Here is a 113,181-nt window from a genome sequence, read left to right as displayed (position 1 = left end):
GGCGGTGTTGGGCAGATAAGGGCGGCGGGCAGCATGTGCGCCCGCCTGCCTGTTTGTCTATATTGCCTGTGCTGGGTTGGTCAGTGACGGCTTTTCCGATATATTTAAAATCCGGTTATATTGTATGGCTATTGAACGGAGTAATAATGGGGCAGAATCGCCGTTCGGATGAGATTGCAGATAATCTCAGCACCGGGCAAGCCGACAGTGCGGCAGTACAGGTCAGTGGTAAACCAGGCCGGCGCACGCGCGCCTTCGACTATGGTGAACTGCGCCTGCTGTTGCTGGCAATGATCGCCAAACAATCCAGCCACGGCTACGAACTGATCCATGAAGTCAAAGAGCGCCTGGGCGGCACATATAAACCCAGCCCGGGCGTTATTTATCCTGCCTTAACCTGGCTTTATGATCGCGGCTACACGGAAATCGATTTAGAAAAGGGTGGGCGTAAACGCTACAGTATCACCCGTGAAGGCCATGCCTTTCTCAGTGCCAATAAAGGCGTGACCGATATGCTGATGGCACGTGTGGTGCCGGATGCACATGGCAAATCACCCCAGGCAATTGTAGAGGCAATGGACCACCTGAAGCGTGCGCTGAGTTTGCGCGTTAAAAGGGGGCCGGTTGCCGATGACGCGATTGCGCGTATCGGCGATATTATTCATGTGGCAGCGAATCAAATTGAAGCGTTGCTCAATGCGCCGGTGTTAAGCGAAGGGGCGGTAAAATGCGTTGCCGATATCGTCACCCCGAATGGCGAACGTTTTTTACGTCGCCTTTGTAGCCATTTTCAACACCAAACTCCCGTTGTGACCGATGAGAACAGCGGCCATTTTCGCATGAGTATGGGCGAAGTGCGTATGGAGGCGCTGGAAGGCATTTTCCGGGTGAGCTTAACCGCACTTAACATAGAAAAACTTTATGAGATGCAGCATATTTTAGTGCGGCATCTCGACGAAGCCGCTGTGCGTGAAAAGCTGCATGTAACCTGGCAGTCTGTTTAATGGCATGAGAAGAAATGCAGACGCTTTCCGGCGCATCTGCATTTTATGGCTTACTCTTGCAGCCCCCCTATCAAGTGTGGAGAAACTGACAAGCCGGTTCTGTTCCAAGGAAAATCTCCTTTATTTCATCCTGCCGGGCAAAAATGCGGCGAACCCAAGCCCGCCGCTCCCAGCATGGTGACTGAGCAGTAAATAAAACACCGGGGGTTTTACAACAGAGCGCACTGCCGGAACGCGTTACTCCAGTTTGAAAATACGCGCGGCATTACCGCCCAGGATATTGGCTTTATCCTCTTCGCTGATTTCCAGACTCTGGATAGTGTCAATGCCCTTGAAGAACCAGTCTTTACGGATCGGATATGAGCTGCCGTAGAGAATATTTTTACCGCCAATCACTTTCACTGCCGCTTCGAGTTGCGCTTTACCCCACTGCGGGGCGCCTGACGTGTCGAAGAAGATGTTATTGCTCAGTTGGGCGCGCAGGTTTCCGGTGCCGGTCTGGAAACGATCGACCGCATCGTTAAACTGATGTTGCGGCGGCACCAGCATGTCGGCAAAGGCATAAAAGGCCCCACCCAGCATGGAGTGAATAAAGCGCAGGTTCGGTAATTCATCGAACATGCCGCTGAACAGTTCACGGCCTACCGCCGTGGCCTGATCAACGCAGCGTCCAAACTGGCGGCGCTGGTTGGTATAAGGCAGAACCGAATTGAAATCGACCGGCAGCGGGGTGTGATGCACCACAACCGGCACATTCAGGTCATTGAGGAATTTCAGGTACGGACGAAACGCCGCATCATCGAGATAGATCTGGCCGTAGTGCGCCACAATTTGTGCGCCACGAAAACCGAGCTGCTCCAGGCAGCGATCGACTTCCCGCAGGCAATCATCAGTCCCCCATGGCGGCACCACCGCCAGCGCCGACATCCGGCCTTCACTACGGTTCACATAGTCTGCCATACGGGTGTTGACCTCTTTGCAGGTCTCTAAGTCGAGCCACTCCTGCCACACCGGCAGACGGAAAATAGCGTGATCCACACCGGCTTTTTCCATGTCGGCGAGCTGGCTTTCCAGCGTGTACTGGCCTTCGGCATAGTTGAGATTCACATAGCCTTTTGGTTGTTCAATAATCAACTGGCTTAGGTCTTTTCCTTCGATTTTTTCCACCCGGGTATGCACGCCGTATTGTTTGGGCACACAGTCGAGGAAAGCGCTAAGCAGTTTCTTATCCGAGAAAAGTTCACCCGGCAGCCAGTGCATATTGGAATCAATAATCTTGCTCATAATCCGTTCCTTTCTGTCTACGTTAAGAGGTCTTCAGGTTATTTTTGTGTGGCAAAGACCGACTTGTATTTAGCCGGCTGGTCTGTCTCTTTCTCTGTCGGAATACGCATACCCGCTTTGGCGTGGTATTCGCTGAATATCGACAACGCTTCTTCATGAGGAAAAATGGCTTCTATATCCTCAAATGGTTTTCCCCCACTGCGCTCCTCTACGATGCGGCGCACCACTTCCGGGCCCTCGCCACGTGAGGCAAGAACCAACCAGTTCACCTTCTCGCGACGTTCATTTTCATAAGCGCGGAGTGCTTCCACAGGATCGGCTACAGACGCCAGTTTTTCGGCAATCACGCGCGCATCCACAAATGCCTGGCACACGCTGTTGCCGCCGCGCGGATACATGGCATGTGCGGCATCGCCCAGCAGTGTGATACGGCCAAATGACCATTGCGGCAGCGGGTCGTGGTCGATGAGGGGAAACAGGTAGCACTCGCGGGCATTGCGGATCATTTCACTGACATTGAGGAAATCGAGTGTGCAGTCGTCAAAGATATGCTCCACCTCTTTCACACCGGTTTCCTGATTCCAGTCCTCTTCGCTCTGCGGCTTTTCGTTCTGCTCGATAACCCAGTTGACCAGCTGGTTGCCGTTGCCATCTACGTTGTCCTGTATCGGATAAACGATCAGCGTCCCCTGGCGGATCGGATCGCCGATGTGCAGAATGCTGCCGCCGGTTTTAAATGGCGGCATCACGGTGACGCCGCGATAAAGCGTTAAACCAGAAAAATGACTGCGGGCAGATTCAGGCAGCAGTTTGCTGCGCACAACGGAACGAATACCGTCGACGCCAATCACCACATCGGCGCGCACGCTCTGCGGCGCATCAGGGTTCAGGTGGGTATCAAAATGAACAGTGACGCCGTTTTCATCCTGCTCAAATGCGCGACAACGACAGCCGAGCGTAATAGCCTCTTCGCCTAACCGTTCCTGTACGGCTTTATAGAGCATCATTTGCAGGCGGCCACGATGAACAAATCGCTGGTCATGCTCGTAGCCCATATAGCGGCCGCATTGTTCTGCAAAAATTTGCTGCCCGTAGCCGGTGTAAAAGATCGATTCTTGTGCTTCTACTGAAATGTCGACAAACGCGTCGTATAAACCCAGCTCGGTAATTTCCCTGACGGCATAGGGTTTGATGTCAACGCCGACACCCAGCGGTTTGATTTCTGCAACCGCTTCAAACAGCCGCGGGCGAAAACCCTGCTGATGCAGGCGCAGGGCAGTGGCAAGGCCAGCCGGACCCGCGCCGATGATGACGATATCCAACATAGTGACTTCCTCTTGTTATGAATTTTAAGTTCAGCGTTCAGGGGGTTCAGATATGGCTTTTCAGGGTGCTGCGGTCAGCAGCAGGGGCATCGCGTCCCGGATGATGGGTGACATTACGCAACCAGATCGGCACGCCTGCCAGGCAGACAACCAGCCCTCCGGTCACCAGGATGGCGAGTGACTGGGTGCTGCCGCTGCGTTGCGCAGCAATAAACAGCGGGGGGCCTAAGAACACGCCGACCAGGGTCAGTTGGGTAATCAGGCCGCTGGTGGCACCTATGCTTTCACGCGACGGCGCAACGACCGGTGCCAGTGCCCACATGCCGACCAGCAGGCCGCTGCCAAACATAAACAGCCATGATGCACCGACAGAAAACATGAACCCGAGCGGCAGCAGGTATACCGCGAGTGCCGGAATCCCTGTAAGGACAAGCCCTGTGAGCCCAATCGCGGCGGCTTTCACGCCCCGGTTAAGCATTGCGCCCACCATCAGGCAGCCAATGCCGTTACACACCATCGCCACCACATTCCAGTGCGCTACTTCCACCAGCGGTACGCCGTAGCGTTTCGATAAATAGGGCGCAAGCGTGGAAATAATGCCGGTTTGTAAAAAGGCGTCGGCACCAAATGAAATGCCGAGCAGATAGATAAGCGGGCTTCTCAATACCGCCCGCAGGCCACGCGTGCGGGAAAACTGCGCTTTCTCTTCAGGCGTCCGGCGAGGCAGGCTAATCATGGCAATGAATGCCAGCAGCAGTGTCAGGAGCGAATGCGCAATAAACGCGGCGCGCCAGTTACTGAAGTGGTCAGCAAGACCAGCCGAAAGAAAGGGCAGCAGAAAGCTGGCGGGAACGAAGGTTGACCATAACGCCATCGCCATATTGCGTTGCTTTCCGGTGGTAATACGAATTAACAGCGTCACCGCAGCAACCGCCGTCATGACATACCCTATGCCCGTGACGATACGGCCCGCCAACAGCAGGTTGAAGGCGGGGGCGGCAACAACACAGAGATCGCCAATGACGATAACGGCAGCCCCTGCTAACAGCACAATACGGTCACCTGCACGATCGACAAGATAACCTGCCAGCAGGGCACCCAGCGCAACCATCAGCGACGGCAGCGACATGATGAGGCCGATCTGGCTGTGGTCGGCCAGGCGAAACTCTTTAGCGATAGAACCTAATTCAGTGACGGCTTCGCTGACGGTCATGGCGGCCATTACGCCGAGGGCGTAGGCAACGAGAATTCTGACCAGCGGATTTTGAATGAATGCACTCACGATCCTTTCTCCCGATAGCTGTTATCACCGTCTGCGGAGGCAGAAACAGTGGGGTAGCGGGCTTTGCGCCCCGCGTTTTACCGTGCTACTGCAGAACGATCAGCCATCGTTAGCCAGGGCAAGAAAACGTTCCAGCGTGGGGGGATCGACACGGATGTCGGGTTCAGTGAGCGCCACATCCGTAAAGGGGGTGGCTTCGGTAAACCACTTCTTCTGGGCAGGCAGCCCCCACTGATCGGCGCGTTTGGGGTCAGCTAAATCCCAGCCGAGCGCCGGCTCCAGATCGATATGCTGATAATGAGTATTAAATAATTCGATGCGATGCCCGTCAGGATCGCGGAAGTAGGTAAACAGTGCACCGCTGATCCCGTGGCGGCCGGGGCCACGTTCCAGGCAGGGCGCATAACCTAACGCACCGGCCACATCGCAGGCGCGGATCATGTCGTTGGAATCCGGCAGGGTATAGGCAAAGTGATGCAGGCGCGGGCCGGGGCCCTGGGTGAAGACAATATCGTGTGGATTGCCTTTTCGTTGCAGCCAGACGCCCCAAAGATGCTGCCGGTCGCCGATCGTCGAATAGGTATACTCACTGACGCGAAATCCAAGCGCCTGATAGAACCGCCACGCCTGGCGGATATCACTGACCTGCAATTGGTAGTGATCAAGGCGCTGTGCGCTGGCTCCGCGATAATGCTGATACTGTTTCAGCATCCGCTCACGCGGCTCCATCGATGCACAAAATTCGAGCGGCACACCCGCATCGTCTCTGACGCGCAGCGTAAGCCCCTGATAAGGCACCTCAACCAGGGTTGCCGTTCTGCCCTGTGCAGCGAAATAATCCTGTGCCTTAAAGATATCGTCTTCATTCCGTACGCGCATTCCGAGACATGCGCAGGTTGCTTCAGAGGATTCTCGCAGCACTAAACTGTGGTGCCCGCGCTCTTCAAGGCCGCGTAAATACACCGCTGAATCATCTTCATCACTCACTACTAACCCGACCAGCTCTGTATAGAAATGCCGGCTGGCATTGAGGTCGCGGACATCAAGCACGACGTGGCCGGCACGCGTCACGTTAAAGGGGGGATCCAAAACCAACTCATCGATATGTGGCATGGGTACGTTCTCTCTTTCAGACGAAGCGATTGTCAGTATTGTTATTTGAGCCGGCGATAACGCAGCCGGCCCGCTTTTGGCCCCGGTTACTACAACTGACATCGGTAACCGGAAAATCTAGATATATCGTGTTAGTAGATATATCTCATTATGTATGGCGAATTGGAGATCAAGCGCACAGTTCAGGATGAAGGCTAAAAAAGGTTCAAAGAGGGGTTTTAAGCGAAGGGAAGGGGGGATGACATCGCGACGTAAGGAGCCGTTACGGGCAGGCCGGTTGCGTCGCCAGAAGGTGAAAACGGCGTGTCTGCACTCTTATAAGTTCTTATTTTTCCCTCAGACCCGGCAAGCCGGGCCTGAAGGTAGTCTTTCAGCAACGTTAAACCTCTGCACTCCTGGAAAACATCGGGCAGGTTATAGCTTCGGTGATGTCTTTTCTGCTTTAAGGCTATATTCCCAGGGTAACTCAGCGGGTGCATGGATGCGGTATCCGACGCGTCGGTAAAGTGCGAGCAGCTGAAATACCCCTTATCACCTGAGGTGTATTTACTTTTACGTTACATTTTATTTCCCGCAGAACGGTTATTTGCAACAAAGTGACTGGGGCTTCTCCGGCGCCTGCCGATAATAGTACCCAGGAGTTATCATCTGTGAAACCTTCCCTGGTCGCTGTCTGTGAGCCGGAGGAGTTCCGCAATGGCACCCCGCAGGAGACGCATTCCACCCTATCTCTTCATTCTCAGAGCAACAGGACACCAGACTGTGAACGCCAAACCCGGCAATACCTCCCTGTCACTCACGCACACCCCTTTGGGCAAAAGCATGACGGCGTTTCTGCTGCTGACGACCCTCGCCGTTATCGTTATTAATGGGTGGTCGCTGTGGGACGCCTGGCAGCACAGGCTAAAAGAGAAGGAAGATGATGCCCGGAACCTCTCTGTCTCGTTGGCCCGACAGGCAGAGGATACTTTCCTCCAGGTGGATATCTCGTTGGGCGAAGTGGTGAGGCACCTCCGGCAGAACGGCCTGGAGTATGCCGCCACGCCCGCCTTTACCCGCCAGTTGCAGGAGCAGCAGGCCAAGCTGACGCAACTGCATTCCCTGTCGGTCTTTGATGCAGACGGGAACCGGGTGGCCACGTCGGGGCGTTACATCCCGGCCAAATTCAGCAACGCAGACCGGGAGTATTTTATCTGGCACCGCACCCATACTGACGCCAATGTGCATATCAGCCATGTGATTTACAGCCGCTCCACCGCCGATCTGTTTATCCCGGTAACCGTACGCCTGGATGACAGCGCGGGTAATTTTGCCGGCATCGTGCTGGCTGCGGTAAAAGTGGACTACTTCAAACATTTTTACAGCTATTACACGCTGGGCGAGCGGGATGAACTGGGGCTGATCCTGACCGACACCTCCATCCTCTATATGCGTCCTTTCCCGGACACGTTCATTGACCGGAGGCTCACCGCCAGCCCGCTGTTTAAAACGCCGCAAAAGGCCTCGAACAGCGGCAACGATACCTGGCGCTCCTCGCTGGACGGCGTGAACCGGATATTCGGCCATGCCCGCTTCGGGCGCTACCCGCTGATTGTGCTGGTGGGCTATGACCGGGACAGATTACGGTCGGAATGGCTGTCCGCTAACCTGACCGCCGTGGTGCTGAACCTGGTGTTATTGGCGGTGATTATCGGCATGGGGCTGATTGTGCTGAGGCAAGTCAGAACCAGCGTCAGGAACCAGCTTGAACTGACCCAGACCAAAGACGAGCTGACCACCATCAACCGTACCCTGCAATCGCTGGCCCTGGTAGACGGGCTGACCGGGCTGGCAAACCGCCGGCACTTTGACGCACTGCTTGACCAGGGCCTGGAACGTTCGCGGAAATCGGGCGAGCCTATTTCGCTCATCATGATGGATATCGACTTTTTCAAGCATTACAACGATACCTACGGGCATGTCGCGGGGGACATGTGCCTGAAAAAGGTGGGCGGCCTGCTCAGTAACGTCACCCATCGCCACACAGACCTGGTGGCCCGCTACGGCGGGGAGGAGTTTGCCATTATTCTGCCTTTCACGAATGCGGCCGACGCGAAGAAAATCGCTGACGGGGCGGTCAGGGCGATCAGGGAGGCAGGGATGGTGCATGGGGCCACGGCGCTGCCCAATAAAGTAGTGACCATCAGCGCCGGGTGTTGCACGATTATCGCCGATGGGCATGAGGGCGAGGCAACGCAGTTCAGGGAGAGGGCAGACGCCATGCTTTATGAGGCCAAACACCGCGGCCGTAACCGGGCGATGGCTGCGGGATAACCGCCCCTCAGCCGTCATTACCCTGCCGGAAGGGCATCGGCACGTAATAAAAAGCCTCACATGGCCCATGCTAAACCGCGCCATGTGAGGGCAAATGGCCTCTCAGAAGGTCAGCTGTACCTTAGCCGCCCGCCCTTTATCGGCTGCCAGCGCCAGTGCCGGGGCCGCCTCGCGCATCGGCATCTCCGCACTTAACAGGGGCAGGGGATCAATGCGTTTTGACTCCAGCCAGCGCACCGCCGTTTCAAACTCCCCGTTGAAGCGGAAAGAGCCTTTTAAGACTAACTCTTTCACCAGCAAGCTTCCGACCGGGTAAGCGATTTCCGGAACGCCCATGCCGAGCTGGATGATCGTTCCACCCGGGCGCGTATAGGCGACCATGGACGCAATTGCCGCAGGCGCGCCCGATGCCTCCATGCTGACGTCATAGACCCCGCCATCACTTGCCCAGCCTGCTGTCAGCGCCTCATCACGCGGATCCACAGCCGCATCGGCACCCATTTCCAGCGCCAGCGACCGGCAGCGTTCACTCAGATCGGTGGCGGTAATATGGGCAGCACCGGCGGCCCGCGCTGCGGCAATGACCAGGCAACCTATCGGGCCGGCACCGGTGACCAACACCTTTTTGCCCACCAGATCGCCGGCCTGCCGCACGGCATGGATGCAGACGGCCAATGGCTCGGCAAACGCAATGGCGCGTGGGTCGGCCTGCGGATCATAGGGGATGCATTGTTCAGGCTGCACCGCCACATACTCGGCAAACCCCCCGTTAACATGCGGGAAGAACTGTGCGCTTCCCATAAACCGCATCGCGCGGCACAGGTTGGCTTTGCCCTCATGGCAGAGTGAACAGCGACGGCAGGGGAATGACGGGTTAACCGCCACCGGCTGCCCAGCCGCCAGGCCGCTTCCGGCCGGCGCGTATTCAACCCTGCCGATAAGCTCGTGCCCAAGCACCATCGGCGCTTTCAGGATCGACATCCCGGCGCGGCCATGCAGGAAATAGTGGATATCCGAGCCGCATATCCCACCACGTTCGACTTTTACCAGCGCCTGAGTCTCCTCCCAGGTCATGTCATGGGGCTGGTAACTGACTTCATGCGCCTGGCTGATGACCACGGCGTTGACACGCTTCTGCTGCATGTTGGCTCCTGATAGGAAATGTGTACCGGAAAGCACTGCGTCATGGGCGGGTTGCCCGTTAAAGTGTGGCCAGCCAGCCACCGTCGACATAGATCATCTGGCCGTTCACATAGGCTGAGGCGTCCGAGGCCAGGTAGATAGCCGTGCCAATCAGCTCCTCAGGCCGGCCCCAGCGCCCCGAGGGGTTGCTGCTGCATACCCATGCGTTGAATGCCTGGTCGTTGACCAGGGCCTCGTTCATATCGGTTAAAATATATCCCGGGCCGATGCCGTTGGTCTGAATGTTGTATTGTGCCCATTCCGCCGCCATGGATTTTGTTAACAGCTTGATGCCGCCTTTGGCCGCGGTATAGGGCGCCACGGTGGCGCGCGCCGCCTCGCTGGTCAGCGAGCCGATGTTGATGATCTTGCCGCCGCGGTGACGTGCGACCATGCGCCGTGCCGCCGCCCGGCCGACCAGGAAGGCGCTGGTCAGGTTGGTATCAATCACCCGCTGCCAGTCGCTCAGGGCCAGCTCCAGCATCGGTTTGCGAAACTGTATGCCGGCATTGTTAATCACGATGTCGACGTGTACGCCCTCGGCGTCGAGCTGGTTGAATACCTGCTCAATCTGCTCTTCCTGGGCGACGTCAAACAAAAAACCACGCGCCTCAACACCCTTGGCCTGCAATTGGGAGAGCGCCTTATCCATATGCGCCTGACGCGTGCCGTTAAGGATGATGCGCGCGCCTGCTTCTGCCAAACCGGCGGCATAGGCAAAGCCAAGTCCCCGGGTAGAGCCGGTGATAAGGGCGGTTTTCCCGGATAAAGTAAACAGGTTATTCATCGTCATTTCCAATTAAGTGAACAATAAGTGAATGAGGTTCTACGTCAGATATTTTTTCCCGACAATCGGCAAATTAAAAGAGTGGCGCATGGATCACAAAGTTGCCAGCGTAATTAAAAAAATAATAGCCGGCATGGAGAATAGCCTCCCATCCGGCAAGGTCAGTATAAGAAGATTTTCCTTTCCCCGGTGACACCAACATTGTGCAGCCCTCCATGAGGTATTCTGTAAAATAACCCGTAGAAACGGGGTATTGGCGCGCTGCCTGTTTTTATAAATGCCCTTTGCACTCATACCATGCATATAAATCGCCATTAACTTGAAAAACGCACTTTTTTGGGGAAATAGGTATAAGAAAGCCGTATGAACGCTAAAAAAGCGATAAAAGAGACGGTTTATGGGCAGTTTTTAGCGCCGTCAATACGTGATTATCAAGAGAATTTACTTACAAAACAGTGTATTATATTAAAACTACACCCGTGTTAAATTCAGGTTAAGAAGCTCGATCTGCGTCACAAATGCTTCACATGGCCCGAAAAAAGTGATTGATAAACGCTCAGGTCAAGTGATAAAAGATTCTCACTTGATAAGGTGTTTTCAATTTAAAGGGGTTATGCCATGTCTCTTGAAACAGCTGCTGTGCGTATTTCAGGAAGTCGGGAGCGGTCGGATAATAAATGGCTTGATGCATTCTTGCCTTTCCCGGTAGCGAATATTGGTGATGCCATGGAACGTTTGAATATGTGTGACGCCGGTATTTCACCGCTTAATTCAGGAATGCATTTTGTGGGGTTCGCATTACCTGTTCAGGTCACCGCAGGGGATAATGCCGCAGTAATTAAGTGCCTTGATTATATTCAGCCCGGCGACGTCATCATGATTAATGGCATGGGGCATACCGATCGGGCGCTGGTGGGGGAGCAGCTGACGCAACGCTTCCAGCATGCCGGGGCTGCTGCACAAGTTATTGACGGCGCGGTGCGCGATCGCAAGGTCATTGAATCCACCGGCTTTCCTACTTTCTGCCGCGGTATCTCGCCCGCCGGCCCCTATAAAAACGGCCCCGGCGTGATTGGCGAGCCGGTCGCTATCGGCGGCGTGGTCTGCTGCCCCGGCGATATCGTCGTGGGGGATGATGACGGCCTCATTATTATCCCTTTCCGGCGGGCGGAGGAGATCCTGCAGAAGGTGAAAGAGGTGGCACAGCGTGAAGCCGAGATGACGGCAGAGGTGACGAAACAGTACCGCTGAGATGTTTAATGCGCCGGGCTGCGATGCTCCGGCCGGCCACAACAGGGTTCCAGGGTAATCATATGACTAAATCACAAGCCGTATCAATAGATTACACTTTGCCGAAAGTGAGAGCGCACAAGAGTAACACGGTCCGCCGGGCGTCGCTGGCGGGGGGCGTCGGGTCATTTGTTGAATGGTACGATTACGGCATCTATGGCTTGCTGGTCAGTTCGCTGGTACTGGTCTTTTCTTCCGGTAACATGGGCACCAGCGATGCCGGGCTGATGCTGACCTACCTCGGCTTTACGGTCAGCTTTGTGGTGCGCCCCTTCGGCGGCATTATTTGCGGCTACCTGGGGGACAGGATGGGCCGCCAGAAATTATTGGCTATCCTGTTGCTGATGATCTCGCTGGCTACGGCGGCCATTGGCCTGCTGCCGGGTTATGCCACCCTCGGCTGGCTGGCCCCGGCGCTGCTTATTCTCCTGCGTATTATCCAGGGCTTCTCCGCCGGCGGCGAAGTCTCGGGGGCAGGCTCCTTTGTGGCCGAATATGCAGAGGACCATCGCCGCGCCGTTGTGATGTCGCCGCTGGTGATGGGCTCTTTTATCGCCCTGTTGTTCGGCAGCCTGCTGATTACGGTGCTGATGCTCCTGCTGGGCACCGGGGCAATGAACAGCTGGGGGTGGCGCATTCCTTTCCTGCTCGCCATCCCGATGGCCCTGGTGGGGGTGTATATCCGCACGCGTATCCAGGACACCCCCCATTTTCAGCTGGTGAAGTCGAGCCAGCGCGTTGTCCGCAACCCGATCCGCGAGGTGCTGACCTCCAGACGCCACCTGAAAGCCATCGCCCTGGCCATCACACTGCCGGCAGTAAACGGGCCGGGTTACTACATCCTGTTTGTCTATATGCCGACCTACCTCAACAAGGTCATGCACTTCCCGCAGATCCAGAGCCTGATGGTGACGGCATGCGGCTTGCTCACGATTGTGGCCGCCATCCCCTTGATGGCCTGGCTCTCTGATCGCCTTGGCCGCCGGCCGCTGCTGATTGCCTCGGCCATAATGATGGGCGTGCTGGCCTGGCCCTGCTTCTGGTTATTGACGCTGGGTATGATGCCGCTGGCCTGTATGGCGGCCGTACTCCTGGCACTGGCCTTTGCCGGCCATGCCGGCGTGATCCAGGCTACCCTGGCCGAGATGTTCCCGACCACCGTTCGCTACAGTGCTTACAGCATCGGTTTCAACCTGTCGACCGTCATCTTCGGCGGCTCTGCCCCCCTGCTGATGACCTGGCTTATCAGCCTGACAGGCATCGCCGCCATTCCCAGTTTTATGGTGATGCTTACAGCATTCATTACGCTGCTCAGCGCCTTCACACTCAAAGAAACCGCCGGCAAGCCGCTTAACGATGAGTAACAGCGGCGGGCCACAGCAATCTGCACGCTATTCGAGGTCATTATGAAAAACACATCACCCTGGCGCATGGGGTTTGATATCGGCGGTACCTTTACCGACCTGGTTTTGTTGAATGATGAAACAGGCGAAACCTTTCGCCATAAAACGCTGACGACGCCGGAAGACCCGTCAGAAGGTGCCTATACCGGCCTGACCCAACTGGTGGAGATGGCGGGGCTGGCACCCGGCGATATCCATACCCTCACCCACGGCACCACGCTGGCGATCAATGCCCTGCTGGAGCGCCGCGGGGCGAAGACGGCCCTGGTGGTGACGCGCGGCTTCCGTGACGTGCTGGTGCTGGGGCGCGAATACCGTTATGACATCTATGACCTGAACGGCGCGCCGGCGCAGCCGCTGCTGCCGCGCGCACAGGCCTATGAGATCAATGAGCGGGTAACGGCACGCGGGGAGGCCATCACGCCGCTGGATGAAGGCGAGGTCGTCCGGCTGGCTGCCACGCTGCGGCAAGCGGGCTATGAGTCTGTCGCTGTGCTCTGTATGCATGCTTACGCCTGGCCGGAAAACGAGATGCGTATTGAGGCTATTCTGGCGCGCGAGCTGCCGGGCGTGCCGGTTTCCTTGTCCCATAAGGTTTCGCGGGAGATGCGCGAATATGACCGTGGCGTGCTGACCGCCATGAACGCCTTCATCAAGCCCAAAGCCCGCCGTTACATGGCGCGGCTCGAGAGCAAGCTGCTCGAGGGGGGCTTTACCTGTGACTGGTTGGTGATGGGATCCAACGGTGGCCTGATGGCCCCGCAAGTCGCGGCTGACTACCCAACCCGCATTATTGAATCCGGCCCGGCCGGCGGCATTGTGGCCACGGCGGCCTTCGCGCGCCGTAACGCTCTCGCTCAGGTGCTGGCGTTTGATATGGGCGGAACGACGGCCAAAGCGTGCGTGGTGCGCAATGGGGAGCCGTCCATCACTACCGATTATGAAGTGGGCCGTGCCGATCGCCTGCTCAAAGGCAGCGGCCTGCCGGTGAAGCTGCCGGTGGTGGACATGATTGAGATCGGGGCGGGCGGTGGCAGCATTGCACGCGTGGACTCCCTCGGGCTGCTTGAAATCGGCCCGGAGAGCGCCAGCGCATGGCCGGGGCCGGCCTGCTACGGCCGTGGCGGCGAGCAGCCCACGGTCACGGATGCCAACCTGGTATTGGGCCTGCTGGACCCGGATGCCTTCCTCGGCGGCCGCATGGTGCTTGACAGGGAAGCCGCCCGGCATGCCATCCGCCGCGTGGCCGAGCCACTGGGGTTCTCTATTGAAGAGGCGGCCTGGGGGATCCATGAGGTGGCAAACAGCAAAATGTCAGAGGCGCTGCGTACCCATGCCGTCGAAAAAAACGTCAGCCCGTCACACATGACGATGCTGGCGTTCGGGGGCGCAGGGCCGAGCCATGCCTGGTCCCTGGCAAAGCAGCTGGAGGTGAAGCGCGTCTATTTCCCGAACGGTGCCGGTGTCTATTCCGCGTTCGGCCTGCTTACCGCGCCGCCGAGTGCTGATTTTGTCCGCAGCGACCGCTGCCCGCTCAGCCCGGGCCTGGATACCCGCCGCGTGGAGGCGGTATTTGCCGAAGGGTTTGATGAAGCCTTTACGACGCTGGCGGCCGCCAATGTCGATCCCGCCACCGCCACCCTGCAACGGCTGGCTGATGTGCGCTATGTCGGCCAGGGCGCCGGGCTTACCGTGGCCTTGCCGGAGGCTTTTTTTGAGCAAGGGGCGGTGGCATCACTGGTCGCGGCTTTTGAGGCCGCCCACCTGGCGCGCTTTGGGCGGACGCTGCCCGGGCAGCGTGTGGAGGTGGTGAACTGGCGCGGCCGCGTACACACCACGCCGCCAAAGCTGAATACCACCGATTACCCACAGGATCCGGAACCGCACGTTCAGGAGAAAACGCTCAAGGTCTATCTTGGCCGGGAGCAGGGCTTCAGCGACTGCCGGGTCGTTCCGCGCAGCCTGTTCACCACAGGCCGGCGCCTGCATGGCCCCGCCCTGTTACAAGAAAAAGAGTGTGCCATTTATATCGGCCCGGGCGCGTCTGCGGTACTGGATGAGCAAGGCAATATCCTGATGGAGCTGAACTGATGACATCTTCCACCCCTGAAAATCTGCGTTTTCTTGATGACCCTATCAGCCTGCGTATCACCTGGGACCGCCTGGTCAGTATCTCTGAAGAAGCGGCGGCAACCCTGGTCAACATGGCGTTCTCCAGCATCATCCGCGAGGTGGGTGACTACTCCTGCCTGCTGATGGATGCCGAGGGCAACTCACTGGCCCAGCCGAAAACCAGCGTGCCGGTGTTCATCGGCACCCTGCCGGCGACGGTGCGGCACCTGCTGGCGAAATTCCCCGCAGAGACGCTGAAGCCCGGCGACAGCCTCATAACCAATGACCCGTGGCTGGGCACCGGCCACCTCAATGACGTTACCGTGGTCACACCGGTATTCCGGCATGGCCGGCTGGTGGCCTTTACCGGCTCTGCCGCCCATATGTCTGATATTGGCGGCTCCCTGAATATGGGCTCCTCGCGTGACATGTTTGAGGAGGGGTTCCTGATCCCGCCCAGTAAGCTGGCGATGGGCGGCGAGCTGAACCAGCAGTTGCTGGATCTGTTCCTGGCCAATGTGCGCTCACCGGATCAGGTGGAGGGGGATCTGCACGCGATGCTGGCCGCCAACCAGATCGGCGCGCAGGGGCTGCTCGGCCTGATGGATGATCTGGGGCTGGTGTCCGTCACGCCGCTGGCGCAAAAAATTCATGCCCTGACGGAAAATGCCATGCGCAAGGCGATTGAGGCCGTTCCCGACGGCCGTTATGAGGCGGCTGTGAATATCGGCGACTATGAGGGGGAGATCCACCTGCAAGTGGCGGTGATTGTGAACGGCAGCGACATTGTCATTGACTACACCGGGTCGTCGGCAGAATCACTCTTTGGCAGCAACTGCCCGATGTCCTTTACCTATGCCTATAGCGTCTACCCGCTGAAGTGCCTGCTCGAGCCGCACCTGCCGAACAATGAAGGCTGTTTTAAGTCTATCACCGTCACCGCGCCGGAGGGCTCCATTGCCAATGCCCGCCCGCCCTGCGCGGTGGAAATGCGTAACCGGGTCGGCCATATGGCACACGCCGCCATCTTCAGCGCGCTTGCTGAGATTATGCCGGAGCGGGTGATGGGGCACTCCGGCAGCGCGCCCGTGACCTGTGATGTCTTTGCCGGGCAATTTGATGACGGCCGGCGGTTTGTGGAGAGCCTGTGCGTGAATGGCGGCACAGGCGCGCGCCCGGCAGCAGACGGCATCGTGACCGGCTTTCCCGGAAATATGTCCTCCACGCCGGTGGAGTTGATCGAAAGCGCCACGCCGCTGCTGTTCCTGGAAAAGGCCATTGTGCCTGACTCGGGGGGCGCCGGGCGCTACCGCGGCGGGGTGGCGCAACGCATGGTTATCCGCAATACCAGTCAATATCCGCTTTCCCACAGCATGTTCTACTCCCGCCAGAAACACCCGGCGGAAGGCGTACTGGGGGGCAAAGCCGGATCGCCCAACTATGTCGCCATCAACGGCCGGCCGCTGGCCAGGCCGGTTGGCCGCCATGATGTCCTGCCGGGTGATGAAGTCACCATCCAGATGCCGGGCGGCGGCGGCAAAATGCCCGCCGGTGAGCGTGATCCGCAGGCCATTCTGTTCGATTTGCAGGAAGGGTATATCACCCAGGAGGGCGCGCGTCGTGATTATGGCGCCGATATTAACGATCTGACAGGGAGCAAGGCATGAATACCTTACAAGATAAAATCGTGATTGTGACCGGCGCAGGCAGCGGCATCGGTAAGAGCGCCGCCCTGATGTTCGCGCAACGGGGCGCACGGGTGGTGCTGGTCGGGCGGCGCAAAGAGGCGCTCGAAGGCGTGGCGGAGGTGATTGAAAAACAGGGCGGGCGGGCCTGGGTGCATGCCGCGCACATTGAGAAAAAAACCGAGGTAGAGGCGCTGGTCAGCGGGGTGCGCCGGCAGCTCGGGCCGGTGGATATTCTGGTCAACAATGCCGGCAGCGCCAGTAAAACCCTCAACGTACGCTGGATTGAGGAAGCCGAGTGGGAGCAGGTTCAGGACGTGAACCTCAAGGCTGTTTTCCTGCTCAGTCAGGCCGTGCTGCCTGACATGCTGGCCCGCCGGGAGGGCACCATCATTACGGTCTCCTCGCTGGCTGCCCTGCGCCCGAACCTGCTGGGCGGTGCCGCGTATGGGGCCGCCAAGGCGGGCGTGCGGAACTTTATGGCTTATCTGCACAATACCTTCCGTAATAACGGTATCCGTGCCACCTGCATTCTGCCGGGTGAGGTCAATACCCCGATTATGGATAACCGGGCCAACCCGCCGGCACCCGCTGTGCGTGAACAGATGGTACAGCCGGACGATGTGGCAGAGGCCATTTTGCTTTGCGCCTCACTGCCTGCCCGGACTGTCATTGAGGAGCTGCGCGTCGCGCCGACGGCTCTGCGTGATATCTCCGGTGACCTGGAAGCCGGCCGGTGGAAAAATGCGCCGCCGGCGTGCCTTGCTGAACGCGATACCTTGCTTTAATTCCCGGATACTGAGGTTTCTATGCCACAACTGAATACCCCCTTTAATGCCTCCGACGCGGTGCTGCGCGTTGAGCGCACCTCCCTGCGCGTCCAGCAGCCTGCCTCCAGCCAGGACATGATCTCGCTGGCGATGGGTGAACCCGATTTCGATACACCGTCCCGTATTGTCAACGCCGCGGCTGAAGCGTTGCAGAACGGCTTTACCCACTACGCGCCGTTGCTGGGCGATAAGGCATTGTGCCGGGCACTGGCCGCGGACATCAGCCTCCAGAGCGGCAGCCCGGTGAAAGCTGGGGAAGTGCTGGTGACCCACGGCGGGACGGCGGGGCTGGCCGCGGCTATCCTGTCCATCGTCAACCCCGGCGACCGGGTGGTCATCCCTGATCCCACTTACTCCCTGTATGCCGATCTGGTCAATATGGCGGGGGGGATTTGCGTCCCGATGCCGTGTAAAACCGATCTGCATTGGGATCTGGCGCGCCTGGACAGCAGCCTGGAAGGCGCCAGACTCTTTGTGTTCTGCAACCCCGGCAACCCGACCGGCATTGTCCACAGCCGCGAAGAGATTGAAAGCCTGGGCAAACTGGCCGGCAAACATGATGTGCTGGTGATTGCGGACGAGGCGTACAGCGATCTGGTGTTTACGGACAAGCCCTTCACCTCCGTGTTGCACGTGCCCGCGTTTGCCGGGCGGACCCTCTACTGCCAGACTTTCTCCAAAAGCTATGCCATGACTGGCTGGCGCGTGGGGTACCTGGCCGGCCCGCCGGAGATGATCGCGGCGGCGGCACGGGTACATAATACGATGAATGGATCGGTCAACAGTGCGGTGCAGCGTGCGGCGCTGGTGGCGCTGACCGAATGCCGTGACGATGTGCGCCGCATGTATGGCGTCTATCGCGAACGGCGCACCCTGATGATGGAAGGGCTGGCGACTATTCCTGAACTGCGCCTGAATGCGCCGGAAGGGGCGTTTTATTGCTTCCCGGCGTATTCGCTGCCTGTTCCGGCTATTGATATAGTAGCGTTATTGCGTGAGCAGGGGATTGCCGTCAGGCCGGGCAGTGAATTCGGCGCAGCGGGGGAAGGGCATATCCGGCTCTCTTACGCAGCCGGCAAAGAGGCCATCAGTGAAGGGATCAAACGTCTCAGGCACGGGCTGGCCAGGCTCCGGTAAGCGGACAGAGCAGAAACAGGAATCGGCAAACCACAGGTAAAGATGATGCGCAGTGATACCGAAAGAAATCGCAGGAATTTGATCCAGGCAGCCGCCAGGTTGTTTGAGGTGTCTGAGACCCCCATCAGCATGACTGAGATTGCTGCTGAGGCTGGGGTTTCTGTGGCCACCGCTTACCGGCAGTTCAACTCGGTAGAAGAAGTATTAAATACTTATCGTCATGATGTTGGCCTGTTATTGCTTGAATATAGCCAGAAGCAAAAGGCGGGCGGCCTGCAGAACCTGGAGAATATCAGCCGTTACTGGATCCGGCTGGTACGCGAGCGCGGGGCGGCGATGGTACCGATGCGTAATCGCCGCGGTTACCTGGAGCGGTTATGGGAAGGCGCGGACTATTTGCTGGTACAGGCGAATGCCGTCCGGCCGGCGCTGCGTGAAGCCATGGCTGAGATGGATCTCCCTGATATTGGTGATAAGGCCGTGTTTCTCTGGAATATCCTGTTTGATCCCCGGGAAATATTTGATCTTCTGGATACGGTCGGCCTGACGGAGAAACAGGTTGGCACGCAGCTTATGTCCGTGCTGGTGGGCGGGCTGCGGGGGTTTGCCATGGCCAATACGTTTTCAGTGGAGGCCTGCCGGGCCAAATAGCGCCAGTGGGGAAAAGTGGCAGGCGGCGTGAGCTTCCTGCCCCTCTTTCCCTTGCCGGGAGGGCATCGGCAGGGTGGCATCCGATAATAAAATACCGGTTGTTATCGCGGCAAAAACCTTAAAACTCGCGCTTTACGATAATATAGCCGTTAAACCTTACCGAGCACTCATTGTCATTAACCAGTGCCGAGGTCAGGAAAACATTGTGCTTCCCCATGTTATTCTCATAGGTATATTTAACAATAAGGTTTCTGGTGTTGTCGTTATAATATATCTGTTTACATTCATCGACTGATAACCAACTTCCACGCTCTTGCTTTGCTTCATTAACAGCAAACTGCTCAGCCAATATTTCAGTCATTTTGGTGTTTTCGATTAATTCTGCTCTGGTTTTATCTTCCTGAAGTATCCGGGCATCTATCCCCATATCCTGTTCCATTGCATTGACCATGCTGATGCCAATTGACGCGTGCGGCACGATGCAAGGATTTTTTTCAACAGCGCCCAGGCCGAAAGATGTCAGGGTTAACGCAATAATCAGTACGCGATTTATCATATAACGACGACCTCTTTATCATTGCTTTCCCAGATTGCTTTCCTGTGTTTAGGGCCGACAATAATACATCCATTAGAGGCTTCTCCAGGATGTTGAGTGCTGTCACCATGAATAAGGAATCCGGAACGGCCACACATAGCGTTACTCTTGTAAGGCTCAAGCCTGAGGGTGAATTTACCTGCATGATGGTGGGTAAAGGGTATGCCGGTTATTCTGTATTTTCCCCGTGGAAGAGGGCCTTTATTGATCACACACTCAAATTTAGGATCATTTTTATATCCGGATGCACCCGCATACAAAGCGCTGAACTGATATTTTCCATTCAATTCAAAAGTCAACTTCTTCACATCATAAACCCATGTCATGTGTTCCTCCTTACATGGCGCCTTTCAGCGCCATGGGAATAGGTTAAACGTTACCGGTTTTTCCAGGAATCAGAGTGTGACAGGTTGCCGTCACAATATTTCCAGGTGATTTTTTCATAATGAAGGGTGACGGCTTCAAGGTGATTGGTGTTTTCAGCGCTTTTAATGTTGTGCATAATGGTATTTACCGAGACCACTCTTACCCCTTCAAGCAATATGTTGTAATACTCCTCCTCCTGTCCGGCGTAATTAATACGGTACCATTTAATTTCAACACTCCGTAGCCTCTGGCCGGTTGTTGATGCCTTAAGCAGAAAGGGGCTGGAGCAGTCGATCTCTTTTTCAAATTCCAGCGGGCTGTGAACCCGCACCCCCGTCAATTGCCCGCTATGGTTGTCGGTGGGAATATCCACACCATGTATAAAACTTAAGACTTCAATACTGCCTTCCCGGCCGTTTACATCCACCGAACCTTTAATCGGCATACCGGCATCATCTTTTATCCATAAGTAGGGAGGAATTGCCATGGTCACGCTCCTGAATGATTAAAAACCACTCACAGTGTGCGCCTATTATTTGAGCGCGACAAATATTGAAAATCAATGATTTATCATTAATTTATAATCCTGAATGATCAGTGAAACCCTTCCATACTATGAATTTATCCCCCGTGAACTTTCCCGCATTTCTGCCTCTTGCACCTTTTTAAGGTCATCCACCCCAGTCCCCCCGCACATTTATCCGGCGCGTAATCACACTTTCCTGATAAGGGTATTGCCCGGCCATTTTTCTGCTGTAGATTGCTAACTCGAGTTAGCTTGGCGGAAGAGCGTGATGGATGTGACGCGCAGGGCGCGGGCAATGGGGGTCTCCTCTTCGCAGTGGCCGGGCAGAAACGGCACGATGTGCGCCATGCCCGGTGCGGGCGAGGGCCGCATGTTCAGCCTGACACCATCAGGCGTTGCGTTGAGGAGCGACACGATGAATCACATAACTACAGGGTTACTGGGGCATCTGACCCAGATCAGGCAGGCCAAAAGCGGGCGCTTTTCCAGCCACGACACCAGCGGGAAAAATCAGGATTACTGGATGATTGGCGCAGGCGAAAGCGTGCGGCTGGCGGACATCCAGGGGCCGGGCTGCATTACCCACCTGTGGATGACGCAGTTCTGCCGCCGCGTGCTCGGGCCGGGGCTGATTGACCCGACAGCCGGGCAATATGTCGCGCCGATCAATGAGATCAATAACGCGCTTGGCGTCAGCTGGGAAATCCACGACCCGGACTATTACCGCAAGGTGCTGCTGAAAATCTACTGGGATGACCAGACCACGCCGTCGGTGCTGGTGCCGCTGGGGGACTTCTTCTGCGTCGGCCACGGCATGCCCGCCACCTTCAGCAGCCTGCCGTTTACCGTGTCGGTGCGCCCGGAAGAGCAGTTCCGCCCGGGCGGCACGGCGGCGCTTAACTGCTACCTGCCGATGCCGTTTAACCGCCGGGCGATCATCGAGGTCGAAAACCAGAACGATGTGCCCTATGGGCAGTATTTCCACATCGATTATGAGCGGTATCCGCAGGCACTGGGCGCGGATACCGCCTATTTCCACGCCAGCTGGCGGCGCGAAGCGCCCTGTGCCGGTTGGGCGCCGGAGTTGCAGGTCAACAGCCCGGAGGTGAATATCCCGAACCTGGACGGCGCAAACAACTATGTGATTCTGGACATCGAAGGGGAGGGGCATTACATCGGCTGCAACCTGTCGGTGGCTCATGCGCAGGGCACCTGGTGGGGCGAAGGGGACGACATGATCTTTGTGGACGATGACACCTGGCCGCCGACGCTGGTGGGCACCGGCAGCGAAGACTATTTCAACCATGCCTGGGGGATGCAGGAGAACGCCTCGCTGATGAACGGCTGCTCGCTGCACGACTCGCATGTGCCGGGGCACCAGACCTGCTACCGCTTCCACCTCACCGATCCGGTGCATTTTAAAAAGTGCATCCGCGTCACCATGGAACACGGCCACGCCAACCACCTGGCGGATGACTGGGCCACCACCGCCTACTGGTACCAAACCTTGCCCTCCCGACCGCTCACCATCCAGCCGGTAGACGAACGCCTGCTGGGGCGGCGCACGGCGGCGGCACCGCAGGTCACGTTAACGGAAGAGATGCAGCAGCAGAAAGCGCAGGCTCAACAGCGGTTCGACGCGATGCTGCGGCTGCGCCAGGGGGAAATAGAGAAAAAACTGGCGGCGACCCGGCAGAAATCCGCGCTGCACCGGACGAAATAACCCTTCTGCTCTGCTGTCAGGGCAGGCCCGGCCTGCCTTGATCCCGATGACGTCAACTGAGGTACAGTGATGGATAACCGATTATCTGTGCTGGAAAAAAGTGCCTATGGCGCGGGCGACATGGCGCTCACCATCTCCATAATTTCCGCATCAATTTTGATTTACGCTTTCCTGATCCAGGTGGTGGGGTTAACGCCGGTGGATGCCGGCTGGATCCTGATGGCGGTACGCACCATTGATGCGATCTCCGACCCGATGATGGGCTGGCTGACCGGCAACGTGCGCACCCGCCTCGGCCGTTACCGCCACTGGCTTCTGATTGGCGCGCTGCCGTTCGGCATCTCCCTCTACCTGCTGTTTACCACCTTCGGCCAGAGCTACGGCGAGAAAATGGCCTGGTCAACCGGGGTTTATATCTTTAACAGCCTGGCGTTTACCGTGCTGGCCATTCCCTATATCTCGCTGATTGGGGTGATGACGCGCGACCCGCAGGAGCGGCTGCTGGCGAATGCTTACCGGTTCCCGATGGCGAAAGTCGCCACGCTGATTGTCTCGACGTTTGTGCCGTACTGGGTCACCAGCGGCAGTGATGCCCGCAGCAGCTACGCCAACGCTTTTCTGGTAATTGGGCTGGTCAGCGTGCTGCTGGTGATGTTCTGCGCGTTTAACGTCAAAGAGCGTATCAAACCGGAGACGCCGCCGGAACCGCTGGCGCGGCAGGTTACCGGGCTGGTGAAGAACGATCAGTGGCTGGCGCTGAGCCTGGCGATGGTGCTGCTGTTTATTGGGTTGCTGGTGAACGGCAGTATCGCGATCATTTACGGCAAAGAGTTCGCCGGGGCCACCGATGGCTGGGGCATCGCGTTTTTCATGGGCATGGGGTCGGTGGGCGGCATCGTCGGCCCGTTCGTCTCGCTCTGGCTCACGAAACGCTACTGCAAAGTCGCGGTGTTCCGCTGGTCAATGTATGGCTCGGCGCTGGTGTCGGCGCTGGCCTGGCTGCTGGTCGGCCAGAACGATTTCTACCTGGCGACCGCGTTTTACCTGCTCTGCTCGGTGGTGTCGCAGATCAACACCCCGATCCTCTGGTCATCAATTACCGAAGCCTCGGACTACGGCCGGATTAAAACCGGCATCGATGCGGGCGGGCTGTCGATCGGCATGATTTCGTTCTGCCAGAAATTCGGGATGGGATTATCCGGCCCGATCACCGGCTACCTGATGACCTGGGTGGGCTACCGCGCCGGCACCGCGTTGCAGCCGGAGGCCATCAGCGGGATTGAAGGGATCATGACGCTGGTGCCCGCCTTTTTCTATATTGTGGTCGGGCTGGTGATGCGCAAATACATCATCAATAACCGCTACTACAACGCCATGATGGCGGAAAACAGCCTGCCCGCCGCAGCAATAAAGGCGCGCCAATGGGCGGGCTGAGGAGGCACCGGTCAGCGGTGCCGGGTGATTAACGTCATATCTACATTGCGCGCGCCCTGTAGCGGCGCGCCGTCCATCCGCTGTTGCATCATCTCAAACGCCTGCTGCGCCCACGCATCCTCGTTCTGCTGCATCGACCAGACATTATTCGCCAGGAAGCCCAGCATCGGGTGCTCGTCAAAGGTGCCGAGGCTGATCGCCGCCGGCAACGCCCCGGCGTGGGCGCGCACCGCCTCAATCGCCCCTTCCAGCACCGGCAGGGACGAGGCGATAAACGCCGCAGGCAGCCCGTGCGTGTTGATTACCTGCGCCATCATCGCGCTGCCGCTTCCGGCACTGTTTCCCCGGCCGGTCGCCACCCAGGCTGCCGGGTCGAGGCCCTGCGCCGCCAGTGCGCGCCGGTAGCCCGCCAGCCGCTGGTGGATCGAGGGCAGCTCCGGGTCACCGGCCAGAAACCATAACGGCGCTGCGCCCGCCTGCAACATCGCCTGCGCCAGCGTGTCGCCGCCGTCGATATTGTTGCTCTCGATCAGCGAATGGTTCAGCCCGAGGAAATCCCTGTCCAGAAACACCAGCGGCTTTTTCACCCGCTTCAGGTGGTGCTGCTGGTTCTCACGGCTGGACGGCACAATAAACAGCCCGTCGGTGTTGCGCGCAATCAGCGCCTCCACCAGCTTATTCTCATACTCCGGGTCGTCGTAGGTGCAGCTGATCATCAGCTGATAGCCGAATTTACGGCAGTACAGCTCCAGTTTTTCGGCCAGCGTGGCAAAAAAGACGTTGGAGAGGCAGGGCAGGATCAGCCCGAGGGTGTAGGTTTTATTGAGTTTCAGGCTGCGGGCGGAGTGGTTGAGGGTGTAACCATGGTGGCCGACATACTCCATGACCCGCGTCTGGGTTTTCGCGCTGATGCGGTACTGCGCCGCCTTGTTCCCCAACACCAGCCGGACGGTGGTCACCGACAGGTTCAGGTCATTCGCTATCTGTTCTACCGTTTTTGCCATGCCATACCGCTCCCTTCAACGCCGTGACTGGCCGGTAGTATAAAGGCAAAGCGCAGGCCGCGCGCGCCCTAAACAGGAGGGGCGCGGCGGTAACCTGCGCAGGAACAGCGGGATAGCATCAGCGCATCAGCGCCTTGAGCGCCTGTTGCTGGTCATACATCGCCAGATAGGCGCGGTACTTCTGGTCGTGGAACGCTTTTTTCGTCGCATCCGCGGCGATCGTCCGGTCAGGGCGCACCATCGCCGCACAGGCGGCGGCGATGTCCGGCCAGACACCGACCGCTGCCGCGCCGGTAATGGCCGCGCCGAGCGTCACCGGATCGTCGTCACTCACCAGATGGATATCGCACCCGGTGATGTCAGCATACTCGCGCAGCCACAGCGGGTTGCGTGTCGCGCCGCCGCACATCACCAGCCGCCTCACCCGGTGGCCGGAGGCTTCCATCACCTCCATGATGTGCCGGGTACCGTAGGCGATTGCCTGTAAGGTGGCGAGATAGAGGCGCGCCAACGCCGGTTCGCCGCGTTCCAGCGTCAGGCCGCTGACGCTGCCGCGCGCGTCCGGTTGCGCGCGGGGCGAGCGGTTGCCGTGGTGATCGGCCAGCACATGCAGGTGGCGGGTGGGGAACGGCTCCTGCTGCTCCAGTTGCGCCACCCAGCGGTTCACCAGCTCAACCGGGTGGCACTGCTGCGCGGCGGCCTGTTCTGAGAGGCGCACGCTGCCGCCCTGCTGGTGCAGCGTCCAGTCAACCAGCGCACCCGCCGCGCTCTGCCCGCCCTCCGTCAGCCAGTAACCCGGCAGCATCGCTGACCAGTATGGCCCCCAGACCCCGGGCGTCATCACCTTTTCGCGGTTTGCCAGCATGTGGCAGTTGGAGGTGCCGCTGATCAGCGCCAGCGTGGCATCCGGTTGCGCGCCCAGCAGCGCCAGCCCGCCCGCGTGGGCATCGATCATCCCGGCGGCCACCACCACCTGCGGCGACAGCCCGAGTGCGTCCGCCGCCTGCGGGGTTAACGTCCCGGCGCGCGCGCCGACGCCCAGCACCGTCCCCGGGAGTTTCTCCGGCAGATCGCCGAGGCCCACCGCTGCCAGCAGGCTTGCGCTGAAGCGCTGCTCATGCGCCAGATAGTTCCACTTGCAGGTCAGGGTGCAGAGGCTGGCCGCGTCCTGGCCGGTGGCTTTCCATACCAGAAAATCGGCCAGGTCGAAGAAGCGGTGCACCTGCCGGTAGCGTTCCGGCAGGTGGGTTTTCAGCCACAGCACTTTGGGCAGTTGCATCTCAATGCTGACTTCGCCGCCGACATACGCCAGCGCCTCATCGCCGGTCTGGTTGATGCGGGCGGCTTCCGCCCCGGCGCGGTGGTCCATCCACATCATGGTGTCGTGCGCCGCATTGCCCTCCGGGGAGACGGTCACGCCGTTGCCCGCCGCATCTACCGCCACCAGCGAACAGGTGGCGTCAAACCCCAGCGAGCGCACGGCCCGGCGGTCAATGGCTGCCTTGTCCAGCGCGGTATGCACTGCCGCGCAGACCTGCTGCCAGATCTCCGACGAGGCGTGCTCGACCCGTTCGCCGCCGGGGCGGAACTGGGAAATTGGCGCGACCGCAAAGGCCAGCCGCGTACCCTGCGCGTCATACACACCGGCGCGTACGCTGGCTGACCCGACGTCTACCCCTAAAAAATAATCCTGTGCCATGTCCCCTCCTGCGGTTGATTTTCTCTGGCTGATTCGACGCAGCGTCGGGCAGACCATAATTCACCCGGCGTTTTCCCTCAAACAGTTTGGCAGAAGTTTGTGAGCGGGCGCAGGTCAGCCACGCTTTTCCCGGCAGGCGTGAAAACCCTCACAGAACCACGCAAAACAGGTTGCCGCGTTTTTGCTGCTGGCCCTAAGCTAAGTCGAGTTAGCAAAAAGGCTGCGCCGGAAGCGTCGCGCACCGCGTTAATCTTTTTTACAGGGGAACGTTATGAACCACAGAAACCCATTACCTTGTATCGGCATCCGCCCGGTGATTGACGGGCGGCGCATGGGCATCCGTGAATCGTTAGAGGCGCAGACGATGGCGATGGCCCACGCCACCGCGCGCCTGCTCAGCAGCACCTTGCGCCATGCGAGCGGCGAGCGCGTAGAGTGCGTGATTGCAGAACAGTGCATCGCCGGGCGGGCGGAGGCCGCCGCCTGTGAGGCCGACTTCAGCGCCCGGCATGTCGGCCTGACCATCACCGTGACGCCCTGCTGGTGCTACGGCAGTGAAACCATCGACATGGATCCGCAGCGGCCGAAAGCGATCTGGGGCTTCAACGGCACCGAGCGGCCGGGCGCGGTCTATCTGGCAGCGGCGCTGGCGGCGCATAACCAGAAGGGGCTGCCGGCGTTCGCCATTTACAGCCACGAGGTGCAGGACGCCGGGGACGAAACCCTTCCGGCGGACGTGCAGGAGAAGCTGCTGCGTTTCGCCCGCGCCGGGCTGGTAGTGGCGACACTGCGCGGCGAAAGTTACCTCTCGCTGGGCGGGGTATCGATGGGGATCGCCGGGTCGATTGTCGATCATGACTTTTTCGAGTCCTGGCTCGGCATGACGGTGCAGTGTGTGGACATGACCGAGCTGCGCCGCCGCATGGATCACGCCATTTTTGATGAACAGGAACTCAGCCTCGCGCTGGCGTGGGCGGAGCAGCATTTCCGGTTCGGGGAAGACCGCAACGCCGCGCACCTTCAGCGCACCGCGCCCCAGAAACAGGCGATGCTGCGTGAGTGCTTGCTGATGGCGATCTGCATCCGTGACATGATGCAGGGCAACCCGGCGCTGGCGGAGAAAGGCTGGGGCGAGGAGGCGCTGGGGTACAACGCCATCGCCGCCGGTTTTCAGGGGCAGCGCCACTGGACCGATCACTACCCGAACGGCGACACCGCTGAAGCGCTGCTCAACAGCACCTTTGACTGGAACGGCGTGGGCGAACCCGGCGTACTGGCGACGGAAAACGACAGCCTGAATGCGGTGGCGATGCTGTTCGGCAAGCTACTCACCGGCACCGCGCAGATTTTTGCGGATGTGCGTACCTACTGGTCACCGGCGTCGGTGCAGCGGGTCACCGGACACCGGCTTACCGGCCGCGCCGCGCAGGGCGTGATCCACCTGATTAACTCCGGCTCTGCGGCGCTGGACGGCAGCGGCTGCCAGCAGGACAGCGACAACCGGCCGACGATCAAACCGCACTGGGCCATCACGCCGCAGGAGGCGGAAGCCTGCCTGGCGGCTACCACCTGGTACCCGGCGCTGCATGACTATTTTCGCGGCGGCGGTTTCTCCTCCTGCTTCCTGACCCGCGGCGGCATCCCTTTTACCATGACGCGCATTAACCTGATCAAAGGACGCGGGCCGGTGCTGCAAATCGCCGAAGGCTGGAGTGTGGATCTGCCGCCGGAGGTGCATGACACCCTGAACCAACGCACCGACCCGACCTGGCCGACCACCTGGTTTGTGCCGCGCCTCACCGGTCGCGGCCCGTTCTCTGATGTGTATAGCGTGATGGCGAACTGGGGTGCCAACCACGCGGTGCTCACCGCCGGGCACGTCGGCGCGGATTTCCTCACCCTGGCCGCCATGCTGCGCATCCCGGTCTGTATGCATAACCTGCCCGACGCGCAGATCTACCGCCCCAGCGCCTGGGCCGCCTTCGGCATGGAACCTGACGCACAGGACTTCCGCGCCTGTCAGCACTACGGCCCGGTATATAAACGCTGAAAGGGGAGGCGGGAGAGGCGGGGGCCTCTCTCGTTTTGGCAATCAATTAAGGCGGCTAAGGCGTGATTGGCTATATCAGGCTGGTCTAAGCTGGTTTGCTCAGTAGCGGGCGAATTCATTCCACTGGTCTGTGTGTATGATGTTACCGTCGCAATACTTCCAGGTTATTTTCTCATAACGGAGAAGAACCGTTTCAAGATGCGTTTTCGTTGACGCTTCGGGATATAAGTCTGGGGTGATGGAAATAATCTTAACATTTTCCAGGAAGGTATTAAAATACTCGATTTCCCTGCCGGCCTCACTTATAGAGTATTTTTTTATGACCGCGGATTTAAGCGTAGCGTTATTGGTTAATGCTTTGTATAGGAAAGGTGTCGTTCTGTCCGCTTCTTTTTGAATCATAATAGGTGAGTGGATCCTTGTCCCTGTCAGGCGGCCGGTGTTCCCATCGGTAGGAATAGTAAGGTTGTGCGTAAAAAACTTCAGTTCAATAGCGCCTTCCCTTCCAATAACCTGGGATGCCCCCACAATCGGGGAGCCGTTTTCATCCGTTAACCATAAATAAGCGGGGTTTGACATTTTTTATCCTTTTCGTTTAGTGGGGGTTCTAGAATTTTTCGAACTTCACAATGATTTTACAATATAGCCAAAGTACAAAGAAAACAGAGGCGAGCATTAACCGCCCCCAGTATTCAGGGAAAGTATGTAGCCACAGCAGTCCGAAAGAAATGATTAAAACTGGCATGAGTAAGAATTCGATGGCCAGCGATATCAGGATTTTAAACATCGTATTTTCCCCTGATGAAGGAAGTTAACTCATCCAGGTTATTAAAAGTCCCTTGTTTTACTTTATTCATTATTTCAGCAAGAGCGGGTTCAATAAAATAATAGAGCATTTCCATGTTTGCCTGATAAAGTATCCAATAATAGTCTGGGTCTGCCGCTTTCAACTTTCTGGCGGATAATACAGCTTTTTGCTGAAAGCCATAGAGATGTAACGCCTGAACCGCTATATGCGTTTTAGCTGCCAGTCTCTGGACTACCGTTTTTTGTATTATCTCTGATTGCGCCAGCGCAGCAGAAAGTGAATAAGCAAAAGCATGACGTGTCATCTTTGCGGTGTATGTGCTGCCGGCAAGGTAAGTGCTGTTAGAAAGTAATTTACGGGCAGCGCCGCCTGGGTTCCCTTCTTTTATATCTTCACATACTGACTGAAAGTATAAAAAAAGCATATGCCTGATGATATCGTGGTGTTTAAAAAGAGAGTTAATTGAATAGAATGTCCTTAACTCTTCAGAGAGCAATTCTTTACACACATTATCGTAACCCGGGATAAAGCAGGAGGAGTACCAACTTAAGCGTTCTACACCAGAGTATATGGTAGAAGAAACCTCTTCAGCGGATTGCATTACGCTGTTAAATCCATTTTGTAAACTCAGGGCTAAATGCCTCTCGCGTTGAAATTTTGCCCTCAGGTAATCAGATGCTCCCATTTTTATCTCCATATAATAGGGAATTTGCATAATCCTGTGCATTGTAAATTCAGCAAGTAAAATAGGCCGCTAATAACCCGCAGGCAATCGTCATCAGCGGAAGGGTTGATTTTAATCAAATTGAACAACTGTACAATTTGGCACAGCATAAAGGGCTAAAGGCACGGCAAAAGGGAGGATAGGGTGGCGGCCGGTTTTAATGCCGGATTTTCAGAAAAACAACGATGACCGGCACAATAAACAGGCCGCGCCTTTTAATAGGGCGCGGCCGGTTGTTTAGCGGCGGTTATGGCCTTCTGAACAGCGCCAGGCTGCGGCCTTCCAGGTCGAAATCCTTCTCTTTGGTGATCACAATCCCGGGTTGCGCGGTGTCCGAGGTGGACAGCTCCAGCACCCAGCCCCCTTCGCCGAACTGCGGAATGCGGAACGGCACGTTGCCTTCAAACGGGTTGAACAGCATCAGCATGTCGTGCCAGACACCCTCTTGCGACTCAAGGTCGGGGCGGTTGATATAAACGCCAATCGTTGAGCCTTCGTCCCACTGCTCCTCCCGCTGGAAGCCGCCCCCGGCATTGAACCACTTGATGTCCATGCCGTCGCGCCAGTTCTCGCGGCGCAGCAACGGCTGCTGCGCGCGCAGGCTCAGGATCCGGCGGGTGAACTCGCGCAGCGCCAGCGCGCTTTCCGACAGATCGTCCCAGTGGATCCAGGAGATCTCGCTGTCCTGGCAATAGCCGTTGTTGTTGCCTTGCTGGCTACGGCCGAACTCGTCACCCGCCAGCAGCATCGGCGTGCCGTGGGAGAAGAACAGCGTGGCGAGGAAATTACGCTTCTGGCGCTCGCGCACCGCATTGATGCCTTTGTCAGGGGTTGGCCCTTCCGCGCCGTAGTTGTAAGAGCGGTTGTGATTATGGCCGTCGTTATTCTCTTCGCCGTTCGCCTCGTTATGTTTGTCGTTGTACGACACCAGATCGTTGAGCGTAAAACCGTCATGGGCGGTGACGAAGTTGACGCTTGCCCACGGGCGGCGGCCGCGCTGGTCGTAGAGGTCGCCGGAACCCAGCAGGCGGGCGGCAAAATCGGTCGTGACGTTGTCACCTTTCCAGTATTCGCGCACCGTGTCGCGGTATTTGTCATTCCATTCGGCCCAGCCCGGCGGGAAGCCGCCGACCTGGTAGCCGCCGGGGCCGATGTCCCAGGGTTCACCGATCAGCTTCAGTTTTGAGAGCACCGGGTCTTGCATCATCGCGTCGAAAAAGCCGCTGCGCTGGTCGAAGCCTTCCGGCTCGCGGCCGAGGATGGTGCCGAGGTCGAAGCGGAAGCCGTCGATGTGCATCGACTCTGCCCAGTAACGCAGCGAATCCATGATCATCTGCAATACCCGCGGGTGTGAGGTGTTCACCGTGTTACCGGTGCCGGTGTCGTTGATGTAGTAGCGGTGCTGCTCGGGCAGGGTGCGGTAATAGGAGAAGTTGTCGATGCCCTTGAACGACAGGGTTGGGCCGAGTTCATTGCCTTCCGCCGTGTGGTTGTAGACCACGTCCAGGATCACCTCGATGCCGGCATCATGGAACGACCGTACCATGTCACGGAACCCCTGGATGCCGTTCGGCCCGTAATAGCGCGAGGCGGGGGCGAAGAAGCCCAGGGTGTTATAGCCCCAGAAATTTTTCAGCCCGCGGTCGAGCAGGTGCTGGTCGTCCGGGAACCAGTGCACGGGCAGCAACTCCACAGAGGTGATGCCGAGGCTTTTGATGTATTCCACCGAGGCTTTATGGCCCATGCCCTCAAAGGTACCGCGAAGCTCGCGCGGCAGGGCGGAATTGCGCTGCGTAAACCCCTTTACATGGGTTTCGTAGATGACCGTGTCTGACCAGGGGATCGCCGGGCGGCGCGTCTCCTGCCAGGGGTTGCCGGGGTCGATCACCCGGCATTTCGGCGTAAAGGGGGCGCTGTCACGGGTGTCGAAGGTCAGGTCTTTATCTTCGTGCAACAAATCATAGGCAAAATGCGCCTCATTCCATTCAATGTCGCCGGCCAGCTCGCGCGCGTAAGGGTCAATCAGCAGTTTATTAGGGTTAAACCGGTGGCCGTTCTCCGGATCGTAAGGGCCGTAAACCCGGTAGCCGTAAAGCGCGCCCGGTTTCAGGCCCGGCACATAGCCATGCCAGACTTCATGCGTGTATTCCGGCAGTTCCAGCCGGGCAATTTCGGTTTTTCCACTGGGATCGTAAAGACAAAGCTCAATGCGCTCGGCATGCGCGGAAAAAATCGCAAAATTTACACCCTGGCCATCAAAATTGGCACCCAGCACCTGGCCGGACCCTGAAGTGATTTCAAAAGGCTTATCGTTTGACATGCTTTCCTCTTTCTTGAAAGTACGGACTTTTCTGCACTGCAATGGTGAGTACGTCAGCGTTTTGACACGACAGCGATGTGCGGCAGGAAATTTCGGTGTCATCAATCCTTGACTATGCTGTAGGTAGGCCGGCAAGTGGTTGATTCTGCGTCGGGATGCTGCGTATGCCAATCAATCATAGACCATGCTGCAAAAAGTGAGGTGACGCTGTCACACGGTGTTGCCGGGCAGTGTGGCAAGGCAGGCTGCCGCTCAGGCAGCAGAGGGCAGTACAGACGTACTGTGATGTACAGGCCGGAATTCAGGTCTTTTGCTTGAATGGTAAGGACATAAGTATGTTGAAGCAGCACGATATGGACGAATTCAGGGACAGCGAAGGGTTCTGCGACCTGGGGGATTATACCGCCGTGGGTGAGGGGCGGACGGTGGCACTGATCTCGCCGGACGGGTCAGTGGACTGGTGGTGTGTGCCCGATCTGGACTCACCGCCGCTGTTCGATCGGCTGCTGGATGGCGGGCATGGCGGCTATTTTCAGATAATCCCGGATGAGCCATACCGCATGACCCGGCACTACCGGGAAAACAGTAATGTGCTGGAAACCCTGTATGAAACCGCCGGTGGGCGGATAAAGATCACCGAGTCGGTGAACAGCACGCTGGCCGGCCCGTTGCCCTGGAATGAGCTGGCGCGCCGGATTGAGGGGCTGGAGGGCAGCGTGCCGGTCTCATTACGGCTGCAGATCGGCACCGCCGCCGAGACCCGGCGGCCCTGGGCACACCATACCTCCCAGGGTACCGTCTGGAATGTGGGCAAATTGCTGATGATGCTGCGGGCGACCGAAGTGATTAACGATAACGGCACCTGTGACGACGAAGGGATGCAGGCGGTGTTCACCGTGGCCGCGGGCGAACGCTACCTGGCGGCACTGCTGGTCACGGAAGATCAGCCGCTGGCGGTACCCAGTCTGGAGCGGATTGATGAGCGCATCGAGACCAGCGACCTCGCCTGGCGCAGCTGGGTCGACGGCTTGTGTTATGAAGGAAAATATCAGGAGGATGTCCGGCGTTCCGCGCTGGCGCTGAAATTCCTCTGGTATTCACCCACCGGCGCGCTGGCGGCGGCCGCGACCATGGGCCTGCCCGAAGGTGAGGGCAATGATAAGAATTACGACTACCGCTATGCCTGGGTACGTGATTCCTGCATGATCATTAAATCCTTTATCTATATCGGCGCGCTGGAAGACTGCAAAGCCGCCTTCTCCTGGCTGGCCGCGGCGCTGAACGCCAACGGCGGCGAGCTGCGCACCTGCTTCCGGCTGGACGGCACAAAAGTACCGGAAGAGACCTTTGTGCCGGTGCAAGGGTACCGCGGGGCGCAGCCGGTGCGCCTGGGGAATAATGCAGCCGATCAGCTTCAGCTCTGCAACTACGGCGATGTGCTGGACACCGCCGCGCGCTTTACCGAGGCGGGGCATGTGCTGGATCTGAATACCGCCCGGTTGCTGACCCACCTGGCAAACCGCTGCGCGGATACCTGGCTGCAAAAGGATTCCGGGATCTGGGAACTGCCGGAGATGCAGCATTATACCCAGTCAAAAATGGCCTGCTGGGTGGCGCTGGATCAGGCGGTGCGCCTGGCAAACGGCGGCTATATCGAATCCACCTGGCGCAAACGCTGGGAGCGCGAGCGCGATCGCATCCGGGACTGGATCGAGACCCACTGCTGGTCAGAAGCTCGCCGGGCGTACACCTTCTGGGCCGGCACCACAAGGCTGGATGCCTCCGTGGCGCTGATGCACCAGTATGGGCGGCAGGTCTCTGAAGCGCGGATGCTCAGCACCCTGGAGGCGTTGCGGGAGGAGCTGGGAACGGATGACATGATGATCTACCGTTATTCCGACGTGCAAAAAGAGGAGAATACCTTTATCGCCTGTGCGCTCTGGATGGCAGAAGCGCTCACGGTGCTGGGCCGGCAGGAGGAGGGGGAACACGCGATGCAGGTGGTGCTGGAAACCCTGAGCCAGGGGAAAAACGCCGGCATCATGAGCGAGATGTATAACGTCCGCAAAAAGAAATGCTGCGGGAATATGCCGCAGGGGCTGAGCCATCTCTCCGTGATCTGTGCATCCCACACCATTTCCGCCGTCAGCCGGAACCCTTCAGATACCGACCCGGAATCTTTCTGGCTCGGGTGTTTAGCCAACGGGAAACATTACCGCTGACCCGGCCTGTTCCCCTGATATCGCGAAAGCGGTATCAGGGGGCCGCCATCGTCAGCTTTTTACCTGGCCGGTTAACCAAAACTTTTTATAACGTGCCGGGGGGATTCCCACCAGGTTATGAAATATCCGGTGGAAATTATTTACGTTATCGTAGCCTACTGCATTGGCCACTTCCGTTACGCCTAAATCCGTGCTCAATAACAGGGATTGCGCTTCGCCAATACGCCGCCGGGTCTGGTACTGTTTGGGGGAATAACCGGAAAAGGCCTTAAAAATATGGGCCAGATAAAACCGGTTCATCTCCAGCGTTGAGGTGATAGACGTAAAAGAAAGTTCATCTTTGTAGTGCGCATCAATAAAGTCTTTAATTTTCTGTCCCAATGCCAGAGTAGGGTTTTCACATGCCTGGCGATTCTCAATCCAGAGCCCCCGGCACATAAGAAGTAATACACTCAACAGGCTGTTGGCTATATCGCCGGAGTAAGGTTTATTACTGTTGATGTGATGCCACATCTGATAAAAAATATGCCGGATTTCATCATAATGTTCTCCACCCGGCATCACAGCAACATGACCGCGGGGTGTCAGCGTATTTAAGGGCAACCCTTCAAACTTCAGCTGTTCGACCCCGCAGCTGAATATCAGCAAATCATCAGAGGGATAAGGGTTTTCATCATGCAGAATACCGGCATTAAACAGCAGTAAATCCCCCTGTTTTACCGGGTAACCCCGCCCGTCGATGTTATACATCCCGCTGCCCTGCATAATAAACAGCAATTCGAAACGCTCGTCATGTTTATGCATAACCCGGGGGATCGCGGCCTCGTGGCCCTCAGCTTTACAGATAAACATCAACCTGGGTCTGAAGCCATTCTCATATCCGCCCGACGCGGGATGTTCATTCACACAGAATGTCAGCATGGTTTCTCCCTTAATGTTCAACGCTATTCTTGCACTACCACCCTGGGCAGTAGTCATCAAATTTGCTTTTTAGTAAAATTTAATTTACTGATTTATAACAATTTGGTGAATTTATTTATACCAAAAAGTATGATTTGTGCTTTGCGGAAATTTTACGGCTTGTTATTTATGATCTGGGTCACATTTTTACTTCTATGAAAAATCCTTTCTGCTTTTGGCCTCTCTTGCCTGAAAAAAAACAGGTCAAAAAAGCAGTGGCAGCGCCCGGAAAAAGGCGCATTAATCGCGTGGATAAAAAAGCAGAAAAAGGCGATTTCTCCTCAAAACAGTATAAGTAAGGCCGGCAAATTTACAGCGGCATAAAAGGCCTGCTATTTCAGGCAGGGGGTGGCCATGATACTGATATTCACTCAATTTCATTGATAAAAACGGAATAATGATTTTACAGGTACAGGTTTGCACCCCATAAAAACGAGGTGTAGTGAAGAAAATAGAGTGACGGGAAATATCTTCATTCTTGCTAAATCAATTATTAACTTTGCGCTTGTGACTCACATCACTTAAACCGGCCTTCTTAATGTAAAAGATTGATCTTCAGCACGGTATGAAAATTTCACCATCACTGAGAATGGTTTTTTATTTTCAATTCGATGTAATCTTGTTTCATCAATTGCCGGAGCCTAATAAACAAGGGATCAACCACAGATAAAACAGACAGGCGTTTTCTCCTTCTGAAAAAGCGGCCTGATTTTAGTGCGTGGCCTTTATTACCTGATGAAAGAATAAGCCCACAGGCGGCACCTTGATGACATTTAAGACACCTATGCCGGTTCACACCTTAAAACCAGACGGGGTAGTAACATGTATAATAAAACTGACCTGTATAATAGAACCAACCTGCAAAAACCCTGACCGAATGAAATTTATTACGCTGGTTTCCACCATCGGCGGACTCTGCTTTGGCTATGATACCGGCGTCATATCCGGTGCACTTATTTTTATGAAGTACGATCTTGGCCTGACGCCTGTCCAGGAAGGGTTCATTACCTCATTCCTGTTATTTGGCGCGGCATTAGGTTCTTTATTTGGCGGCTACCTCTCTGATAAACAGGGGCGTCGCAAAAATTTACTGTGGGTCGCCGCTATCTTTATTTTCGGCGCCCTCGGCACAGCCTTCGCGTGGGATGTCCCCTCGATGATCGTGGCGCGCTTTGTGCTGGGTCTGGCCGTAGGCTGTGCGTCAGTCACCGTCCCTATCTACATTTCCGAACTGGCAAGGCCCGAACAGCGCGAACGTCTGGTCACCGTCAATGAGCTGATGATCGTTACCGGCCAGTTTCTGGCCTACACGGTGAATGCCGCCATCGTCAATCTTTACCCTGAAATGTCCCATAACTGGCGGATTATGCTGGCAATCCCCGCGCTGCCCGGTGCGCTGTTATGGGCCGGCATGCTGATGATGCCGGAGTCACCCCGTTTCTTTATGCGGCGCGGAGAAACGGAAAAAGCGGTTAAGGTATTGGAAATGCTGCGGTCACCCGGCGAGGTGCAGCAGGAAATCAAAGAGATTCAGAAAATCATCCAGATTGATTCCGTCAAAATGAGTCTGTTTGAGGAGCTTAAAAAACCCTGGGTAATACAACTCATCCTGATCGGCCTGATGATTGTTCTGGCGACGCGTGTCACGGGGGTGAATACCATCATGTATTACGCGCCGACAGTATTGAAATCCACAGGGTTAGGGGATGCCGCAGCGGTCACCGGGGCGGTCGCTAACGGGGTGGTCTCTATTCTGGCCACGCTGATGGGCATGCTGTTAATCGGCAAGCACTCGCGCAGGAAAATGTTCTTTACCGGGCAGATCGGCGTCACCCTCAGCCTGATCCTGATTGGGGTCTCTTTTAAGGTCTTTTTCCATACCGAAACGCTAAACGGCATTGAGAGTGTGCACGCTAATTTCGCCGGGGCGAGTTATATCATTCTCGGGTTGATGCTGGTGTTCCTGGTGTTTATGCAGGGGTGGATTGCCCCGGTATTCTGGTTGATGCTGGCAGAGATATATCCTCTGCGTATGCGTGGCCTGGGAATGGGGATCGCCGTCTTCGGCCTGTGGATATTTGACTTTATTATTCAATCCATTTTCCCACTGCTGTTGAACCACTATGGCGGCGGCATGACCTTCGGATTTTTCGCGGCAACTAACGTCATTATGCTTATTCTGCTGTTTAAATTCCTGCCCGAGACCCGCGGGCTTTCATTAGAGCAAATTGAAAATAAATTCCGTTTCTGATTCATTATGAAGAGGTAAAAAACCATGTCAGTAAACATCGGATTAATTGGTTTAGGTATGATTGGCCGTGACCATTTGCAACGCTTCAAACAGGTTATTACCAACGCCAATGTCACCGCCATCTGCGATATTAACAGCGGCGTGGCAAATGCGCTGGCACAGGAATATAACGCCACCCCTTTTTATGATGCGATTGAGATGATCCAGTCAGATCTGGTTGATGCGGTATTTATCTGTTCCATCGGCCCGGTGCATAAAGAGCAAATTCTGGCGGCCATCAAAGCTGGAAAACCCATCTTCTGTGAAAAACCGCTGACCCCCACCGCAATTGACGCCAGGGAGATTATCGAGGCCGAAGTTAATTACGGCAAGCGGCTGTTACAACTTGGTTTTATGCGGCGTTTTGACCCGGGCTACCAGGCATTGAAACAGAGCATCGGGACGGGTGAGTTAGGCGAGATTTTACTGATGCATTGCGCGCACCGGAACCCCTCGGTGCCGGAAAGCTACACCCTTGAGATGGCGATAAATGACTCAGCGACCCATGAAATAGACATTATCCATTATCTGCTGAATGAAAATATTGTCTCTGTCCGGGTGGATAAGCCACGGAAAAAAACCAGCCGGGCCTTAGAACATTTACAAGACCCCCTCATTGTTATTTTTGAAACCGAGTCGGGCGTGCGCATCGACGATGAGTTATTCGTTAACTGCAACTATGGTTATGACATCCGCTGTGAAGTGATTGGCGAAAATGCCATTGCGAGCCTGACAGAACAAGCATTGACCGTTACCCGTTCCGCTAATGGGGTTGGGCGGCATATCGCTCAAAGTTGCATGGAGCGGTTTGCCACCGCTTACGACCGCGAAGTGCAGAATTTTGTTGATCGCGTAAAGAGCGGCAGCGAAATGACCGGCCCCTCTTCGTGGGATGGCTATCTCGTTGCGCTGGTCTGTGATGCCGGCATTGCGTCCTTGAAGGACGGATTAAAACATGATGTCACCATCCCGGCGCGCCCGGCTTTATACCAGCCACTCTCAGAGAGTTAATCGCTTCACTCACGGCGTATTACGGGACGTCACGAGGGTTAGTCTGCGTCGGGAAGTTGCACAGGAGCAGAATATGCTGAATCTGTCTGAAGAAAATATTTTCCTTAATTGCCGGGCATCGTCTAAAAAAGCCGCCATAAAAATTGCTGCTGATTCGCTCATCCAGGGCGGTTTTGCAAAAGCGGGCTTTTTTGAAGCAATGATGACCCGTGAAAAGAGTGTCCCGACCTATTTAGGCACAGGCGTTGCATTACCTCACTGTGCGAAAGAGAGCATTGACCTGGTTATTAAGACCGGCTTTCAGATTTTCCAATTTCCTCAGGGCGTAAGCTGGGGGGACGGAAAAGTCGCATTCGTGGTCGTGGCGGTCGCGGCGAAACAGAATGAGCACCTTCAGGTGTTAGCGGATATTGCGGATTTATTGGGTGATGAATTAAAAACGACGCTCCTGGCGCAGGCAACCAGTAAAAAAGAATTTATTGAACAGTTTGAAAAACAGTGACGTCAGCGGTGTTGCCCAGGCTGTTTAACGGTTTAGAAATAACAAATAAAGGATGAAAAATGAAACTTGCGATCTGTACCGATGTTCTGGCGAATTTATCGTTTCCTGACATGCTGGATAGAGTGAAAAGCTACGGCATTAATGGGGTAGAAATGACAGCCGGGGGGTGGTCACCCTGTCCGCACGTGAAAACGGAGGCGTTGCTGGCGTCACCCGAAAAACTGGCCGCTTTCCGCCAGGAACTGCAACAGCGCGATATGGAAATTGTGGCGTTGAACTGTTCGGGTAACCCGCTCGCGCCGGGTGAGTTAGGCGAAAAACATACGCTGAGCAGTTATAAAGCCGTTGAACTGGCCGGCAAACTGGGCGTGAAGAAAATCGTCATGATGAGCGGCCTGCCCGGCGGCGGCCCGGGGGACAGCGTCCCGAACTGGATCACCTCCACGGTCTCCTGGCCTGATTACATGCCCGGGGTTATCGACTATCAATGGAACGAGGTTGCCATCCCCTGGTGGAAAGCCTTCACCCAGCACGCCCGGCAGCACGGCATCGAACAGATTGCGATTGAAGAGTTCCCCTGTCAGCTGGTGTACAACCCCAGCACCTTGTTGCGGCTGCGCAATAGCGTCGATGAGATGATCGGGATGAACCTTGACCCTTCCCACCTCATCGCCATGGGGGCCGATCCGATTGCGGCGGCACGTAAACTGGAAGGCGCGGTGTATCACGTCCATGGTAAGGATGCCCGCATTGAACGCGGCCTGGCGGATATTGATGGATTACTGGAATACCAACCGGTGACGAACACCAAAACCCGTACCTGGAACTATGTCGCCGTAGGCTGCGGCCAGGATTTGCAGTGGTGGAAAGAGTTTTTCTCCGTCCTTCGCATGACCGGTTATGACGGCTATGTCTCCCTGGAGATGGAAGATTTGACCATGAGCGTTGAGGCAGGGTTGCAAACCTCTATCGATGCCCTTAATGCGAGCATCAGCCGCTAACGGTTTATCCTCCGCCACAGCCTGGGGGTATCAGGCTGTGGCGGATATCGCTGATCATTAACCGCCCGGGTTTATTGCGTGCGGAAATCGCTGATTTTCTTTATTTGCCTGCCGCGTTCATCAAAGTTTTCTTTCCGCAACCACGCTTTCAGCACTTCTGCCGTTTCCATCCAGTCGATTGCGGTAATAGAGAACAGGGCGATATCTTCCGAGTGGCCTTTAGTGACTTTTTTTTCACGCAGGACCCCTTCCTGTTTAAAGCCAATCCGCTCTGCGGAGCTGATCGCCGGGGTGTTAAGGCAGTTTGTCCGCCATTCGCAGCGCCGGTATTTCAGCGTCTCCATAAAATAGTTAATGATCAGGAAAAGTGATTCTGTACTGAGCCGGGTTCTTTTCATCGGGGGGGCCCAGTTAATTTCCGAGATGGCAAAACTTCCGTTATGTAAATCAATTTTATTGATGCAGAAAAAGCCATGAACGCTGCCGGTTTCTTTGTCTTTTACTGAAAAATAGAGTTTCTCTTTATCGGCAGAGAGTTCTCTAAGGTACTGATAGCATTGTTCTTTGGTGGTGGGTTTTGAATCAGAAAGATAGGTCCAGTCCCGGTCATCGTCGATGCTCTGCCACTCGTGGTAGAGATCTTCTGCGTGATCCACCGAGAGCGGGCAAACAATACAATAATGCCCGTGCAGCGTGACTTTTTCAGGCGGTGATTTTTTTACCCAGTCAGTGATTTCCCGGCCTAATTGCTGGCCGTATAGGTTAAGGGTGGGCATAGTTTTTCCTTTATTCTCTGATTACCGGCCAGATAATGTTTACCGGCGAGTACACAGGGTAAAGCCAGCTATAAAATACCTGTTCATTACACTGTATAGCCCAATTAGCGAGACAATCAACCGATGAGCGGTAACCTGAAACGGTTCATCTGTTAATTGACGCTATAGAGTGGGATCACCGGCGGCCGGCGCGGCGATTCACATCGTTGCCGGCAATTTTCTCCGCCAGGAAATCGATCAGCACCCGGCATTTCGGCGGCAGAAAACGGTTCGGGTGGTAGAGGAGCCACGACATGCCGTAATACGAGGTCTGGTAGTCCCACTGGGGCAGCACCTCGACGATCTGTTGGGCGTTAAGCGCTTCCCGCGCGACAAACCACGGCAAACAGCCGATCCCCAGATGGCTGAGGACGCCCTCCAGCCGCGCCTTACTGTGGTTGGTGACATAACGCCCGCGTACCGTGACATTGACCTGTTCCTGGGTTTGCAGGTGGGAGAACTTCCAGCAGTTATCCCCGGGCACCTCCCCGAGATAGAGGCAACTGTGCTGCGCCAGGTCACGGGGGTGGTGCGGGCAGCCGCGTTTTTCCAGGTAAGCGGCGGTCGCGCAAAGGATATGGCTGACGCGGATCAGCGGGCGCGCCGCCAGCCCGGCGGGGGGCGTGTCAGTAATGCGGATCATCAGGTCGAGGTCATCACCGATCAGGTCAGCTTGGCGGTCGGTGAGTTTCAGCTGGATATCCACCCCGGGGTAACGGTGTAAAAATTCCTCAATATGCGGCGCGATCAGCTCCTTACCGAAGGCGCGCGGGGCGCTGAGTCTGACCATCCCTTGCGGCGCATCGTTGACCCGTTCCGCCAGATCCAGCACGGATCTGGCGGATTCGACCATCTCACAGCAGCGGGCATAGGCATCGCTCCCCGCCGCAGAGAGCTTCAGCCGCCGCGTAGTCCTTACCAGCAGCTTGACCGCCAGCGCCTGCTCAAGGCTGGCCACCTGGCGGCTGACCGACGAGGCAGTGGTGCCCAACTGTTCTGCCGCCGCGGAAAAACTGCCCGTCTCCACCACTTTGACAAACACCGCCATATACGGCAGCAACCCCATGTATTGATTTGTTCGCATAGCGTAAGAGTCTTGTTTGTTTACCCTGATTATTCCCCGAGGCGGAATCGCCCATACTCGCCTTAAGACAAACTGACATTCAACGCCCCAAACTATCGCAGTCCGACGGCAAAGTCACCGCGCCGGTGATGACGCGGGCATCGGGTTGCCCAGGATGGCCGGGTGCAGACAGGAGAAAGCAATGATGGATGACTATTCCCCGATGCAGCAGAACACTGCCCGGTATGCTGGCGTCATGTTGCTGGTGGTGGCCGTGGTCTGGGGCACCAGTTACGGCATGGTCAAACAGGCGGTGCTGTTCTACCCGGTCGCCGGTTTCTTGTTTATCCGCTTTATGCTGACCTTTGTTCTGCTGCTGCCGGCGTTAAGGCGCTGCTGGCGGCAGGCGGTGGTGCCGGGGCTGGTGCTGGGGGCGGTGCTGTTGGCGATATTCCTGTGTGAAACCTTTGGCGTGGCGCTGACCACCGCCAGCAACGCGGCGTTTCTCATCAGCCTCTGCGTGGTGCTGACACCGTTCGTTGAGTGGCTGATGCTTCGCCGGCGGCCGGAAAACAGCGTGTTTATCGCCGCAGGCGTATCGCTGTGCGGGGCGCTGCTGCTGACCGGGGGCGTCGTTATCAAGATGAACGCGGGCGATATGCTGATTCTGGGGGCGGCGTTGTTGCGGGCGGTGATGGTATGCCTGACGAAAAAGCTGATGCAGCACCGCAACGTGCCGGCACTGGCGCTGACTGCGGTGCAGACGGGCATGGTCGCCGCCGGTTCGCTGGCGCTGCTGCTGGCCACCCGGCAGGGCATCCCGGCGTTGCCGCAGAGCGCGGCGTTTTGGGGGGCGACGCTTTATCTGGTGCTGTTCTGCACGCTGTTCGCCTTTTTCGCGCAGAATTATGCCGTAAAACGCCTCACACCGACCCGTGCCTCATTGCTGATGGGCACGGAGCCGCTGTTTGGTGCGCTGTTCACCATGTTCTGGTTGCAGGAGTCATTGACCCCTGCCGCCTGGCTGGGCGGCATACTGATTGTCGGTGCCTCGGTGTGGGCCACCCGCCCCCGCAGGGTGGCGGTGATACCGGTCAGTGATTGAGGCGCGCAGCGCAAGCCAGGCGGAGCGGTAACAGATCTGATACATTCCAGAAACGGCGTAACACAAGACGGGGAAGGGATGTTTCAGATTGCGGAAGTAGATACGGCGTCAGCAGAGCTGGCCACGCTGGTGGCGGAGCTGGATGCGTTTCAGGGGGCGCTTTACCCGGCGGAGAGCAACCACTGTATCGATCTGGCAGCCATCGGGGATGAGCACCTGCGTTGTGTGCTGATGCGTGATGCAAAGGGCAATCCGGCCGGATGCGGTGCCGTCTATTTGCAGGGCGACGGTGCCGCGGAGATAAAGCGCATGTATATCCGCCCGGCATACCGTGGGCAACAACTGGGTGAGAAGATTATCGCCTGCCTGGAAACGCTCGCGGCAGACGCCGGCTGTACGCTGCTGCGGCTTGAAACCGGCATCCATCAACAACCGGCCATCGCGCTGTATCAGCGGTGCGGTTATGCGTTCTGCCCCCCTTTCCCGCCTTACAAAGAGGATCCGCTCAGTCGCTTTATGGTTAAGCGGCTCAGGGATGGCGGGTAAAACGTTATTGGAAAAAGCTCTGTAAACGCCTGTGAAAACCGGCCCCGTCCAGGGCCGGTTTTCATGTGCTAAATACCGTGCAGCCTGCCCAGCAACCCCATTCTTTCAGCGGCCAGGTCAGGGTTCATCAGCAACCCGGCCTCGTCTGCCAGGCGGAACAGTTCGCTGTAGTGCGCCAGGCTGCGGGCGCTTTGCATGCCGCCCAGCATTGTGAAGTGGTTCTGGTGGCCGTTCAGCCAGGCGAGGAAGACGATGCCGGCTTTGTAGTAGTGCGTGGGTGCCGCGAAGATGTGGCGCGCCAGCGGCAGCGTCGGCGCGAGGATCTGCTGGTAAGTCTCCCGGTCGCCCTGCGCCAGCGCGTGCAGCGCCGCCGCCGCCGCCGGGGCTATCGCGTCCAGGATCCCCAGCAGCGCGTGGGAGTAGCCCTGGCTGTCCCCGGCAATCAGGTCGGGGTAGTTGAAATCGTCACCGGTATACATTTTTACCCGGCCGGGGAGGCGGCGGCGCATCGCGATCTCGCGGTCTTTATCCAGCAATGAAATCTTGATGCCGTCGATATGGGCCTCATTACGCCTAATCACCGACAGGCAAATCTCCATCGCGTCATTGAGCTGTGCCGCGCCCCAGTAACCGCGCAGCGCCGGGTCGAACATGTCACCGAGCCAGTGCAATATCACCGGCTCCCGCACTTGCCGCAGCACCTGGTCATAGACCTGGAGATAATCCTCCGGCCCCCTGGCGATCGCGGCCAGCGCCCGGCTGGCCATCAGGATAATGCGCCCGCCGCAGGCTTCAATCGCGTCTATCTGCTGCTCATAGGCGTTAATCACCTCCGTCAGGGTAAGCCCGGTGAAATCGGTCAGGTGATCGGTGCCTGCGCCGCAGGCGATGGCCGACCCCGGAAAATCTTTCGCCAGTGCCACGCTGCGTTGGATCAGCATCAGGCTGGTGGGCCAGTCCAGCCCCATGCCGCGCTGGGCGGTGTCCATCGCTTCCGCTACGCCAAAGCCGAGTGACATCAGGTGGCGGCGGTAGGCCAGCGTGGCATCCCAGTCGATGGCCATATCGCGCGTGGGGTGCTGCATCCGCGTGGGATCGGCGACCACATGGGCGGCGGCAAACGCATCACGGTTGAAGCGTGGCGTGTGCGGTACCTGCCAGCGCAGCCCGCCTTTGATTTCATAGCCGTAAGGCTGGCCGTGGCGGTCCAGTAAGTGCACATGATTGCTGAGGGTCATCACAGTCTCCTTGAAAATATCAGGGTTAATGCTTTGCCAGATGCGCACGCGGCCCCGGTTCCCCGGCAGGGTTTGCGGCAGTGACGGGTAACTTGCGTACACCCAACAGCACCAGGCTGCTGCACAGGATAACGAACGCCGCCGCCAGCCAGACCGGTTGCAGGGTGTAATGCTGGGCGAAATAACCGGCGACAATCGGCGAGATGCCGCCTGCCGCCATGCCCATGTTCATCACAAAACCGATGGCTGACCCGCGCAGCGAGGGCGGCACCAGTTCCGCCGTCACCGACAGCACAATCGGCGTGATGGGGTAGCCGAGAAAGCCCAGCAGCATCACCAGCACAATCACCAGCGGCACCGACGGGGTCAATACCATGGCCGCCATTAACAGCCCGCTGACTGCGGTGATGGCCATCAGAATGCGGCGGCGGCGCAGGAAGTCGCCTTTGTCGCAGTAACGGCCAAGCAGGAAACCGCCCAGTGCGCCGGTCAGCCCCAGCAGGCTGGCTATCGTTCCGGCGGTGCCGATGGTCAGGTTTTTCACTTGCATCAGGTAGCTCGGCGCCCACAGCAGCACAATCCACCAGCCCGCCAGCAGCACGAAGTAATAGAGCGCCATCATCATCACCGGCGCATGGCGGAACAGCGTGCGCAGCGGCACGCGCTCCGCCGCCTGCCGGGCGACCAGGTCAGTGGGTTTACGGTCATTTTTCACCAGCACCGCATACAGCAGCGCCACCACCATCCCCAGCGCCCCGGCAACGTAAAACACCACGCGCCAGCCAAACACCGGGCCGAGCACCGCGCCCATCCAGGTGCCGAGGAAGCCGCCGATCGGGTAACCCATCCAGTAGAGGGACATCACCGTGGTGCGCTGTTTCTCGCTGGTGACGTTCGCCACCTCCAGCGAGGCGGCCGGCCAGAAGATCCCTTCGCCGATGCCGGTCATCACCCGGTAGAAGATCAGGCTGGTCAGGCTGCCTGCGACCCCCGTGAGCATGGTCGCCAGTGAGAACATCATCAACCCGAGGATCAGCACCGGTTTGCCGCTGAGTTTGTCGGCGATGATGCCGGCAACAAACAGGAAAAGAATAAAGCCAAAAAAGAAGGAGGAGAGCAGGATGCCGCTTTCCCCTTTGCCGAGGCCAAACTCCGTGGCAATCAGCCCAATCGCCGACGACACCGTCATGCGATCAACCGAATACATCATGTAGCCCAGCCCGCACAGGACGGTAACCAGAACCATTTTCCGGGTATCGGTATTCATATTTTCCTCGCCATGCCTGTTGACCGACGAAAACCGCTTCTCAGCGCTGTCAGAGATGAATAGGGACGTTAACCGTGCTGTAAATGACGCGCTTTGCAGGTGCGTAAGACCTCATCGGGATCTTTCTCCCACCAGGTGAGGCGGGAAAAGATTTCCACCTCGTGATAGCCGCTGTAGCCCTGCGCCTCCACCGCCTGCCGCAAACCGCGGATGTCGATCACCCCGTCGCCCATCATGCCGCGGTCTTCCAGCATGTCCCGCGTGGGGTTGAGCCAATCACAGATGTGGAACGCCAGCAGCCGCTTGCGCCCCGCGCGGGCAATTTCGTGGTGGAAACCGGCATCCCACCAGGTGTGGTAGAGATCAACCGCGATGCCCAGCCCGTTATCGCCCAGTTCATCACAGAGATCGTTGGCCTGTTTCAGGCTGTTGACGCAGGCGCGGTCAGCGGCATACATCGGGTGCAGCGGCTCAATCGCCAGCGGCATCCCGCGCGGCCGGGCATAGTCCAGCAGCGCGGTCAGCCCGTCGCGCACCTGTTGGCGGGCGCCCACCAAATCTTTCGAGCCGTCAGGCAGCCCGCCGACCACCAGCACCAGGCAGGCTGCGCCGAGCGTCAGCGCCTCATCCACGGCGCGGAAATTCTCCTCCAGTGCCTTCCGGCGCGCCTGCGGGGTGGCGGCAGGGAACATGCCGCCCCGGCAATAACCGGTGACCGTCAAATTATGCAGGCGGATTAGACGGGCGGCTTCCTGTAACCCCAGCGCGGCGACCTGATCCCGCCAGGGGGAAATGCCGCGGATGTCGTGGCGTGCGCAGCCTTCAATGATCTGGCGGAGATCCCACTGGCGGCGCACCGTGGCGGTATTTAAGGAGAGTTTGTCGGAATCGGGGGTCTGCATCATGCTCTCCTCATCCTTCCAGCGCGGGCACATCGACCCAGCGGCGTTCGTGCCAGCTTTTCAGCGCCAGATCCACCAGTTGCAGGCCTTTTGCGCCTTCGAGCAGGCCCCAGCGGTAATCGCCTTCGCCCCAGACATGGCGCAAAAAGAGTTCCCACTGCACTTTGAAGGCGTTGTCATAGACCTGGGTGTCGGGCACGGTAGCCCAGTCGTTGAAGAAGTTGTGGGTCTGGCGTACGTCCGGGTTCCAGACCGGTTTCGGGGTGTTGACGGCGGCCTGGGTATAGCAGTCCGTCAGCCCGGCCACCGCCGACCCGTTGACGCCGTCCACCTGGAACGTCACCAGATCGTCACGCCGCACGCGCACGCACCATGAGCTGTTGATCTGCACAATCGCGCCGTTGTGCAGTTCAAAGGTGGCATAGACCGCATCATCCGCCGTGGCCTGATAGGGCTTTTGCTGTTCGTCCCACCGCATTGGAATGTGCGTGGCACCAATGCAGCTCAGGCTTTTGATCTCGCCAAACAGGTTGTCGATGACATAGCGCCAGTGGCAGATCATATCGAGGATGATGCCGCCGCCCTCGTCGCTGCGGTAGTTCCAGGAAGGGCGCTGGGTCGGTTGCAGGTTGCCCTCAAACACCCAGTAACCGAACTCGCCGCGCACCGACAGCACCTTGCCGAAGAAGCCCGCCTCGTTCAGCAGGCGCAGCTTTTGCAGGCCGGGTAGCCAGAGTTTGTCCTGCACCACGCCGTGGCAGACGCCTTTTTCGCGGGCGACGTGGTAGAGATCGAGCGCTTCTTCCAGCCCCAGGGCGACCGGTTTTTCGCTGTAGACGTGTTTGCCGTGGGCGATCGCTTTTTTCAGCAGGGCAGGGCGCGCCTGGGTGGTGGTGGCGTCAAAGAAGATGATGTCATGGGGGTTGGCCAGCGCCTCATCCACATTGGTACCCCAGCGGGCAATACCGTGCGCCTGCGCCAGCGCGGCGATTTTCTCTTCGTTGCGGCCAATCAGAATCGGGTCGGGCATCAGGCGATCGCCATTTGCCAGCAGCACGCCGCCCTGCTCACGGATTTGCACAATCGACCGGATCAGATGCTGGTTTTTGCCCATCCGTCCGGTTACGCCATGCATGATGATGCCAACGGGGATCTGCGCCATTCATTCACCTCAGGGGAGAGATTGTCAGGGATGTGATGCAGGCGTCATAACGCCGCCGTCACTCAGGATCACCGGCGTGGTCAGTGCGCCATACTCATTCAACCAACCGGTTGATAACATCACTATAGAAGCTGAACCCCACCCTGATGTTGATCGATTTCACATAACCAACTGGTTGGTTGAAAATGGCTGCGGGCTTGTTTAACCCGGAAAATAGGGCACTATAATGCTGACACGCGCAAAGAAGAGTGAGGGAACCGGAGTGGTCATCAGGAGTGTTAAGGATAAACATGATGCAGCCGACAAGCAGCAGCGCATTCTGCAGGCGGCCCGCGCAGAGTTTGCCGAAAAGGGGTTTGACGGTGCGCGGGTAGACGGCATCGCCGCCCGCGCCCGCGCCAATAAGCAGCTGATTTATTATTATTTCACCAACAAAGATGTGCTGTTTACCCGGGTGCTGGAAGCGGCCTACCGTGACATCCGTGAACAGGAGGCGGCGCTCGACCTGGAGGCGTTTCCCGCCAACGAAGCGATCCTGAAACTGGTCGAGTTCACCTGGCACTACTATTTAAAAAACCCGGAGTTTATCCGCCTGCTCAACAGTGAGAACCAGCTGAAAGCGCGGCACCTTAAAACCTCCGGGGTGACAGTGGAGATTAACCAGAGCTGGATTAACATCACCGGGCACCTGCTGGCGCGTGGCCGGGCGGAAGGCACGGTGCGGGGCGGCATTGACGTCATGCAACTGAACATCAACATTTCCGCTCTCGGCTTTTTCTACCTGATCAACCAGTCCACGCTATCGATCCTTTACCAGAAAGATCTGGGCGGGCAAGCCGCGCTGGATGAACGGCTGCGGGTGATGAAAGAGTGCATCGCCGCCTGGATCAGGCCGTGAGCCTGTTCAACAGGGAGAACGCATGATCCGTCTTGAGGATGTGGCGCTGTTTGTCCGTTCTGCTGCGCTCGGCAGCTTTTCCCGCGCGGCGCGTGAAGCTGGCCTGCTGCCGGGGCAGGCCAGTGCGGCCGTGCAGCGGCTGGAGCGCGATCTGGATAAGCGCCTGTTCGTCCGTTCCACGCGCAGCCTGCGGCTGACGGCCGAAGGCGAAACCTATTTGCCCTATGCCCAGGAGTTGCTGGCGCTGGTGCAGGCGGGTGCAGAGAGCCTGCAAAGCAATGACGAGGCGTTGCAGGGCGAAATCAAAGTCGCGCTGCCCTCGGATATCGGCCGCAATATCCTGTTGCCGGTGATTACCGCCTTTTTCAAGGCACACCCCGGCCTCTCCCTGCGGTTGTCGCTCTCCGACCAGCGCAGTGATATGTTCCGCGACCCGGTGGATGTGGCTATCCGCTACGGCGCACTGGACAACAGCCGCTATGTCGCCCTGCCGCTGGCCGCCGATAACCGGCGGGTGCTGGCTGCCTCACCGGCCTACCTGCAACAACATGGCGAGCCGCAACAGCTGGATGACATTCCCCGCCACGCCTGTTTGCTCTATACCCTGAATGGCCAGGTGTATGACAAATGGCTGTTCCCGGGGCAGGGCGCGCCGCGCCAGCTCACGGTGAGCAGCCGGATGCTGTGTGACGACGCCGACATTGCCCGGCGCTGGGCGGTGGACGGCATGGGGATTGTGTATAAATCCTGGATTGACCTCAGTGATGACGTGCTGGCCGGGCGGTTACAGGTGCTGTTGCCGCACCACCCCGGCGAAATCCTCCCGCTGCACCTGATCTGCCCGCACAGAAAGCAGTTCTCCCCGGCCATACGGCAATTGCACCAGTGCCTCAGCGAGCACCTGCAAGGCGTAATGGCGCAGATGCCCGCCGCCTTGCCTGGCTATGGCGGATAGCCCTTCCTCCTGCCGTGGAGAGTCGCATTCCGGGGTGTGGTTAAAAATTGACCATCCAAAGGCTGTTTATTACTCTCACACTAGGGCTCAGACCTCTGTTCACTCTGCTGATGCGCCGCATCAAGGCGGCTCCAGGCGTTTGCTACGGGGAGAGCGCAGCTCTGACGTTCATCCCACCCTAAACAGGTACACCCACACAGACGAGGTAGTTATGGCTAAGCTGGAAGGAAAAGTGGCACTGGTGACCGGCGCATCAAAAGGCATTGGAGCCGCCATCGCGAAAGCGCTGGCGGCACAGGGGGCGGCCGTGGTGGTGGGCTATGCCAGCAGCCGGGACGCGGCAGAGGCGGTGGTGACGGCGATCCGTGCCGCGGGCGGGCAGGCGGTCTCTGCGGGCGGCGATGTCTCCCGGGCCGCTGAGGCCGCCGCGTTGGTGGAGGCCGCCGTTAACGAGTTCGGGCATCTCGACATTCTGGTGAATAACTCAGGGGTCTATGGGTTCGCGCCGATTGAAGAGATCACGGAAGAGGACTTCCACCAGCAGTTTAACATCAACGTCCTCGGGCTATTGCTGGTGACGCGGGCGGCCGTCCCGCTCCTCGGCGAAGGGGCCAGCATCATCAACATCGGATCGGGCGTCACTACGCTGACGCCGCCGATGACCGCCATCTACAGCGGCACCAAGGGCGCGGTGGACGCCATCACCGGTGTGCTCGCCCGTGAGCTGGGGCCGCGCGGCATCCGCGTCAACGCCATCAACCCCGGCTATACGGAAACCGAGGGCACCCACAGCGCGGGCATCACCGGCTCAGAGATGGAGAAAAGCCTGGTCACCCTGACCCCATTGGGCCGCGGCGGGAAACCAGAAGATATCGCGGATATCGCCGCGTTCCTGGCCTCGGATGACGCCCGCTGGCTGACCGGCGAACGGCTGGTGGCCTCCGGCGGCCTGCGCTGACGATATCGCACCCCCCATGCCGCGCGGTATGGGGGTTATTGCCAGTGTTCAGACAGAAAATCGATGAAGCAGCGAATGCGGGGGGAAAGATACCGGCTGGCCGGCCACAATGCCGAAAAGTGGCTCCGGCGGTCGCAATAGTCCGGCAGAATCTGGATCAGTTGCCCTTGCTTCAAGGCCTCCCTGACAACGAAATCCGGCACATAACAGATGCCCAGCCCGGACAGGGCGGCACCCACCATGGCTTCAATATTGTTCAGCGTCAGCAGGGAGAGGGCACGGAACTCGCCGGTGACGCGGTACGCGTTCAGATCCCATGCCTGGATCAGGCCGGTGGAGGGAAAGCGGAACAGAATACATTTGTGTGAGGGTAAATCATGAGGGGTGCGGGGCTCCCCATACGCCTGAAGGTAGGCGGGGCTGGCACAGAGCACAAAACGGAAATGCCCCAGCGTTTTTGCAGTAAGCCGTGAATCACCGATCTCCCCGCTGCGGATGGCCACATCGAACCCTTCATCAATCACATTGACCAGCCGGTCGCTGAAATCCAGATCAAGGTCAATCCCCGGGTAACGCTGCGTAAACGCCGGCAGCAGCGGCAGCATTAAGCGATAGCCGATCACCGGAAATGAGACCCTGAGGGTGCCGGTGGGGTGGCTCACGGCGGTGGTGAGTTCCGCCTCAGCCTCACGCAACTGTTCAAGGATAGACTGGCAGCGTGCCAGTAGCGTGGCGCCTTCCGCCGTCAGGCTGACGCTGCGGGTGCAGCGGTTAAAGAGCCGCACGCCGAGTTTTTTCTCAAGCCTCGCCACATTTTTCCCAACCGCAGAGGCTGAAATGCCTAATGTCCGCGCGGCCTGAACAAAGCTGAGCGTTTCTGCGGTGCGGACAAAGGAAGTCAGGGAAGTGAAGCTGTCCATGGATTATAAACTTTTTGTCTTTAAAGAAGGGATCCCCAGTCTATTTATCCCGCCTTACCTCTGCAATAGCATGGCCGCTACCTGCTCCCTTTTTCACGCCCATCAGGCTAAAGGTACCCCATGATAGGATCCCGCTTTTCTTCCCCGCACATTGCCGCCGCCCCGGTATTTTTAGCGGCAATGCTGTTACCCCTGAGCTTTACCGGTGGGGTAGTCACGACCCCCGCCATCGCCCATGAACTGGGAGGAAGCCCCGCCTCCCTCGCATGGCTGACCAATGGGTTTATGCTGACGTTCGGCAGTTTCCTGCTGGCGGCCGGTGTGGCGGCCGATCTCACCGGCAGAAAGCGGGTGCTGATCGGCGGGCTGGCCTTGTTTACCCTGAGCTGCCTGCTGATTTATCCGGCGGGCAGCACCCCCATGGCCGGTGTGCTCAGGGCGGTGCAGGGTATGGCGGCCGCCATGACGTTAGCCGGCGGCAGTGCGGCACTGGCCCGGCTGTATGACGGGCGCGCCCGGGCCCAGGCATTCAGTGTGCTCGGCACCCTGTTCGGCACGGGGCTGGCCTTCGGGCCGCTGGTCACCGGCACCATCACCGGCCAGTTTGGCTGGCGCGGGGTGTACCTGTTGCTGGCGCTGCTGTCAGGTGTTGCGTTGCTGACCGGCGCGCTTTTTTTGCCGGATTCGGCAAAACAGCCCCGGCAAAAAACCGACGTCGCCGGTATTGTCCTGTTTAGTGCGGGCCTGATCCTGTTTACCCTTGGGATCATGCTTATCCCGGATCGGGGGCTTTTCTCCCCCGTTGTGATCGGCGTGTTTACCGCGTTTATGCTATTTACCGCAGGGTTTGTTATACGCTGCCAACGCGCAGAGCATCCTGTTTTTGAGCTTTCCCTTTTACGCCATCCACGTTTTGCCGGTGTGCTGCTGCTGCCGGTGGCGACCTGCTACTGCTACGTGGTGCTGTTGATTATTCTTCCCCTGCGTTTCATGGGCGGTGAGGCCTTCAGTGAAACAAAAAGTGCGCTTTTCCTGCTGGCGCTGACGGGGCCAATGCTGGTCTTGCCTTCATTTGCTGCGTTTCTGACCCGGTGGCACACGCCCGGCGTCATTTCCGTCATCGGGTTGGGGGTATCCACGGTGGGGCTGCTGTTGCTGAGCCAGGTCATGCAAAGCGATAACAGCGCCATGCTTATTCTGGCGATGTTTATCACCGGTGCAGGCGCGGCGCTGCCCTGGGGGCTGATGGATGGGCTGGCCGTCTCTGCTGTTCCTGTTGAGAAAGCCGGTATGGCCGCGGGGTTATTTAATACGGTGCGGGTCGCGGGGGAGGGGATTGCTCTGGCCGTCGTCATGGCCTTTCTGGCGATGGTTAATCAGCGGGGGCTGATGGGGGCAGTCACCGGCTATCCGCCGGGGGCCATCAAACATGCGGCCACCTGGCTGGGCGGCGGCAATGTTGAGCAGGCTGCCCGGCTCCTGCCTGCTGTGTCCCGGCAGGTATTAATGGCCACGTATAACCACGCCTATAGCCTGCTGTTTTATGGCCTGTCGATGATTACGTTGCTCTCTGCATGGGGCGTGTGGAAGACACTGATCCAGCAAAAAGAGCAGCCCAAAATGTAACAGGCGGCGCCCGGCCGCCGGGCGACAAAAAAATTTGCGTTAGTGAAAAATAGTCACGGAGTGCGCACAACTTAAGCCAAATGTATCAATAAACAACCATCTTTGTGTGAAAGTAATTCCAAATACATATTTAGTTAACTTTTATATTAAGAAAACGCAGCACTTACCCCCTTTAGATCGATTTACTGTCACAATTCTCACGTTATTATCTGCCCGCAAAACACATGGCAATTTTAAACAGGGCTACATCATAATGTTAACAACTAAGCGCAAATTATCCCTGGCCGTTGGCCTGGGGCTGTTAATGGGCAGTACTTCTTTTGTGACGCACGCTGAAGTCACCTTGATTAAACAAGATCCGCAGGCGGGTGACCCGTTAAGCCGCCTGAACTTCACCGTGGGCGGCAGTATCCGCCCACAGTTCAACAATATGACCGGCGGCGGCGACAACGGCTCCTACAAGCGCAATGGCTTTGACGGCGGCACCCGTTTCCGTTTCCTGGCCGATTACTACCTGTTTGATGACGTCAGCTGGGTCGGCTATTACGAGCTGGGCGTGAACATTCCGGCGCTGTTCAACTGGGACAACCACTACGCGGACGGCGCGCACGACACCAGCCGCCGTATGCTTTACACCGGTTTCCAGAGCAAAACCTGGGGTAAACTCACCTTTGGCCAGCAAAACAGCGTTTACTACGATGTTGTCGGCTCCAAGACCGATATCTGGGATTACGACATGCTGGCCCAGGCTCCGGGCAACGGCATCAACGGTGACTACGACGGCTCCTACCGTTCCCGCCAGATGCTGAAGTACAAAAACACCTTCGGCGACGCCGATGTTTATGCCTCTTACCTGTTCGCGGATGACGAATACCTGCCGGGTAACGGCCTGCGTTACAAGCGCAAGGGCGGCGGTTCACTGGGTGTGGATTACCACCTGACCAAAGACCTGACCTGGGGCGCGGCCTGGAACTACACCCGTGCCGAGATGCGTGACCACGGCACCGGCGACGCGAAAAACTATGACCAGAACATCTACGGCACCTCGCTGAGCTGGAAGCCGGACAACTGGACATTCACCTTCGGCGGCGGTTACTACCAGAACTTCCTGACCACCAAACAGGTGGATGTGGACAACTACTTCGCCGGGGATGCCTGGGGTATCGAATACCTGGCGGGTTACACCATTCCGGTGGCGCAGTATGGGCTGAAGACCCTGATGCCGTACGTGATGGGTGACCGCCTGGAGTACGTGAGCGGCCGTGATTACCAGCGCATCGACAACGGTGTGGGTGTCACCTTCCAGCTCGACTACGGTTTCCGCGTGGACTACGAGCACGTCTTCACCTCCAGCACCGACAACCTCGGCGACATGAACGTGGTGCGCCTGCGCTACGACTTCTGATGCCCTTTTCCCCGGTGCCCGCCGGGGAATGCCGAAAGCGCGCGCCCTGCGCGCTTTTTTTATGCCCCTCTCCCGCGCCGCTATTTACTGACCCGATCAGCAAAATCGTCTATAGCTTTTCCCGGGCGGGCCGATATTAACCTCGTTCATTCATCACACCGGTAAACCACCATGAAAATTTCGACACGCCTCGCGGCAGGATACGGCCTGCTGGCCCTGCTGCTGGTGCTCTGCGCCGGGGTGGCAGTCAACGCCCTGAACAACGCCCAGGACGGCATGAACGACGTGGTTAACGTCAAAATGAAAAAGTACAAACTGGCGCTGGATATGCGCGACAGCGTACGGGATATCTCGATTGCGGTGCGTAACCTGGCATTGCTGACGGACCCGCAAGAGATGGCACCGGAATGGGAACGCGTGCAAACCCAGAAAAAACTGTTCATCAAAAACCGGGAAGAGATGGGGCGGATGATCGAGTCTGATCCGATGCCGGCTGACCAGGACGCCTTCCGCAAAATTGTAGAAGCCGAGGCACCCGCCATGACGGGCTTTGAGAAAGCGGGGCAGCTTGGGCTGCAAAACCTTCAGCAGGAGACCACGACCTACCTGATGAATGTCTCCCGCCCGGCACAGCGCGTGCTGCAAAATGCGCTTAACGCCATGACCGAGGCGCAGCTGAAAAACGCCCAAAACGCAGTGGTCGAGAGCAGCGATGACAGCCGCCAGGCCAGCTTTTTCCTGGGCATCATGGCCGCGGTCTCTTTGCTGCTGGCCGCAGGGGTGGGTTACATGACCGTGCGGGTGCTGACGCGCCAGCTCGGCGGCGAGCCGTCCCAGGCGCAGGCCCTGGCGGCCGCAATTGCCGGCGGCGACCTGACGTCGTCTGTCTCCCTGCGCCCCGGCGACAGCAGCAGTATGCTGGCCTCGCTGGCGCTGATGCAGGCCCGGCTGGGGGAGATTGTGTCGCAGATCAAAGAGACCTCCGCCTCAGTGGCGCTGGCCTCTGATGAGATCGCCCGCGGAAACACTGAGCTGTCTGCCCGTACCGAGCAGCAGGCTGCCGCGTTGCAGGAGACCGCCGCCAGCATGGAGCAACTCACCGCGACGGTGAAAAGCAATACCGCCGGGGCGACCCACACCGCTGGTGCCGCGCGCGAGACGGCAAGCCTGGCAAGCCACGGCGAAGAGAGTGTGCGCAAGATGACCCAAACCATGGCGGATATCTCCCTCAGTGCCGCCAGGGTGCAGGACATCACCAGCACCATCGAAGGCATCGCGTTCCAGACCAACATCCTGGCGCTGAACGCCGCGGTCGAAGCGGCGCGTGCCGGTGAACAGGGCCGGGGCTTTGCGGTAGTGGCAGGCGAAGTGCGCACGCTGGCACAGCGCAGCGCCACGGCAGCCCGCGACATCAAAGGGCTGATTGAGGACGCCACCGTGCTGGTGCAGGAAGGGGTGACGGTAGCGGACGGCACCGCCACCAGCATCATGAACGTGGTAGGGCGCGTGAACGAGCTGGCGGATTCGATGGATGAGATCGCGCTGGCCTCGAACGAGCAGATGCAGGGCATCTCCCAGGTCAACGTGGCGGTCAGCCAGATGGACGGCGTCACGCAGAGCAACGCCACGCTGGTGGAGGAATCTACCACCGCGTCCCAGTCCCTGGCGGAGCAGGTACACGCCCTGCGCGGCATGGTCGAGACCTTCCGCGTATAACACGCTCTTCTTCATATAAAACGATCTTCCTCAGACAAAACAAAAGCGGCGGCGCACACCGCCGCTTTTTTCTTCTCATCCCGCCCGTCTTCCTTTCACACTTTTTATCCCGCTAAAACGCGCCGCATGCAGGCATTCACGCGCTGAATATGGTAGTCATTGCTGTGGTAATTAAAACAGGTGACGACAAAAGGGAGACGTTCATGACACATCCGATACGGCAGATCATCGAAGCCTGTGACCAGGCGATCTCTGCGAAAGCGTTTGATGCGCTGATGGCGCACTACGCAGAAGACGCCGCGCTGGTGGTGAAGCCGGGCATGGTCGTGCGGGGGAAAGAGAACATCCGGAACGCGTTTATCGCTATCTCAGACTACTTTCAGGGGCAGCTGGTGGTGGAACAGGGCGAGATGCAGGTCATTGAGGGCGCGGACAATGCCCTGGTGATTATGGAAACCCTGCTGCGCTTTCCGGACGGGCAGGGCGGCACGGTGGAAACCACCCGGCGCGCGACCTACGTCTTCCGGCAGGCGCGTGACGGCCGCTGGCTATGCACAGTCGATAACTCCTACGGGACGTCCCTGCTGGACGCTGCGTCATGACATGGTTCAGTCAGAAGGGGTTTGAGGTGCGTCTGGAGTGGGGCTTACCGGCGGTGGAGTTTCTCGCCGGTGAGGCGGACTGCGCGGTAGTCGTGGATGTGATGTCATTCTCAACCTGCGTCAGCCTGGCGGTTGATAACGGCGCCCGGATCTACCCCTATCCGTGGAAAGATGCGTCTGCGCAGGCGTATGGGCTGAAGATCGGGGTGAACACCGCCAGCGTTGACCGGCGATTCAGTGGCGAAGGGTATAGCCTGTCACCGGCGTCAATCCGGGCGATACGCGCCGGGGAGAGCCTGATCCTCCCCTCTCCGAATGGGTCGGCCATTTCATTTAGGGCGAGGGACAAGGGGATCGCGGTGTTCAGCGGTTGTTTCAGGAACCTCTCTGCAACGGCCGAAGCCTGCGGCAACTATCAACGCATCCTGCTGATTCCGTGCGGGGAGCGCTGGCCGGACGGCAGCCTCCGCCCCTCGGTGGAGGACTACGTGGCCGCCGGCGGCATTATCACGGCGTTAGGGCGCGAAAATACCTCCCCCGAAGCGCAGGCGGCCGCTGCGGCCTACCAGCATTACCGGAAACAGGGGCTGGCCCTGTTGCAGGAATGTGCATCCGCCGTTGAGCTGCGGCAACGGGGCTTTGCGGCGGACGTCGCGCTGTGCCTGGAAGAAAATGCGGGCGTGCACGCCTGCCGCCTGCACGGGGATGTTTATACCGCCGGTTAAGGCAACTTTTCCCTGTATTGCCTGTGCACAGACAACGCTGGCCTCAGCCGTTATCCCGGAAGCCCGGGTACAGGCTCATGCCGCCATCCACAAACAGGGTGGTGCCGTGCACATAATCCGACAGATCGCTCGCCAGCCAGACCACCGCGTTCGCCACATCCTCCGGCGCGCCGATGCGGCCGTAAGGGATCAACTCCAGCACTTTCTGCCCGGCGTCCCCTTGCAGCGTGTCCTCGTTAATCGCTGTTTTAATCGCGCCGGGCGCGACCGCGTTAACCCGGATGCGCTCCTCGCCGATTTCCTGCGCGATGCTTCTCATCAGCAAGTCAATGCCTCCTTTAGAGGCGGCATAATTTGCATGCCCCGCCCAGGGGATCACCTGATGCACCGAACTCATATGGATAATTTTCCCGCTGGCGCGGCTCAGGGCGGGGTCGGCCTCCTGCTGCCGGAACTGGCGCAGCGCGGCCCGCGCGCAGAGAAATTGCCCGGTCAGGTTAACCTCAATCACTTTATTCCAGTCCGCCAGCGTCATCTCACCGATGGGCGCATCTTTTTGCAGCCCGGAGTTGGCCACCAGAATGTCCAGCCTGCCGAAGGCGTTAATCGCCTGCGCAAAGAGCGCGTCCACGTCAGCCTCCTGGGAGACGTCGCCCCCCACGGCGATGGCCTGCCCACCGCGCTCACGAATGCGGGCAGCCAGCGACTCCGCGGGTTCCTGTTGGCTATGGTAGTTGATCACCACCGCTGCCCCGGCCTGCGCCAATGCCTCGGCGCAGGCGTAACCCAGGCCGGAACTGGCCCCGGTGACCAGGGCCACCTGTTTCTCGAGTGATATGATCATGTACGTTCCTTTCTGTTTCGGGGGCTGCTAAACATCGCCTGATACGCGGGGACGTTAATGACTATGGCGCGTGGTTTCCTTTTCGCCACTCAAAAACCCAATAAAGGGTGTGTAAAAAGCGATGTTGACTGCGCTTGGTGATGAGCATAACGGGCTGGCGGGCCATCCGGCAGGGGCCGTTTATTTACTTTCACTACTATTAATTACAACATACATTTATATACTAATCATTTCACATCAGCAGCAACGCCCTGGGTAAGCCAGCCGTCAGACAGGCGCAGGATCGCGGCCTGACAGGCAGACGGCCCTGCTGCCTCACAGCGTAAGGGCCGGTGATAATGTATTCAGCGCAGTGTTACGCCATTAGAATCGCCACGCCACAAACAGGCCATAGCGTATCTGGCTGGATTGTTCGGTAATGGGGCTGTCTGCGGCGTCGCTGGTCAGATACAGGGCGGACGCCCTGACACCGGCGACCCATGACGGGGCGAACTGGTAATCCAGGCCGGTATTAATACCCACATCTTCCAGGCCGCTCCCGGCCCGGTAACGCGGCAGGCCGCTGCGGGCAGACTGCTCAGAGGTGACGCCAAACTGCGTTTGCAGATATTGGCTGTTGCCCCAGCTCAGGGTTGGCCCGGCAAACAGGCTGAGGGTCTCCGTGGGCTCCCACTTCAATTGGGCAAAGGTAATTACCCGCAGACCCTGATGGTTGCCGCCCACATCCTGCGTGGCAATCACGCCGCCCTTGAACAGCGTGTTCTCATAGATGCCGGAAAGAAACGCGCGCGGCGTGACATCAATATCGCCCAGCCCTTTCAGGTGCTCATCGTCAGAGGCCTGACGCGGGGAGAGATCAGACCCGACCCCCAGGGCAAATTTCCATTGCTCGCCATCAATAAAATTCCAGCCGACCGCGGTAAGGGTGTCCACACCGCCGATAAAATAGGGACCATAGTTGAGTTTTACCGCCGGGATAAAGTCCGTTTTATCATCCCTGGCACCCAGATAGGCCGGTTTAACGCCGATGCCGCCGCCCACCATTCCGCTCAGGGTGTAAGGCTGCTCGTCTGCCATCGCCGGCAGACTGATCACGGCCATCATCAGCAGAGGGGGCAGGGCTTTCCCTGTGAAAAAAGACATAAATATTATCCTCGTGGCAACAAGCCGGTAACCCATTTAAGCAGTTGCCTGTAACGCGCTCTTTTACGTCAGGTAAAGTTTTGTTGCTGAAACGAGAATAAATATGTCTGTCAGGCCGGGGGCCTCAGCGGAATACGGACATGGAAGCAGGCACCGCCGGTCTCGCGGTTATGTACCCAGACGCTGCCGCCATGGTGCGCGGCGATCGCCCCGACCAGCGCCAGCCCCAGCCCGGTGCCGTCTGTATCGCGCGCGAGGCGGTAAAAAGGCTGGAAGATACGCTGCATCTCAGGCTCAGGAATGCCCGGCCCCCGGTCGCTGACCCGGAAAACGGCCTGGCCTGTCGCGTCTGCCAGCAGGCTGACCGTGACCGCTTTGCCGCCATGTTTCAGGGCGTTCTCAATCACATTGCGCATCAGGCGGCGCATCAGCCGCGCATCTGCCCGGGCAATAAGGTGATCGGCCGTCAACGGCACCGCGGCCCGGGCACACTCCTCGGCGGCAAGCGCCGTCAGGTCAGTGGTGCTGAACGCCGCATGCTGATCCGCATCCACCCTTTCCAGGCGGCTCACGGTCAGGATCTCCTCGACCAGCGTGTCCAGCTCTGCCACGCTGCGCAGCAGCTCCTGCCGTAACGGGGAATCTTCTGCCGCGAGCAGCGCCGAGGCCATCTGGATGCGCGCCAGGGGCGAGCGCAACTCATGGGAGGCATTGGCCAGCATCGTTTTCTGCGCACGCACCAGCGCCTCAATCTGCCCGGCGGCACGGTTAAAACTTGCGGCCAGCTGCCCGACCTCATCCTGGCCGGAGACTTCCACGCGCGAGGAGAGGCGGCCTTTGCCCAGTGACTCCACGCTCTGCTGAAGCAGCTCCAGGCGCGCGGTCAACCGGCGGATCACGGGCAGTGCGGCGCACGCCACCGCAAAAGCCAGCGCCAGCAGCATAAAGATGAACAGCCAGGGGCGGGCGGCACGGTTGGTGCTGAACTGCACCACCAGAATACGCCGGTCTTTCATCTGCCAGACAAACCGGGTGCCGCGCCAGTCATCGAAATACCCGCCCGGTGTAATCTGCGCCGGAAAAGGGATGGCGGGCGACAGGGCGCGGCTGATCAGCGCCCCGTTTGCCGTAAACAGCGCAAAACGCGTATGGGTCCGCGCTATCCAGGTATCAATGGCCTGAGACTGGCGTTCCCGGCCGGCAGAGGCAGGCGGAAGCGTGTCCTCTACCATGGCCGTAAAGGTGGCGAAAGCCCGCAGATGGCGGTTGTTATTATCTATTCCCAGCCAGATGACAATGGTGCACAGCACCACCGCCAGCACCGCGCCGATGACCGCGAGGTAGATCTGCATATACATGGGAAGATCGGTGATTTTTTTCATGGCGACAGCGCACCTGCCAGGTCGTTATAAGGTGGGGAGGCGTGAAAACAGATAGCCCACCCCGCGCAGGGTGATGATGTGTTTAGGCGTGCGCGGATCCTCCTCAATGGCCTGACGGATACGCCCGATATGGACATCAATCGCCCGGTCAAAGCTCTCATAATTTTCACCGCGGATGGCCTGCCACAACTGCTCCCGGTTCAGTACCCGACCGGCATGGCGCGCCAGCGTCAGCAGCAGGTCAAATTGCAGGGAGGTCAGGGTTCGCGGCTGGCTGTCAACGGTCACGGTACGGGCGGCGGCATCAATCTCTAACCGGCCGGAACGGATCAGCGGCGTGTCACTTCCCTGGGCGGGGCTGGCAGTGCGGCGCAACACGGCCCGCATCCGGGCCAGCAGCTCACGCGGCTCAAACGGCTTGGGCAGATAGTCGTCAGCGCCCAGCTCCAGCCCGATGATCCGGTCTGTGGGATCGCCGCGGCCGGTGACCATGATAATCGCCGGTTCATTGTGGCAGGCAGTACGGATATAGCGGCAGACTTCCAGCCCGTCGGCATCGGTCAGCATCAGATCCAGCAGGACAAGATCAAACGTCTTCTGGCCGAGGGCGTCCCGGGCGAGGGCCGCATTGGGGGCGTGGTGTATGTCAAAGCCGTACTGCGCCAGATAAGGTATAACCATCTGCGCCAGCCGGGTATCATCCTCAATGAGCAAGACCCGGAAAAGGGAGGAGGGGGTTATCAGCATGATCACCTGCCTGTGTGAGTAAAGGGGGGGAGTCCGTCACCGGGCACTGCACCCTGGGCCGGGAAAAAGAGTGAAAAGCGTGTCACGCCTGCGTGACTCCCGGCAACACAGCGCCCCTGGTGCAACCGCATAATGCTGCTGACAATCGACAGGCCAAGGCCGCTGCCCGCCGATGACGCCTGGCGCGAACTGTCCGCCCGCCAGAAGCGGTCAAACAGCCTGGGCAGATCGGCCGCAGGAATCGGCTCCCCGCGGTTTTCTACGATCACGCAGGTACCCTGCGGGGCGTGTTCGCCGAGAATACGCACCGTACTGCCGGGCTCTGCATAACGCAGGGCATTCGCCAGAAGATTGGCTACCGCGCGGCTGAACAGCCCGGCATCGGCCCAGACCTCGCCCCGTGCAGGGCATGTCACCCGGATGTGGCGCTCCGCCGCCGGCCCCTCAAAATAGTCGGCCAGCCGGGCGCACTCGGTGGCCAATGACAGCGCCCGGCACTGAATCGCCTGCCGGGGATCGTCAGACTTTGCCAGAAACAGCATGTTGTCGATCATCCGGGAGATACGCACTAACTCCTCATAATTGGAGCCGAGCAGCAGCAGGTAGTCGGCATTGCTGCGCGGCTGTGCCATGGCGACTTCTGTCTGGCCAAGCAGGTTACTGATCGGCGTGCGCAAGTCATGTGCCATGTCCGCAGAGACCTGGCTCAGCTGCTGAAACCCGGTCTCGAGCCGCTGCAACATGTTGTTGAAGGCTGCCACCAGTGGCTGCAATTCGGGCGGGGCGTTATGCAGCCGGATGCGGTGGGCCAGCCTGCGGGCATCAATCGCATCGGTTTCGGTGGCAAGGCGGTGCAACGCGGCCAGACCGCGGCGGATCAGCCATTGCGCCGCCAGCGCGGCCACCAGCGTTGCCAGGATGATCACGCCGATTATCTGGTCACGGTAGCCTGCCAGCGTCCGGGTGCGCTCGGTCATCAGGCGGCCGGTAATGATCTCCAGCTCGCCCGGGCCGTCCAGGGTTTTCGCCATTGCGGCGGCGGCAATAAAGGGCGTGCCGTCCGGGGTGGACTGGTGGCGCACATCCGCCAGGGATAATGCCCTGCCCACCGGCACCGGCGCGACGGACGGCACAGGCTGGCGGCCGGGGTTAATCACCACCAGCTGTGGCTGCCCGGGGAAGCGCAGCACCAGCAGCGACTCCGTATTGGCCAGCATATTGGCAAACAGGCGCGGCTTCTCATGCACCAGCGTCACGGCCTCTTCATTCATCAGCAAAGTACGGATCTGATCCAGGCGGGTGAGCAGTGCGCCGTCATCGCGCCGGCTGATCTGCGCCGCCAGCGAGTGGTAAAGGATGACTCCGGCCAGGGCCATGACGAGACACACCGTCAACGAGAGGAGCAGGGAGAGGCGGGCGGTCAGGGAGAGCGGCCTCATGCGTCATGCTCGCCGCGGTAACCGACGCCGTGCACGGTGTGAATCAGCGGTACACCGAAGGGTTCATCAATTTTTTGCCTGAGCCGGCGCACGGCAACATCCACCACGTTGGTATCGCTGTCAAAATTCATATCCCAGACGCGTGACGCGATCACCGTACGCGTCAGCACCTGGCCGGGGTTCATCATAAAGAGCTGCAACAGGTTAAACTCCTTGTTGGTCAGGTTTATCCGGCTTCCCGCACGCGTCACCTGACGTTTCACGATATCCATATGCAGGTCGCCAAGCTGGAGGTGCTCCTCGCGCTTGGCGTGGCCGCCGCGCCGCAACAGGGTGCGGACCCGCGCCAGGAGCTCGGCAAATGAAAAGGGTTTGACCAGATAGTCATCCGCGCCCAGCTCCAGCCCTTTGATACGATCCTCCACCGTGCTTTTCGCCGTCAGAAAAATCACCGGTGTCTGGGTTTCCTTGTCCAGCGCCTGCATCACCTCCCAGCCGCTGAGTTCCGGCATCATCACATCCAGCAGGATCAGGTCGTAGTGAAACTCGCGGGCGTAATGCAACCCGTCGCGGCCGTTGGCCGCGACATCTACCACATAACCTGACTCGGTTAACCCACTGCGCATGTATTCCCGGGCTTTGGGTTCATCCTCAATCACCAGTATTTTCATCAGCTTCCCCCTGGCCCGGCGCGGTACGCCGCCTTCAGGGTTGCGCGAGCCGGGCCGCTTCTTCAATCAGTTGTGCGACGGCCTGTGGGTGAGATTCATACACTGAATGGCTGGCACCGTCGATCTCTACCGTATGGCTGTGAGCACGTTTGGCGTACATCCGTTCCAGTTCAGGATTAATGATTTTGTCGGCTTTTGCCACCATGTACCAGCTCGGTTTGGTTTTCCAGGCGGGATGGGTGATCGTCGTGGTAAAGACGGCGGCAGCGGTCGGGATCTGGGCATGGGCCTCAAACTCAGCCTGTTTGCGCGGCAGATCGGCTGCAAAGTCAGCGTGGAATACCGCCGGGTCAATGGTCAGGAAGCCATCCGGGGAGCGTTCAAAGGGGTGGGCGCTGTTCGGCCATTTTTTGCCGTTGGCCGCTTCCGATTCCCCCTCCTCGGGGGCATGGGCGGCGATGTACACCAACCCGGCGACATGCGGATCATTACCCGCTTCAGTAATGATCGCGCCGCCATAGCTGTGCCCGACCAGAATCGCCGGGCCCTGCAGTTTTGCCAGCACGCGGGTGGTGGCGGTAACGTCCTCGCGGTAGCTGGTAAGGGGTTCCTGCACCAGCGTGACGTGGTAACCGTCGCGGGTCAGGATATTATAGACCGGCTGCCAGCCCGCCCCGCTGACAAAGGCACCGTGTACCAGTACCACATTTTTGACCGGGGCCGCATAGGCGCTGGTGGCGGAGGCTGCCAGTATCAATGCTCCCGCCAGCAGGCCGGTTTTCAGATTTTTATGCAGGTTGCGCATGCTGTTTCCTCGTAGTTCGTCGTGATCAAAAGAGTACAACGAGTCTACAAAGGGCGTGCTGACAACAGCATGAGCCAGTTATGACAAAATCATGACAAACAGGCCGCTTACAAAAACATGCCGCCGGATGCCTCAATGCGCTGGGCGTTGACCCAGCGGCCTGCGTCAGAGAGCAGGGCAGCAATCAGCGGCCCGATGTCCTCCGGCAAACCCGCCCGGCCCAGCGCGGTGGCCCCGGCCACAAAGGCATTCACCTCCGGGTTGTCGCGCACCGTGCCGCCGCTGAAATCGGTCTGGATCGCGCCCGGTGCCACGGTGTTCACGGCGATCCGCCGCGGCCCCAGCTCTTGTGCCTGATAACGCGTCAGCACCTCCAGCGCGCCTTTCAGCGCGGCATAGGGGCCGCTTTGCGGCACGCAGAAACGCGTCAGGCCGCTGGAGAGGTTCACAATCCGCCCGCCGTCCTTGATGAGCGGCAACAGCGTTTGCGTCAGGAAAAACACGCCTTTGAAATTCACCGCGAAGAGCCGGTCCAGCTCCTGCTCAGTGGTCTGCGCCAGGGTGTTGTGGTGCGAGATGCCGGCATTGTTCACCAGATAGTCAAGGCGGTCAGCGCCCCAGCCGGCGAGCGCCTGTTGCACCGAGCCGGCAAACGCGCCGAAGGTGTCGCAGGCACCGGTGTCCAGCGGCAGGGCGAGGGCGTCCGCGCCGGCCTGCCGGGCGGCGTCAATGACGTTATGCGCCTCGTCCTGCCGGGTGTGGTAGGTAAAGAGGCTCGAGACGCCCCGGGCGGCCAGCGCCAGTACGGTGCTGCGGCCAAGGCCCCGGCTGCCGCCGGTGACCAGTGCAATAGGGGAAGAGGGGGTGTGGTGCATGGCTGTTCTCCGAATCAGGGGAAAGGCTTACTCTATGCCCGGCCGCCGGGCGGCGTAATACCTGAACCTACCCGGTTCTTGCCTGATCCTGCCCGGCGTGGTACTTCCTGTTTCTGTTTATATCACCGCCACAGGCGTTTTATGGCACCGCAACAGGAGTGAAGATGCAGGGACTGGAGGATTTACGGGCAACGCTTTGCAAACAGATTGCCCGGCTGGGCGGCCATAGCCCGTTTTATACCGCCATCGACGGGATGATAATGTTGCAGGCGAAGACCGACCGGCACCCCACGCACCTGCTCCACCAACCCGCTCTGTGCATCGTGGTGCAGGGGGAAAAGTGGACGGCGTTTGGTGAGCGGAAACTCACCTATCGCGCCGGGCAGGCGATGGTGGTGGGCCTGGAGATGCCGGGCACTAGCCAGGTGGTGGAGGGTGATGACGCGTCGCCCTATTTAAGCCTCGTGCTGACGCTGGATCAGGCCATTATGCGGGAAGTCTGTGAAACGCTCCCGATGCTGCCCCCGCCGCCGGAAGACAACGGCGCCTTTGTGGTCGATCTGGATGCGCCGCTGCTGGCATGCGCGGCCCGCGCCGTGAGCCTGCTGGACAACCCTGACGCCATACCGCTGCTCTACCCGGGTATCATGCGGGAGGTAGGCTACTGGTTGCTGACCGGGCCGCATGGCGGCGCGCTGGCGCAGCGGATCACCGGAACCGGGCCGCAGCGCCGGATGGCCGGGGCCGTGCACGCCCTGCGGACGCAGTTTGCAGAGCCGGTACGCATCAGCGATCTGGCGGCGATCGCCGGCCTCAGCCCGTCGGCGTTCCACCGCCATTTCCGGGCGCTGACCGGGATGACGCCGCTCACCTTCCAGAAACAGCTGCGCCTGATGGAAGCGCGGCGGCTGATGCTGACCGGCAACATCTCCGCGGAATCCGCGGCCTTTGCCGTCGGCTACGCCAGCGCATCGCAGTTCAGCCGCGAGTATGCCCGCCTGTTCGGTGCGCCGCCGCGGCGTGACATCGTCCGCCTGCAGCCGCCGGATGCGGGCGTCAACCTGCGCGAAAAGGGGTGACCGTCAACGCCTCGGCCTGATAGTGAGAGAACCCCGGGCTGAGTCTCAGGCGTGCAATTCGGTGACGCTCAGGGTAAACACTACCGGCTCATCGCCGGTGTGGGCATACTGATGCGGAAGGTCAGTTTTTGCCACGGCGGCGCACCCCGCCGCAATGGTTAAGTGGGTGTCGCCCACCTGGAACGCCAGCACGCCTTGCTCAACGTGGAACAGCTCCACCGTGCCGGGCGGGTGGCCGGGCGAGGAGAAAACCTCACCGGGGAACAGTTCCCAGCGCCATAACTCGATCATGTCCGGGCCCTGGGTGCCTGCCAGCAACCGCGCCGAGCCGCCCGCCGGGCCGTGCCACAGCACCGGCATCTCATCTTCGGTGATCAGGTGCGCGACCGGGGTATCCGCGACGTTGACGATGTCCGCCACCGAGAGACCCAGGGCCGCAGCGATCTTGCATAAAATCGCGATGCTGGGGTTAGCGGTGCCTTTTTCGATCTCCACCAGCATTCCTTTACTGACCCCGGCACGGCGCGACAGCTCATCCAGTGAGAGTTTCCGGCTTTTACGGCAGGCGTTGATCCGCCGGGAGACCGCTTCGCTGACCTGCCGGACATCCGCACCCGCCCCGGTCGGTTTATTGACTTTTTTGGTCATCGGTCATTATCATGTAATAAATTAGTCATTAAAGGATTATCCGATGTTTACTGTTCAGCCGTCAATCGATCCCGCGCTCGCCGCCATTGCGCCCGGCTTCCGCGCCCTGAGTATTACCGTCGAGGCCGCGCCCCTGCTGCACCCGGAAGTGGCCGAAGCCGCGTTAACCGAGGCGTGTGACGCGGTGGTTGCCGGAGAGGCCCCCTGGGCGGATGCCCATCTCGCTGCCTGGGCTGAGGTGTTCAAACGTTTCGGTGCCAAGCCGAAGCGCACCCCCTGTTCCGCCGAAGCACTGCGCAAGCGTGTGTTGCGGGACGGCAGTTTGCCGGGCATTGACCCGGTCGTGGATCTCTATAACGCCGTGAGCATCCGCTTTGCCATCCCGGTCGGCGGGGAGAATATCACCGCTTACCACGGCGCGCCGCGCCTGACGCTGGCCGACGGCACCGAGCTGTTCGATACCCTGAAACAGGGCGAACCGGCGCACGAGTCCCCGGAGCCGGGCGAGGTTATCTGGCGGGATGACTCCGGCGTGACCTGTCGGCGCTGGAACTGGCGGCAGGGTGTGCGTACCCGGCTGGGTGCAGACGCAACACAGATGTGGTTCATTCTGGAAAGCCTGCCGGAGATGCCGCTGGAGGCGCTGCAGGCGGCAGGTGAGCAGCTGATGGCCGGGCTGCAACAGATGATGCCCGGCGCCGTGATCGAGAAACAGCTTATTGGGTTTACGCAGCCGGACGCCGGTTAACAAAAGGTGACAGCGTCACCCGGAGCGCCCGTTTTGTCAGGCCCCGCCCAATCGGGCGGGAAACCGTCAAGGCAGGCGAGGCCTGCGCTCTACGCCGGACAGTTATCTAGAAGTCGTATTGCAGGGTCAACCGGTTTTGCCAGAAATGAGAGTCATACAGCGGCGATGTTTGCACCCCGGCAAAATCGCTCAGGCTCAGCCCTTTCAGCACGCCGCTCAGCGCCCAGGTGAAATACACCAGATATTCCGACTGATTGATGCTGGCGGATGACACCGAGGGTTTGAGATCCATAAAGGAATACTGCGTGCCTAACGACAGGTTTTCATTCAGCACGTAATTCACACTGGTCGAATAGGCATTACCGCTGCCCAAATCCTGCGTACTGGTAAAGAACGGCTGGGCGAAATAGGGGCCGGATGAGCTGTTGTGTGCGTAAGGCACCACCAGCGAGCCGTTGTTCCAGCTGTCGGCGCCGCCGGTGATATGGTCATAGTTCAGCTTCCAACTCAGGTCAGAGGTGAAGCTCAGCGCCAGTTGCGCACCGTACGAGGTGCTGTTTACGTCACCCGCCAACGCTTTGCCGTCGCTGGTTCCGCGTATAAATTGCAGTGCGACATCCGGCTGGAACAGCGCCTCCTGCCAGTGCAGATGGCTCTCGCCATAGACCACCCGCGAATAGTCCGCGTACTCTTCATACCATAGCTGCCCGGTAAGTTTTTTACCGTTCCACTGCGTACCGCGCCCGCCGCCGACGGCCCACATGCCGTTAGTCGGTTCATCAATATCGCTATATGCCGTGGTGCCCAGGAACTGATCATTGCCCCACGGTTTATAACGCCAGACTTTGGTGGCATGTAAATAATTGGTGCTGTCGCCGTAATTGGTATCCACCCCACGGAAAAGAATCGGCGTAATACGCCAGTCATAATCCCCCACAAAGGGAATATTAATACGCTGGTCGCCTGCGGTAATTTTAAAATCACCCTGCTGCCAGGTTAAATAGGCCTCACCAATATTGGTTTGATTATTGCCGATATCGCTGATGGTATGTGCTTCATCAGGATGGTCAATACCGCGCAGAAAAATGGCGCTGACGCCGGCGCGAAATCCATATACCGGGGCGGTTTCATATTTCAGGCTGCCGCCGTAGCTGGCAGTGTCCTGATTAAACCCTTTGGAAAAATACGCATTATGGGTGGAATAATAGAGCGTCCGTAAACTGCCGCTCACCGTGCCGCAGGTAAAAATATCCGTGAACGTGTCGACCCCCGTGACGTCATGCTGACAAGCGCTGATATTGCTTGTTGTTACTGCTAATGCAGCCGGAGACAGAGGTAAAAACAGCGCAATCAACCCTGCACTTTTCAGTGTTTTCATTTAAATATGTCCTGAATAATAGACCCATGGTAAGAGAGCAACGCGCAGCCGCCCGGATGCCCATTATCCGGCAGCCGGCTTTGCGTAAATAAGCGCTTAAAAAATTAATTTACACCTGGAATATGCACATCCGGCAGCGTGTCACGGACTTCCCAGCCGCGGAGTTTTCCCGGGTTCAGCAAATTATATGGGTCGCAGGCGCGTTTCATCGCGACCACATCGGCGCGCACTTTACCCTGTTTGCCGTCTTCAATATAAAGCACGTGAGGGTTATTTATTTTTACGCCGTTGCTGCGATAACTCTCCATAATCGCGTTCAGGCGATCTTCCCCGCTATAGCGCACCAGCGGTAATCCACTGCAGGTCAGCGCGCCATCCATATCGCGCAGAAACTCAATATGCGACATGACTTCATCTGACAACTGCGTTTCCATCTCCAGCACCTGCCGGGCGTAATTCTCCGGTGAATAGGCGGTTTGCAGATAGGTCAGGGTTTTGTCGGTTTTCAGCGCCTGTAATGTCGTATGGTTCCAGCAATATTCAATCAGCGAATGGCCGGTATTTTCACCCTGGGCAAAATGAAGCGCATTCCGGCCTTCATGCTGCGTCAGAAGAGAAGGCAACAGCGCATCGCTTTCGCTGCCGACCACGGAGATCACGCCGTGACGCCCGGCCACCCCTGCCTGTGCCAGATCGGTAAAATAGTCCAGCACCGGGGCAGCAAAAACCGCGATCTGACGTTTCACCAGGCCAGGCGAACGCGCGAGCGCATCGGCAAACGCCATCGCGGCGGGGAAATCCGCAAAGGTATCGAGACGCTCAATCCAGTCGTGACGCGGTGCCAGCGCCAGTTCGATCTCCAGCACGATGCCGTTACTGCCATACGCGTGGTGCAGCAGCAGCGCGTGCGGCGCCTGTAGCGTCAGAATCCGCGGGGTTTCTTCCATGGTCATGATGCGCACCGACAGCACATTGCCCGGCGCGGCCAGCGGGCCGTAATTGATCGAGCCCACCCCGCCGAAGCCGCCGCCAAACAATCCCCCGAGCGTTGCCAGCTTCCAGGTTGAGGGCATGCAGCGCAGCTCCCAGCCAAGCGGGCGGGTATGTGATTCCAGATCGCCAAGGCGAATACCGGCTTGTGCGCGCACCGTCCCTTGCCCCATGGCGATCACCGCATTCAGCCGGGTCATGTCCACCATTACGCCGCCATCCAGCGGGATCAGCTGGCCATAATTGCCGGTACCCCCACCGCGCAGGTTAAGCGGCACCCGCTGTTTGGCACAGGCTGCGACGATGGCCGCCAGCTCCTGCTCGTCACGCGGGCGCACGGCCAGCTCGGCGAAGGTATGTTCCAGTTGGGGTTTCAGCACCGGGCTGAACCAATGAAAATCACGCGACAGGCGTTTCACTTTCGGCGCGTCTTTAATCCAGTCGAGTTCAGGCAACGCCGCGACCAGCGCCGCCAGTGCTGACCGGCGATCAGAATCAGACATATTTTTTTCCTGTGGTCAAAAAAGAGGTGGTTAAAAAAGATACAGTTAAAAAATGATCAGGTTGGGCTGAGCTCGCTCTCATGCCAGGCGGCCAGGACGCGGCGGGTCAGCCAGGACATCAGGGCGAAAAGCAGGAACCCAGCCAGGGAAATCAGCAGCAGCGCGGCAAACATCAGCGGAATATTCAATTGGTAGCCGGCCTGCAAAATCTGATAGGCGAGGCCGGTATCGGTACCGCCGGTACCCGCGACAAACTCCGCGACCACCGCACCAATCAGTGACAAGCCGCTGGAGATGCGCAGCGCACCAAAGAAATAGGGCAGCGCTGAAGGGATACGGAGCCTCAGCAGGATCTGCAGGCGCGAGGCATGGTTGAGGTGGAAATAGCTCAGCAGCCCGGGCGACACGCTGCGCAGGCCTTGCGTGGTGTTGGAAATGATGGGAAACACCGCCATCAGCGTGGCGCATACCACCAGCGACAGGGTGGTGTCTTTTACCCAGATGATGATAAGCGGCGCAATGGCGACAATCGGCGTCACCTGTAAAAAGACGATGTAAGGGAACAGCGCCGTTTCGATAAAGCGATTTTGCACCAGTAAAAAGGCCACCGCCGACCCAATCACAATCGCCAGCACAAAGGAGAACACCGTAATTTTTAAGGTGTACAACAACGACATAAACAACGTGGGGAAATTTTGCATCAGGCTCTGCGCCACCACCAGCGGGGAGGGCACCAGAAAGGCCGGCACATTGAGCGCGGTGACCAAAAACTGCCACAGCAGCAGCATGGCGATGGCGACCAACGTCGGGAACAGCCACTGCTGAAATTGACGATTTGCCGCTAACGGTTTCATGATTTACTCTCCTGGCTGGCTGCAAACAGGCCGCGTTGAAGTTGTTGCGCATAGTGGGTGAACGGCTGGCTGACGCGGAAGTCGTCATCGCGCGTCAGGGTGGTCTCAATGCGGATGTCATCCACCACCCGGCCCGGCCGCGCCGCCATCATAATGACGCGTTGCGACAGGAAGACCGCCTCCTGGATCGAGTGGGTGACAAACACCACGGTGAGCTTCTGCTCCTGCCATAAATCCAGCAAATCACTGTCCAGTTTGTTGCGGGTGATTTCATCCAGCGCCCCGAACGGTTCATCCATCAGCAGGACTTTCGGCCGGGTAACCAGCCCGCGTGCGATAGACACGCGCATCTGCATGCCGCCGGACAGCTCGCGCGGCAGCACGTGACCAAACTTTTCAAGGCCGACCAGTTCAAGGATTTCACGCACGCGCGTGTCAGCTTCGGCACGCAGCACGCCCGCCAGATCCAGCGGCAACCGCACATTTTTATGCACGTTGCTCCAGGGCATCAGTGTCGCCTCCTGAAACACAAACGACAGCGGCACATCGCGCTGGCTTTCACGGCGATCGCGCCGGAAGAGCATCAGTTTTCCGTCGCTTGGCTCAATCAGCCCGGCAATCATTTTCAGCAGGGTACTTTTGCCGCAGCCGGAGGGGCCAAGCAGCGAAACAAATTCGCCCTGGCGAATGGTGAGATCGACCGGCAACAGGGCGCGCGTGCCGTTCGGGTAGATTTTCTCCGCTGACAGCACCTCAATCGCGGGGAGAGCCGCCGGCTGCGGCGCCCGCGGCCGGTCGGGGTTTATCAGTGTGATGCGGCTGGTGCTGCTCATGGTATAACCTTCACGTCCTGAATGAATTTCAGGTTATAGCTGCCTTCGAACGGCACCTTGGCCGGGTCGATGAGCTTGTTGTCCACCAGTAATTGCCAGGTCTGTTTCAGGCGTGGTTCAGTAATGATGCCGATGCCTGCGGTTTGCGCATCGCCGCCGGTCACCATCTGGTATTTCTTCATCTGTGCAATGCCGAACGCGATCTGCTCATCGCTCATCTGCGGGTTCTCTTGCTTGATCAGCCTGTTTCCCGCCGTCGGATCCTGGAGATAGTTTTTCCAGCCCTGCATCGAGGCTTTCACAAAGGCCGCGACCGCCTGCGGGCGTTTTTCGAGGGTGGATTTCATACAGACAATGCTGTTGCCATACGGTGGATAGCCCCAGTCGCTGATCGGATATACGTTGGCCTCGGCATTGGCTTTGCGCACGGCGAAAGGCTCTGAGGTGATATAACCCTGCTGTACCAGGTTTTTGTCCGCCAGGAATGGCTGGATGCTGAAGGTGTAAGGACGGACGCGTGCTTTTTTCAGGTTGAGAACCTGCTGCGCCCAAGGCCAGTACGAGGTATACGCCTCCGCCGCCAGCAGGAAGGTTTTACCCTGCAAACCGGCCTGATTTTTCACATCCGGGTGGGTAATAAACGCAATCGCCGAGTGCTGGAAGGTGGTGGCTACCGGCACGGCTTCCACGCCCTGCTGCCAGGATTGCAGCGCCTGCATATTGTCACTGATAATGCAGTCTGCCTGGCCTGCCGCCATCAGCTGCATGGTATGCACTTGCGGGCCACCCATTTTAAGGGTGACGTCCAGACCGGCATCGCGATACAGATTCTGCGCCAGCGCCTGATAAAAGCCTCCGTGCTCAGCCTGTGCGTACCAGTTGGTGATAAAGGTAAATTTCTCCGCCGCCATGCTTTGGGCCGACATGGCCAGTGAAAGCGCGCCAACGATACTCAATGTTTTTTTCATAGCCGATCCCCGATTAGCGCGATTGTAAGAGTGATGCTGCGTCGTTGTGATCTAACACTTTTCCCTGCCACTGCCCTTTGCCCCAGGCCGGTTCGTCCCGCGTTACCCAGACCATCTGATGCACCTCTGTGATCGCCCGCGCCCAGCTTTCGGCCAGGGAGTCAAGAATGGCTGCGCCCTGTTCGGGCGTGGAGGGCAGCGGGTCGCCGATGACGCCGCTCGGGCCAAAGTCGTAGGAGGCCCAGGCCGCTAAAGGTCTATGCGCGGAAAGCGTCGGGCAGGGAAAGGCCGGCGGATAGTTGGCGACGGCGTTATCCATCTGCACGGTGTCCGGGGCCAGTGCCATCATCAGGGCGGTTTCTGCGTGGCCGGCGTGCATCGCCATCTGGCGCTCTTTCTCATCCATAAAGCTTTCGGCGCAGTTCGGCACTTTGAAGGTGTCCTGCATAATGACGATCATATCGCCATGGCGCAGCCGCAGTTCACGTGCCGCCATCTGCAACGGCTGCGGCTGACCGCCGTGGCCGTTAACCATCAGAAACTTGCGGAAGCCGGCGCGGTACAGGGATTCGCCGATCTCAAGAATGGTGTGCAGCAGGGTTTCACCGGTCAGGGTCAGCGTACCGGGAAAGTGCAGATGCTCGTCCGATTTCCCGTAGGTGATCGGTGGGATGGCGTAGGCCGGAATGTCAGCCGGTAAGCGCGCCAGGGCATGACCGACCACGCCGGAGGCAATCACGCTGTCCACCGCGCACGGCAGATGCGGGCCGTGCTGCTCAATCGCGCCGGTCGGCAGCACAATCACCGTGTTGGCTTTATTGTCCAGCGTGGCAATATCAGTCCAGCTCAGGTACGGCAAAAAGCGGTTTGCCGGAATATAACCATGCAACATTTTGATTCCTCGTGTTATTGGGGCAACCACGCCGTGGCTTCAACTTCGATTAAAACGTCCGGGCTCGGCAGCATCTCGCTCACCTGCACGATGGTCGAGACCGGTGCTGCATCAGGGAAAAACAGCTTGCGCACCCGGCTGTACTGGGGAAAGTGGTCGAGGTTACGGAAGTACTGCACCAGTTTGAATACATCGCTCATCTGGCCGCCCGCGCTCTCGATGGTGGTGCGGACGCTCTCCAGCACGTACCAGCTCTGCGCCAGAACAGGGCCTTCTTTACTGTCCGTAGAGAATTCACCGGTACGCCCGAGCAGCTGTTGTGCATTTTCCGGAATATCCGCGTAGCCGCGCACAATGGTGGCGGTGTGCGGGTTCACCGGAATAATGCCGGACAGAAAAATAAAGTCGCCCGCGCGTCGCCACGCAGCGTATTTTGCCAGCGGTTTTCCCGCTCCTTCATCAAGCGCCATCCGTTTGTTCTCCTGCCGTCAGGGCATAACGCACACCATTTTTCAGCCGGTAACGCCGCCGTTGGCGTAATGGCCAACTCGCGATATCGGCATCCGGAAATACCACCACATCGTTGCCGATCGGCGCTGCACCAGCATGTAACGCACTGCGCTGACAAATCAGCGCGGATGCTTCATCAAACGCCGCGCCGAGTTGCAGGCTCAGTAATCCACTGAACAGGGTGTCAAGCGGGTCATAACTCCCCACCGGACAGAACGCGTCCTGCACGTTGTCGGCGCCCAGTAACAGCGGAATGCCGCGCGCCTGCGCCTCTTTCACCAGCGTCAACCCCCGCAGGCGCGGGGTGCGGCCCGGCACTGCGTCCTGTAACAGCAGGTTGGTCAGCGGCAGCGCGATCAACGTGACGCGCTGCTGTGCCAGCACATCCAGGATCTGGTGCGCATCCGCCTGTTGAGAAAGGGCACAACTGTGGCTGCAGGTGATCTGCCCGTTAAACGGAGACTCCTGCAAATAGTGCGCCAGTTGGCGCAGCCCTTGCGCATCGGCATTGAGCTCTTCATCAATATGCAGATCGATGTCCAGTTGCCATTGATCGGCGGCCCGCAGCAGGTTCTCAAAGGCCTGCGCATCCCAGTTGCTGCTGTGAATAAAGCCGCCGAGTAACGCCCCCCGGCCGCTTGCGGCCACCTGCGCCGCAATATGCTGTGCATCGCGGCTATTTGCGAAGAAGGTCAGGGGGGCCAGCGCCACACGTTCGATGTCACACAGCGGATGGCGTAGCCCGCCGATGACCTGCCAGGCCGGCGGCGCATCAGGGGAAAACCAGTCGATATGGGTACGCAGCAAGCCCACCCCGCCTTCCACCGCCCAGTGCAGCGCCTGGGTGGCGCGCCGCCGTAGATCGTCAGCGCTCCAGTGCTCGCGGTCCCGATGCAGGGCGGCAATCGCGGCCAGTAAACCTGGCTGCTGCGCCGGGCTGCGCTGTACTGTGAAGGTTTTATCCAGGTGGGCGTGTGGTTCGATTAACGCGGGCAGTACCAGCGCGCCATTCAGCGCCAGATAGCCAGCGGGCGGGTGAGCGCTGTCGGGCTCAAACTGCAGGCCTTCAGCATGAAAATGCAGGGTTGCCCGCTGTGGCTGAGCATCCTGTATCGGCCAGTTGTCCGGCAGCAGCCAGCGCGGTAACCGTGCGCCTGTCGCACCCGGATAAGCGTTCATAAGTCCAGCACCAGCAAAGGGGAGTGAGCGCGCGAGCAACACAACACGATGCAGTCATTGGCCGCGCGTTCTTGTTGGCTCAGCACCTCATCGCGGTGATCCGGCCGGCCCGATAACACCCCGGTAATGCAGGCACCGCACATGCCCTGCCCGCAGGAGAGTTCAATGCTGATGCCTGCCGCTTCCAGCACGTCAGCGATGCTCTGATCCGCGCCGATGGCATAACGCGCACCGGACGAGGCAATTTCCACCTCAAAGCGATCGCCAGCAACCGATTGCGTTGTGGGTACAGGCGAGAAACGCTCACTATGCAGTTGACCGGCCTGCCAGCCATAGTGTGCCGCCAGCTGATGCAAATGATCGGTAAAACCGGCCGGGCCGCAGGAGACCAGCACACTGTGATGGGGGTGAGTCAGCTCTGCCGGCACCTGCCGGCGCAGGCTGTCGCCTTCCTGACTGTAGTGGATCACCACGCGTTCACCGAGCTGGGCCAGACGCCCGGCAAAGGCCAGTTCATCACCCCGTTTGAGATAAAGATGCAGGGTAAATTCCGCCCGGCGTTCCGCCAGCGTTTCCGCCATTAATAACAGCGGCGTCAGGCCAATACCGCCGGCAAACAACAAGGTTCGCGGCGCATCGGGTAAGGGGAAATGGTTGCGTGGCGCAGAGATGAGCAGGCGATCGCCCACCTTAAGCTGCTGATGCAACCAGCGGGATCCACCGGTCGACAGCTGATCCAGGCGCACACAGATTTGGTAGCGCTGCCTGTCCGCCCTCTCTGAGCACAGCGAGTATTGCCGTTTGCCGCAGCCGGGGATCACCACATCGATATGCGCGCCCGGGGTGAAAGACGGCAGCCGATCGGTGCCGGCCCCGGCCAGCGTCAATAACATATTACCTGCACCGTTGGACTGCTTTGCGATGACGGTGACAGTCAGGTTCTCTGTCTTCTTCATACCTGGCCTGCTTATACAGGGATGTCATCAGCCGTAACGCCGCGCATGCCCTTGTTTTTATCATGGCAGCGATTATTATTTGGCCTCTGTGTAAGCGTCCATCTGTTTAATTCGCATGATGCGTTGCAAAAAAGAGAGCACCCGCTATGTTCGCCTTTTCACGTTTTCTGATCTATTTCACTGAAGTGGCCCGCCAGGGCTCGCTGCGCAAGGCTTCTGAGGTGCTGCACGTCTCCGCATCGTCTATCAACCGACAGATCTTGCATGTCGAGCAGCAGCTGGATATGCCGCTGTTTGAGCGCCACCCATCAGGATTACGTATGACTGCCGCGGGGGAAATCCTGCTGAATGCGGCAAAAAACTGGCAGCGTGAGTTTGGGCGGGTATGCACACAGCTGGATGATTTGCGCGGTCTACGCCACGGCCATGTACACATCGCCACGATCGACGCGATCAACCGCGGTTTCTTTTCAGCCGTTCTGCAGCGTATCCGGCAGGAGTATCCGGGCATCTCTTTTACCCTGACCACCATGAGCAATATTCACATCGGCAAAGCGCTGATCGCCGGTGAAGCGGATTTTGGCATTATGCTCAACCCGCAAAGCTCGCGTGAGTTGCTGGTGCAGTGCTTTTCTGATCTGCGGTTAGGGATTGTGGTGAGCAGCCAGCATCCGCTGGCGCAGCTGGACTCCATCCGTTTCAGCCACTGCGAGTCCTGGCCCTTTATCGTACCGGCATCGCCGCTGATGCTGGCTGAGCCGCTGGAGGCGCTGATAAATAGTTCAAGCATTACGCTGAATGAGGTCGGGCGCACCAACAACATTCATATGCTGCGTTCACTGGTGCGCGACAATGTAGGCATCAGCCTGATGTGCTGGCTGGATATCATCGATGAATACCGGCGTGGCGAACTGAAATTTATCCCGCTTATCGACAGCATCCTGAAGCCGTTTACGTTATCACTCTGTATTGCGCCGCAGCGTCAGCTGTCGGTTGCCGCCTCCATGATGCTGCATGAGCTGGAGTCCTTCTTCGCCTTGATGCAAAGCGAGGAGGCCCGGGCAGGAGAGATGTGACCCGCCCGGGCACTTTTTCTGAGCATGGCCGGGCGGGGTTGGTTGACCCTCTGCCTGATGCCGCATCAGGCAGAGGGTCAACCGTTAAAAGATTAATTGCACTTTGGCGGCACGTTCTTTATCCGAGGCCAGTTCCAGGGCATGGGTGGCCTCGTGCATGTCCATTTCCGCAGAGAGCAGCGGCAGCGGATCGATCTTGCCTTGTTCAAGCCAGCGCACCGCCGTCGTAAATTCACTGGTAAAGCGGAACGAGCCCCTTAACTGTACCTCTTTGACAAGTAAAGGCCCGATGGGATAATTAACCTCAGGTGCGCCCATCCCCAGCTGAACGATAATGCCGCCGGGCCGGGTAAACGCCACCAGTGAGCTGACCGCCATCGCGGCGCCGGAGGCTTCAAAGCAGACGTCAAAATGGCCGCCATTTTCCGCCCACATCGAAGTTTTTACCTCGTCCCGCGGATCGACGGCCGCCGAGGCCCCCATCTCTTCCGCAAGGGCACGGCAACGCTCGCTGATATCCGTTGCGACTACTTCGGTGGCACCAGATGCCAGTGCAGCGGCAATCACCAGACACCCTATCGGCCCTGCACCGGTCACCAGCACCCGCTTACCGGTTAACGCCCCCGCCTGGCGCACGGCGTGAATACAGACTGCCAGCGGTTCAGCGAAGGCGATAATTTTGGCGTCGGCCTTCTCACCGTAAGGGACGCATTGCTGCGGGTTGACCGCCACATACTGTGCAAACCCGCCGTTAACATGCGGGAAAAACTGCGCGCTGCCCATAAAGCGCATTGAACGGCAGAGGTTTTGCTTTCCCTCCTGGCACAGTGCGCACTGCGTACAGGGTTGGGAGGGGTTGATGGCCACGCGTTGCCCCACTTTCAGGCTGCTGTTTGCCGCCGCCTGTTCGATAACGCCGACAAACTCATGCCCCAACACCATCGGTTCCTTGAGGACGGACATACCGGCGCGGCCGTGCTGGAAATAGTGGATATCGGAACCACAAATACCGCCGCGCTCAACCCTGACCAAGACCTGATCATCACTCCATTCAATGTCTCGCGGCTCACAGCGCACATCATGTGCGGCATTAACAATTACGGCGTTCACTGTTTTCTGATGCATCATGCTTCTCTCTGTACGTTAGAGGATGTTTCAAATCTGTTTTTCGACTCGGCCCGTTCGTCTCCCGGCGGGGTAATTACTTCAATTTTTCCAACCAGTAACAGATAAGCTAAAAATCCAGTCAGGGCGACGGCGGCGATATACCACATGGCATACTGGAAACTGTGTGTCCGCTGCAGGATAACGCCAATGATGATCGGGCTGACAATCCCTGACAGGTTGCCGAAAATATTCAGGAACCCCCCGAGGGTGCCGATCAGATGGCGGGGGATGACATCACTGCACACCACCCAGCCCAGGTTTGAAAAAGCGTTGGCAAAGAAGGCAAACGATAATATCGCGATGGCAATCACCGGGCTGTCCTGGAAAAAATTCACCAGCGCAATCGAGCAGGTCAGCAGCATCCCCGCCATGACCGGGAGTTTGCGGGCAAACGTCCGGCTGTGGCCGCGTTTCAGCAACACGTCACTCAGCGTACCGCCGCACAGCACACCGGCCATCGCCATCAGATAGGGGAACATCGCGCCGATGCCGGCCTTATCAATAGAGAGGTGTAACCCTTTTTCCAGGTAAACAATAAACCACGTCAGGAAAAAGTAGAGGGTGGACGAGGCGGCAAACTGCGCAATGAACAGGCCCCAGGTGGTGCGCTGGCGCAGGATATATTTCACTGACTGCCAGTTCACTTTTGTGCTGCCCGCCGGCGAATGCGTGGATCCGTGACCGCCGCCTTTGCGGATAATCTCAAGCTCTTGCGCGTTTGCTTTGCGGCTGTGCTGCGGATCGCGGTAAGCCACCAGCCAGTAAATGCCGAACACAATGCCGACCAGGCCGGAGAGATAAAACGACATTTCCCAGCCCCACTGGCTGACAATAAATGACAGCAGCGGCGTCAGCAGGGCGAGGCCGATATACTGTGCGCTGGAATAGGTGGCGGTTGCCCTGGCGCGCTCATGATCCGGAAACCAGGTGGCAATGATTTTTGTGTTGGAGGGAAAAGAGGGCGCTTCAGCCACGCCGATCAGCGCACGGCATACCAACAGCATCATAAATGAGGCGGTCGCGGTGGTGAAAAAATGGTGTGAGGCCAACCCCATCAACAGGGTAAACAGACTCCACAGCACAATGGCACTGCCGTAGAGCCAGCGTGAGCCGATGCGGTCGAGCAGATAGCCGACCGGGATTTGGCTGATGGCATAAAACCAGGTAAACATCGAAAACAGTAAGCCGAGTTGCGTGGCAGACAAGAAAAATTCACCCTGGATGTGCGAACCCGCCACCGCCAGATTAGCCCGGTCCATATAGTTAATGGCGGTAACCACAAACAGCATCAGCAGGATGCTGAAACGTGCACGCGTAGGTTTCATGTTCATCGGTGCGCTTCCCCCAGGTGGTGTGTGCATCCTGTGTGGACATTGCCCCGACGACTGACCGGTAATGCCCCTGCGAGTCTCTGATTCATGTTATGATCTCTGGTCGCTCATGGAGTAGGGTATGGCCGAGTCTTCACGCTCAGCTTCAGCTCAGGTCTCAGATGGCCTGTTACAGCGTGGCCAGCCAGCCGCCGTCCACGTAAATCATCTGGCCGTTTACGTAGTCCGACGCCGAGGAGGCCAGATAGATCGCGGTGCCCACCAGCTCTTCAGGTTTCCCCCATCGGCTGGAGGGATTGCTGCTGCAGACCCACTGATTAAAGGCTTCGTTTTCCACCAGCGCCTCGTTCATGTCGGTCAGGATGTAGCCCGGCCCGATGCCGTTGGTCTGGATATTGAAGGCTGCCCACTCGGCCGCCATCGATTTGGTCAGCAGCTTGATGCCGCCTTTCGCGGCGGTGTAGGGCGCAACCGTGGCGCGCGCCGCTTCACTGGTGAGTGAGCCGATATTGATAATTTTGCCGCCGCGCTGACGCGCCACCATGCGTTTGGCTGCCGCCCGGGAAACCAGGAAGGCGCTGGTCAGGTTGACATCCAGTACCCGCTGCCAGTCGCTTAACGCCAGTTCCAGCATCGGTTTTCTGAATTGAATCCCCGCGTTGTTGATGACGATATCGACATGAATCTCCTGCTCGTCGAGCTGTTGGAACACAGCTTCAATAGCCTCTTCATCCGCGACACTGAACAGAAACCCTTTGGCTTCAATACCCTGCGCCTGCAACTGCGCCAGTGCGCTCTCCATGTGCTCTGGCCGCGTACCGTTCAGGATCACGTTTGCGCCGGCTTGCGCCAGACCTTGTGCATAGGCAAACCCCAGGCCGCGTGTTGATCCCGTGATCAAGGCGGTTTTACCGCTCAGGTTAAATATCGTCTGCATAGTGGATTACCCTTCATGTAACATGACTAACAAGTTGAATGAGGTTGTTTTACGTTAAGCGCAGAAATGCAGCAATTAGCAGGGGAGAAATTTGTAAGATAAATCACAAATTTTTAACTTAAGGGGACACCCTATGATTGACGTGTTACATTTCAACGCTATGAAAAAACAGTGAAAATAAAATATTCAGCCTGTAACCGCATTCTGAACGGTGAAATTTCCCCTTGTCATCTCCCCGGCGACGCGTTAAAAATCGTCAGACATGTAGGACAAGTGAGTAATACCGTGGCGCTGGAAAGTATCCAAAAACATAATGTGGTTGATGTCATTTATGAGCAGATGAAAAAGAACATCCAGGATGGCCTGTGGGAACCTGGTTGCAAATTGCCATCAGAGGCTGAATTGACCTCAACCTTTAAGGTCAGCCGCGTCAGCGTAAGAAGCGCGGTGCAGAAACTTCGCGACCTCGGCGTGGTAGTGACGCACCAGGGAAAGGGCACCTACGTCACCCGCGAAGTGGCGCGCTACGGGGCCTTCAACGATAACCAGCCCATTCTGCACCTGTCGCAGGAGGAGTTTGATGACATGCGCGTCTTCCGCCAGACCGTTGAATTCAAATGCATGGAGCTGGCGGTACAGAATGCCACCGATGACGATGTGAAAGCGCTGGAAAATGCCTTAAACCGCATGCTGGTCAGCAAAGATGACTACAAAAAATACTCGCTTGCCGATTACGATTTTCATCTCGCCATTGTAAAAGCGTCACATAACAAAGTGTTCATCCACGTCATGGAGTCCCTGAAAGGGATCTATGTGCATTACCTTGAAGAGCTGAACCGCGTACTCGGCATCACGCTTGAAAGTGTTGAAGCGCATATCAAAGTGTTCATGGCGTTGAAGAACCGGGATGCCGCGCTCGCGGCCGACACCCTGAACAGCGCCATGACACACAATGTGCATGCCATCGAGGGTGCCCGGCATAATTGATATATAAAGCCCGTTACGGGCTTTATTTAAAATCAAACTTGTAGGACATCATACAACAATAAGTGACGTAAGGATTATCATGAGCAACCTGAAAATTACTGACGTAAAAACCATCCTCACCGCCCCCGGCGGTATCGATCTGGTCGTGGTTAAGATTGAAACCAGCGAGCCGGGTTTATACGGCCTGGGCTGCGCCACCTTTACGCAGCGTATTTTTGCTGTGGCTGCCGCTATCGAAAATTACATGAAGCCGTTCCTGATCGGCAAAGATCCTTCCCGCATTGAAGATATCTGGCAATCCGCCGCCGTAAGCGGTTACTGGCGTAACGGCCCGGTGATGAACAATGCGCTGTCGGGTATCGATATGGCGTTGTGGGATCTGAAGGGTAAAGTGGCTGGTCTGCCGGTTTACCAGCTGCTGGGCGGGCAGTGCCGTGACGGCGTCCCACTTTATCGTCACTGTGACGGTGCGGATGAAATTGAAGTTGAGGATAACATTCGCGCACGCATGGAAGAGGGCTATCAATATGTCCGCTGCCAGATGGGGATGTATGGCGGGGCGGGAACGGATGACCTGCGCCTGATCGCCGGCAAGCTGGCGAAGGCCCGTAATATTCAACCTAAGGTGTCGCCACGTAATCCCACCCACGGTATTTATTTCGATCCGGATGCCTATGCGCGTGCGGTACCCCGCCTGTTCGACCATTTGCGTAATAAACTCGGCTTCGGCGTCGAATTTATCCATGATGTGCATGAACGTATTACCCCGATTGCCGCCGTGCAGATGGCGAAAACCCTTGAGCCTTATCAGCTGTTTTTCCTGGAAGATCCCGTCGCACCCGAAAACATTGACTGGCTCAGTAAGCTGCGCAGCCAGTGCAGCACGCCGATTGCCATGGGCGAGCTGTTCACGCAAATCAACGAGTGGAAACCGCTCATCCAAAACCAGCTTATTGACTACATCCGCTGCCATGTAAGCACCATTGGCGGTATCACGCCAGCGAAAAAACTGGCGACCTTTGCTGAGCTTTATGGCGTGCGTACTGCCTGGCATGGGCCGGGGGATATTTCACCGGTGGGGGTGGCGGCGAATCTGCACATCGATCTGAGCATCACCAACCTCGGCATCCAGGAATACACGCCGGTGAATGATGCCCTGCAGGACGTGTTCCCCGGCTGCCCGGAAATTGACCGGGGTTACGCCTACCTGAGCGCTCGCCCGGGATTAGGGGTCGATATCGATGAGAAGGAAGCGGCGAAATATCCGGTTTCCGGCGGGATCCCGGACTGGACGAATGCCCGTTTACCCGATGGTACGGCAGCGCGCCCTTAACAGGGAACCCCCGTGGCCACCGCCTGAAACAGATTGCGCCCACGGGCTGCAATCTGTTATTTCTCGGGTACACGATGGCTTTCTGCAAGGGAGTAAAACATGCGACGAAGAGAGTTTATCAGCGGCACTCTGGCGGCATTGTGTCTCACCCGCCCGGCATTTGCCCTGGCGCAATCCGCAACGCGACCGGCTCTCCAGCGCGTTTTCACCTCACCGTGGCTGGCTAACGGTGTGGCCGTCTCCGCTGAGGGGGCATACTTTATTAACCTGCCCCGCTTTGAGGGACATGCCGATTCACCGGCGTTAGCGCGCGTGACAGACAAGGGGCCGGTGGCCTTCCCCGGTAACCACTGGAACACCTGGCGTGCCGGCGATGAGGGCGTAAATTCCCTGGTGAACGTCAATGCCTGCCACATCTTCGATAACCTTTTGTGGGCCGTCGATCAGGGGGCACCGCCGGGAGGGAAACCTCAGGCGGGCGCGGCTAAACTGGTGGCGTTTGATATTCAGTCAGGTGAAGTGAAAAAGCTGATCCGCTTCGATGCAAACGCGCTCCCGGAGGGCGGCTCACCTAACGATCTGCGTATTCATGGCGATCTGATCTATGTGACGGATTCGGGGCTGGGCGGCATACTCATTCATGATATGAAAACCGGCCTGACCCGCAGGAAATTGTCGGCTGCGGCACCGTTACGAAAACCCGAAAATCTGGTGCAGAAAGGGTTTCAGGGCCGGGTGCTGATGGATGCTGACGGTAAAAAACCGGCGGTACACAGTGACGTGATTGAAGTGACGGCTGATGGCAGCCGGCTCTATTACGCAACGCCCACCGGCCCGCTTTTCCGCATTCGTACGGCGTATCTCTTAGACGATTCACTGGATGACAACGCGCTGGAAAAGAAACTGGAGAAAGTGGCGGATATTCCCAGCATCGGCGGTTCAGCGATAGACGCAGAGGGCAATATTTACCTGTCAGACGCAGAAAAGCGCGCCATTGAGCGCCTTCGGCCCGATGGCTCGAGGGAGACGTTGATCCAGGACGATCGGTTGGTGTCGCCCGATGCGTTGGTCATAAGCCGGGGGTGGATGTACATCCCTGCGCCGCAGATTGAATACCTCAGCCAGTACAATCAGGGCAAAGACCAGACTCGTGCCCCCTGGTCAGTTTACCGCTTCCGTTTGCCTGACAACGTTCACCCTGCCTGAGTGGATTTCTGTGAGGGCGGGCCCTGTTAAGGGAACGCTCCGCCCGTCTGCAGCAATATTACCCACCCGCCTGATGACAATCCTACGTGGCCTGCGCCGCAGAGCGGATAGCCAAAACCTGGCTGAATCGTTTTAACTTTCCTTTGAGTTAAGACGCGTTTAGTCACATAAATGCCTGCAAAAGAGTAAGCGGACACACAATTTCGTGACCTTTCCCACGTTTATCAGCCTAAAAACGCCCGGATCCCGGCGGCGGTGATGCCAGTCACGTTTTCCTGACCCTGCTGTTTGTACTCTGGCGGCTCGTTAGCTAAATCAATTCAGCAAACAGGATGAAGAAAATGAAAAAAGCGTGTCTGGCAGGGATGATCATGGCGGCAATCAGTGGGCAGGCGGCAGCGCAAAGCTGGGTGCTGACGGATGCTGAACGCAGCACTGAGCTGGGAAACTGGCAGGTCAGTAGCCAACAGCTGAAATTGTCTGGTGAGCACTTCAGCCTGCAACAGAAAGTGTTGCATGGCGGCAAGCAGGAAGGCTCAAAAGTGCTGACCATCACCAGTGAAAACGGCCTGACCATCGCGCTCAGCCCGACCCGCGGCATGGATCTGTTGCATGTAAACGGCCACGGCGTGCGCCTCGGCTGGGATTCGCCGGTGGATGAAGTGGTGAACCCGGCGTACATCAACCTGGAGAGCCGCAACGGGCTGGGCTGGCTGGAAGGGTTCAATGAGATGATGGTGCGCTGCGGCTTTGAATGGACCGGCCACCCGGTCACCAAAGACGGCGTGATCTACACCCTGCACGGCAAAGCGGGCAACACCCCGGCCTCGAAAGTGGAAGTGATCGTCGATGATCAGGCACCGCATGAAATCCGTATCCGGGGCCTGCTGAAAGAAACGACCTTCAAAAAAGCGAAACTCGAAACCTGGACGGAGCTGCGCTATGTGCCGGGCGCGGATTCCTTCACCATTCACGATGTGCTGACCAATAAAGCGGACTATCCGCATGATTACCAGATTATTTATCACAGCAACTTCGGGATGCCGATCCTGGAAAAAGACGCGCGTTTCCTGGCGCCGCTGAAATCGGTGTCGCCGTTTAATGATTATGCGAAAAAAGGGCTGGCGGACTGGAATGTCTATGGCGCGCCGACCAAAAATTTCGATGAGATGGTGTTTAACCTGGTGCCGAAAGCGGACAGCAGCGGCAAAACCGTGGCCGCGGTGGTCAACAGCAAAGGGGACAAAGGCGCGGCGATTGAGTTTGATACCCACCAGTTACCGCTGCTGACGATGTGGAAAAACACCGACACCCAGAAGCAAGGTTACGTCACCGGCATTGAACCGGGCACCAACTACGCCTACCCGGTGACGATTGAGAAAGAGCAGGGCCGGGTGAAGCAGTTGCAACCGGGACAGAGCACCGACTTTGTGCTGACCTATTCGCTGCTGAAAGATGCTGACGCGGTGAAACAGGTGGAACAGCGGATCACCCAGATTCAGGGGGAAGAGAAAACCACGGTGGACGAGAAACCGATCGCCGTCGAGTAACGGCGCTGAACACCGGGCCGGCATCGCGCCAGCCCGGTAGGCGCATTAAGGGATTATCCCCCGGCGCTGCGCATGGTTGTAAAGCCCGTCTCTGGCGAGGTTTTTCATCTTCACCTCACACATGATGTCAAAGCCCTCAAACGACAGCGCCCAATCATTCAGGGTGTTATTGAAGTAGTAGTCAGAGTGCGCCCGCAGCTTGGTTTTTGGCAACCCTAGCACCAGCTGGTCCGGGAAGCCCTGTTCCGGGATCAGGCCTTCCTGTGAGATGGAGTAGTGCAATACCGGCCGGACGCCGCGCCAGGAGGCGATGACCTCTGCCACGCGCGGGTCATCCGGCGTGATAAATTCATTCTCTTTTACCCAGTGGTGGTGGATGTCCAGCACGATCGGGCATAACGGTGCCGCTTGCAGCACGTCATCCAGCGAGCAGGAGATCTCATCGTTCTCCACGGTCAGCATCCGTCTGGCCTCTTCGCTGAGTTGCCCGAAGGCCGCCTGAAAGCCCTCAAACCCTTTCCGGCCATTCATATGGATATTGATTTTAAAATCCTGGAAGGTTTTGCCATACCCCATTAACGTCGCGCACAACGCATGATATTCGACATCCTCAATCGCCCGTTCGACCACCAACGGCGTATCAGACGCCAATACCGAATATTGCCCGGGGTGGAACGACAGCCGGATGTTATATTTGCGCGCAATCTCACCGCAGCGGGTAAATAATGGATAAAGTTCAGGCAGGAACGCGTTATATAACGCGGTGGCTTCCGGCACGGTATATAACGGCAGCAGATCGCTGCCAATACGCATCATCCTTAACGCGTCGGGTAATAATGCCAGCTGCTCCAGCGTTAACGCGAGATTGGTTAAATTAATGACGGAGATGTCATAAATCAGCTTTTTCTGTTCTTCAGCAGGCAGACTAAGAAAGCGCTTTCGGGTCGTGGCCCTGAACGGGAACGGCTGTTTCAGGTCAGAATTAAGATATTTACAAGCAAAGCCTAGTTTCATTATACCCCCTGTGAACGTCAGATAAGTGTAACAGCTCACAGGGAGTTGGGTGGGAACAGGTAAGGAAAAGCACAGCCCGGCGTTATTCCTTTCCGGCCACGGCAGGTGCGCCGGTAAAACCGACCCGGCCGATGAACGGCAACCGCAGCGCCGGGGAGGCGATGTCCACGCCGAGGTTCAGCCCCAGGATATTAAATTCCAGCCCTTCCTGTGCACCGGCCGTGATGCCCAGTACCCCCAGCAGCGAGACCTGCACGCCACGGCCGGAAGGCGGCAGCCCCACCGGGCTAAACAGCGGCCGGTAATCCTTACCAATGGCATTGGACGGTAAATCCAGCGCCAGTTCAGGCACTTCCCGGCCGATGTGCGCCATAAAGGTGTTGCTGTTGGGGCCGGGCCAGGCGTGATAGGTATGGGGGAACGGGTAGCGTTTGATCGCGGCTTCAATTCTCGGGATCATCGCTTCCGCCTCTGCACCCTGATGGGAGACCAGCAGCGTGGGTTGCGAGCCGAACCAGAAGCCGTCCGGGATCGCGTAATCACGGCGCACCACATTGTTGCCGCCCCAGCCGATCACATCGTAACGGGTGTACTGGGTTTCGCCCGCCCGTTTGAAGATGATCCATGGGTGCAGCGCCACCCGCCCGCGCCAGCCATAGGTGGGCGCGGCGTAGATTTGCACGATGGCGATTTTACTGAACGCAGCCGGGTCCGGTGCCAGGTGGGCGGAGTCACGGCGGGCGGTCGCCCAGCTTTGGGTGGCCGGGGTTTCCCGGTCTTGCGAGGCCCGGGCAAAGCTATATCCCAGTGATAAAAAGACGATACACAGGTAGCAGAGACTAAACCATTTAAGGTAAATCATAGTGTCTTCACGGTGGGGGTGGTCAAACCACTAAATTACTGTAAATAAATACAGCGGGCAAGGGCGGAGGGCGATTGTCCGATGAATATTTTTTAAACAGAACCGGGTTTACCCACCCACCTTCAAAACCGCTTTCGCCGGTCGTAATGCATGAAAAACCAGCAGACTCGCCGCAGGAAAACGCGGAAAACCAGAACCTTAGCTATACTTCTTCTTATGTTGACGCAAAACGGGGTGCCCGCATGATCAAAACACTGGAAGAACTCGATAAAGTCCGTGATGACTGCTATCGCCTGGTCACCCGCCGTTCATCCCTTTCCGGGGTCGCTTCGGCCGTGCCGTTGCCGGGGATCGATGTCGGTTCGGATGCCGCAATTTTGCTGGAGATGTTACCGGCGATCAGCAAGCGGTTTGAATTGTCAGAGGCAGATATTGAGGCGCTGGACCCGACCACCAAAGCCCTGGTGCTGACCACCGCCGGCAGCCTCGGCTCTAAGGTAATCGGCCATTCGATTACGCGTGATTTAGTGATCAGACTGCTGAAAAAAGTGGGTGTAAAAATGGCCTCTAAGCAGCTGGTGAAATATGTGCCGTTTGCCGGGCAGATTATTGCCGCCGGTATTGGTTTCACCGCCATGAAATACGTGGGAAATAACCACGTCAATGCCTGTTATCAGGTAGCGAAAGCCGCCATTGAGCATCCGGATAATGCCGGAAATACGGCGTTACCCAGCGATTAAATTTATTCTCCAGCGCCTTAAGGGCACTGGAGAATAGCTATTCACACCGGTAAGTTTACCCCAACCGGCTATTTCCCACGGCAAGACGATCGCCTTTGTATTTATGGTTCAGATCGCCGACGCCATCATGCTCTATCAACGTGAACAGGAAGTCAGAGTATTTGCACAGTGCTTCGTCCATCTGCTCAATATAATCGTGCCGGTCATAGGTGCGGTCCAGCCCGACCAGACTCTGGTTAAGGATTTTCCGCGAGACATCACTGGTGACATTCAATGAGGCCAGGCAGCTTCTGGCCGTCCGGCGCAGGTCGCGCGGTGAAAAGGGTTCCAGCGTCGGCATGGTTGGGTCACTGAACATCCGCCGCAGCGCCTGGCTGAGCACCACTTTGGACATCGGCGCGCCGGGCTTTTTGTTGGACGGCACCAGCCACTCGCTGCCTTTGCCGGCAGCGATCAGCTTCTCGATGCAGAGCTTCATGATGGGGCTGATCGGCAACCGGTGGTCACGGTGGGATTTGTTGCGGTTGCCCTGGTTCCACATGCCGTTTTCCAGATCAAACTCGCTGACCCTGGCGCGCAGCACTTCATCCGGACGACGCGCGGCGGCCAGCACCAGCCGGGACGCCCAACGGGTAGATTCGCTGACGTTGTGATAATCCCAGATGTGCCAGAACACCCAGATTTCCGCATCTGACAAGGTGCGCTCCCTGGGTGCAGGTGCCGTGCCGCCGACTTTATTGATCGGGATGTCCCCAACCGGGGATTGTTCCAGATAACCCTGATAAACACACCAGGCCAGGAATTGCTTCATCAGAGAAAACACGCGCTTACTCTGCACAATTTTCCCTTGCATGATCAGCGGGTTGGTCAGCCGGTTAACCGTGACCTTATTGATCTTTGAGATCGGCAGGTCAGCGATTTTCGGCATCACATGGATCAGAATGCAATGCACGCCCAGTTCTGGGCGGCGGCGCGTCACCATCAGCGACAGTCGGGTAAACAGCATAAACGCTTTGCTGAACGGCGGATCGTTGTCGGAATAGTCTTCCAGTTGGTCAATCGGCGTCGCGAGTGTTGCGGCCAGGTAATCGATGGTGTCGGCCGAGCAATTCTCTGCCACCTTATCGGCATTGAAGCCTTTGATCATGGCGGTTTCTCCACAGGATTTGGTGCAGCATAGCGCGTCTGGAGAAATGATTCCATACCTTCCAAGTATGGAATCATTTTGGTGGATTTAGGGGGAATCTGAGGGAGCTTGTGAAGCAAGGTATACTTCGTACTGACATTTTGATAATTGTCAGTATGGAGGCTATTTCCCTGAAGTACTCTCTGATGCAGGAAAACCCGCTTAAAAAGACAGCTATGGGTGAATTATCGATCCAGGAAATCCATCATCACTGTATTGCCACTACCCAAAAGATTATTCAAGGCTTTGGCTGGCATGATATTTCACTAAGTGTACTAAGCACTGCTGATAAAGAACGCCTGAAATGTGGTGAATATACAGGCGAACTTAACTGGCAGTGGGCGATGAATCACTATAGCGGTGATGCCAATGATGGAATTATTAATATCTCTTTGAAAGTGATGGATTACGCTGACTCAAGCGCTCTGCATGCAGTGATACTTTGCAAATATGATGTGCGCCGGGCAGAATTCTCTCTCTGTATGCTTGAGAATTTTATCGCGAGTGAGCAAATTTCTCTGACAGGTAATGTCCTGATCATCGCGTTGATCTACTCAACAACATTTTGCGATATCCTTGAAATCGATGATGTCATCATCCAGGATCCTACAAAAGAGGCAAAGCCACGTTATCGCTCTTATGGTTTTGCCGATGTCTGGTCAGATTTTAACAAAATGTCTTCAACGGTAAGCGACATTAAACAATGCATAGTTGAAAAAATAGCCAGTATTGTATAACGCATCATGCTATACAAAAATGCATGCTGATTATTAAGCGACCAAATCTGCGATAAGATTATGAGTAATATGCAGCCTTTTATCAGGAGATATTATGATTAAACAACATAAAAAGATTGATCCCGAAAAAGCGTTGGCGGCGTCGAAACGTTCTATAGATTTTTGGGCCGGCATTGACGGTAATAAACTTGCAAAGGTCAGGCTTAAAGAAAAAGAGATGGATATTCTGGGTAAGAAACGAGACCAGCATGCCATTAAGTTTGCTTAATCCTGGGTAAATAGGAAATTTTATTAAGATAATGCCGGCTACAAAAGTAGACGGCATTATTATTTTTGATGCCTGCAATATTGGCCATTTAAAAAATAGCTTCATAAAGTACAAAAAGAGACTAAATCAGTGTTGATACAGTACCTTTATGGTACCAAAAGGATGTGATTTAGGTACCATTTTAGTGTGGTGCATGGTTCATTCCCTGATGAAACATTGATTTCACCGGCAGGCGCAACTATGTTTAAAAGAAGGTGGGAGACACATCCCTGTTCTTTTTTTCTGTTTATAAGGAGCGTAAATGTCCGATTCTAAATATATCCGTATCGAGATCTTCTCCGCCGATGAGAATACCGGCAAGACCTATAAGATCTTTACCTCCCCGACGGAGGAAAAAGGCGAGAAACGCCTGGAAGGCTCGTGTGCCTGGCAAAATACCCTGCCGAAAAATTACAGTGATGAAGAAGTATTACAGGAAGCCATCCAGCATCTGAAATCGGAAGGGTTCACCAAAGACGATATCCAGGATGTCACTTACCACTGAGTGGCGTTCATGCCCGGCCGCCCGGCGCGGGCATAGTCAAACAACGCGGGCTGATTTTTCCCCGCTTTCCCATCGTTTCAGCGTGACAACGTCACTTCACTTCCCGCCCCATAGTCTATGATTGTTCTGCGTCTACGGCCTGAACCGGAACCTGCGGCACTGTTCCCATCACCCGATTCCGGCACAGCTCCGGCAATCCGTCACGGCATCCGGACACGCACTGTGCGATGTCGTCCATTATTTTCTGGGTAAATGAGGCAATCGAATGGAGTCTAAGTCATTTCATAAACGTTGGGGGGCCGAGTATGTGGCCACCGATACAGTCCGCTTCCGTCTCTGGGCATCCGGCCAGAAAAACGTGACCCTCCGGCTTGCCGGCGAGGAGATCGCCATGCAAGCCGTGGGCGATGGCTGGTTCGAACACCAGGCCACCGGCGTGGCACCCGGCGTGGAATACCAGTATGTGCTGGCCGACGGCATGGCCGTGCCGGACCCGGCCTCCCGCGCGCAGAAAGCCGATGTGAACGGCCCGTCTCTGGTTGTCGATCCCACCCACTACCGCTGGCAGCACAGCGACTGGCCGGGCCGCCCATGGGAAGAAACGGTGGTCTACGAGATGCACATCGGCACCTTTACGCCGGAAGGCACCTTCCGCGCCGCGATCGAGAAACTGCCGTACCTCGCGGAACTCGGGATCACCATGCTGGAAGTGTTGCCGGTCTCGCAGTTCGGCGGTAACCGCGGCTGGGGGTATGACGGCGTGCTGCTCTACGCGCCGCACTCGGCGTATGGCACACAGGACGATTTCAAAGCCTTTGTGGATGCCGCGCATGGCCATGGCTTGTCAGTGGTGCTCGACATCGTGCTGAACCATTTTGGCCCCGAAGGCAATTACCTGCCCAAACTGTCACCGGATTTCTTCAATAAAGACCGCATGACGCCCTGGGGCGCGGGCATCGCCTATGACGTCGCCGCCACCCGTGACTACATCGTAGACGCGCCGCTCTACTGGTTGCAGGAGTTCCACCTGGATGGCCTGCGGTTCGACGCCATCGACCAGATCGAAGACAGCGCGGACAAACATGTGCTGATCGAGATTGCGGAACGCATCCGCAAAGAGATCGCTGACCGGCCGATCCACCTCACCACCGAAGACAGCCGCAACGTGATTTTCCTGCACCCGCGCAATGAAGACGGCAGCACACCGCTGTTCACCGGCGAGTGGAATGACGATTTCCACAACGCGGTGCATGTGCTGGCGACCGGCGAGACCCACGCCTATTACCAGGATTTTGCCGACGAACCGGAAAAACGCGTCGCCCGGGCGCTGGCCGAGGGCTTCGTCTATCAGGGCGAGGTCTCGCAGCAAAAAGGTGAAAAACGCGGCGTCGACAGCACCGGCCAGCCGCCGCAAGCCTTTGTGGATTTCATCCAGAACCACGATCAGGTGGGCAACCGCGCCCAGGGCGAGCGGCTGATTTCGCTGGCCGGGGCCGATCGCACCAAAGTCCTGCTGGCCGCGCTGCTGCTGTCGCCGCATATCCCGCTGCTGTTTATGGGCGAAGAGTATGGCGAGACGAACCCCTTCCTGTTCTTCACCGATTTCCAGGGCGATCTCGCCAAAGCGGTACGTGAAGGGCGCGCCAGGGAGTTTGCGGGCCATGCCGGGCATGAGGGCGAAGATGTGCCCGATCCCAACGCTGAAAAAACCTTTGCGATGTCCAGACTCGACTGGGCAAAACCCGGCAGCGCAGAAGGCAGCGCATGGCTGGACCTGACCAAAGCGCTGCTGACCGTGCGCCGGGAGAAGGTGGTGCCGCTGCTGGCGACGGCAGGCGGCCGGAGCGGCAAGGTCATTAACACCGCTGAAGGCTTCGTTGCCGTGAGCTGGACGTTCCCGGCCGGTACGCTGTCAATGGCATTAAACATCGGTGACAGCGCCCAGCCGCTGCCCGACCAGCCGGGCGAAACGATCTTTGCCTGGCCCAAGGCGGGCAACGACCTGCCGCAGCATTCTATTCTTGTCCGTTTTGCCCAGGGAGGCCCCCAGTGACGATACCCAGCGCGACGTACCGCATTCAGTTCCGTAACGGCATGACCTTTGACCGCGTCGTGGGCCTGGTGCCCTACCTGAAACGGCTCGGCATCAGCCACCTGTACGCTTCACCGGTCTTTACCGCGACCTCTGACTCGACCCACGGCTACGATGTGACCAACGCCAACGAAATCGACCCGGCGATTGGCGGCCGTGAAGGCTTCGACCGCATGGTCAAGGCGCTGAAAGCGGCCGATCTCGGCCTGATCCTCGACATCGTACCGAACCACATGGCGTCTTCTCTGGAGAATGTCTGGTGGTATGACGTGATTGAGCACGGTGAAAACAGCCGCTATGCGCACCATTTCGACATCGACTGGTCGCGCCGCCTGACGCTGCCGTTTTTGGGCGACACCTTCGAGGCCGCGCTGGAGAATGGCGAGATCGCCGTGAAACGTGACCCGAACACCGGCAAACCGGCGCTCGCCTATTACGAGAGTTTTTACCCGCTGAACCCGGAGACCTGGGCAGATCGTGAAGCCGAGGTGCTGGCCCTCACGGACACCGCCGCGATTGCTGACCTGCACGCGCGCCAGTCCTGGCGGCTGATGTCGTGGCGCGACGCGCCGCGTGACCTCTCCTACCGCCGTTTCTTTGAGATCACCGGGCTGGTGGGCGTGCGGGTAGAGGACGACGCGGTGTTTGACGACACGCACCGGCTGATCCTGGAACTGGTGCGCTCCGGCGCGGTGGACGGGCTGCGGGTAGACCATGTGGATGGGCTGGCTGATCCGAAAGCCTATCTTGAGCGGCTGCGGCAGGAGGCCGGGCCTGAATGCTACCTCACGGTCGAGAAAATTCTCGGCGAAGGTGAGCAGCTGCCGGCGGACTGGCCGGTCTCCGGCACCACCGGTTACGAATTCGTGGCCGCGCTCTCTGACGCGCTGGTAGACGGCGGCAAGCTCGACACCCTGCGTGACGCCTATGACAAGGTGGTAGGCAAGCCGGTGGACATGAAAGCCGAGCTGCGCGCCGCCAAACTGCTGATGGTAGACAGGAATTTCGAAGGGGAATTCACCACGCTGTTGCGCATCGCCCTGGAGATTGCTGTCACGGAAAACACCACGCCGGACGAGCAGGCGGTGCGTTCTGCGCTGCGCGAGCTGCTGGTGGCGTTTCCGGTCTACCGCACCTACGGCACCACCGCCGGGCTGCCGCCGGAAGGCCGCCAGTTGCTGAACAAGGTGGTCAGCAAGGTGAATGCCGGCGCACACGCGCCCGATCCGGCGGCGCTGGCGTTTATCACGCAGATTCTCACCGGCGAGGTCTCTGAGGCCGCAGCCGGGCAGGCGGCCACCTTCCGCACCCGCTTCCAGCAGCTCACCGGCCCGCTGATGGCGAAATCAGTGGAGGATACGCTGTTCTTCCGCCAGAACATGGAGCTGGCGCTGAACGAGGTGGGAGCAGAGCCGATACCGGGCGACTTCTCGCTTAAACGCTTCCACGCGGAGATGAAAACGCGCCTTGACCACCAGCCGGATGCGCTCTCCGGTACCTCCACCCACGACACCAAACGCGGCGAGGATGCCCGCGCGCGGCTCTACACGCTCACCGAAGCCCCGGCGCACTGGGCGGAGTGTGTCGCCCGCTGGCGGCAGATGAACCAGCCGAAGGTGGCGATGCTCGACGATGGCGCGGCCCCGAAAGCGGCCGGTGCCTGGATGCTCTATCAGGCGCTGGTGGGTGTCTGGCCGGTCAGGCTGCAACCGGACGATACGGCGGGCCTGAAAGCGCTTGAGGAGCGGTTCCTGGCGTTTGTGGAAAAAGCGCTGCGGGAAGCAAAACTGCGCACCGACTGGGCTGACAACAATGACGCCTACGAAGAGGCGGTGCTGAACTATGCCAGCCACCTGCTCTCTCCGGACAACCCGGCATTTTTGCAGGATTTCGTCAGCACCTTGCAGCCCTTTATCCGTGCCGGGCTGGTCAACAGCCTGACGCAGACGGTGGTCAAACTCACCGCGCCGGGCGTGCCGGATATTTACCAGGGCAGTGAAGCGCTGAACTTCAGCCTGGTTGACCCGGATAACCGGCGTGAACCCGATTTCGCCGCACTCCAAAAGATGCTGAACGGGCATGAAAAACCCACTGCCGCCACCGAGCAGGACTGGCTGAGCGGCCGGGTAAACCAGCATGCGATCGCCAAAACCCTGCGGTTACGTCAGGAGAAACCGGCGCTGTTCCGCAAAGGTGACTACCTGCCGCTCACCGCCACCGGCACCTGGGCCAGAAACGTCATCTCCTTTGCGCGGGTGGAAGGTGACGACGCGCTGATCGTCATCACCCCACGGCTGGTGCTGAGCCTGCTTCAGGAGAACAACACTCTGCCCCACACGCAGCGTTTTACCGGCACGGCGATCGCCCTGCCTGACGTGCTGGCCAACCGCCGCTACCGTGACATCCTCAGCGGTGAAGAGATCGCCCTCACCGACCGCCTGACGCTGGAGTCGGTGGATTGCTGCTCCGCGGTGATTCTGGTCAGCCTGTAACGCCAATGGCACAGGGCTGAATACCGGGAAGGCATGCCGGTATTCAGCCTCCTTTCCAACCCTATTCCTCCTCGCGCGGTTCCTCTCTGGGGAAGGCCGCCCTTTTTACGCTACACTGCTTACCCTGCTATTTTTCCATGCTTACCAGCGGGAAAACGCAGGCGAATTGACGTGCTGATTACGGCCATTGTGGACCAGAGAACCTGCCATGCTGAAAGAGAATTTTAATGAGTTGCTGACCTTTTTAATGGTGGCGCGGGAAAAAAGCTTCACCAAAGCGGCGGCGAAACTCGGGGTTTCCCAGTCCTCCCTGAGCCATTCAATAAAAGCCCTGGAAGCGCGCCTGAATATGCGGTTGCTGACCAGAACCACCCGCAGTGTGGCACCGACAGAAATTGGCGAGCGGCTGATCGCCTGCCTGGAACCGCGCCTGGCTGACCTGGAACAGGAACTGGCGTCTGTTATCCAGTTAAACGGCATCGCGGCCGGGAATATCCGCCTGTCTGCGGGGGAACACGCCGCCCGCAGTGTGCTCTGGCCAAAACTGAAACCGTTTCTGCTGGCATACCCGCAAATCAACGTCGAGCTGGAAGTTGATAATGGGTTTGTGAATATTGTGGATGGGCGTTTCGATGCGGGTATCCGGCTGGGGGAGAGCATCCATAAAGATATGGTCGCTGTCCGGATCGGGCCGGATATGCGCATGGCAGTGGTGGGCGCGCCGGGCTATTTAGCCGTAAACGGTGTTCCTGAAACGCCGCATGATCTGCAGCACCACCGCTGCATTAATATGCGCCTCCCCACCGCCGGTGGCCTGTACCATTGGGAGTTTGAGAAAGAGGGCAAACCGCTGCGCGTCCGGGTGGAGGGGCAACTGACCTTTAACCTGCTATCCGAGCGGATGGACGCGGTGCTCTCCGGGTTTGGGCTGGCCTGCGTGCCGGAAGACATGGTACAGAACGAGATAAAATCCGGGGCGCTGGTTCAGGTGCTGGCGGCATGGTGCCCGGCGTTTCCGGGCTATTACCTCTACTACCCCAGCAGAAAACAGCACCCGCCGGCGTTTGCCCTGATGATTGAGGCGCTGCGCTATACGGAGTAACGTCACCTCAACGGTGACGTCAGAGGAATGCTCCAGAGTGTCAGGCGTTCATGTCATTGAGCGTGACTAGGGTATCGGTTGGGAGGCACAAATCACCTGCTTGCTCATCATGCTTTTTCCTTCTGCGCCGCAAAGCTTGCCTTGTACTTTTCAGCAGGCAGTTGTTGACGGCTTTGGCGCCAGGCAACCAGGGTGATGAGCAGGCTGATGGCTGCCAGCGCAGCCGCCGCTAACGGCACAGCGCGAATGCCAAAGCCCAGATCAAGTACCGAGCCACCTATCCACGCCCCTAACCCGTTCCCCAGATTAAAGGCGGAGACGTTAACCGACAGCGCCAGCGTCGGTGCGGCGATAGCCAGGGACTGAATACGCGCCTGCAACGAGGGAATAATTGAGAAGCCGACCGCGCCAAACAGGAACACCGTGACGGCAGAAAGCACAGGGATAATGCTGGCCGCCCAGAACAGGACGAGCACAATCACCAGACTACTCAACACTGTGGTGACGCCGCGCATAACATGTTTATCGGCAAGCCGGCCACCTGCGAAGTTGCCCATAATGGCACCGATGCCGAACACAATAAGCAGGCCTGAAATCGCTGACGGGCTAAAATGACTGACGTCCATTAACAGCGGCACGATGTAAGTAGAGGCCGTGAATACCGCCCCTTGTGCCAGTACCGTGGTGATGACCGCAAAGACAAGCGTTGGGTTCGTCAGGGCATTCAGCTCGCGACGCATCGCGCCGGGTTTTGATTGCCCGGCTTGGGGTAACTTGGCAGGCATAAACAGGGCGATTAATGCGACGGAAATAACGGCAATCATCACAATCGCCACGAAGGTCGCACGCCATCCCAGATTCTGGCCAATGAAAGTTCCCAGCGGCCCGCCCAACGCATTCGCCAGATTAAAGCCCAGGGCAATTTTAGCCATGGCCGAGCCTTGTTTATCCGGCGGAGACAACGTCACGGCAAGACTAAAGGCAACCGCGACAAAGGTTCCGTGGCTGATTGACGTTAAAATGCGGGCGGCCATCAGCATCTGATAATCAGTGGCCAGCACTGCCCAGACATTGCCGAGAATAAACGGCACCATCAGCCCCAGCACCAGGGTCTTGCGGGGTACGCGTGACGTCAGCAATGTGACGAATGGGCCGATAATCGTGACCCCCAGCGCATACCCTGTAACAAGCAGCCCCGCCTCCGGCAGCGATACCGAAAGGTCTGAGGCCACGACAGGCAATAACCCGGAAATAATAATCTCGGCCGTGCCGAGGCAAAAAACCCCCAGCATCAGCGCAAATAGCGTGACAGACATAGTTTCCTCCTTAATAAAGCAAACGTATTAAACAAAATAATTTATTGCAGCATTTATTAATTCCGGATTATTGTTTACCCGGTAAAATAGCTGCACGATGTGTTATGGCTTATAATAAATTCGTATAACGCATAAAGTCGTCATGGTGCGTTATTAATCCATCCTAAGTGACAGATAAATTCTGCGTCAGGGCCCGGCTGTTTCCTGCCTTAACGCCACCGCTACTTTACATTAACTTATGATGTAGAATAACCTGCCAACAGTTCCGGACTCTGTTGCCAAATTTGGCAGCAATCCATTTTCTGAGGTGGTAGAAATGATCGATTCTCTCTCTGCAATTTCTGTGTTCGTGAAGGTTGCACAGGTGGGAAGCTTTGTGTCAGCGGGGCGGGCGTTAGGGCTGAGTGCCTCTGCAGTGGGCAAGCGTGTGACCAGCCTTGAAAGCAATGTAGGCGCGCAGCTCTTACAGCGGAATACCCGAAAGATTTCATTGACGTATGAAGGGGAACGTTTTTTAAGCCATGCACTGCGCATACTTGAAGAGGTTGATCATATTCAAAATGCGATGCTTGCCTCAACAGAAAGCCCTGTCGGGCGATTAAAAATCAGCGTAGCGCCTATTCCCCATCTGTTTAGCGAAAGATTTAATGATTTTTTGGAACAACACCGGGAAATTGAGGTGGAGTTTGACTTCTCTGACAGATTTGTTGATCTGGTCGGGGAAAATTATGACGCGGCGTTACGGGTGGGTAACGATCCTGATGGAAATTTGCGCTCATATTATATCGGGGATATTCATAGCGTGCTGGTTGCCAGCCCAGGCTATTTAACACGCTGTGGTTATCCTGAAAAAACCGATGACCTGCTGTCACACGCATTGATTCATTACCGCTCAAGAAATTCAGGCATGATCCAGGCATGGCCTTTGCCTAATATAAAATCCTTACATCTTCCCCAAACGATTATATGCAATGACATCGACACGCGAATTGATTTAGCACTGAATGGAAATGGTATTGCTTACCTGCCTTTGGTCTCGATTAAACACCATCTCCGCTCAGGGCAGCTTTGCGAAGTGCTCAGTGAGCATCTTATTGATGCGGGTGCGCCTCTTTATGTGGTGTGGCCTTACGCTCACCGTTATTCAATGCGCCAAAGGCTATTGATTGATTATCTCAAGCAAATGAAGATTTAGCCGTCTCAATTTTGCCCTGATGATTGAGGCGCTGCGCTACACGGAGTAACGTCACCTCAGCGGTGACGTCAGAGGAGTGCGCCGGAGTGCTTCTCAGGAAAAGTCCCAGTTAAAAATAATCAGGTCACAATGCCGGCAATGGAATTTATATACGCCCTGATCGCCACCCGGCTGATAGCCTTTCATAAAATGATCCCAGCTTTCCGCATCCTGCTCATAATCGCGCATCCATTTCTGCCGGGTAGGCTCACTGGCATCGGCAACATCCTGCGCGGACGCATCGCCATGATAAACACAGGCATCCTTGCAATGCGCTGCCCAGCCTTGATCCTGCCAGGAACTGTAACCTGGGGTCTGTTCACAAACGGTGGTGATAATTGCCTCCTCCAGCGACTCATCATAAATGTCGTTAAAGCTGGCCGCATATTTCTCAGCCGCACTGCCGTCATGAATACACCAGGGGCAAAGCGTAATCTCGCCCTCTTCGACAGAGTAAACCGGGCCGTTATACTGGTAAGGGCTCTCTTTCTGGCAGCAATCACACATGATGCTGTTTTTCAGAAACACGGTTCCGGCATAATCATCTGTAATATAGATGAATTTCGGTAAACTTTTTTCCATCACTATCTCCCTGTTATTTCACGATAATGTAGCATCAAATAAACCGTTCAGGGAGCCTGCCCATACTGCCGACGTTAAGATTATCAGGCACACTATTGTGGATGCGTTCCGGGCGGGTTAACCCTTGCCAATAAGCCCACAGGAAGCCGCGTTTCCAGCCACTTTTCCTGACATGAACCCCTTGTAGTTTAATAAAACGTATTTTCACGGCGATTATCGCCGTGAATTACCCTCTTTCTGAACCGGTGTGCCGCCCCCTGCGGCGCTGTTGCTGCCGGCAAGCTGCCTGAAAGGTGAACCTGTTAAAGGGCTTGCCTGCCCCTTCTCGCTTTTGATACCCTGTCCGGCTGGAGTTTTTTCAGCAGTCCAAAAAGGAAAGATTATGGCCTGCTCTCGCCGACACCGCCCCTTTACTGCCCTTTCCCGCCGCCAACGTCGCCGGAAAGTCTTTGCCCTCAAGCAGTTGATTCACCGTGAACGTGCCCGCTGCGGCGGCCTGTTTTATGATGCCTGCGATATTGATTATCACCGCCAACATCCTGAGCACCGCCGGCACTGGAGCGATATCTATTTCACCGGCCGCGATCCTGCCGTGCTGTGGAACGCTGAAATTATTACCGCCCAACTGGCGCGGGAAGATCTTATTTCAGAGCGGGTATTTGACGAGGCGTATCAGCAATTGAGCGAGGCGGAGCGCCTGATTGAATTCCGCTTTGAAACCCGCCCCGATTACAACAGCCACGGCAAACTGGTAAGCCACACATTAATCCACCGGGAAAAGCCGCGTTACGCCCGCTTTAACGGCCTGACCTTCAATGAATACACAGAACAACGCGAAGCCGAAATATTGAATACCCAACCGCCGGCCGTCTATTGCGGCTATAAACGCCTGCCGGGGTATGCCTACGGCATTGGGCTGCGGATGGTGGTCGAAGCACAGGCGTTAAGTGTGGAGGTGATTAACGCCGCGATTGAAGATTTCAAAGCGCGCGGCGAAAGGGCATGGCATTCCCCTGAACCGGTCAGCATTACTCTCTGAGCCACACGCTTCTGACGAGGGATCATCATGTTCATCTGCCGGGCAGCCGGGATGATTTCCCGACGAGTATTGATATGTCCCTCTTCCGCTACACCCTTTCCACTACACTTAAGGCTTTATCATCTCATTGACCCTGAACATACAGATCTGGGGAATCGCCATAATGCTTAAAAATGTCCGCTTATCCGCCCCTTCCCGCCCGGTTTCTGCCCTGTTGCTGGTCGCCGCCTCTTTGCTGTTCAGTACCGCCCAGGCAGCAGACAGCAGCCTGTTCCGTGCTTTAGCCCCCGATACCGCCGATCTTACCCAGTATCGCTGGCAACATCGCCCGGTAGTGCTCTTTGCGCCGTCAGCCACTGACGCCCACTATCTTCAGCAGATAGAGATGCTGAAAGATCATCAGGATGCACTGGCCGAGCGGGATATCATCGTGTTCAGTGATACGTCCCCGGCTGATAAAGGGCAATTGCGTTCACAACTCCAGCCCAAAGGCTTTGAAATGGTGCTCGTAGGGAAAGATGGCGGAATGAAGCTGCGTGAAACTACCCCGTTGAGTGCGGAAGCCCTGCTCTCCACCATCGACCGGATGCCGATGCGCCAGGCTAAAACAGACTGAGGTTCAGGCTTTACAAAGCCTCGGCGCACGGGCAGCCGTGCGCCGAGGCGTTTAAATACGTACCGGTAAGTCTTTCAGTAACTTATCAAGCGTGATGGGGTAATCCCTCACCCGCACACCGGTGGCGTTGTAAACGGCATTGGCAATCGCCGCACTGACGCCACACAGGCCCAGCTCGCCCACCCCTTTCGCTTTCATGGGAGAGGAAACCGGGTCAGTCTCTTCAAGGAAAATCACCTCCTGCACGGGAATGTCCGCATGCACCGGGACTTCATACGCGGCCAGGTCGTGGTTGACGAAATACCCCAGCCGCGTATCCACCGCCAGCGCCTCCATCAGTGCCGCGCCCACGCCCATGGTCATGGCCCCGATCACCTGGCTGCGTGCCGTTTTCGGGTTGAGGATCCGGCCTGCCGCGCAAACCGCCAGCATTCGCCGGATACGCACCTCGCCGGTGTCCATATCGACACCCACTTCAACAAAATGCCCGGCGAAGGTGGATTGCTGAAATTTTTTACTCAACTCGCCGAACTCGATAGTGTCTTCAACGGTAATCTTCCCTTCCTGGGCCGCTTCCGCGAGCCTGACGCTGCGGCCCCCGGCGCGAACCTGTTCATCAGCAAAAACCGCCTCGGAGGGAGTGAAGCCGAACTTTTTCACCACCGTTTCGCGCAGCCTGACGCAGGCCGCGTAAACACCCGCTGTTGAACTGTTGGCGCCCCATTGGCCGCCGGAACCGGCAGAAGCAGGAAAATCGGAATCCCCCAGCCGCACCACGACCTTGTCCAAAGGTACGCCCATCATTTCTGCCGCCGTCTGGGCAATGATGGTGTAGCTGCCTGTGCCGATATCCGTCATATCGGTTTCCACCGTCACGATGCCGTGGGCGTCAAGATGCACCCGTGCGCCGGATTTCATCACCAGGTTGTTGCGAAAGCCGGCCGCCACGCCCATGCCTGTCAGCCAGCGCCCGTCCCGGGTCTGGGCCGGGTGCGCAGTGCGGCGGCTCCAGCCAAATTTTTCCGCGCCGGTACGCAAACACTCAATCAGCTGGCGCTGTGAAAAAGGGCGGTCAGGATGGGCAGGATCAACCTGGGTATCATTCAGGATGCGGAATTCCACCGGGTCCATGCCCAGCTTTTCGGCCATTTCATCCATCGCAATTTCCAGCGCCATCAGCCCCGGGGCCTCGCCGGGCGCGCGCATCGCATTGCCTTCCGGCAGATCCAGCCTGGCCAGCCGCAGCCCGGTCAGGCGGTTGGCACCGGCATAGAGTAATTCAGTTTGCTGGACGGCCGTCTCCGGCTTGCCCTCGGGCAGATTGCCTGACCAGCTCTCATGCGCGATCGCGGTAATATGCCCGGCCTGATCCGCGCCGATGCGGATGTGCTGAATGGTCGCCGGGCGGTGCGTGGTGTTGTTGGGGATAAAGGGCCGGGGCAACGCGATTTTTACCGGCCTTTTCGCCGCCCGCGCACCGAGCGCGGCCAGTACGGCGTCACTGCGCAGGAACAACTTACTGCCGAAGCCGCCACCGACATAGGGTGACACAATACGCACGTTGTCGGCAGGCAGGTTAAGCGTTTTCGCCAGTTCGTTCCGGCACCAGTTTACCATCTGGTTAGAGGTCCAGACGGTGACCTTATCCCCTTCCCAGACGGCCATGGACGCATGCGGCTCCATCGCCATATGGCTCTGGTCAGGCGTGGTGTAGACAGCATCAAGCTGCACCGGCGCGGCGGCGAAGGCGGCCGCAAAATCGCCGGTTTTTTTGTCCGGCTCATTCTCCTCCGCTTTTGCAGAAGGCTTCTCCCGGGCGAGATCCCAGGCCCCGCGGTCGCGGCGATAATGCACCTGGATCAGGGCCGCTGCCGCGCGGGCCTGTTCGAACGTCCCGGCGACCACCAGCGCAACCGCCTGATGGTAATGCTGGATATCGGGGCCACCCAGCAGGGCGGCGGCGTTCATATCGCCTTTACCCAGGCGGCCCGCATTGTCCGCGGTCACAATGGCAAGTACGCCGGGCGCGCGCCGGGCAGCCTCAGACTCGATAGCCTGGATCCGGCCTTTGGCAATAGCGGAACCGACCACGTAGCCATAGGCGACATCCGGTACCTGGTCATGCCATTCATAGGCGTAATGGGCGGTGCCTGTGGTTTTCAGCGGCCCGTCGATGCGGTCATGAGGGCGGCCCACCACGTTAAGCTGGTCGATGGGGTTGTCATTGGCCGGGTTATCAAATTTCATGTTATGCCCTCGCTTCCGTCAACACAGAGGCGAGCATCCGCTTCGCCAGGATCAACTTGAACTCGTTTTCATGCGTGGGTTGCGCCTCCGCAAACAGCCGGTCGTACGCCGCCTGCGCGCCCTTTTTCAGCTCGGCGTCGGCGGCTTCCGATCGCCAGGGTTTGTGCGCCACACCGCCCAACGCCACGCGGCCGCTGCCGTCCTGCTGCACCACTGCGGCCACCGAGACCAGGGCAAACGCGTAAGAGGCGCGATCGCGCACTTTCCGGTAGATATGTGTGCCGCCAAGCGGGCGCGGCAGCGTCACGGCGGTAATCAGCTCGCCGGGCGACAACACCGTCTCCAGATGCGGCGTCGTGCCGGGAGCGCGGTAAAAATCCGCAACCGGAATGTTGCGCGCACGCCCATCCGGGTTCACCGTTTCGATAACGGCGTCCAGCAGGCGCATACCGACGGCCATATCACTGGGATGCGTGGCGATGCAGGCGTTGCTTGCGCCCACGACCGCATGCTGGCGGCTGAACCCCTCCAGCGCCGCGCAACCGCTGCCGGGCAGCCGCTTGTTGCAGGGCTGGTTGGTATCGTAGAAGTAAGGGCAACGCGTACGCTGAAGCAGGTTGCCCGCCGTCGTGGCCTTATTCCGCAACTGGCCGGATGCCCCGGCAAGCAATGCCCGTGACAGTACGGCATAATCGCGGCGGATACGCGGGTCGGCCGCCAGATCGGTGTTACGTACCAGCGCGCCAATCCGCAGCCCGCCGTCAGCCGTCGGCTCGATGTTATCCAGCGCCAGGCCGTTGACGTCGATCAAATGGGTCGGGGTCTCTATCTCCAGCTTCATCAAATCAAGCAGGTTGGTGCCGCCTGCAATGAACTTTGACCCTGGTGTGCGCAGCGCGCTTGCCGCCGCGTCGGCGGGCGTGGTGACGCGTTCATAGGTAAAGGCCTTCATGATTCCTTACTCCCGGCGACGTCCTCAATTGCGGCAAGGATGTTGGAATAGGCCCCGCAGCGGCAGATATTGCCGCTCATGCGCTCCCGGATTTCATCAGCCGTGAGAGGCGGAGGCGAAACCAGATCGCGTGTGACGTGGCTGGGGATGCCCATTTCGATCTCTTTAAGTACCGCTACCGATGAGCAAATCTGGCCGGGGGTGCAATAACCGCACTGATAACCGTCATGCTTTACAAACGCGGCCTGCATGGGGTGCAGCTTTTCCGGTGTGCCCAGCCCTTCAATGGTGGTGATCTCCGCATCCTGATGCATCACCGCCAGGGTCAGGCAGGAATTGATCCGGCGTCCGTCCACGATCACCGTACAGGCACCGCATTGGCCATGGTCACACCCTTTTTTGGTGCCGGTAAGGTGCAGGTTTTCGCGCAGTGCATCCAGCAGCGTGGTGCGCGTATCGACGTTCAGCTGCCGCTTTTCGCCGTTGACGTTCATCGTCAGGTCAGACATGGCAGGCGACGGGGTGACGGGGAGTTCACGGGCGCTGAGCACTGTGGAAGAGGAGACCGCCGCTACCGCCACCGTGGCTGACCCCGCCTTCAGCAGCGTGCGTCTCGTCAGGTGGAAACCGCCCTGCCCGCCCTCTTTTTTGCTGCCGTTACCTCCCTCATCGTGATGTTCCTTATTAACCTTCTTATCGTGGTTGCTCATGCCAGATCTCCGGAATGCTGAAAGGTTAACCAGGGAACAGTCGACGCTTTCTGTGATGACCAGGGGGAATATTCAGTACCAACTTTTGACTATAGCCGTTCCTGACACCTTTTTTAGCCGGTGAAACGGAATGCTGTTATGAGCTCTATTCATTAATCGGGCAGTGCGGGGTGTTTTTGCTGCGGTGGTACCCAGGGCTGTATTACTGGCATTTAAGGCGTTTCGGCGCTGATTTAGTTACACTATTTTGGCGATATTCCTAAAATTCAGCATGCCGGAATAATAAATGGCGGCGGCATCCTGTGTGAAAGCCGGAAAAACGAGGATGAGAAAGTGATCTTAATCACATTTTTATAGCAATGAATCTTGCTTGCACGAAGATATTGATATGTATACCGTTTTTCTCAAAATACGTGGTTTGATACAACCTCTTTTTTTATGAAGTATAAGCCGGATTTCGCATATCAATAATCGGCTCGCTTTTTATATCTCCGATTAATAATTTTCTGCTGAAAAATTTAAGAACAGGATAGTCAATAAGATGGTCTGTGATAGCCAGCATGTATTGTTGAAAGCATTAAGTGCAGAAGCTGAAAAAACATCCCCCTTCCTGAATACTGCCGATATCACGTCGGACATGCGATAGGCCTTAAACCCTATGAATTTCCCATTCTGAGCCCGCCGGACGAAAACGTTATCGAAGGGGGATGGTGTTATCTGTTGAAACCCCCTACTACGAGTTTGGCATTGGCGCGTTGCACATTGAGGAGCCTTTATTCGTGGGAGCATCCGGCAACCGGTTTTTAACCTCTCACCCTGTTCCTGAATTACACATTCTGTAAAGGAAGGAAAATGAGCCGTTACTTTTAACATGATAGCCGAGGCAGCAACGCGGTCTCTGAAAGTAACGGACGATGTATATTGTGTTCTGCTTTTTATAAAGGAAGACGTAAATTATGCGGGCAGCTGTTTTTTGCGGATCGGCTCATGGAACTGATCCCGCTTTTATTAAAGAAACTGAGCGCTTAATTCAGGCAATGGCTGACAAGAATGTCAACCTGGTTTACGGCGGAGGCCGTGTTGGCCTTATGGGAACGCTGGCTGATGCGGCCCTCTCATCGGGTATGCATGTTATTGGGGTTATGCCCCAATCCCTGGTCAACCATGAGCTGGCTCATCGCGGTGTCAGCGAACTGAAAGTCGTCAAGGATATGCATGAACGTAAGTCAACCATGGCTGAAAATGCAGATTTCTTTATTGCGCTTCCCGGAGGTGCCGGCACTCTGGAAGAGATATTTGAAGCATGGACATGGGCGCAGCTGGGCCTGCATAACAAGGCCTGCGCCTTCTTCAACGTGAATGGGTATTTTGATTCCCTGTTTACCTTCTTTGAACGCATGATCGATGACGGATTCATGAAGAAGGCTTATTCAGACATGCTTATTGTTTCCGATGATCCTGATGAGCTTATTGAAAAGGCGCTGTCATACACGCCCCCGCCACCGAAGTGGGTGCGCTGATACTGTCATCGCCTTTTGGGAAAGAACAGCGTCGGTCTGAAAACCTCATCCGGCGTCCCTCTGCTGCGCGATAAAGATATCCGGTGGCATCTGTAAATCACCGGGCAGCCTGACCACCTTGGCGTTGCGGTACAATCCTCAACTTACTCCAGTATGCAGGCCATAAAGATGTTGGCCTGCATACTGTTTTCAATTCCCGGCTTTTCACTTACCGGCTTTCATTTAGCGGCCAACCCTGGCCTGCAAGGCGGCAGGGTAACGCTCCCCGACAATCTTCACCGTGTCGAGCGCCTGGATAATCTGGTGCAGATCGGCCTGCGTGAGCGTGAGCTCCGCCGCGCCCAGGTTCTCCTCCAGACGATGCAGCTTCGTAGTGCCGGGGATCGGCACAATCCACGGTTTTTGCGCCAGCAGCCAGGCCAGGGCAATCTGCGCCGGGGTCACACCTTTCCCGGCGGCCAGCTCGGTCAGCAAGGCCACCAGCGCGTTATTGGCTTCACGCGCCTCTGCGGCAAAGCGCGGCACTTTGCTGCGGAAATCATCTTCACCGAACGTCGTACCGGCGTTGATTGCCCCGGTTAAAAACCCTTTGCCTAACGGGCTGAACGGCACAAAGCCAATCCCCAGCTCTTCCAGCAGCGGTAAGATCGCCTGCTCCGGCTCACGCCACCACATCGAGTATTCACTTTGCAGCGCCGCCACCGGTTGCACGGCATGTGCGCGGCGGATGGTCTGCACGCCCGCTTCTGACAGGCCGAAGTGTTTGACTTTCCCTTGTGCAATCAGATCCTTAACGGTACCCGCCACCTCTTCAATCGGCACCTCCGGATCTACGCGGTGCTGATACAGCAGGTCAATCACGTCCGTGTTGAGCCGGCGCAGCGATCCTTCCACCGCGTCGAGGATATGCTCCGGTCGGCTGTTTAAAATCTGCTGCTTGTTATCCTCTCCAAAGGTAAACCCGAATTTGGTGGCGATAACCACCCGGTCGCGGAACGGTTTTAAGGCTTCGCCCACCACCTCTTCATTAAGGTAGGGGCCATAGACTTCGGCCGTATCGAAAAACGTCACGCCACGCTCAACGGCAGCGCGGATCAGTTCAACTGCCTGGCGGGGGTCGGTGGCCGGGCCATAGCCGTGGCTCAGCCCCATGCAGCCCAGCCCCAGGGCGGAGACTTCCAGGCCGGATTTTCCGAGAAAACGTGTTTGCATTGATAATTTCCTCACAAGTGGCGGGTTACACATCGAGTTCGCGGCCGGTCAGCCACTCCACCATCGCCGGGTCACGGTGGGAGAAGAAGGCGCTGGTGGCAGTGTCGAGCGCGGTGATGTGCATCATCTCGCTGTCGCTGAGCCCGAAATCCAGAATAGTGATGTTCTCTTCCATCCGCGTTTTACGTACCGATTTCGCCAGCGAGACGATGCCGCGTTGGTAAAGCCAGCGCAGCACCACCTGCCCCACGCTTTTGTGGTGTTTTTCACCGATGGCGGCAAGCAGCGGATGCCGGAACAGGCCGTTGCGGCCCTCCGCAAACGGCGCCCATGCCTCCGGCTGGATGCCCTTGCTCATCATCCACGGCACAGCGTGCAGCTGCTGATGGAACGGGTTCACTTCAATCTGGTTGACGGCCGGGGCCACCTTATTAAAGGCCATCAGGTCAGCCAGCCTGTCCGGGTGGAAGTTACTGACGCCGATGGCGCGGATTTTCCCGGCCTGCTGTAATTCTTCCATCGCCCGCCATGCGCCATGCACGTCGCCGTAGGGCTGGTGGATCAGATAAAGATCGACATAATCGAGCTGGAGCCGGTTCAGGGAGCGCTCAAACTGCGCTTTCGCCCCGTCATAGCTTGTGTCCTGCAACCAGAGTTTGGTGGTGATAAACAGCTCACTCCGCGCCAGGCCGCTCTGCTTAAGCGCATTGCCGACCTGCGTTTCATTCTGGTAGGAGGCGGCGGTGTCGATCAGGCGATAGCCTGTTTCAAGGGCGTCGAGCACGGCGCGCTCGCACTCGGCGGCCTCCGTCATCTGGAAGACCCCAAAGCCCAGCAGGGGCATTTCAACCCCGTTGTTCAGTGTGACTGTTTGCATGACATTACCTTTCAGCTGTTGTGTGTGAAAAGCATAACGCAGCATGACCTATCCGATTAGAGGGGGTAATTCGCTAAGGTTAATTAGCTGGATTCATTAATCGGGCGACAGGCGCATCCACATCCGAATAGACCTGCACCGCGTCCGGGAGGCGCTGGCCACGCACGGTTATCGCCTCCAGCGCGGTGGTCAGTCCGGCCATTTCGGCGGGCGTAAAGTGCAGGGCAGCGGCCGCGGTGTTTTGCAACATATGGTCGCGGTTGGTGGTGCCCGGGATCGGCACAATCCAGGGTTTGCGGGCCAGCAGCCACGCCAGCGCAACCTGGCCCGGTGCGGCATTTTTCCGCGCTGCCCAGGTTTTCAGTAATGCGACGATCTGGAGGTTATGCGGCAGGTTTTCAGGTGAGAACCGGGATTCGAGGGCGCGGATATCACCGGGCGCAAACCGGGTTTTCTCATCGATCCACCCGGTCAAAAACTGCACGCCCAGCGGGCTCCATGGCACAAACCCGATCCCCAGCGCGTCGCATACCGGCAGCACATGCTGTTCCGGCCCGCGCCACAGCATTGAGTATTCACTCTGCACGGCGGTGACCGGCAGCGTCGCATGGGCACGTTTCAGGGTATTGATGCCCATCTCCGACAATCCCCAGTGCAGGACTTTGCCCTCGTCCATCAGCGTCTTTACCGCCCCGGCCATCAGCAGTTTGCGGCGTGCCGGCATCGCCGGGGGAGGGTCAGGGGGAAACGTGTCTGGCTGACGACTCATCATGGATTCCTTTTTCTTAACCAACAGAATGTGCATACAACACGGCAACCGTGAAGATGGCCGCGAGGATGCCGCTCATCGAAAAGAAGAGGCTCATCGTAAAGGGAACCGTCCCGCAGATAATCCCCCGGCAGCGCATAGGCGCTATGAAGAGGACTCATTAGTCTGATTCTGGTTCTCAGCGGGGCCGTTATCCCCTAAGCTGGGCAGGTGAATTCACTATTAGGCAAACGCGATGAAAGATAAAAAGATGATTTCAATCGATCAGTTTACGGCTGACGAGCGGCTGACGGTGGATGAAACGGTCAGGGATCTGGTGCAAAAGCATCTCCTGCGAACCGGTAAGGCACCCGACAGCAAGAAAGAGAAAGAGTTGATTGCCGAAGCCAGGGAAACCGTGATGGCCGCGAAGCTGGCGAAAGAGAAAGCGAAGGCGGTGAAGAAGCCGGTACGCAAGAAAAAACCCTCCGCGCTGACGGCGAGTGAAGTCGGTGATTTTAACTGGTCGGCCTCGGTGGAGCGCGGCAAACGGTAAGCCAACACAGCGTGAAGCCCGGCAAGCCGGGCTTCACAGGCATCTGGCTTAATCACTCACCGGGCTCAGGCTTTGCCGCCTGCAATCGGTGACAGCACAATCACCTCGGAGCTGGTCAGGTATTGCGGCAGCGCCTCGAACAGCGCCGTGATGTGCGGGGCCTCAATGTGCTTTTGCAGCAGTTCGCGGCTGGCCCACTCTTCCGTCCATACAAAGCGGCGCGGGTTCTCTGTGTCGCGGTTTAACTGATAGGCAATGCACCCTTCTTCAGCCAGCGTGGTCTCAATCACGCCACGGAACAGCGCTTCCACCGTCTCTTCTGCGCCAACGTTAACTTCAAAAATGGCAACAACAGGTACTGTCATAGGGGTCTCCTCTGGTTAACAATACGTCCAAAATCAATAAAAACGCCCCTACAGTAAAGCAGCATCCGGCTATCGGTGCTTATCTTATTGAGCTTGCATGGCTGCCAGTGTTTTTGCTGAGAGTAATGAATGAAGGGATAGATGGCAGCGGATACGTCCAGCGAGGGTTGGCTCCCGGCAAGATACACTACACCCTTTGGGCGGGGTCTTACGCGCACACAGGTAACGTAAACAGGACAAGGTCAGTCACTTGACACTCCCCTCCCTGAAGGAAGGGGATTCTTGTTTCGCTGAGTCGAACCTAAGCCGCATTAAGCGGTTTAGGATTTACAGACTTTCCACAAGCTAACACGGTCAGCCCGACCGCTTTTATATTCTTCGCGGCGTTTATGTCACGATCATGGTCAGCCCCGCACTCAGGGCAGATCCACGCACGAACGTTAAGCGCCATTTTCGACATGGTGTAGCCGCAACAGTAACAGCGTTTTGAGGACGGGAAAAACGGGTCAATGGCAACCACCGACCGCCCCGCCCATTCGCCCTTATATGCAAGCTGGCGCACAAATTCACCCCAGCTCGCGTCTGCTATCGCTTTGGACAGCG

The 113,181-nt window shown here is 57.7% G+C and carries 102 protein-coding genes and 1 pseudogene; 47 read left to right on the top strand and 56 right to left on the bottom strand.

The window, feature by feature from the left end:
• The coding region (locus CYR55_RS17440; protein WP_338153018.1) for a DUF2218 domain-containing protein at window positions 1–1,004 on the top strand (1,004 nt) is incomplete at its 5' end.
• 237 nt (window positions 1,005–1,241) lie between these two features.
• Here the strand turns inward: CYR55_RS17440 and CYR55_RS17435 are convergent.
• The 4 genes from CYR55_RS17435 to hpaD form a co-directional block, all read right to left on the bottom strand.
• A complete protein-coding gene (locus CYR55_RS17435) occupies window positions 1,242–2,288 on the bottom strand; it encodes an amidohydrolase family protein (protein WP_101817630.1) in 1,047 nt (348 codons plus the stop codon).
• Between the two features lie 38 nt (window positions 2,289–2,326).
• A complete protein-coding gene (locus tag CYR55_RS17430) occupies window positions 2,327–3,613 on the bottom strand; it encodes an FAD-dependent monooxygenase (protein ID WP_101817629.1) in 1,287 nt (428 codons plus the stop codon).
• Between the two features lie 46 nt (window positions 3,614–3,659).
• Window positions 3,660–4,895: an MFS transporter gene (locus CYR55_RS17425; RefSeq protein WP_101817628.1), complete on the bottom strand. Its 1,236-nt coding sequence runs from the start codon at window positions 4,893–4,895 to the stop codon at window positions 3,660–3,662.
• Between the two features lie 99 nt (window positions 4,896–4,994).
• Window positions 4,995–6,008 carry a 3,4-dihydroxyphenylacetate 2,3-dioxygenase gene (gene hpaD / locus CYR55_RS17420; protein ID WP_101817627.1) on the bottom strand — a complete coding sequence of 338 codons (1,014 nt, stop codon included), beginning with the start codon at window positions 6,006–6,008 and terminating at the stop codon, window positions 4,995–4,997.
• Between the two features lie 762 nt (window positions 6,009–6,770).
• On the opposite strand from hpaD, the gene CYR55_RS17415 reads away from it, so the two are divergent.
• Window positions 6,771–8,321 (top strand): sensor domain-containing diguanylate cyclase, encoded by a 1,551-nt coding sequence (locus CYR55_RS17415; RefSeq protein ID WP_338153017.1) that lies wholly within the window; start codon window positions 6,771–6,773, stop codon window positions 8,319–8,321.
• A 102-nt stretch (window positions 8,322–8,423) separates the two neighbouring features.
• On the opposite strand, the gene idnD (CYR55_RS17410) is transcribed toward CYR55_RS17415, so the two are convergent.
• Together idnD (CYR55_RS17410) and CYR55_RS17405 are read right to left on the bottom strand one after the other, a co-directional pair.
• A complete protein-coding gene (gene idnD, locus CYR55_RS17410) occupies window positions 8,424–9,464 on the bottom strand; it encodes an L-idonate 5-dehydrogenase (RefSeq protein WP_101817626.1) in 1,041 nt (346 codons plus the stop codon).
• Between the two features lie 58 nt (window positions 9,465–9,522).
• Window positions 9,523–10,290: an SDR family oxidoreductase gene (locus CYR55_RS17405; RefSeq protein WP_101817625.1), complete on the bottom strand. Its 768-nt coding sequence runs from the start codon at window positions 10,288–10,290 to the stop codon at window positions 9,523–9,525.
• A gap of 618 nt (window positions 10,291–10,908) precedes the next feature.
• On the opposite strand from CYR55_RS17405, the gene CYR55_RS17400 reads away from it, so the two are divergent.
• The 7 genes from CYR55_RS17400 to CYR55_RS17370 all read left to right on the top strand — a co-directional run bounded on the left by CYR55_RS17400 (window position 10,909) and on the right by CYR55_RS17370 (window position 19,398).
• The gene (locus tag CYR55_RS17400; RefSeq protein WP_101817624.1) at window positions 10,909–11,541 is read left to right on the top strand and encodes an RraA family protein; all 633 of its coding nucleotides are present in this window, start codon (window positions 10,909–10,911) and stop codon (window positions 11,539–11,541) included.
• 62 nt (window positions 11,542–11,603) lie between these two features.
• Window positions 11,604–12,944 carry an MFS transporter gene (locus CYR55_RS17395; protein ID WP_101817623.1) on the top strand — a complete coding sequence of 447 codons (1,341 nt, stop codon included), beginning with the start codon at window positions 11,604–11,606 and terminating at the stop codon, window positions 12,942–12,944.
• A 42-nt stretch (window positions 12,945–12,986) separates the two neighbouring features.
• Window positions 12,987–15,074, top strand: a complete 2,088-nt coding sequence (locus CYR55_RS17390) for a hydantoinase/oxoprolinase family protein (RefSeq protein ID WP_101817622.1) — start codon at window positions 12,987–12,989, stop codon at window positions 15,072–15,074.
• Window positions 15,074–16,762 (top strand): hydantoinase B/oxoprolinase family protein, encoded by a 1,689-nt coding sequence (locus CYR55_RS17385; RefSeq protein WP_101817621.1) that lies wholly within the window; start codon window positions 15,074–15,076, stop codon window positions 16,760–16,762. The genes CYR55_RS17390 and CYR55_RS17385 overlap by 1 nt, the downstream gene beginning before the upstream one ends.
• On the top strand, window positions 16,759–17,568 hold the full coding sequence (locus CYR55_RS17380; RefSeq protein WP_101817620.1) for an SDR family oxidoreductase: 810 nt from the start codon (window positions 16,759–16,761) through the stop codon (window positions 17,566–17,568). The genes CYR55_RS17385 and CYR55_RS17380 overlap by 4 nt, the downstream gene beginning before the upstream one ends.
• A gap of 21 nt (window positions 17,569–17,589) precedes the next feature.
• Window positions 17,590–18,747 carry a pyridoxal phosphate-dependent aminotransferase gene (locus tag CYR55_RS17375; protein WP_101817619.1) on the top strand — a complete coding sequence of 386 codons (1,158 nt, stop codon included), beginning with the start codon at window positions 17,590–17,592 and terminating at the stop codon, window positions 18,745–18,747.
• Window positions 18,748–18,789: 42 nt separating this feature from the next.
• The gene (locus tag CYR55_RS17370) at window positions 18,790–19,398 is read left to right on the top strand and encodes a TetR family transcriptional regulator (protein WP_206604045.1); all 609 of its coding nucleotides are present in this window, start codon (window positions 18,790–18,792) and stop codon (window positions 19,396–19,398) included.
• Window positions 19,399–19,516: 118 nt separating this feature from the next.
• Here the strand turns inward: CYR55_RS17370 and CYR55_RS17365 are convergent, their stop codons facing one another.
• From CYR55_RS17365 to CYR55_RS17355, 3 genes are read right to left on the bottom strand one after another with little or no spacing between them, the layout of a single operon-like run.
• Complete coding sequence (locus CYR55_RS17365; RefSeq protein ID WP_101817618.1) at window positions 19,517–19,954, bottom strand: hypothetical protein; 438 nt, start codon at window positions 19,952–19,954, stop codon at window positions 19,517–19,519.
• On the bottom strand, window positions 19,951–20,319 hold the full coding sequence (locus CYR55_RS17360) for a tlde1 domain-containing protein (RefSeq protein ID WP_101817617.1): 369 nt from the start codon (window positions 20,317–20,319) through the stop codon (window positions 19,951–19,953). Before CYR55_RS17360 ends, CYR55_RS17365 begins: the two co-directional genes overlap by 4 nt.
• Window positions 20,320–20,369: 50 nt before the next feature.
• On the bottom strand, window positions 20,370–20,846 hold the full coding sequence (locus tag CYR55_RS17355; RefSeq protein WP_101817616.1) for an Hcp family type VI secretion system effector: 477 nt from the start codon (window positions 20,844–20,846) through the stop codon (window positions 20,370–20,372).
• A 454-nt stretch (window positions 20,847–21,300) separates the two neighbouring features.
• On the opposite strand from CYR55_RS17355, the gene CYR55_RS17350 reads away from it, so the two are divergent.
• Window positions 21,301–22,608 carry a glycoside hydrolase family 172 protein gene (locus CYR55_RS17350; protein WP_101817615.1) on the top strand — a complete coding sequence of 436 codons (1,308 nt, stop codon included), beginning with the start codon at window positions 21,301–21,303 and terminating at the stop codon, window positions 22,606–22,608.
• A gap of 69 nt (window positions 22,609–22,677) precedes the next feature.
• Window positions 22,678–24,042: an MFS transporter gene (locus tag CYR55_RS17345; protein ID WP_101817614.1), complete on the top strand. Its 1,365-nt coding sequence runs from the start codon at window positions 22,678–22,680 to the stop codon at window positions 24,040–24,042.
• A gap of 11 nt (window positions 24,043–24,053) precedes the next feature.
• On the opposite strand, the gene CYR55_RS17340 is transcribed toward CYR55_RS17345, so the two are convergent.
• Both CYR55_RS17340 and CYR55_RS17335 read right to left on the bottom strand, forming a co-directional pair.
• The gene (locus CYR55_RS17340; RefSeq protein WP_101817613.1) at window positions 24,054–25,046 is read right to left on the bottom strand and encodes a LacI family DNA-binding transcriptional regulator; all 993 of its coding nucleotides are present in this window, start codon (window positions 25,044–25,046) and stop codon (window positions 24,054–24,056) included.
• Window positions 25,047–25,164: 118 nt separating this feature from the next.
• Window positions 25,165–26,745 (bottom strand): FGGY-family carbohydrate kinase, encoded by a 1,581-nt coding sequence (locus CYR55_RS17335; protein ID WP_101817612.1) that lies wholly within the window; start codon window positions 26,743–26,745, stop codon window positions 25,165–25,167.
• A gap of 271 nt (window positions 26,746–27,016) precedes the next feature.
• Between CYR55_RS17335 and CYR55_RS17330 the strand changes: the two genes are divergently transcribed.
• Window positions 27,017–28,795, top strand: a complete 1,779-nt coding sequence (locus CYR55_RS17330) for an L-fucose isomerase (protein WP_101817611.1) — start codon at window positions 27,017–27,019, stop codon at window positions 28,793–28,795.
• A 99-nt stretch (window positions 28,796–28,894) separates the two neighbouring features.
• Here CYR55_RS17330 and CYR55_RS17325 read toward each other — a convergent pair whose 3' ends face one another.
• The 3 genes from CYR55_RS17325 to glgX form a co-directional block, all read right to left on the bottom strand.
• Window positions 28,895–29,374: an Hcp family type VI secretion system effector gene (locus CYR55_RS17325; RefSeq protein WP_101817610.1), complete on the bottom strand. Its 480-nt coding sequence runs from the start codon at window positions 29,372–29,374 to the stop codon at window positions 28,895–28,897.
• Window positions 29,375–29,574: 200 nt separating this feature from the next.
• Complete coding sequence (locus tag CYR55_RS17315; RefSeq protein ID WP_241522175.1) at window positions 29,575–30,318, bottom strand: hypothetical protein; 744 nt, start codon at window positions 30,316–30,318, stop codon at window positions 29,575–29,577.
• A 256-nt stretch (window positions 30,319–30,574) separates the two neighbouring features.
• On the bottom strand, window positions 30,575–32,647 hold the full coding sequence (glgX, locus tag CYR55_RS17310; RefSeq protein ID WP_101817608.1) for a glycogen debranching protein GlgX: 2,073 nt from the start codon (window positions 32,645–32,647) through the stop codon (window positions 30,575–30,577).
• A 335-nt stretch (window positions 32,648–32,982) separates the two neighbouring features.
• Here glgX and CYR55_RS17305 point away from each other — a divergent pair, with 335 nt between their 5' ends.
• Window positions 32,983–34,869 (top strand): glycoside hydrolase family 15 protein, encoded by a 1,887-nt coding sequence (locus CYR55_RS17305; protein WP_241522174.1) that lies wholly within the window; start codon window positions 32,983–32,985, stop codon window positions 34,867–34,869.
• 51 nt (window positions 34,870–34,920) lie between these two features.
• Here CYR55_RS17305 and CYR55_RS17300 read toward each other — a convergent pair whose 3' ends face one another.
• Window positions 34,921–35,847 (bottom strand): helix-turn-helix transcriptional regulator, encoded by a 927-nt coding sequence (locus CYR55_RS17300; protein WP_241522173.1) that lies wholly within the window; start codon window positions 35,845–35,847, stop codon window positions 34,921–34,923.
• An 859-nt stretch (window positions 35,848–36,706) separates the two neighbouring features.
• Between CYR55_RS17300 and CYR55_RS17290 the strand changes: the two genes are divergently transcribed.
• The 4 genes from CYR55_RS17290 (at window position 36,707) to CYR55_RS17275 (ending at window position 40,633) form a co-directional block, all read left to right on the top strand.
• Window positions 36,707–38,080 carry a sugar porter family MFS transporter gene (locus CYR55_RS17290; protein ID WP_101817605.1) on the top strand — a complete coding sequence of 458 codons (1,374 nt, stop codon included), beginning with the start codon at window positions 36,707–36,709 and terminating at the stop codon, window positions 38,078–38,080.
• A 24-nt stretch (window positions 38,081–38,104) separates the two neighbouring features.
• Entirely contained in the window at window positions 38,105–39,130 is a 1,026-nt protein-coding gene (locus CYR55_RS17285; protein WP_101817604.1) for a Gfo/Idh/MocA family protein, read from the top strand.
• A 73-nt stretch (window positions 39,131–39,203) separates the two neighbouring features.
• On the top strand, window positions 39,204–39,632 hold the full coding sequence (locus tag CYR55_RS17280) for a PTS mannitol transporter subunit IIA (RefSeq protein WP_101817603.1): 429 nt from the start codon (window positions 39,204–39,206) through the stop codon (window positions 39,630–39,632).
• A gap of 59 nt (window positions 39,633–39,691) precedes the next feature.
• Complete coding sequence (locus CYR55_RS17275) at window positions 39,692–40,633, top strand: sugar phosphate isomerase/epimerase family protein (RefSeq protein ID WP_101817602.1); 942 nt, start codon at window positions 39,692–39,694, stop codon at window positions 40,631–40,633.
• Window positions 40,634–40,704: 71 nt separating this feature from the next.
• On the opposite strand, the gene CYR55_RS17270 is transcribed toward CYR55_RS17275, so the two are convergent.
• Both CYR55_RS17270 and CYR55_RS17265 read right to left on the bottom strand, forming a co-directional pair.
• Window positions 40,705–41,409 carry a GNAT family N-acetyltransferase gene (locus CYR55_RS17270; RefSeq protein ID WP_101817601.1) on the bottom strand — a complete coding sequence of 235 codons (705 nt, stop codon included), beginning with the start codon at window positions 41,407–41,409 and terminating at the stop codon, window positions 40,705–40,707.
• A 175-nt stretch (window positions 41,410–41,584) separates the two neighbouring features.
• The gene (locus CYR55_RS17265) at window positions 41,585–42,532 is read right to left on the bottom strand and encodes a LysR family transcriptional regulator (RefSeq protein ID WP_206604044.1); all 948 of its coding nucleotides are present in this window, start codon (window positions 42,530–42,532) and stop codon (window positions 41,585–41,587) included.
• Window positions 42,533–42,713: 181 nt separating this feature from the next.
• On the opposite strand from CYR55_RS17265, the gene CYR55_RS17260 reads away from it, so the two are divergent.
• Together CYR55_RS17260 and CYR55_RS17255 are read left to right on the top strand one after the other, a co-directional pair.
• Window positions 42,714–43,616: a DMT family transporter gene (locus CYR55_RS17260; RefSeq protein ID WP_206604043.1), complete on the top strand. Its 903-nt coding sequence runs from the start codon at window positions 42,714–42,716 to the stop codon at window positions 43,614–43,616.
• A gap of 78 nt (window positions 43,617–43,694) precedes the next feature.
• Window positions 43,695–44,162: a GNAT family N-acetyltransferase gene (locus CYR55_RS17255; RefSeq protein WP_101817599.1), complete on the top strand. Its 468-nt coding sequence runs from the start codon at window positions 43,695–43,697 to the stop codon at window positions 44,160–44,162.
• 68 nt (window positions 44,163–44,230) lie between these two features.
• Here the strand turns inward: CYR55_RS17255 and CYR55_RS17250 are convergent, their stop codons facing one another.
• The 4 genes from CYR55_RS17250 to CYR55_RS17235 form a co-directional block, all read right to left on the bottom strand.
• Entirely contained in the window at window positions 44,231–45,400 is a 1,170-nt protein-coding gene (locus tag CYR55_RS17250) for a dihydrodipicolinate synthase family protein (protein ID WP_101817598.1), read from the bottom strand.
• Window positions 45,401–45,425: 25 nt separating this feature from the next.
• Window positions 45,426–46,667: an MFS transporter gene (locus CYR55_RS17245; protein WP_101817597.1), complete on the bottom strand. Its 1,242-nt coding sequence runs from the start codon at window positions 46,665–46,667 to the stop codon at window positions 45,426–45,428.
• 68 nt (window positions 46,668–46,735) lie between these two features.
• On the bottom strand, window positions 46,736–47,572 hold the full coding sequence (locus tag CYR55_RS17240) for a sugar phosphate isomerase/epimerase family protein (RefSeq protein ID WP_241522172.1): 837 nt from the start codon (window positions 47,570–47,572) through the stop codon (window positions 46,736–46,738).
• A 7-nt stretch (window positions 47,573–47,579) separates the two neighbouring features.
• Complete coding sequence (locus CYR55_RS17235) at window positions 47,580–48,731, bottom strand: Gfo/Idh/MocA family protein (protein ID WP_101817596.1); 1,152 nt, start codon at window positions 48,729–48,731, stop codon at window positions 47,580–47,582.
• 262 nt (window positions 48,732–48,993) lie between these two features.
• Here CYR55_RS17235 and CYR55_RS17230 point away from each other — a divergent pair, with 262 nt between their 5' ends.
• The 3 genes from CYR55_RS17230 to CYR55_RS17220 all read left to right on the top strand — a co-directional run bounded on the left by CYR55_RS17230 (window position 48,994) and on the right by CYR55_RS17220 (window position 51,542).
• Window positions 48,994–49,629, top strand: coding sequence for a TetR/AcrR family transcriptional regulator (locus CYR55_RS17230; RefSeq protein ID WP_101817595.1), 636 nt, complete (start codon window positions 48,994–48,996; stop codon window positions 49,627–49,629).
• Window positions 49,630–49,651: 22 nt separating this feature from the next.
• On the top strand, window positions 49,652–50,584 hold the full coding sequence (locus CYR55_RS17225) for a LysR family transcriptional regulator (RefSeq protein ID WP_101817594.1): 933 nt from the start codon (window positions 49,652–49,654) through the stop codon (window positions 50,582–50,584).
• A 211-nt stretch (window positions 50,585–50,795) separates the two neighbouring features.
• Window positions 50,796–51,542 (top strand): glucose 1-dehydrogenase, encoded by a 747-nt coding sequence (locus tag CYR55_RS17220; protein ID WP_101817593.1) that lies wholly within the window; start codon window positions 50,796–50,798, stop codon window positions 51,540–51,542.
• A 35-nt stretch (window positions 51,543–51,577) separates the two neighbouring features.
• On the opposite strand, the gene CYR55_RS17215 is transcribed toward CYR55_RS17220, so the two are convergent.
• Window positions 51,578–52,462: a LysR family transcriptional regulator gene (locus CYR55_RS17215; RefSeq protein ID WP_101817592.1), complete on the bottom strand. Its 885-nt coding sequence runs from the start codon at window positions 52,460–52,462 to the stop codon at window positions 51,578–51,580.
• Window positions 52,463–52,582: 120 nt separating this feature from the next.
• On the opposite strand from CYR55_RS17215, the gene CYR55_RS17210 reads away from it, so the two are divergent.
• The 5 genes from CYR55_RS17210 (at window position 52,583) to CYR55_RS17190 (ending at window position 58,536) form a co-directional block, all read left to right on the top strand.
• A complete protein-coding gene (locus CYR55_RS17210) occupies window positions 52,583–54,088 on the top strand; it encodes an MFS transporter (protein WP_101817591.1) in 1,506 nt (501 codons plus the stop codon).
• Between the two features lie 253 nt (window positions 54,089–54,341).
• On the top strand, window positions 54,342–55,493 hold the full coding sequence (locus CYR55_RS17205) for a porin (protein WP_101817590.1): 1,152 nt from the start codon (window positions 54,342–54,344) through the stop codon (window positions 55,491–55,493).
• Between the two features lie 171 nt (window positions 55,494–55,664).
• On the top strand, window positions 55,665–57,209 hold the full coding sequence (locus CYR55_RS17200; protein ID WP_101817589.1) for a methyl-accepting chemotaxis protein: 1,545 nt from the start codon (window positions 55,665–55,667) through the stop codon (window positions 57,207–57,209).
• A 203-nt stretch (window positions 57,210–57,412) separates the two neighbouring features.
• Window positions 57,413–57,811 carry a YybH family protein gene (locus tag CYR55_RS17195; protein ID WP_101817588.1) on the top strand — a complete coding sequence of 133 codons (399 nt, stop codon included), beginning with the start codon at window positions 57,413–57,415 and terminating at the stop codon, window positions 57,809–57,811.
• Window positions 57,808–58,536: a 2-phosphosulfolactate phosphatase gene (locus CYR55_RS17190; RefSeq protein WP_101817587.1), complete on the top strand. Its 729-nt coding sequence runs from the start codon at window positions 57,808–57,810 to the stop codon at window positions 58,534–58,536. The genes CYR55_RS17195 and CYR55_RS17190 overlap by 4 nt, the downstream gene beginning before the upstream one ends.
• A 43-nt stretch (window positions 58,537–58,579) precedes the next feature.
• On the opposite strand, the gene CYR55_RS17185 is transcribed toward CYR55_RS17190, so the two are convergent.
• From CYR55_RS17185 to CYR55_RS17150, 8 genes are all read right to left on the bottom strand, one after another.
• On the bottom strand, window positions 58,580–59,380 hold the full coding sequence (locus CYR55_RS17185; protein WP_101817586.1) for a glucose 1-dehydrogenase: 801 nt from the start codon (window positions 59,378–59,380) through the stop codon (window positions 58,580–58,582).
• 363 nt (window positions 59,381–59,743) lie between these two features.
• Complete coding sequence (locus CYR55_RS17180; protein WP_101817585.1) at window positions 59,744–60,523, bottom strand: MipA/OmpV family protein; 780 nt, start codon at window positions 60,521–60,523, stop codon at window positions 59,744–59,746.
• Window positions 60,524–60,633: 110 nt separating this feature from the next.
• On the bottom strand, window positions 60,634–61,905 hold the full coding sequence (locus CYR55_RS17175) for a HAMP domain-containing sensor histidine kinase (RefSeq protein WP_101817584.1): 1,272 nt from the start codon (window positions 61,903–61,905) through the stop codon (window positions 60,634–60,636).
• A 24-nt stretch (window positions 61,906–61,929) separates the two neighbouring features.
• A complete protein-coding gene (locus tag CYR55_RS17170; protein ID WP_101817583.1) occupies window positions 61,930–62,652 on the bottom strand; it encodes a response regulator in 723 nt (240 codons plus the stop codon).
• 2 nt (window positions 62,653–62,654) lie between these two features.
• Window positions 62,655–64,091 (bottom strand): heavy metal sensor histidine kinase, encoded by a 1,437-nt coding sequence (locus CYR55_RS17165; RefSeq protein WP_101817582.1) that lies wholly within the window; start codon window positions 64,089–64,091, stop codon window positions 62,655–62,657.
• On the bottom strand, window positions 64,088–64,762 hold the full coding sequence (locus CYR55_RS17160) for a heavy metal response regulator transcription factor (RefSeq protein WP_101817581.1): 675 nt from the start codon (window positions 64,760–64,762) through the stop codon (window positions 64,088–64,090). The genes CYR55_RS17165 and CYR55_RS17160 overlap by 4 nt, the downstream gene beginning before the upstream one ends.
• A 34-nt stretch (window positions 64,763–64,796) precedes the next feature.
• Window positions 64,797–65,567 (bottom strand): alpha/beta fold hydrolase, encoded by a 771-nt coding sequence (locus CYR55_RS17155; RefSeq protein WP_101817580.1) that lies wholly within the window; start codon window positions 65,565–65,567, stop codon window positions 64,797–64,799.
• 107 nt (window positions 65,568–65,674) lie between these two features.
• Window positions 65,675–66,442 carry an SDR family NAD(P)-dependent oxidoreductase gene (locus CYR55_RS17150; RefSeq protein WP_101817579.1) on the bottom strand — a complete coding sequence of 256 codons (768 nt, stop codon included), beginning with the start codon at window positions 66,440–66,442 and terminating at the stop codon, window positions 65,675–65,677.
• 164 nt (window positions 66,443–66,606) lie between these two features.
• Here CYR55_RS17150 and CYR55_RS24240 point away from each other — a divergent pair.
• Together CYR55_RS24240 and CYR55_RS24235 are read left to right on the top strand one after the other, a co-directional pair.
• A pseudogene (locus CYR55_RS24240) lies at window positions 66,607–67,122 on the top strand (AraC family transcriptional regulator); the annotation flags it as partial.
• A 105-nt stretch (window positions 67,123–67,227) separates the two neighbouring features.
• Window positions 67,228–67,521, top strand: coding sequence for a helix-turn-helix transcriptional regulator (locus tag CYR55_RS24235; protein ID WP_420912737.1), 294 nt, complete (start codon window positions 67,228–67,230; stop codon window positions 67,519–67,521).
• Between the two features lie 45 nt (window positions 67,522–67,566).
• Here the strand turns inward: CYR55_RS24235 and CYR55_RS17140 are convergent, their stop codons facing one another.
• Window positions 67,567–68,169, bottom strand: coding sequence for a helix-turn-helix domain-containing protein (locus CYR55_RS17140; RefSeq protein ID WP_101817577.1), 603 nt, complete (start codon window positions 68,167–68,169; stop codon window positions 67,567–67,569).
• Window positions 68,170–68,212: 43 nt separating this feature from the next.
• Between CYR55_RS17140 and CYR55_RS17135 the strand changes: the two genes are divergently transcribed.
• Window positions 68,213–68,917, top strand: a complete 705-nt coding sequence (locus CYR55_RS17135) for a B3/B4 domain-containing protein (protein WP_101817576.1) — start codon at window positions 68,213–68,215, stop codon at window positions 68,915–68,917.
• Window positions 68,918–69,023: 106 nt separating this feature from the next.
• Here the strand turns inward: CYR55_RS17135 and CYR55_RS17130 are convergent, their stop codons facing one another.
• The 9 genes from CYR55_RS17130 to CYR55_RS17090 form a co-directional block, all read right to left on the bottom strand.
• Window positions 69,024–70,295 carry an outer membrane receptor protein gene (locus CYR55_RS17130; RefSeq protein ID WP_101817575.1) on the bottom strand — a complete coding sequence of 424 codons (1,272 nt, stop codon included), beginning with the start codon at window positions 70,293–70,295 and terminating at the stop codon, window positions 69,024–69,026.
• A gap of 104 nt (window positions 70,296–70,399) precedes the next feature.
• Entirely contained in the window at window positions 70,400–71,788 is a 1,389-nt protein-coding gene (locus tag CYR55_RS17125) for an FAD-binding oxidoreductase (RefSeq protein ID WP_101817574.1), read from the bottom strand.
• Between the two features lie 56 nt (window positions 71,789–71,844).
• Window positions 71,845–72,642 carry an ABC transporter permease gene (locus CYR55_RS17120; protein WP_101817573.1) on the bottom strand — a complete coding sequence of 266 codons (798 nt, stop codon included), beginning with the start codon at window positions 72,640–72,642 and terminating at the stop codon, window positions 71,845–71,847.
• Window positions 72,639–73,475 (bottom strand): ABC transporter ATP-binding protein, encoded by an 837-nt coding sequence (locus CYR55_RS17115; RefSeq protein ID WP_101817572.1) that lies wholly within the window; start codon window positions 73,473–73,475, stop codon window positions 72,639–72,641. Before CYR55_RS17115 ends, CYR55_RS17120 begins: the two co-directional genes overlap by 4 nt.
• On the bottom strand, window positions 73,472–74,443 hold the full coding sequence (locus tag CYR55_RS17110) for an ABC transporter substrate-binding protein (RefSeq protein ID WP_101817571.1): 972 nt from the start codon (window positions 74,441–74,443) through the stop codon (window positions 73,472–73,474). Before CYR55_RS17110 ends, CYR55_RS17115 begins: the two co-directional genes overlap by 4 nt.
• A 13-nt stretch (window positions 74,444–74,456) precedes the next feature.
• Complete coding sequence (locus CYR55_RS17105; RefSeq protein WP_101817570.1) at window positions 74,457–75,335, bottom strand: creatininase family protein; 879 nt, start codon at window positions 75,333–75,335, stop codon at window positions 74,457–74,459.
• A 14-nt stretch (window positions 75,336–75,349) separates the two neighbouring features.
• Window positions 75,350–75,805: a RidA family protein gene (locus CYR55_RS17100; RefSeq protein ID WP_101817569.1), complete on the bottom strand. Its 456-nt coding sequence runs from the start codon at window positions 75,803–75,805 to the stop codon at window positions 75,350–75,352.
• Entirely contained in the window at window positions 75,795–77,024 is a 1,230-nt protein-coding gene (locus CYR55_RS17095) for an amidohydrolase family protein (protein WP_101817568.1), read from the bottom strand. Before CYR55_RS17095 ends, CYR55_RS17100 begins: the two co-directional genes overlap by 11 nt.
• Complete coding sequence (locus CYR55_RS17090; protein WP_101817567.1) at window positions 77,021–77,980, bottom strand: PDR/VanB family oxidoreductase; 960 nt, start codon at window positions 77,978–77,980, stop codon at window positions 77,021–77,023. Before CYR55_RS17090 ends, CYR55_RS17095 begins: the two co-directional genes overlap by 4 nt.
• 146 nt (window positions 77,981–78,126) lie before the next feature.
• Between CYR55_RS17090 and CYR55_RS17085 the strand changes: the two genes are divergently transcribed.
• The gene (locus tag CYR55_RS17085) at window positions 78,127–79,056 is read left to right on the top strand and encodes a LysR family transcriptional regulator (RefSeq protein WP_101817566.1); all 930 of its coding nucleotides are present in this window, start codon (window positions 78,127–78,129) and stop codon (window positions 79,054–79,056) included.
• Between the two features lie 84 nt (window positions 79,057–79,140).
• Here CYR55_RS17085 and idnD (CYR55_RS17080) read toward each other — a convergent pair whose 3' ends face one another.
• From idnD (CYR55_RS17080) to CYR55_RS17070, 3 genes are all read right to left on the bottom strand, one after another.
• Window positions 79,141–80,181: an L-idonate 5-dehydrogenase gene (gene idnD, locus CYR55_RS17080; RefSeq protein WP_101817635.1), complete on the bottom strand. Its 1,041-nt coding sequence runs from the start codon at window positions 80,179–80,181 to the stop codon at window positions 79,141–79,143.
• The gene (locus CYR55_RS17075) at window positions 80,181–81,548 is read right to left on the bottom strand and encodes an MFS transporter (protein WP_101817634.1); all 1,368 of its coding nucleotides are present in this window, start codon (window positions 81,546–81,548) and stop codon (window positions 80,181–80,183) included. The genes idnD (CYR55_RS17080) and CYR55_RS17075 overlap by 1 nt, the downstream gene beginning before the upstream one ends.
• Before the next feature lie 175 nt (window positions 81,549–81,723).
• Window positions 81,724–82,491 (bottom strand): SDR family oxidoreductase, encoded by a 768-nt coding sequence (locus CYR55_RS17070; RefSeq protein WP_101817565.1) that lies wholly within the window; start codon window positions 82,489–82,491, stop codon window positions 81,724–81,726.
• A gap of 285 nt (window positions 82,492–82,776) precedes the next feature.
• Between CYR55_RS17070 and CYR55_RS17065 the strand changes: the two genes are divergently transcribed.
• From CYR55_RS17065 to CYR55_RS17050, 4 genes are all read left to right on the top strand, one after another.
• Window positions 82,777–83,478, top strand: a complete 702-nt coding sequence (locus CYR55_RS17065; RefSeq protein ID WP_101817633.1) for a FadR/GntR family transcriptional regulator — start codon at window positions 82,777–82,779, stop codon at window positions 83,476–83,478.
• 79 nt (window positions 83,479–83,557) lie between these two features.
• Entirely contained in the window at window positions 83,558–84,811 is a 1,254-nt protein-coding gene (locus tag CYR55_RS17060) for an enolase C-terminal domain-like protein (protein ID WP_101817564.1), read from the top strand.
• Between the two features lie 99 nt (window positions 84,812–84,910).
• Window positions 84,911–86,017, top strand: a complete 1,107-nt coding sequence (locus tag CYR55_RS17055; protein ID WP_101817563.1) for an SMP-30/gluconolactonase/LRE family protein — start codon at window positions 84,911–84,913, stop codon at window positions 86,015–86,017.
• Between the two features lie 341 nt (window positions 86,018–86,358).
• Window positions 86,359–87,567: an aldose 1-epimerase family protein gene (locus CYR55_RS17050; RefSeq protein WP_101817562.1), complete on the top strand. Its 1,209-nt coding sequence runs from the start codon at window positions 86,359–86,361 to the stop codon at window positions 87,565–87,567.
• 45 nt (window positions 87,568–87,612) lie between these two features.
• On the opposite strand, the gene CYR55_RS17045 is transcribed toward CYR55_RS17050, so the two are convergent.
• Both CYR55_RS17045 and CYR55_RS17040 read right to left on the bottom strand, forming a co-directional pair.
• A complete protein-coding gene (locus CYR55_RS17045; protein ID WP_101817561.1) occupies window positions 87,613–88,581 on the bottom strand; it encodes an apurinic/apyrimidinic endonuclease family protein in 969 nt (322 codons plus the stop codon).
• An 82-nt stretch (window positions 88,582–88,663) separates the two neighbouring features.
• Entirely contained in the window at window positions 88,664–89,443 is a 780-nt protein-coding gene (locus CYR55_RS17040) for a DUF3750 domain-containing protein (RefSeq protein WP_101817560.1), read from the bottom strand.
• A gap of 242 nt (window positions 89,444–89,685) precedes the next feature.
• Here CYR55_RS17040 and CYR55_RS17035 point away from each other — a divergent pair, with 242 nt between their 5' ends.
• Window positions 89,686–90,183 carry a hypothetical protein gene (locus CYR55_RS17035; protein WP_146000999.1) on the top strand — a complete coding sequence of 166 codons (498 nt, stop codon included), beginning with the start codon at window positions 89,686–89,688 and terminating at the stop codon, window positions 90,181–90,183.
• A gap of 55 nt (window positions 90,184–90,238) precedes the next feature.
• Here the strand turns inward: CYR55_RS17035 and CYR55_RS17030 are convergent, their stop codons facing one another.
• Complete coding sequence (locus CYR55_RS17030) at window positions 90,239–91,330, bottom strand: tyrosine-type recombinase/integrase (RefSeq protein ID WP_101817558.1); 1,092 nt, start codon at window positions 91,328–91,330, stop codon at window positions 90,239–90,241.
• Window positions 91,331–91,440: 110 nt separating this feature from the next.
• Between CYR55_RS17030 and CYR55_RS17025 the strand changes: the two genes are divergently transcribed.
• From CYR55_RS17025 to CYR55_RS17005, 6 genes are all read left to right on the top strand, one after another.
• Window positions 91,441–92,106: a hypothetical protein gene (locus CYR55_RS17025; RefSeq protein WP_146000998.1), complete on the top strand. Its 666-nt coding sequence runs from the start codon at window positions 91,441–91,443 to the stop codon at window positions 92,104–92,106.
• 94 nt (window positions 92,107–92,200) lie between these two features.
• Window positions 92,201–92,374, top strand: coding sequence for a hypothetical protein (locus CYR55_RS23605; RefSeq protein ID WP_165699619.1), 174 nt, complete (start codon window positions 92,201–92,203; stop codon window positions 92,372–92,374).
• A gap of 301 nt (window positions 92,375–92,675) precedes the next feature.
• A complete protein-coding gene (locus CYR55_RS17020; RefSeq protein WP_101817556.1) occupies window positions 92,676–92,918 on the top strand; it encodes a hypothetical protein in 243 nt (80 codons plus the stop codon).
• A 265-nt stretch (window positions 92,919–93,183) separates the two neighbouring features.
• Window positions 93,184–94,971 (top strand): malto-oligosyltrehalose trehalohydrolase, encoded by a 1,788-nt coding sequence (gene treZ, locus CYR55_RS17015; RefSeq protein ID WP_101817555.1) that lies wholly within the window; start codon window positions 93,184–93,186, stop codon window positions 94,969–94,971.
• Window positions 94,968–97,502: a malto-oligosyltrehalose synthase gene (treY, locus tag CYR55_RS17010; protein ID WP_101817554.1), complete on the top strand. Its 2,535-nt coding sequence runs from the start codon at window positions 94,968–94,970 to the stop codon at window positions 97,500–97,502. The genes treZ and treY overlap by 4 nt, the downstream gene beginning before the upstream one ends.
• A gap of 208 nt (window positions 97,503–97,710) precedes the next feature.
• Complete coding sequence (locus CYR55_RS17005) at window positions 97,711–98,604, top strand: LysR family transcriptional regulator (protein WP_101817553.1); 894 nt, start codon at window positions 97,711–97,713, stop codon at window positions 98,602–98,604.
• A 107-nt stretch (window positions 98,605–98,711) separates the two neighbouring features.
• Here the strand turns inward: CYR55_RS17005 and CYR55_RS17000 are convergent, their stop codons facing one another.
• Entirely contained in the window at window positions 98,712–99,920 is a 1,209-nt protein-coding gene (locus tag CYR55_RS17000; RefSeq protein ID WP_101817552.1) for an MFS transporter, read from the bottom strand.
• Window positions 99,921–100,236: 316 nt separating this feature from the next.
• Between CYR55_RS17000 and CYR55_RS16995 the strand changes: the two genes are divergently transcribed.
• Window positions 100,237–101,115, top strand: a complete 879-nt coding sequence (locus CYR55_RS16995) for a LysR family transcriptional regulator (RefSeq protein ID WP_101817551.1) — start codon at window positions 100,237–100,239, stop codon at window positions 101,113–101,115.
• Between the two features lie 93 nt (window positions 101,116–101,208).
• On the opposite strand, the gene CYR55_RS16990 is transcribed toward CYR55_RS16995, so the two are convergent.
• Window positions 101,209–101,736, bottom strand: coding sequence for a CbrC family protein (locus tag CYR55_RS16990; protein WP_101817550.1), 528 nt, complete (start codon window positions 101,734–101,736; stop codon window positions 101,209–101,211).
• 382 nt (window positions 101,737–102,118) lie between these two features.
• Here CYR55_RS16990 and CYR55_RS16985 point away from each other — a divergent pair, with 382 nt between their 5' ends.
• Together CYR55_RS16985 and CYR55_RS16980 are read left to right on the top strand one after the other, a co-directional pair.
• The gene (locus CYR55_RS16985) at window positions 102,119–102,775 is read left to right on the top strand and encodes a hypothetical protein (protein WP_101817549.1); all 657 of its coding nucleotides are present in this window, start codon (window positions 102,119–102,121) and stop codon (window positions 102,773–102,775) included.
• 163 nt (window positions 102,776–102,938) lie between these two features.
• Window positions 102,939–103,391, top strand: a complete 453-nt coding sequence (locus CYR55_RS16980; protein WP_101817548.1) for a DUF4174 domain-containing protein — start codon at window positions 102,939–102,941, stop codon at window positions 103,389–103,391.
• Between the two features lie 51 nt (window positions 103,392–103,442).
• Here CYR55_RS16980 and paoC read toward each other — a convergent pair whose 3' ends face one another.
• The 3 genes from paoC to paoA are packed head-to-tail and all read right to left on the bottom strand — an operon-like array spanning window position 103,443 to window position 107,300.
• Window positions 103,443–105,638: an aldehyde oxidoreductase molybdenum-binding subunit PaoC gene (gene paoC / locus CYR55_RS16975; protein WP_101817547.1), complete on the bottom strand. Its 2,196-nt coding sequence runs from the start codon at window positions 105,636–105,638 to the stop codon at window positions 103,443–103,445.
• Between the two features lies 1 nt (window position 105,639).
• A complete protein-coding gene (locus CYR55_RS16970; RefSeq protein ID WP_101817546.1) occupies window positions 105,640–106,590 on the bottom strand; it encodes an FAD binding domain-containing protein in 951 nt (316 codons plus the stop codon).
• Window positions 106,587–107,300: an aldehyde dehydrogenase iron-sulfur subunit PaoA gene (paoA, locus tag CYR55_RS16965; protein ID WP_101817545.1), complete on the bottom strand. Its 714-nt coding sequence runs from the start codon at window positions 107,298–107,300 to the stop codon at window positions 106,587–106,589. The genes CYR55_RS16970 and paoA overlap by 4 nt, the downstream gene beginning before the upstream one ends.
• A gap of 953 nt (window positions 107,301–108,253) precedes the next feature.
• Between paoA and CYR55_RS16955 the strand changes: the two genes are divergently transcribed.
• Entirely contained in the window at window positions 108,254–108,820 is a 567-nt protein-coding gene (locus CYR55_RS16955; RefSeq protein WP_101817544.1) for an LOG family protein, read from the top strand.
• 222 nt (window positions 108,821–109,042) lie between these two features.
• On the opposite strand, the gene CYR55_RS16950 is transcribed toward CYR55_RS16955, so the two are convergent.
• The 3 genes from CYR55_RS16950 to CYR55_RS16940 all read right to left on the bottom strand — a co-directional run bounded on the left by CYR55_RS16950 (window position 109,043) and on the right by CYR55_RS16940 (window position 111,678).
• Complete coding sequence (locus CYR55_RS16950) at window positions 109,043–110,032, bottom strand: aldo/keto reductase (protein WP_101817543.1); 990 nt, start codon at window positions 110,030–110,032, stop codon at window positions 109,043–109,045.
• 25 nt (window positions 110,033–110,057) lie between these two features.
• Window positions 110,058–110,909, bottom strand: a complete 852-nt coding sequence (locus tag CYR55_RS16945) for an aldo/keto reductase (protein ID WP_101817632.1) — start codon at window positions 110,907–110,909, stop codon at window positions 110,058–110,060.
• Window positions 110,910–110,988: 79 nt separating this feature from the next.
• Window positions 110,989–111,678 (bottom strand): aldo/keto reductase, encoded by a 690-nt coding sequence (locus tag CYR55_RS16940; protein ID WP_241522171.1) that lies wholly within the window; start codon window positions 111,676–111,678, stop codon window positions 110,989–110,991.
• A gap of 235 nt (window positions 111,679–111,913) precedes the next feature.
• Between CYR55_RS16940 and CYR55_RS16935 the strand changes: the two genes are divergently transcribed.
• Entirely contained in the window at window positions 111,914–112,213 is a 300-nt protein-coding gene (locus CYR55_RS16935) for a hypothetical protein (RefSeq protein ID WP_101817542.1), read from the top strand.
• A 65-nt stretch (window positions 112,214–112,278) separates the two neighbouring features.
• Here the strand turns inward: CYR55_RS16935 and CYR55_RS16930 are convergent, their stop codons facing one another.
• Together CYR55_RS16930 and CYR55_RS16925 are read right to left on the bottom strand one after the other, a co-directional pair.
• Complete coding sequence (locus CYR55_RS16930; protein WP_101817541.1) at window positions 112,279–112,578, bottom strand: putative quinol monooxygenase; 300 nt, start codon at window positions 112,576–112,578, stop codon at window positions 112,279–112,281.
• A 301-nt stretch (window positions 112,579–112,879) separates the two neighbouring features.
• Window positions 112,880–113,181: RNA-guided endonuclease TnpB family protein (locus CYR55_RS16925; RefSeq protein WP_146000997.1), on the bottom strand; the 302-nt coding region annotated here is incomplete at its 5' end.

This window comes from Chimaeribacter californicus, assembly GCF_002858675.1.
Taxonomy (GTDB): Bacteria; Pseudomonadota; Gammaproteobacteria; order Enterobacterales; family Enterobacteriaceae; genus Chimaeribacter; species Chimaeribacter californicus.
This window is presented reverse-complemented; position numbering and strand designations above follow the sequence as displayed.

What these genes read in the sequence shown, in the direction of transcription:
- CYR55_RS17435 (WP_101817630.1), bottom strand. Translation starts at nt 2,288, where the DNA reads ATGAGCAAGATTATTGATTCCAATATGCACTGGCTGCCGGGTGAACTT.
- CYR55_RS17430 (WP_101817629.1), bottom strand. Translation starts at nt 3,613, where the DNA reads ATGTTGGATATCGTCATCATCGGCGCGGGTCCGGCTGGCCTTGCCACT.
- hpaD (WP_101817627.1), bottom strand. Translation starts at nt 6,008, where the DNA reads ATGCCACATATCGATGAGTTGGTTTTGGATCCCCCCTTTAACGTGACG.
- idnD (WP_101817626.1), bottom strand. Translation starts at nt 9,464, where the DNA reads ATGCAGCAGAAGCGTGTCAACGCCGTGGTCATCAGCCAGGCGCATGAA.
- CYR55_RS17405 (WP_101817625.1), bottom strand. Translation starts at nt 10,290, where the DNA reads ATGAATAACCTGTTTACTTTATCCGGGAAAACCGCCCTTATCACCGGC.
- CYR55_RS17400 (WP_101817624.1), top strand. Translation starts at nt 10,909, where the DNA reads ATGTCTCTTGAAACAGCTGCTGTGCGTATTTCAGGAAGTCGGGAGCGG.
- CYR55_RS17395 (WP_101817623.1), top strand. Translation starts at nt 11,604, where the DNA reads ATGACTAAATCACAAGCCGTATCAATAGATTACACTTTGCCGAAAGTG.
- CYR55_RS17390 (WP_101817622.1), top strand. Translation starts at nt 12,987, where the DNA reads ATGAAAAACACATCACCCTGGCGCATGGGGTTTGATATCGGCGGTACC.
- CYR55_RS17385 (WP_101817621.1), top strand. Translation starts at nt 15,074, where the DNA reads ATGACATCTTCCACCCCTGAAAATCTGCGTTTTCTTGATGACCCTATC.
- CYR55_RS17380 (WP_101817620.1), top strand. Translation starts at nt 16,759, where the DNA reads ATGAATACCTTACAAGATAAAATCGTGATTGTGACCGGCGCAGGCAGC.
- CYR55_RS17375 (WP_101817619.1), top strand. Translation starts at nt 17,590, where the DNA reads ATGCCACAACTGAATACCCCCTTTAATGCCTCCGACGCGGTGCTGCGC.
- CYR55_RS17370 (WP_206604045.1), top strand. Translation starts at nt 18,790, where the DNA reads ATGATGCGCAGTGATACCGAAAGAAATCGCAGGAATTTGATCCAGGCA.
- CYR55_RS17365 (WP_101817618.1), bottom strand. Translation starts at nt 19,954, where the DNA reads ATGATAAATCGCGTACTGATTATTGCGTTAACCCTGACATCTTTCGGC.
- CYR55_RS17360 (WP_101817617.1), bottom strand. Translation starts at nt 20,319, where the DNA reads ATGACATGGGTTTATGATGTGAAGAAGTTGACTTTTGAATTGAATGGA.
- CYR55_RS17355 (WP_101817616.1), bottom strand. Translation starts at nt 20,846, where the DNA reads ATGGCAATTCCTCCCTACTTATGGATAAAAGATGATGCCGGTATGCCG.
- CYR55_RS17350 (WP_101817615.1), top strand. Translation starts at nt 21,301, where the DNA reads ATGAATCACATAACTACAGGGTTACTGGGGCATCTGACCCAGATCAGG.
- CYR55_RS17345 (WP_101817614.1), top strand. Translation starts at nt 22,678, where the DNA reads ATGGATAACCGATTATCTGTGCTGGAAAAAAGTGCCTATGGCGCGGGC.
- CYR55_RS17340 (WP_101817613.1), bottom strand. Translation starts at nt 25,046, where the DNA reads ATGGCAAAAACGGTAGAACAGATAGCGAATGACCTGAACCTGTCGGTG.
- CYR55_RS17335 (WP_101817612.1), bottom strand. Translation starts at nt 26,745, where the DNA reads ATGGCACAGGATTATTTTTTAGGGGTAGACGTCGGGTCAGCCAGCGTA.
- CYR55_RS17330 (WP_101817611.1), top strand. Translation starts at nt 27,017, where the DNA reads ATGAACCACAGAAACCCATTACCTTGTATCGGCATCCGCCCGGTGATT.
- CYR55_RS17325 (WP_101817610.1), bottom strand. Translation starts at nt 29,374, where the DNA reads ATGTCAAACCCCGCTTATTTATGGTTAACGGATGAAAACGGCTCCCCG.
- CYR55_RS17315 (WP_241522175.1), bottom strand. Translation starts at nt 30,318, where the DNA reads ATGCAAATTCCCTATTATATGGAGATAAAAATGGGAGCATCTGATTAC.
- glgX (WP_101817608.1), bottom strand. Translation starts at nt 32,647, where the DNA reads ATGTCAAACGATAAGCCTTTTGAAATCACTTCAGGGTCCGGCCAGGTG.
- CYR55_RS17305 (WP_241522174.1), top strand. Translation starts at nt 32,983, where the DNA reads ATGTTGAAGCAGCACGATATGGACGAATTCAGGGACAGCGAAGGGTTC.
- CYR55_RS17300 (WP_241522173.1), bottom strand. Translation starts at nt 35,847, where the DNA reads ATGACTACTGCCCAGGGTGGTAGTGCAAGAATAGCGTTGAACATTAAG.
- CYR55_RS17290 (WP_101817605.1), top strand. Translation starts at nt 36,707, where the DNA reads ATGAAATTTATTACGCTGGTTTCCACCATCGGCGGACTCTGCTTTGGC.
- CYR55_RS17285 (WP_101817604.1), top strand. Translation starts at nt 38,105, where the DNA reads ATGTCAGTAAACATCGGATTAATTGGTTTAGGTATGATTGGCCGTGAC.
- CYR55_RS17280 (WP_101817603.1), top strand. Translation starts at nt 39,204, where the DNA reads ATGCTGAATCTGTCTGAAGAAAATATTTTCCTTAATTGCCGGGCATCG.
- CYR55_RS17275 (WP_101817602.1), top strand. Translation starts at nt 39,692, where the DNA reads ATGAAACTTGCGATCTGTACCGATGTTCTGGCGAATTTATCGTTTCCT.
- CYR55_RS17270 (WP_101817601.1), bottom strand. Translation starts at nt 41,409, where the DNA reads ATGCCCACCCTTAACCTATACGGCCAGCAATTAGGCCGGGAAATCACT.
- CYR55_RS17265 (WP_206604044.1), bottom strand. Translation starts at nt 42,532, where the DNA reads ATGCGAACAAATCAATACATGGGGTTGCTGCCGTATATGGCGGTGTTT.
- CYR55_RS17260 (WP_206604043.1), top strand. Translation starts at nt 42,714, where the DNA reads ATGATGGATGACTATTCCCCGATGCAGCAGAACACTGCCCGGTATGCT.
- CYR55_RS17255 (WP_101817599.1), top strand. Translation starts at nt 43,695, where the DNA reads ATGTTTCAGATTGCGGAAGTAGATACGGCGTCAGCAGAGCTGGCCACG.
- CYR55_RS17250 (WP_101817598.1), bottom strand. Translation starts at nt 45,400, where the DNA reads ATGACCCTCAGCAATCATGTGCACTTACTGGACCGCCACGGCCAGCCT.
- CYR55_RS17245 (WP_101817597.1), bottom strand. Translation starts at nt 46,667, where the DNA reads ATGAATACCGATACCCGGAAAATGGTTCTGGTTACCGTCCTGTGCGGG.
- CYR55_RS17240 (WP_241522172.1), bottom strand. Translation starts at nt 47,572, where the DNA reads ATGATGCAGACCCCCGATTCCGACAAACTCTCCTTAAATACCGCCACG.
- CYR55_RS17235 (WP_101817596.1), bottom strand. Translation starts at nt 48,731, where the DNA reads ATGGCGCAGATCCCCGTTGGCATCATCATGCATGGCGTAACCGGACGG.
- CYR55_RS17225 (WP_101817594.1), top strand. Translation starts at nt 49,652, where the DNA reads ATGATCCGTCTTGAGGATGTGGCGCTGTTTGTCCGTTCTGCTGCGCTC.
- CYR55_RS17220 (WP_101817593.1), top strand. Translation starts at nt 50,796, where the DNA reads ATGGCTAAGCTGGAAGGAAAAGTGGCACTGGTGACCGGCGCATCAAAA.
- CYR55_RS17215 (WP_101817592.1), bottom strand. Translation starts at nt 52,462, where the DNA reads ATGGACAGCTTCACTTCCCTGACTTCCTTTGTCCGCACCGCAGAAACG.
- CYR55_RS17210 (WP_101817591.1), top strand. Translation starts at nt 52,583, where the DNA reads ATGATAGGATCCCGCTTTTCTTCCCCGCACATTGCCGCCGCCCCGGTA.
- CYR55_RS17205 (WP_101817590.1), top strand. Translation starts at nt 54,342, where the DNA reads ATGTTAACAACTAAGCGCAAATTATCCCTGGCCGTTGGCCTGGGGCTG.
- CYR55_RS17200 (WP_101817589.1), top strand. Translation starts at nt 55,665, where the DNA reads ATGAAAATTTCGACACGCCTCGCGGCAGGATACGGCCTGCTGGCCCTG.
- CYR55_RS17195 (WP_101817588.1), top strand. Translation starts at nt 57,413, where the DNA reads ATGACACATCCGATACGGCAGATCATCGAAGCCTGTGACCAGGCGATC.
- CYR55_RS17190 (WP_101817587.1), top strand. Translation starts at nt 57,808, where the DNA reads ATGACATGGTTCAGTCAGAAGGGGTTTGAGGTGCGTCTGGAGTGGGGC.
- CYR55_RS17185 (WP_101817586.1), bottom strand. Translation starts at nt 59,380, where the DNA reads ATGATCATATCACTCGAGAAACAGGTGGCCCTGGTCACCGGGGCCAGT.
- CYR55_RS17180 (WP_101817585.1), bottom strand. Translation starts at nt 60,523, where the DNA reads ATGTCTTTTTTCACAGGGAAAGCCCTGCCCCCTCTGCTGATGATGGCC.
- CYR55_RS17175 (WP_101817584.1), bottom strand. Translation starts at nt 61,905, where the DNA reads ATGAAAAAAATCACCGATCTTCCCATGTATATGCAGATCTACCTCGCG.
- CYR55_RS17170 (WP_101817583.1), bottom strand. Translation starts at nt 62,652, where the DNA reads ATGCTGATAACCCCCTCCTCCCTTTTCCGGGTCTTGCTCATTGAGGAT.
- CYR55_RS17165 (WP_101817582.1), bottom strand. Translation starts at nt 64,091, where the DNA reads ATGAGGCCGCTCTCCCTGACCGCCCGCCTCTCCCTGCTCCTCTCGTTG.
- CYR55_RS17160 (WP_101817581.1), bottom strand. Translation starts at nt 64,762, where the DNA reads ATGAAAATACTGGTGATTGAGGATGAACCCAAAGCCCGGGAATACATG.
- CYR55_RS17155 (WP_101817580.1), bottom strand. Translation starts at nt 65,567, where the DNA reads ATGCGCAACCTGCATAAAAATCTGAAAACCGGCCTGCTGGCGGGAGCA.
- CYR55_RS17150 (WP_101817579.1), bottom strand. Translation starts at nt 66,442, where the DNA reads ATGCACCACACCCCCTCTTCCCCTATTGCACTGGTCACCGGCGGCAGC.
- CYR55_RS17140 (WP_101817577.1), bottom strand. Translation starts at nt 68,169, where the DNA reads ATGACCAAAAAAGTCAATAAACCGACCGGGGCGGGTGCGGATGTCCGG.
- CYR55_RS17135 (WP_101817576.1), top strand. Translation starts at nt 68,213, where the DNA reads ATGTTTACTGTTCAGCCGTCAATCGATCCCGCGCTCGCCGCCATTGCG.
- CYR55_RS17130 (WP_101817575.1), bottom strand. Translation starts at nt 70,295, where the DNA reads ATGAAAACACTGAAAAGTGCAGGGTTGATTGCGCTGTTTTTACCTCTG.
- CYR55_RS17125 (WP_101817574.1), bottom strand. Translation starts at nt 71,788, where the DNA reads ATGTCTGATTCTGATCGCCGGTCAGCACTGGCGGCGCTGGTCGCGGCG.
- CYR55_RS17120 (WP_101817573.1), bottom strand. Translation starts at nt 72,642, where the DNA reads ATGAAACCGTTAGCGGCAAATCGTCAATTTCAGCAGTGGCTGTTCCCG.
- CYR55_RS17115 (WP_101817572.1), bottom strand. Translation starts at nt 73,475, where the DNA reads ATGAGCAGCACCAGCCGCATCACACTGATAAACCCCGACCGGCCGCGG.
- CYR55_RS17110 (WP_101817571.1), bottom strand. Translation starts at nt 74,443, where the DNA reads ATGAAAAAAACATTGAGTATCGTTGGCGCGCTTTCACTGGCCATGTCG.
- CYR55_RS17105 (WP_101817570.1), bottom strand. Translation starts at nt 75,335, where the DNA reads ATGTTGCATGGTTATATTCCGGCAAACCGCTTTTTGCCGTACCTGAGC.
- CYR55_RS17100 (WP_101817569.1), bottom strand. Translation starts at nt 75,805, where the DNA reads ATGGCGCTTGATGAAGGAGCGGGAAAACCGCTGGCAAAATACGCTGCG.
- CYR55_RS17095 (WP_101817568.1), bottom strand. Translation starts at nt 77,024, where the DNA reads ATGAACGCTTATCCGGGTGCGACAGGCGCACGGTTACCGCGCTGGCTG.
- CYR55_RS17090 (WP_101817567.1), bottom strand. Translation starts at nt 77,980, where the DNA reads ATGAAGAAGACAGAGAACCTGACTGTCACCGTCATCGCAAAGCAGTCC.
- CYR55_RS17085 (WP_101817566.1), top strand. Translation starts at nt 78,127, where the DNA reads ATGTTCGCCTTTTCACGTTTTCTGATCTATTTCACTGAAGTGGCCCGC.
- idnD (WP_101817635.1), bottom strand. Translation starts at nt 80,181, where the DNA reads ATGCATCAGAAAACAGTGAACGCCGTAATTGTTAATGCCGCACATGAT.
- CYR55_RS17075 (WP_101817634.1), bottom strand. Translation starts at nt 81,548, where the DNA reads ATGAAACCTACGCGTGCACGTTTCAGCATCCTGCTGATGCTGTTTGTG.
- CYR55_RS17070 (WP_101817565.1), bottom strand. Translation starts at nt 82,491, where the DNA reads ATGCAGACGATATTTAACCTGAGCGGTAAAACCGCCTTGATCACGGGA.
- CYR55_RS17060 (WP_101817564.1), top strand. Translation starts at nt 83,558, where the DNA reads ATGAGCAACCTGAAAATTACTGACGTAAAAACCATCCTCACCGCCCCC.
- CYR55_RS17055 (WP_101817563.1), top strand. Translation starts at nt 84,911, where the DNA reads ATGCGACGAAGAGAGTTTATCAGCGGCACTCTGGCGGCATTGTGTCTC.
- CYR55_RS17050 (WP_101817562.1), top strand. Translation starts at nt 86,359, where the DNA reads ATGAAAAAAGCGTGTCTGGCAGGGATGATCATGGCGGCAATCAGTGGG.
- CYR55_RS17045 (WP_101817561.1), bottom strand. Translation starts at nt 88,581, where the DNA reads ATGAAACTAGGCTTTGCTTGTAAATATCTTAATTCTGACCTGAAACAG.
- CYR55_RS17040 (WP_101817560.1), bottom strand. Translation starts at nt 89,443, where the DNA reads ATGATTTACCTTAAATGGTTTAGTCTCTGCTACCTGTGTATCGTCTTT.
- CYR55_RS17035 (WP_146000999.1), top strand. Translation starts at nt 89,686, where the DNA reads ATGATCAAAACACTGGAAGAACTCGATAAAGTCCGTGATGACTGCTAT.
- CYR55_RS17030 (WP_101817558.1), bottom strand. Translation starts at nt 91,330, where the DNA reads ATGATCAAAGGCTTCAATGCCGATAAGGTGGCAGAGAATTGCTCGGCC.
- CYR55_RS23605 (WP_165699619.1), top strand. Translation starts at nt 92,201, where the DNA reads ATGATTAAACAACATAAAAAGATTGATCCCGAAAAAGCGTTGGCGGCG.
- CYR55_RS17020 (WP_101817556.1), top strand. Translation starts at nt 92,676, where the DNA reads ATGTCCGATTCTAAATATATCCGTATCGAGATCTTCTCCGCCGATGAG.
- treZ (WP_101817555.1), top strand. Translation starts at nt 93,184, where the DNA reads ATGGAGTCTAAGTCATTTCATAAACGTTGGGGGGCCGAGTATGTGGCC.
- CYR55_RS17005 (WP_101817553.1), top strand. Translation starts at nt 97,711, where the DNA reads ATGCTGAAAGAGAATTTTAATGAGTTGCTGACCTTTTTAATGGTGGCG.
- CYR55_RS17000 (WP_101817552.1), bottom strand. Translation starts at nt 99,920, where the DNA reads ATGTCTGTCACGCTATTTGCGCTGATGCTGGGGGTTTTTTGCCTCGGC.
- CYR55_RS16995 (WP_101817551.1), top strand. Translation starts at nt 100,237, where the DNA reads ATGATCGATTCTCTCTCTGCAATTTCTGTGTTCGTGAAGGTTGCACAG.
- CYR55_RS16990 (WP_101817550.1), bottom strand. Translation starts at nt 101,736, where the DNA reads ATGGAAAAAAGTTTACCGAAATTCATCTATATTACAGATGATTATGCC.
- CYR55_RS16985 (WP_101817549.1), top strand. Translation starts at nt 102,119, where the DNA reads ATGGCCTGCTCTCGCCGACACCGCCCCTTTACTGCCCTTTCCCGCCGC.
- CYR55_RS16980 (WP_101817548.1), top strand. Translation starts at nt 102,939, where the DNA reads ATGCTTAAAAATGTCCGCTTATCCGCCCCTTCCCGCCCGGTTTCTGCC.
- paoC (WP_101817547.1), bottom strand. Translation starts at nt 105,638, where the DNA reads ATGAAATTTGATAACCCGGCCAATGACAACCCCATCGACCAGCTTAAC.
- CYR55_RS16970 (WP_101817546.1), bottom strand. Translation starts at nt 106,590, where the DNA reads ATGAAGGCCTTTACCTATGAACGCGTCACCACGCCCGCCGACGCGGCG.
- paoA (WP_101817545.1), bottom strand. Translation starts at nt 107,300, where the DNA reads ATGAGCAACCACGATAAGAAGGTTAATAAGGAACATCACGATGAGGGA.
- CYR55_RS16950 (WP_101817543.1), bottom strand. Translation starts at nt 110,032, where the DNA reads ATGCAAACACGTTTTCTCGGAAAATCCGGCCTGGAAGTCTCCGCCCTG.
- CYR55_RS16945 (WP_101817632.1), bottom strand. Translation starts at nt 110,909, where the DNA reads ATGCAAACAGTCACACTGAACAACGGGGTTGAAATGCCCCTGCTGGGC.
- CYR55_RS16940 (WP_241522171.1), bottom strand. Translation starts at nt 111,678, where the DNA reads ATGAGTCGTCAGCCAGACACGTTTCCCCCTGACCCTCCCCCGGCGATG.
- CYR55_RS16935 (WP_101817542.1), top strand. Translation starts at nt 111,914, where the DNA reads ATGAAAGATAAAAAGATGATTTCAATCGATCAGTTTACGGCTGACGAG.
- CYR55_RS16930 (WP_101817541.1), bottom strand. Translation starts at nt 112,578, where the DNA reads ATGACAGTACCTGTTGTTGCCATTTTTGAAGTTAACGTTGGCGCAGAA.